The sequence below is a fragment of the Mesorhizobium sp. WSM4815 genome (assembly GCF_055811575.1).
Genome location: NZ_JBVVQS010000102.1, coordinates 1 through 112191 on the forward strand (window position 1 = coordinate 1; position 112191 = coordinate 112191).

Annotated in this window: 107 protein-coding genes, 1 tRNA gene and 1 pseudogene (1 of these 109 only partly in view); 55 read left to right on the forward strand and 54 right to left on the reverse strand. The window is 63.8% G+C overall.

Annotated features, from left to right (window positions below):
- From AC0L2B_RS28740 to AC0L2B_RS28795, 12 genes are all read right to left on the reverse strand, one after another.
- On the reverse strand, positions 1-488 hold a 488-nt coding region (locus tag AC0L2B_RS28740), incomplete at its 3' end, for an IS91 family transposase (protein ID WP_473747768.1).
- Between the two features lie 3 nt (positions 489-491).
- Entirely contained in the window at positions 492-1400 is a 909-nt protein-coding gene (locus AC0L2B_RS28745) for a tyrosine-type recombinase/integrase (RefSeq protein ID WP_473747769.1), read from the reverse strand.
- A 224-nt stretch (positions 1401-1624) separates the two neighbouring features.
- Positions 1625-3340 carry a DUF6538 domain-containing protein gene (locus tag AC0L2B_RS28750; RefSeq protein WP_473747770.1) on the reverse strand — a complete coding sequence of 572 codons (1716 nt, stop codon included), beginning with the start codon at positions 3338-3340 and terminating at the stop codon, positions 1625-1627.
- A gap of 96 nt (positions 3341-3436) precedes the next feature.
- Positions 3437-3521: transfer RNA gene (locus tag AC0L2B_RS28755), tRNA-Leu, on the reverse strand.
- Between the two features lie 68 nt (positions 3522-3589).
- Complete coding sequence (locus AC0L2B_RS28760; RefSeq protein WP_473747771.1) at positions 3590-4210, reverse strand: 2,3-bisphosphoglycerate-dependent phosphoglycerate mutase; 621 nt, start codon at positions 4208-4210, stop codon at positions 3590-3592.
- 33 nt (positions 4211-4243) lie between these two features.
- Positions 4244-5086 carry a 4-hydroxy-tetrahydrodipicolinate reductase gene (gene dapB / locus AC0L2B_RS28765; protein ID WP_473747772.1) on the reverse strand — a complete coding sequence of 281 codons (843 nt, stop codon included), beginning with the start codon at positions 5084-5086 and terminating at the stop codon, positions 4244-4246.
- The gene (locus AC0L2B_RS28770; protein ID WP_473747773.1) at positions 5083-6936 is read right to left on the reverse strand and encodes an ABC transporter ATP-binding protein; all 1854 of its coding nucleotides are present in this window, start codon (positions 6934-6936) and stop codon (positions 5083-5085) included. Before AC0L2B_RS28770 ends, dapB begins: the two co-directional genes overlap by 4 nt.
- Before the next feature lie 113 nt (positions 6937-7049).
- Entirely contained in the window at positions 7050-8069 is a 1020-nt protein-coding gene (locus AC0L2B_RS28775) for a glucokinase (RefSeq protein WP_473747774.1), read from the reverse strand.
- A 333-nt stretch (positions 8070-8402) separates the two neighbouring features.
- The gene (mepA, locus tag AC0L2B_RS28780; protein WP_473748253.1) at positions 8403-9512 is read right to left on the reverse strand and encodes a penicillin-insensitive murein endopeptidase; all 1110 of its coding nucleotides are present in this window, start codon (positions 9510-9512) and stop codon (positions 8403-8405) included.
- Positions 9513-9650: 138 nt separating this feature from the next.
- Complete coding sequence (locus AC0L2B_RS28785; RefSeq protein WP_473747775.1) at positions 9651-10553, reverse strand: SDR family oxidoreductase; 903 nt, start codon at positions 10551-10553, stop codon at positions 9651-9653.
- Positions 10550-11710 carry a tRNA epoxyqueuosine(34) reductase QueG gene (queG, locus tag AC0L2B_RS28790; RefSeq protein WP_128169288.1) on the reverse strand — a complete coding sequence of 387 codons (1161 nt, stop codon included), beginning with the start codon at positions 11708-11710 and terminating at the stop codon, positions 10550-10552. Before queG ends, AC0L2B_RS28785 begins: the two co-directional genes overlap by 4 nt.
- Positions 11691-12383 (reverse strand): glutathione S-transferase family protein, encoded by a 693-nt coding sequence (locus AC0L2B_RS28795; protein WP_473747776.1) that lies wholly within the window; start codon positions 12381-12383, stop codon positions 11691-11693. Before AC0L2B_RS28795 ends, queG begins: the two co-directional genes overlap by 20 nt.
- 180 nt (positions 12384-12563) lie before the next feature.
- Here AC0L2B_RS28795 and AC0L2B_RS28800 point away from each other — a divergent pair, with 180 nt between their 5' ends.
- Both AC0L2B_RS28800 and AC0L2B_RS28805 read left to right on the forward strand, forming a co-directional pair.
- Positions 12564-13370, forward strand: a complete 807-nt coding sequence (locus tag AC0L2B_RS28800) for an undecaprenyl-diphosphate phosphatase (protein WP_473747777.1) — start codon at positions 12564-12566, stop codon at positions 13368-13370.
- Positions 13371-13648: 278 nt separating this feature from the next.
- Complete coding sequence (locus tag AC0L2B_RS28805; protein WP_473747778.1) at positions 13649-13975, forward strand: hypothetical protein; 327 nt, start codon at positions 13649-13651, stop codon at positions 13973-13975.
- Between the two features lie 16 nt (positions 13976-13991).
- Here the strand turns inward: AC0L2B_RS28805 and AC0L2B_RS28810 are convergent, their stop codons facing one another.
- From AC0L2B_RS28810 to rsmI, 3 genes are all read right to left on the reverse strand, one after another.
- Positions 13992-16025: a winged helix-turn-helix domain-containing protein gene (locus AC0L2B_RS28810; protein WP_473747779.1), complete on the reverse strand. Its 2034-nt coding sequence runs from the start codon at positions 16023-16025 to the stop codon at positions 13992-13994.
- Between the two features lie 272 nt (positions 16026-16297).
- Positions 16298-16675 (reverse strand): YraN family protein, encoded by a 378-nt coding sequence (locus AC0L2B_RS28815; RefSeq protein WP_473747780.1) that lies wholly within the window; start codon positions 16673-16675, stop codon positions 16298-16300.
- Positions 16668-17597, reverse strand: a complete 930-nt coding sequence (gene rsmI, locus AC0L2B_RS28820) for a 16S rRNA (cytidine(1402)-2'-O)-methyltransferase (protein WP_473747781.1) — start codon at positions 17595-17597, stop codon at positions 16668-16670. The genes AC0L2B_RS28815 and rsmI overlap by 8 nt, the downstream gene beginning before the upstream one ends.
- A gap of 166 nt (positions 17598-17763) precedes the next feature.
- Between rsmI and AC0L2B_RS28825 the strand changes: the two genes are divergently transcribed.
- The 3 genes from AC0L2B_RS28825 (at position 17764) to AC0L2B_RS28835 (ending at position 21072) form a co-directional block, all read left to right on the forward strand.
- On the forward strand, positions 17764-17961 hold the full coding sequence (locus AC0L2B_RS28825) for a hypothetical protein (RefSeq protein ID WP_473747782.1): 198 nt from the start codon (positions 17764-17766) through the stop codon (positions 17959-17961).
- Between the two features lie 410 nt (positions 17962-18371).
- A complete protein-coding gene (locus tag AC0L2B_RS28830) occupies positions 18372-19277 on the forward strand; it encodes an FHA domain-containing protein (RefSeq protein ID WP_473747783.1) in 906 nt (301 codons plus the stop codon).
- Positions 19278-19302: 25 nt separating this feature from the next.
- Positions 19303-21072, forward strand: a complete 1770-nt coding sequence (locus AC0L2B_RS28835) for a caspase family protein (RefSeq protein WP_473747784.1) — start codon at positions 19303-19305, stop codon at positions 21070-21072.
- Between the two features lie 115 nt (positions 21073-21187).
- Here the strand turns inward: AC0L2B_RS28835 and AC0L2B_RS28840 are convergent, their stop codons facing one another.
- The 5 genes from AC0L2B_RS28840 to rph form a co-directional block, all read right to left on the reverse strand.
- Positions 21188-22528: a caspase family protein gene (locus tag AC0L2B_RS28840; RefSeq protein ID WP_473748254.1), complete on the reverse strand. Its 1341-nt coding sequence runs from the start codon at positions 22526-22528 to the stop codon at positions 21188-21190.
- A 201-nt stretch (positions 22529-22729) separates the two neighbouring features.
- Positions 22730-23893, reverse strand: a complete 1164-nt coding sequence (hemW, locus tag AC0L2B_RS28845) for a radical SAM family heme chaperone HemW (RefSeq protein ID WP_473511679.1) — start codon at positions 23891-23893, stop codon at positions 22730-22732.
- Positions 23890-24552, reverse strand: coding sequence for an RdgB/HAM1 family non-canonical purine NTP pyrophosphatase (gene rdgB / locus AC0L2B_RS28850; protein WP_473747785.1), 663 nt, complete (start codon positions 24550-24552; stop codon positions 23890-23892). Before rdgB ends, hemW begins: the two co-directional genes overlap by 4 nt.
- The gene (locus tag AC0L2B_RS28855; protein WP_236393132.1) at positions 24552-24962 is read right to left on the reverse strand and encodes a VOC family protein; all 411 of its coding nucleotides are present in this window, start codon (positions 24960-24962) and stop codon (positions 24552-24554) included. Before AC0L2B_RS28855 ends, rdgB begins: the two co-directional genes overlap by 1 nt.
- A 7-nt stretch (positions 24963-24969) precedes the next feature.
- Complete coding sequence (gene rph, locus AC0L2B_RS28860) at positions 24970-25686, reverse strand: ribonuclease PH (protein ID WP_023803674.1); 717 nt, start codon at positions 25684-25686, stop codon at positions 24970-24972.
- A gap of 135 nt (positions 25687-25821) precedes the next feature.
- Here rph and hrcA point away from each other — a divergent pair, with 135 nt between their 5' ends.
- The 3 genes from hrcA to cysK all read left to right on the forward strand — a co-directional run bounded on the left by hrcA (position 25822) and on the right by cysK (position 28523).
- Positions 25822-26937: a heat-inducible transcriptional repressor HrcA gene (hrcA, locus tag AC0L2B_RS28865; protein ID WP_027155899.1), complete on the forward strand. Its 1116-nt coding sequence runs from the start codon at positions 25822-25824 to the stop codon at positions 26935-26937.
- A gap of 81 nt (positions 26938-27018) precedes the next feature.
- Positions 27019-27216 (forward strand): hypothetical protein, encoded by a 198-nt coding sequence (locus tag AC0L2B_RS28870; RefSeq protein ID WP_023803672.1) that lies wholly within the window; start codon positions 27019-27021, stop codon positions 27214-27216.
- 326 nt (positions 27217-27542) lie between these two features.
- Positions 27543-28523 (forward strand): cysteine synthase A, encoded by a 981-nt coding sequence (gene cysK, locus AC0L2B_RS28875; RefSeq protein ID WP_091591986.1) that lies wholly within the window; start codon positions 27543-27545, stop codon positions 28521-28523.
- Positions 28524-28788: 265 nt separating this feature from the next.
- Here the strand turns inward: cysK and AC0L2B_RS28880 are convergent, their stop codons facing one another.
- Positions 28789-30039 carry an RNA polymerase sigma factor gene (locus AC0L2B_RS28880; protein ID WP_473747786.1) on the reverse strand — a complete coding sequence of 417 codons (1251 nt, stop codon included), beginning with the start codon at positions 30037-30039 and terminating at the stop codon, positions 28789-28791.
- Positions 30039-30392, reverse strand: coding sequence for a YciI family protein (locus tag AC0L2B_RS28885; protein ID WP_027155901.1), 354 nt, complete (start codon positions 30390-30392; stop codon positions 30039-30041). The genes AC0L2B_RS28880 and AC0L2B_RS28885 overlap by 1 nt, the downstream gene beginning before the upstream one ends.
- Before the next feature lie 242 nt (positions 30393-30634).
- On the opposite strand from AC0L2B_RS28885, the gene AC0L2B_RS28890 reads away from it, so the two are divergent.
- The 3 genes from AC0L2B_RS28890 to AC0L2B_RS28900 all read left to right on the forward strand — a co-directional run bounded on the left by AC0L2B_RS28890 (position 30635) and on the right by AC0L2B_RS28900 (position 34219).
- Positions 30635-31594 carry a TAXI family TRAP transporter solute-binding subunit gene (locus AC0L2B_RS28890; RefSeq protein WP_473747787.1) on the forward strand — a complete coding sequence of 320 codons (960 nt, stop codon included), beginning with the start codon at positions 30635-30637 and terminating at the stop codon, positions 31592-31594.
- A 163-nt stretch (positions 31595-31757) separates the two neighbouring features.
- Entirely contained in the window at positions 31758-33860 is a 2103-nt protein-coding gene (locus tag AC0L2B_RS28895; protein WP_473747788.1) for a TRAP transporter permease, read from the forward strand.
- The gene (locus AC0L2B_RS28900) at positions 33857-34219 is read left to right on the forward strand and encodes a DUF1850 domain-containing protein (RefSeq protein ID WP_473747789.1); all 363 of its coding nucleotides are present in this window, start codon (positions 33857-33859) and stop codon (positions 34217-34219) included. Before AC0L2B_RS28895 ends, AC0L2B_RS28900 begins: the two co-directional genes overlap by 4 nt.
- 115 nt (positions 34220-34334) lie before the next feature.
- On the opposite strand, the gene AC0L2B_RS28905 is transcribed toward AC0L2B_RS28900, so the two are convergent.
- Entirely contained in the window at positions 34335-35330 is a 996-nt protein-coding gene (locus tag AC0L2B_RS28905; protein ID WP_473747790.1) for a nucleoside recognition domain-containing protein, read from the reverse strand.
- Positions 35331-35447: 117 nt separating this feature from the next.
- Between AC0L2B_RS28905 and AC0L2B_RS28910 the strand changes: the two genes are divergently transcribed.
- Positions 35448-35900, forward strand: coding sequence for an Lrp/AsnC family transcriptional regulator (locus AC0L2B_RS28910; protein WP_128169302.1), 453 nt, complete (start codon positions 35448-35450; stop codon positions 35898-35900).
- 263 nt (positions 35901-36163) lie between these two features.
- Here the strand turns inward: AC0L2B_RS28910 and AC0L2B_RS28915 are convergent, their stop codons facing one another.
- Complete coding sequence (locus tag AC0L2B_RS28915; protein WP_023801394.1) at positions 36164-36310, reverse strand: hypothetical protein; 147 nt, start codon at positions 36308-36310, stop codon at positions 36164-36166.
- Positions 36311-36729: 419 nt separating this feature from the next.
- Between AC0L2B_RS28915 and AC0L2B_RS28920 the strand changes: the two genes are divergently transcribed.
- On the forward strand, positions 36730-37236 hold the full coding sequence (locus AC0L2B_RS28920; RefSeq protein WP_027154740.1) for a YciE/YciF ferroxidase family protein: 507 nt from the start codon (positions 36730-36732) through the stop codon (positions 37234-37236).
- A gap of 43 nt (positions 37237-37279) precedes the next feature.
- Positions 37280-38318: pseudogene (gene ligD / locus AC0L2B_RS28925) on the forward strand (DNA ligase D); the annotation flags it as partial.
- Between the two features lie 3 nt (positions 38319-38321).
- Here ligD and AC0L2B_RS28930 read toward each other — a convergent pair.
- Positions 38322-38996, reverse strand: coding sequence for an ArsR/SmtB family transcription factor (locus AC0L2B_RS28930; RefSeq protein WP_473747792.1), 675 nt, complete (start codon positions 38994-38996; stop codon positions 38322-38324).
- Positions 38997-39064: 68 nt separating this feature from the next.
- On the opposite strand from AC0L2B_RS28930, the gene AC0L2B_RS28935 reads away from it, so the two are divergent.
- From AC0L2B_RS28935 to AC0L2B_RS28945, 3 genes are all read left to right on the forward strand, one after another.
- Positions 39065-39292, forward strand: a complete 228-nt coding sequence (locus AC0L2B_RS28935) for a DUF1127 domain-containing protein (protein WP_473747793.1) — start codon at positions 39065-39067, stop codon at positions 39290-39292.
- Between the two features lie 96 nt (positions 39293-39388).
- On the forward strand, positions 39389-39721 hold the full coding sequence (locus tag AC0L2B_RS28940; protein WP_473747795.1) for an NIPSNAP family protein: 333 nt from the start codon (positions 39389-39391) through the stop codon (positions 39719-39721).
- The gene (locus AC0L2B_RS28945; RefSeq protein ID WP_473747796.1) at positions 39718-40062 is read left to right on the forward strand and encodes an antibiotic biosynthesis monooxygenase family protein; all 345 of its coding nucleotides are present in this window, start codon (positions 39718-39720) and stop codon (positions 40060-40062) included. Before AC0L2B_RS28940 ends, AC0L2B_RS28945 begins: the two co-directional genes overlap by 4 nt.
- A 6-nt stretch (positions 40063-40068) precedes the next feature.
- On the opposite strand, the gene mbfA is transcribed toward AC0L2B_RS28945, so the two are convergent.
- Positions 40069-41052, reverse strand: a complete 984-nt coding sequence (gene mbfA, locus AC0L2B_RS28950; RefSeq protein WP_473747797.1) for an iron exporter MbfA — start codon at positions 41050-41052, stop codon at positions 40069-40071.
- Positions 41053-41225: 173 nt separating this feature from the next.
- Here mbfA and AC0L2B_RS28955 point away from each other — a divergent pair, with 173 nt between their 5' ends.
- The 3 genes from AC0L2B_RS28955 to AC0L2B_RS28965 all read left to right on the forward strand — a co-directional run bounded on the left by AC0L2B_RS28955 (position 41226) and on the right by AC0L2B_RS28965 (position 43355).
- The gene (locus tag AC0L2B_RS28955; protein ID WP_023801401.1) at positions 41226-41549 is read left to right on the forward strand and encodes a hypothetical protein; all 324 of its coding nucleotides are present in this window, start codon (positions 41226-41228) and stop codon (positions 41547-41549) included.
- Between the two features lie 127 nt (positions 41550-41676).
- On the forward strand, positions 41677-42654 hold the full coding sequence (locus AC0L2B_RS28960) for a threonine ammonia-lyase (protein WP_473747798.1): 978 nt from the start codon (positions 41677-41679) through the stop codon (positions 42652-42654).
- A gap of 38 nt (positions 42655-42692) precedes the next feature.
- Positions 42693-43355, forward strand: coding sequence for a glutathione S-transferase family protein (locus AC0L2B_RS28965; protein ID WP_473747799.1), 663 nt, complete (start codon positions 42693-42695; stop codon positions 43353-43355).
- Between the two features lie 61 nt (positions 43356-43416).
- Here AC0L2B_RS28965 and AC0L2B_RS28970 read toward each other — a convergent pair whose 3' ends face one another.
- The 4 genes from AC0L2B_RS28970 to AC0L2B_RS28985 are packed head-to-tail and all read right to left on the reverse strand — an operon-like array spanning position 43417 to position 47142.
- Entirely contained in the window at positions 43417-44553 is a 1137-nt protein-coding gene (locus AC0L2B_RS28970) for an ABC transporter permease (RefSeq protein WP_473508082.1), read from the reverse strand.
- An 8-nt stretch (positions 44554-44561) separates the two neighbouring features.
- Positions 44562-45482 (reverse strand): ABC transporter ATP-binding protein, encoded by a 921-nt coding sequence (locus tag AC0L2B_RS28975; protein WP_091591967.1) that lies wholly within the window; start codon positions 45480-45482, stop codon positions 44562-44564.
- Positions 45479-46432 (reverse strand): HlyD family secretion protein, encoded by a 954-nt coding sequence (locus AC0L2B_RS28980; protein ID WP_023801406.1) that lies wholly within the window; start codon positions 46430-46432, stop codon positions 45479-45481. The genes AC0L2B_RS28975 and AC0L2B_RS28980 overlap by 4 nt, the downstream gene beginning before the upstream one ends.
- Complete coding sequence (locus AC0L2B_RS28985; protein ID WP_473747800.1) at positions 46429-47142, reverse strand: CerR family C-terminal domain-containing protein; 714 nt, start codon at positions 47140-47142, stop codon at positions 46429-46431. Before AC0L2B_RS28985 ends, AC0L2B_RS28980 begins: the two co-directional genes overlap by 4 nt.
- 105 nt (positions 47143-47247) lie before the next feature.
- Between AC0L2B_RS28985 and AC0L2B_RS28990 the strand changes: the two genes are divergently transcribed.
- Together AC0L2B_RS28990 and AC0L2B_RS28995 are read left to right on the forward strand one after the other, a co-directional pair.
- On the forward strand, positions 47248-47721 hold the full coding sequence (locus AC0L2B_RS28990; RefSeq protein ID WP_473747801.1) for a CYTH domain-containing protein: 474 nt from the start codon (positions 47248-47250) through the stop codon (positions 47719-47721).
- Positions 47718-48665, forward strand: a complete 948-nt coding sequence (locus AC0L2B_RS28995) for a CHAD domain-containing protein (RefSeq protein WP_473747802.1) — start codon at positions 47718-47720, stop codon at positions 48663-48665. The genes AC0L2B_RS28990 and AC0L2B_RS28995 overlap by 4 nt, the downstream gene beginning before the upstream one ends.
- Before the next feature lie 45 nt (positions 48666-48710).
- Here the strand turns inward: AC0L2B_RS28995 and AC0L2B_RS29000 are convergent, their stop codons facing one another.
- From AC0L2B_RS29000 to AC0L2B_RS29015, 4 genes are all read right to left on the reverse strand, one after another.
- On the reverse strand, positions 48711-50432 hold the full coding sequence (locus tag AC0L2B_RS29000; RefSeq protein ID WP_473747804.1) for a SulP family inorganic anion transporter: 1722 nt from the start codon (positions 50430-50432) through the stop codon (positions 48711-48713).
- 122 nt (positions 50433-50554) lie between these two features.
- Positions 50555-50824: a helix-turn-helix domain-containing protein gene (locus AC0L2B_RS29005; RefSeq protein ID WP_023801411.1), complete on the reverse strand. Its 270-nt coding sequence runs from the start codon at positions 50822-50824 to the stop codon at positions 50555-50557.
- Between the two features lie 199 nt (positions 50825-51023).
- Positions 51024-51725, reverse strand: a complete 702-nt coding sequence (locus tag AC0L2B_RS29010) for a phosphatase PAP2 family protein (RefSeq protein ID WP_473747805.1) — start codon at positions 51723-51725, stop codon at positions 51024-51026.
- Between the two features lie 118 nt (positions 51726-51843).
- Positions 51844-52182 (reverse strand): hypothetical protein, encoded by a 339-nt coding sequence (locus AC0L2B_RS29015; protein WP_027154722.1) that lies wholly within the window; start codon positions 52180-52182, stop codon positions 51844-51846.
- Between the two features lie 204 nt (positions 52183-52386).
- Here AC0L2B_RS29015 and AC0L2B_RS29020 point away from each other — a divergent pair, with 204 nt between their 5' ends.
- Entirely contained in the window at positions 52387-54375 is a 1989-nt protein-coding gene (locus AC0L2B_RS29020; protein WP_473747806.1) for a PhoX family protein, read from the forward strand.
- Between the two features lie 90 nt (positions 54376-54465).
- Here the strand turns inward: AC0L2B_RS29020 and AC0L2B_RS29025 are convergent, their stop codons facing one another.
- The 4 genes from AC0L2B_RS29025 to AC0L2B_RS29040 form a co-directional block, all read right to left on the reverse strand.
- The gene (locus AC0L2B_RS29025) at positions 54466-55146 is read right to left on the reverse strand and encodes a GNAT family N-acetyltransferase (RefSeq protein WP_473747807.1); all 681 of its coding nucleotides are present in this window, start codon (positions 55144-55146) and stop codon (positions 54466-54468) included.
- Complete coding sequence (locus AC0L2B_RS29030) at positions 55130-55633, reverse strand: MarR family winged helix-turn-helix transcriptional regulator (RefSeq protein ID WP_473747809.1); 504 nt, start codon at positions 55631-55633, stop codon at positions 55130-55132. The genes AC0L2B_RS29025 and AC0L2B_RS29030 overlap by 17 nt, the downstream gene beginning before the upstream one ends.
- Positions 55634-55795: 162 nt before the next feature.
- Positions 55796-56557: an ABC transporter permease gene (locus AC0L2B_RS29035; protein ID WP_128245696.1), complete on the reverse strand. Its 762-nt coding sequence runs from the start codon at positions 56555-56557 to the stop codon at positions 55796-55798.
- Positions 56554-57480, reverse strand: a complete 927-nt coding sequence (locus tag AC0L2B_RS29040) for an ABC transporter ATP-binding protein (protein WP_473747810.1) — start codon at positions 57478-57480, stop codon at positions 56554-56556. The genes AC0L2B_RS29035 and AC0L2B_RS29040 overlap by 4 nt, the downstream gene beginning before the upstream one ends.
- Before the next feature lie 218 nt (positions 57481-57698).
- Here AC0L2B_RS29040 and AC0L2B_RS29045 point away from each other — a divergent pair, with 218 nt between their 5' ends.
- The 6 genes from AC0L2B_RS29045 (at position 57699) to AC0L2B_RS29070 (ending at position 63143) form a co-directional block, all read left to right on the forward strand.
- Positions 57699-59057 (forward strand): cytochrome ubiquinol oxidase subunit I, encoded by a 1359-nt coding sequence (locus AC0L2B_RS29045; protein WP_473747811.1) that lies wholly within the window; start codon positions 57699-57701, stop codon positions 59055-59057.
- 10 nt (positions 59058-59067) lie between these two features.
- Complete coding sequence (locus AC0L2B_RS29050; protein WP_091591938.1) at positions 59068-60072, forward strand: cytochrome d ubiquinol oxidase subunit II; 1005 nt, start codon at positions 59068-59070, stop codon at positions 60070-60072.
- A gap of 215 nt (positions 60073-60287) precedes the next feature.
- The gene (locus tag AC0L2B_RS29055; protein WP_473748255.1) at positions 60288-61058 is read left to right on the forward strand and encodes a transporter substrate-binding domain-containing protein; all 771 of its coding nucleotides are present in this window, start codon (positions 60288-60290) and stop codon (positions 61056-61058) included.
- 40 nt (positions 61059-61098) lie between these two features.
- A complete protein-coding gene (locus tag AC0L2B_RS29060) occupies positions 61099-61770 on the forward strand; it encodes an amino acid ABC transporter permease (protein ID WP_128169315.1) in 672 nt (223 codons plus the stop codon).
- Between the two features lie 10 nt (positions 61771-61780).
- Positions 61781-62440, forward strand: coding sequence for an amino acid ABC transporter permease (locus tag AC0L2B_RS29065; RefSeq protein WP_091591934.1), 660 nt, complete (start codon positions 61781-61783; stop codon positions 62438-62440).
- The gene (locus tag AC0L2B_RS29070) at positions 62418-63143 is read left to right on the forward strand and encodes an amino acid ABC transporter ATP-binding protein (RefSeq protein WP_027154711.1); all 726 of its coding nucleotides are present in this window, start codon (positions 62418-62420) and stop codon (positions 63141-63143) included. Before AC0L2B_RS29065 ends, AC0L2B_RS29070 begins: the two co-directional genes overlap by 23 nt.
- A gap of 171 nt (positions 63144-63314) precedes the next feature.
- Here AC0L2B_RS29070 and msrA read toward each other — a convergent pair whose 3' ends face one another.
- The 3 genes from msrA to AC0L2B_RS29085 form a co-directional block, all read right to left on the reverse strand.
- Complete coding sequence (msrA, locus tag AC0L2B_RS29075; RefSeq protein WP_473747812.1) at positions 63315-64055, reverse strand: peptide-methionine (S)-S-oxide reductase MsrA; 741 nt, start codon at positions 64053-64055, stop codon at positions 63315-63317.
- A 106-nt stretch (positions 64056-64161) separates the two neighbouring features.
- A complete protein-coding gene (locus AC0L2B_RS29080) occupies positions 64162-64440 on the reverse strand; it encodes a hypothetical protein (protein WP_473747813.1) in 279 nt (92 codons plus the stop codon).
- Positions 64441-64699: 259 nt separating this feature from the next.
- Positions 64700-65749, reverse strand: coding sequence for a TadE/TadG family type IV pilus assembly protein (locus tag AC0L2B_RS29085; RefSeq protein ID WP_473748256.1), 1050 nt, complete (start codon positions 65747-65749; stop codon positions 64700-64702).
- Between the two features lie 184 nt (positions 65750-65933).
- Here AC0L2B_RS29085 and lepA point away from each other — a divergent pair, with 184 nt between their 5' ends.
- The 4 genes from lepA (at position 65934) to AC0L2B_RS29105 (ending at position 72919) form a co-directional block, all read left to right on the forward strand.
- Positions 65934-67739 carry a translation elongation factor 4 gene (gene lepA, locus AC0L2B_RS29090; protein WP_473747814.1) on the forward strand — a complete coding sequence of 602 codons (1806 nt, stop codon included), beginning with the start codon at positions 65934-65936 and terminating at the stop codon, positions 67737-67739.
- A 111-nt stretch (positions 67740-67850) separates the two neighbouring features.
- Positions 67851-69872 (forward strand): hydantoinase/oxoprolinase N-terminal domain-containing protein, encoded by a 2022-nt coding sequence (locus AC0L2B_RS29095; protein ID WP_473747815.1) that lies wholly within the window; start codon positions 67851-67853, stop codon positions 69870-69872.
- A gap of 167 nt (positions 69873-70039) precedes the next feature.
- On the forward strand, positions 70040-72232 hold the full coding sequence (locus tag AC0L2B_RS29100) for a malate synthase G (RefSeq protein ID WP_473747816.1): 2193 nt from the start codon (positions 70040-70042) through the stop codon (positions 72230-72232).
- Positions 72233-72376: 144 nt separating this feature from the next.
- Complete coding sequence (locus AC0L2B_RS29105) at positions 72377-72919, forward strand: hypothetical protein (RefSeq protein ID WP_128169342.1); 543 nt, start codon at positions 72377-72379, stop codon at positions 72917-72919.
- A gap of 61 nt (positions 72920-72980) precedes the next feature.
- Here AC0L2B_RS29105 and AC0L2B_RS29110 read toward each other — a convergent pair whose 3' ends face one another.
- Both AC0L2B_RS29110 and gshB read right to left on the reverse strand, forming a co-directional pair.
- Positions 72981-74513: a YifB family Mg chelatase-like AAA ATPase gene (locus AC0L2B_RS29110; RefSeq protein ID WP_473747817.1), complete on the reverse strand. Its 1533-nt coding sequence runs from the start codon at positions 74511-74513 to the stop codon at positions 72981-72983.
- Between the two features lie 181 nt (positions 74514-74694).
- Positions 74695-75636 (reverse strand): glutathione synthase, encoded by a 942-nt coding sequence (gshB, locus tag AC0L2B_RS29115; RefSeq protein ID WP_473747819.1) that lies wholly within the window; start codon positions 75634-75636, stop codon positions 74695-74697.
- A gap of 269 nt (positions 75637-75905) precedes the next feature.
- On the opposite strand from gshB, the gene AC0L2B_RS29120 reads away from it, so the two are divergent.
- The 12 genes from AC0L2B_RS29120 (at position 75906) to AC0L2B_RS29175 (ending at position 86766) form a co-directional block, all read left to right on the forward strand.
- On the forward strand, positions 75906-76670 hold the full coding sequence (locus tag AC0L2B_RS29120) for an SDR family NAD(P)-dependent oxidoreductase (protein WP_473747821.1): 765 nt from the start codon (positions 75906-75908) through the stop codon (positions 76668-76670).
- Positions 76667-77620: a 2-dehydro-3-deoxygalactonokinase gene (locus AC0L2B_RS29125; RefSeq protein WP_473747822.1), complete on the forward strand. Its 954-nt coding sequence runs from the start codon at positions 76667-76669 to the stop codon at positions 77618-77620. Before AC0L2B_RS29120 ends, AC0L2B_RS29125 begins: the two co-directional genes overlap by 4 nt.
- Positions 77617-78258 (forward strand): 2-dehydro-3-deoxy-6-phosphogalactonate aldolase, encoded by a 642-nt coding sequence (locus AC0L2B_RS29130; protein ID WP_473747823.1) that lies wholly within the window; start codon positions 77617-77619, stop codon positions 78256-78258. Before AC0L2B_RS29125 ends, AC0L2B_RS29130 begins: the two co-directional genes overlap by 4 nt.
- The gene (locus AC0L2B_RS29135) at positions 78255-79136 is read left to right on the forward strand and encodes an SMP-30/gluconolactonase/LRE family protein (RefSeq protein WP_473747824.1); all 882 of its coding nucleotides are present in this window, start codon (positions 78255-78257) and stop codon (positions 79134-79136) included. The genes AC0L2B_RS29130 and AC0L2B_RS29135 overlap by 4 nt, the downstream gene beginning before the upstream one ends.
- 97 nt (positions 79137-79233) lie before the next feature.
- Positions 79234-80304, forward strand: a complete 1071-nt coding sequence (locus tag AC0L2B_RS29140; RefSeq protein ID WP_473747825.1) for a D-alanine--D-alanine ligase family protein — start codon at positions 79234-79236, stop codon at positions 80302-80304.
- Between the two features lie 107 nt (positions 80305-80411).
- Positions 80412-81080 (forward strand): helix-turn-helix domain-containing protein, encoded by a 669-nt coding sequence (locus AC0L2B_RS29145; protein ID WP_473747826.1) that lies wholly within the window; start codon positions 80412-80414, stop codon positions 81078-81080.
- 29 nt (positions 81081-81109) lie between these two features.
- Positions 81110-82180, forward strand: a complete 1071-nt coding sequence (locus AC0L2B_RS29150; protein ID WP_473747828.1) for an extracellular solute-binding protein — start codon at positions 81110-81112, stop codon at positions 82178-82180.
- A gap of 10 nt (positions 82181-82190) precedes the next feature.
- Positions 82191-83081, forward strand: a complete 891-nt coding sequence (locus AC0L2B_RS29155; RefSeq protein ID WP_473747829.1) for an ABC transporter permease — start codon at positions 82191-82193, stop codon at positions 83079-83081.
- Complete coding sequence (locus AC0L2B_RS29160) at positions 83081-83866, forward strand: ABC transporter permease (protein ID WP_473747830.1); 786 nt, start codon at positions 83081-83083, stop codon at positions 83864-83866. Before AC0L2B_RS29155 ends, AC0L2B_RS29160 begins: the two co-directional genes overlap by 1 nt.
- Before the next feature lies 1 nt (position 83867).
- Entirely contained in the window at positions 83868-84977 is a 1110-nt protein-coding gene (locus AC0L2B_RS29165) for an ABC transporter ATP-binding protein (RefSeq protein ID WP_473747831.1), read from the forward strand.
- 24 nt (positions 84978-85001) lie between these two features.
- The gene (locus tag AC0L2B_RS29170; RefSeq protein WP_473747832.1) at positions 85002-86387 is read left to right on the forward strand and encodes an NAD(P)/FAD-dependent oxidoreductase; all 1386 of its coding nucleotides are present in this window, start codon (positions 85002-85004) and stop codon (positions 86385-86387) included.
- A 25-nt stretch (positions 86388-86412) separates the two neighbouring features.
- The gene (locus tag AC0L2B_RS29175) at positions 86413-86766 is read left to right on the forward strand and encodes a cupin domain-containing protein (RefSeq protein ID WP_473747833.1); all 354 of its coding nucleotides are present in this window, start codon (positions 86413-86415) and stop codon (positions 86764-86766) included.
- 48 nt (positions 86767-86814) lie between these two features.
- Here AC0L2B_RS29175 and AC0L2B_RS29180 read toward each other — a convergent pair whose 3' ends face one another.
- From AC0L2B_RS29180 to dnaK, 6 genes are all read right to left on the reverse strand, one after another.
- On the reverse strand, positions 86815-87102 hold the full coding sequence (locus AC0L2B_RS29180) for a DUF1330 domain-containing protein (protein ID WP_473584834.1): 288 nt from the start codon (positions 87100-87102) through the stop codon (positions 86815-86817).
- Between the two features lie 17 nt (positions 87103-87119).
- Positions 87120-87803, reverse strand: coding sequence for an orotidine-5'-phosphate decarboxylase (pyrF, locus tag AC0L2B_RS29185; RefSeq protein WP_287175746.1), 684 nt, complete (start codon positions 87801-87803; stop codon positions 87120-87122).
- 20 nt (positions 87804-87823) lie between these two features.
- A complete protein-coding gene (locus AC0L2B_RS29190) occupies positions 87824-88420 on the reverse strand; it encodes an NADPH-dependent FMN reductase (protein ID WP_473747835.1) in 597 nt (198 codons plus the stop codon).
- A gap of 278 nt (positions 88421-88698) precedes the next feature.
- Positions 88699-89304 carry a phospholipid N-methyltransferase PmtA gene (pmtA, locus tag AC0L2B_RS29195; RefSeq protein ID WP_473747836.1) on the reverse strand — a complete coding sequence of 202 codons (606 nt, stop codon included), beginning with the start codon at positions 89302-89304 and terminating at the stop codon, positions 88699-88701.
- 142 nt (positions 89305-89446) lie between these two features.
- Entirely contained in the window at positions 89447-90577 is a 1131-nt protein-coding gene (dnaJ, locus tag AC0L2B_RS29200; protein ID WP_023801455.1) for a molecular chaperone DnaJ, read from the reverse strand.
- Between the two features lie 311 nt (positions 90578-90888).
- Complete coding sequence (gene dnaK, locus AC0L2B_RS29205) at positions 90889-92805, reverse strand: molecular chaperone DnaK (protein WP_091591896.1); 1917 nt, start codon at positions 92803-92805, stop codon at positions 90889-90891.
- A 558-nt stretch (positions 92806-93363) separates the two neighbouring features.
- Between dnaK and AC0L2B_RS29210 the strand changes: the two genes are divergently transcribed.
- The 4 genes from AC0L2B_RS29210 (at position 93364) to AC0L2B_RS29225 (ending at position 101505) form a co-directional block, all read left to right on the forward strand.
- Positions 93364-96981, forward strand: a complete 3618-nt coding sequence (locus AC0L2B_RS29210; RefSeq protein ID WP_473747837.1) for a hypothetical protein — start codon at positions 93364-93366, stop codon at positions 96979-96981.
- Between the two features lie 1013 nt (positions 96982-97994).
- Positions 97995-99086: a hypothetical protein gene (locus AC0L2B_RS29215; RefSeq protein ID WP_473747838.1), complete on the forward strand. Its 1092-nt coding sequence runs from the start codon at positions 97995-97997 to the stop codon at positions 99084-99086.
- A gap of 130 nt (positions 99087-99216) precedes the next feature.
- A complete protein-coding gene (gene rpe / locus AC0L2B_RS29220) occupies positions 99217-99894 on the forward strand; it encodes a ribulose-phosphate 3-epimerase (RefSeq protein ID WP_473747839.1) in 678 nt (225 codons plus the stop codon).
- Positions 99895-100125: 231 nt separating this feature from the next.
- On the forward strand, positions 100126-101505 hold the full coding sequence (locus AC0L2B_RS29225; protein ID WP_473747840.1) for a malonyl-CoA decarboxylase: 1380 nt from the start codon (positions 100126-100128) through the stop codon (positions 101503-101505).
- Positions 101506-101546: 41 nt separating this feature from the next.
- Here AC0L2B_RS29225 and nagA read toward each other — a convergent pair whose 3' ends face one another.
- Genes nagA through AC0L2B_RS29245 form a run of 4 tightly spaced genes read right to left on the reverse strand, consistent with a single transcriptional unit; the run spans position 101547 to position 105425 of the window.
- Positions 101547-102725 (reverse strand): N-acetylglucosamine-6-phosphate deacetylase, encoded by a 1179-nt coding sequence (nagA, locus tag AC0L2B_RS29230; protein WP_473747841.1) that lies wholly within the window; start codon positions 102723-102725, stop codon positions 101547-101549.
- Positions 102722-103732: an SIS domain-containing protein gene (locus AC0L2B_RS29235; protein WP_287175797.1), complete on the reverse strand. Its 1011-nt coding sequence runs from the start codon at positions 103730-103732 to the stop codon at positions 102722-102724. The genes nagA and AC0L2B_RS29235 overlap by 4 nt, the downstream gene beginning before the upstream one ends.
- A 32-nt stretch (positions 103733-103764) precedes the next feature.
- On the reverse strand, positions 103765-104547 hold the full coding sequence (locus tag AC0L2B_RS29240) for a GntR family transcriptional regulator (protein ID WP_473747842.1): 783 nt from the start codon (positions 104545-104547) through the stop codon (positions 103765-103767).
- On the reverse strand, positions 104544-105425 hold the full coding sequence (locus tag AC0L2B_RS29245) for a glucosamine kinase nucleotide-binding domain-containing protein (RefSeq protein ID WP_473747843.1): 882 nt from the start codon (positions 105423-105425) through the stop codon (positions 104544-104546). Before AC0L2B_RS29245 ends, AC0L2B_RS29240 begins: the two co-directional genes overlap by 4 nt.
- Before the next feature lie 200 nt (positions 105426-105625).
- Here AC0L2B_RS29245 and AC0L2B_RS29250 point away from each other — a divergent pair, with 200 nt between their 5' ends.
- The 6 genes from AC0L2B_RS29250 (at position 105626) to AC0L2B_RS29275 (ending at position 111984) form a co-directional block, all read left to right on the forward strand.
- Positions 105626-106582: an N-acetylmuramic acid 6-phosphate etherase gene (locus AC0L2B_RS29250; RefSeq protein WP_473747844.1), complete on the forward strand. Its 957-nt coding sequence runs from the start codon at positions 105626-105628 to the stop codon at positions 106580-106582.
- Positions 106583-106584: 2 nt separating this feature from the next.
- Positions 106585-107844: an ABC transporter substrate-binding protein gene (locus AC0L2B_RS29255; RefSeq protein ID WP_473747845.1), complete on the forward strand. Its 1260-nt coding sequence runs from the start codon at positions 106585-106587 to the stop codon at positions 107842-107844.
- A 247-nt stretch (positions 107845-108091) separates the two neighbouring features.
- Positions 108092-109015 (forward strand): carbohydrate ABC transporter permease, encoded by a 924-nt coding sequence (locus AC0L2B_RS29260; RefSeq protein WP_473508007.1) that lies wholly within the window; start codon positions 108092-108094, stop codon positions 109013-109015.
- An 8-nt stretch (positions 109016-109023) separates the two neighbouring features.
- Positions 109024-109863: a carbohydrate ABC transporter permease gene (locus tag AC0L2B_RS29265; protein WP_023801468.1), complete on the forward strand. Its 840-nt coding sequence runs from the start codon at positions 109024-109026 to the stop codon at positions 109861-109863.
- Positions 109860-110921 carry a Gfo/Idh/MocA family protein gene (locus AC0L2B_RS29270; protein WP_473747846.1) on the forward strand — a complete coding sequence of 354 codons (1062 nt, stop codon included), beginning with the start codon at positions 109860-109862 and terminating at the stop codon, positions 110919-110921. The genes AC0L2B_RS29265 and AC0L2B_RS29270 overlap by 4 nt, the downstream gene beginning before the upstream one ends.
- A gap of 64 nt (positions 110922-110985) precedes the next feature.
- Positions 110986-111984, forward strand: a complete 999-nt coding sequence (locus AC0L2B_RS29275) for an ABC transporter ATP-binding protein (protein WP_473514420.1) — start codon at positions 110986-110988, stop codon at positions 111982-111984.
- 166 nt (positions 111985-112150) lie between these two features.
- Here AC0L2B_RS29275 and AC0L2B_RS29280 read toward each other — a convergent pair whose 3' ends face one another.
- A protein-coding gene (locus AC0L2B_RS29280; protein ID WP_473747847.1) for a fumarylacetoacetate hydrolase family protein crosses the window boundary here: on the reverse strand, positions 112151-112191 show its final stretch. Its footprint extends 805 nt past the window's final position; only the last 41 of its 846 coding nucleotides appear in the window; its start codon lies off the right edge, out of view; the stop codon is at positions 112151-112153.

Here is a 112191-nt window from a genome sequence, read left to right on the forward strand (position 1 = left end):
ATGTGGACATGCGGATGGTGCGTTAGCGCCGAGCCCCATGTGTGGAGCACGGCGGTGATGCCGATGCGCGCGCCGAGATGCTTCGGATCGGCGGCGATGGTCAGCATCGTCTCCGATGCCGCCTTGAACAGCAGGTCGTAGACCAGCGCCTTGTTTTGGAAGGCGATGTCGGCGACTTCGGCGGGCAGGGTGAACACGACATGGAAGTAGCCGACCGGCAGCAGGTCGGCTTCGCGCTCGGCCAGCCATGTCCGCGCGGCGGCGCCCTGGCACTTGGGGCAGTGCCGGTTGCGGCAGGAGTTGTAGGCGATCCGCCACTGGCCACAGTCCTCGCAGGCCTCGACGTGACCGCCAAGCGCCGCGGTGCGGCAGTGCTCGATCGCCGACATCACCTTGAGCTGGATAATGCTCAGATGGCCGGCATGAACGGCCCGGTAGGCGGGTCCGGCAGCACGGAAGATGTCGGCGACCTCGACAGAGGCGCGCACGGCTCAGCCATCGGGCGAGATCTCTGCCTCCTTGAACAGGCCGAGCTTGTCGAGCGGGCTCGTGACCGTGCGCACCGTGCGGGTCTCGACCTTGGTGTAGAAGGCGGTGTTGTCGAGCTTGGCGTGCCCGAGCAGGACCTGGATGACCCGAATGTCGGTGCCGTCTTCAAGCAGGTGGGTGGCGAAGCTGTGGCGCAACGTATGCGGCCCGACCCGCTTGGCGATGTCGGCGGCCTGTGCCGCCTCGACGACGATGCGGTGAAGGTGCCGGGTGCTGATCGGCTTCATCGGATGCTGCCCCGGAAACAGCCAGCCGTCGCGATGCATGACGCCCTGCTGGCGTCCGACCCTCCACCATTGCCGCAGAAGAGTAAGCAGGTCTTCGGACAGCATGGCGTTGCGATATCGCCCGCCCTTGCCGCGCTCGACACGTAGCAGCATGCGCTCGCTGTCGACATCGGCGACCTTCAGCATCGACACCTCGGCGACGCGCAAGCCCGCACCATAGGCGACCGAGAGCGCGGCCTGGTGCTTGAGGCAGGTGGTGGCGTTGAGCAGCCGAGCGACCTCGTCTCGGCTTAGGACCACGGGTAGCTTGCGCGGGTGCGCCAGCCGGACGAGCCTGCGCGCCAGATCCGGGCGGTCGAGCGTATGGGTGAAGAAGAAGCGCAGCGCCGACACGATGCTGTTCATCGTCGGAACGGGAACGCCGTCCTCCTGCTGTTCAACCTGGAATCGTCGTAGGTCGTCGGCCGTGGCCGTATCCGGAGATCGGCCGAGGAAGCTGGCCAACCTTCCGACATCGCGGAGATAGTTGCGCTGCGTCTCCTTGCCGAACCGGCGCAGGGTCATATCGTCGATCAGCCGCTGGCGCAGCGGGCTGATCGGAGCTTCGAGAACAGGATGGGTCATGGTCAGGCTCCTTGTTGAAGAAGCCCGTCATGCTCTGCCGCTGCCTAACAACGCTCAATGCAGGCGCGACGACCGGTTCCTGATCTCTACCTCAACCGCAGGGGCCCTCCCGCGCAGCGGGTTCGTTCCCCGGCCTCAAATGCGACGTCTGAGTAGTGGTTCGGCGATAACCGTTCTTGGCGCAATCAGGACGTTACGAGCTTGCTCAGCGCAGGCGTGTAGCTCTAAGCGTCTAAGGACACGCCGCGGCGCGGCGGCAGTTCGATCTTCTCGAGCGCTGATGCCATCAGGGCCAAGCCGATATGCCTGTAGACACCCGAGGAACTGCTGTCGGTGTGGCCCTGAATGGCGTCGGCCACGCTGTCAGAAATGCCTACCCTTGAAGCTTCGGTCTTGAACCAGTGCCTCAGCGCATGATTCGGCGCTTTGCGCGGGTCGGAAAACCCGTTCGCTCGAATCCACGTGGCCAGCCGGTTGGCAACGCCTTTCGAGGCATGCTTCCGCTTTGGATCACCTGACGAGCGGCCATAGAAGAGCGGACCTTCCCCTTTCGTTCGCACGAACTCCAGGAAGCCTGCTGCAAGCAGGGCCGGATGAATGGGCACTGTCCTCTCGCTTTCCGCATTCTTGATGCTACCAGCATCGATTGCCGGCGTGATCTTTACGACATGATATCCGTCTTCCTCAAACACATGGCTGACGTGCAGCTGCGCCACTTCGCCAATCCGTGATCCCGTGGCCGCAGCCAACCAGGGAAGCCACTTCTTCCAAGGTTCCCGAGCGGCGCTCGCCAAATCCAGCAGCCGAGCCACCTCCTCTCCGGTATAGCCCAACATCTTCTTGCCCGCCTTTGTCTTGCGCGCGACCTTGATTCCCTGGGAAGGATCGGACGCCGCGAGCTTGTTCGCCACGGCAAACCTGAACAGCGCACGGGCGCAGCCGAGATAGCCTCGCGAGATGGTTGCCACCGCCTTGTTAGCTTTGACGAGCTTGTCCTTCCAGCCGACGATATCCTCGGCGGTGATGCGAGTAATGTCGTCCGCCTTGTCCCCGACGGATGATTTGAGGTCGCGCAGAATGCCGCGCCAGCTGGACAGTGTGCTGGCACTCGGATCGGTTTCCGCCTCCCAGCGCTCAAAAAGTTCGTCGAGCGAGATCGGCATGGCGGTTGGTGCCGTCGGCTGGGAACTGCCCAAGGTAGGCGCGTCAGGGTTCTCTGCCTGCCGAAAATTGCCTGCACGAAGATCGCCCAGCGAAGGATCAGGTTGTCGCTCGGTGATTGCCCGAAGCGCGTCGAGTTCGTTCTCAAGCAGCAATCGGCCAAGAGCGATCGCATCCGAACGGCTGATTTCGGGAATGCGGTTCTCGGCGATCGCGACGAATTCGCCAAGGTTTCCGGTCGCCCGCATGCTCTGCAACGTCTCGATCCGCTTCCCGAGGCGAAACCGATTGACGAAGGCGATGACCTTTTCGAGATCACCTTCGGCAACGAGGTGGTCGAAATAGGTATAGGCATCCTGTTCGTCGTGCCCGAAGTCGGCCGGCACCGGCAGCGGTCCGAACTCGCCGCGCCAGAACCGAGCGGGAGTCGCGGTCGCCTGGCTGAAGAGCTCCGCACGGCGGCAGAACTCCTGATCGCTCGCCGCGATGGCGTGTTCACGGGCGATCTCGCGGAAGCCGGCACGGATAGTTCGGGAGTCCGGCGGCGCAGCAGCGCCGTGATTGTCGCCGGCGATCTGATCAGCACGAATTTCTTCGAACCGGTTTTCCAGTTCGACGCTCTTGCGAGCGAGACGCGACTTGGCTGTTTTCAGATCTTTTGTGCGCAAGGACCGGACCACGATTTGACGCCCGTATATAGGGGCAATGTCCGTAGGAACCCAAATTCGGCAGTAAAAAGTGCCGCTGCGCGTCATCATCCGTTCGGGCAGTGTCGCCATCCGATTCGAGCCCCGACTATAACAGTCACTGTTACAACTGGGCCGAACTGGAAAAGCGAATCAGAACCTGAATGAAATCAGGTACTTACAAGATGATGGTGCCCAGAAGAGGACTCGAACCTCCACTCCTTGCGGAACACGGACCTGAACCGTGCGCGTCTACCAATTCCGCCATCTGGGCTGGTGCGGGCTCTTTAGGCGGGCAAACGGTGAGTGTCAACGCGCTTTTTTGAAAGCTGCCCCGCCGGCTCAGCCGGCCAGCACTTCCTTGGATGCCACCGTCGAATCGGCGTTGAGCTTGTAGATGACCGGCACGCCGGTGCCGAGTTCCAGTCTGACGATCTCCTCGCCCGACTTGCCGTCCAGCGCCATGATCAGCGCGCGCAGCGAATTGCCGTGCGCCGCCACCAGGACTGTGCCGCCGCGCAGTACATGCGGCTGCAGGTCGTGCAGATAATAGGGCCAGACGCGCGCGCCGGTGTCTTTCAGGCTTTCGCCGCCGGGCGGCGGCACGTCGTAGGAGCGGCGCCAGACATGCACCTGCTCCTCGCCCCATTTCTGGCGCGCGTCGTCCTTGTTGAGGCCGGAGAGGTCGCCATAGTCGCGCTCGTTCAGCGCCTGGTCGCGAATAGTCTCGAGATCGCTCTGGCCGACGGCGTCGAGAATGTGCTGGCAGGTCTTCTGCGCCCGGATCAGCGACGAGGTGAAGGCGATGTCGAATTTCATGCCGCGCGCATTCAGCTTGGCGCCCGCCTCCCTGGCCTCGGCGTGGCCCAATTCGGTCAGGTCGACGTCGCGCCAGCCGGTGAAAAGGTTCTTCAGGTTCCATTCGCTCTGGCCATGGCGCACGAGCACGAGAGTTCCCGACATTTTTGCTCCTTCAGTTTGGTGGATGAGATCGTCTCAGGCGAGTCCGAGCACGTCGCGCATCGAATACAGGCCCGGCTTCCTGCCGCGCGCCCACAGTGAGGCCTTGACCGCGCCGCGGGCGAAGATCGCCCGGTCCTCGGCGTGATGGGCGAGCGTGATGCGCTCGCCGGTGCCGGCCAGCAGAACACTGTGGTCGCCGACCACCGAACCGCCGCGCAGCGTGGCGAAGCCGATCGAGCCGGTCTTGCGCACGCCGGTATGGCCGTCGCGCGACCGCACGCTGTTCCCGTCAAGGTCGATGCCGCGCCCGGCGGCGGCGGCTTCACCGAGCAGCAGCGCCGTTCCCGACGGCGCATCGACCTTGTGCCGGTGATGCATTTCCAGGATCTCGATATCGAAATCGTCGGCATCGAGCGCGCGCGCCGCCTGCTCCACCAGCACCGCCAGCAGATTGACGCCGAGGCTCATATTGCCTGACTTGACGATCGTCGCGTGGCGCGCCGCCGCCGCTATCTTTGCATTGTCGTCCGCCGAGCAGCCGGTGGTGCCGATGACATGGGCGATGCGTGCCTGCGCCGCATAGCCGGCGAATTCGACGGTCGCCGCCGGGCTGGTGAAATCGAGGACGCCGTCGGCCCTGGCGAAAGCCGGCAGCGGATCGTCGCCGATCACCACGCCGATAGTGCCGATGCCGGCCAGTTCGCCGGCATCCTTGCCGAGATGCGGCGAGCCGGCCCGCTCGATCGCGCCGGCGACGCGGGCGCCCGGAATGGTGTGGATGGCGCGAACCAGCGCCTGGCCCATCCTTCCAGCCGCGCCGACCACCACCAGGCCCATTTCATTGACGGGGGGATCGTTTGTGGCCGTACCGCTCATAAATTTCTTCCAATCGCTTTTTTCGCGCGCCGCAGCAGAGTTTGGATTGGCTTGCCGTCGTCGACAAGCCCCAGCCCCTTGTTGCCCTGCACCCGGTGGAACCGGGCATAGACGCTGTGCGGGTCGGCCATCAGCGAGGCATGCGTGCCTTGCTCGACCAGCCGGCCCTGTTCCAGCACGATGATATGGTCGGCATTGACCACGGTCGACAGCCGGTGCGCAATGACGATGGTCGTGCGCCCCGCCATGATCTGGGTCAGCGCCTGCTGGACGCGCGCTTCCGCTTCGTTGTCGAGTGCTGAGGTCGCCTCGTCGAGCAGCAGGATCGGCGCCTGCCGCACGATGGCGCGAGCGATCGACAGGCGCTGGCGCTGGCCGCCCGACAGCGTCAGGCCGCCTTCGCCGACAGGGGTGTCATAGCCCTGCGGCTGCTGGCGGATGAAGCCATCGGCCTCGGCCTGTTGCGCGGCCAGTTCGATCTCGGCGTCGCTGGCGCTCAGCCGCCCATAGCGAATGTTGTCGCGAATGCTGCCTTCGAACAGATAGGGCTGCTGCGAGACATAGGCGATGCAGCGGCGCAGCGACTGCTTGGTGACTTGCGAAATGTCCTGGCCGTCGACCTCGATGCTGCCCGCCTCGACATCGTAAAAACGCTGCAGCAGCGCCACCAGCGTCGATTTGCCGGCGCCCGAGGCGCCGACGATGGCCGTCATCTTGCCGGCGGCGGCAACGAAGCTGAGATCCTGCAGCACCGGGGCGTCGAAGACATAGCCGAACGACACATTGTTGAAGCGCACCTCGCCCCGGGTGATCTTCACTTCGGCCGCGCCGGGCGCGTCGCCCTGCTGCGGCTCGAGGTCGAGCAACTCGTAGATCATGCGCGCATTGACCAGCGCCCGTTCCATGCCGACCTGCATGCGCGCCAGCCGCCGGGCCGGGTCGTAGGCAAGCAGCAGCGCGGTGATGAAGGAAAACACCGCGCCGGGCGGCTGGCCGCCGACGGCTGCCCGGTAGCCGGAATAGGCGATGACGCCGGCGACGGCGAAACCGGCCAGCATGTCGGAGATCGGCGACAACCGTTCCGAGACGCGGGCGATGCGGTTTGCCCGCTGCTCGGCGCTGGCGACAAGATCGCTGATGCGGCGCGACAGCTCGTTCTCCAGCGTGAACGCCTTGACGATGGCGATGCCTTGCGTCGCTTCCTGCATGGCGCCGATCAGCCGCGCGTTTATCTGCACGGCTTCGCGCGTGGCGCGCCTTATCCTGCGGGTCAGGTAGACGACGGTGTAGATCAGCGGCGGCCCGATCAGCAGCGACATCAGCGACAGCATCGGATCCTGCCAGATCATGACGCCGATCAGCGCGATCAGCGATACGGCGTCGCGTGCCAAGGATGTCAGCGTCATCGACAGCAGGTCGCGGATGCCGTTGACGTTCTCGTTGATCTGGGCGGCCAGCCGTCCCGATCGCGTGTCGTTGAAGAAATTGATGCCGAGCTTCATCAGATGGGCGAAGATGCGGCGCTGGTAGCGCGCCACCAGATTGTTGCCGATCCTGGCCAGCGTCACCGCCTGGCCGTAGGTGGCCAGCCCGCGCAGCATGAAGGCGCCCAGGATCAACAAGCAGATCAGCGCAATGAGATCGCCGCGCTGCTGGTAGAATATCTGGTCGACGACATCCTTCATGATCCAGGCGGTGAAGGCGGTCGTGGCCGCAACCATCACCAGGCACAGAACGGCCAGAACATAATACCAGCGATAGTCGCGGCCGTTCTCGGCGAGGATGCGGCGGATCACCGCCACGACCTCGCCGGGCCGGGCTTTGGCTTGGTGGTTTAGCGACTGGTTCAAGTCGTGATCGTTCCGTGATGTCGGTCCGGCTCCGCGGCCGGGTTAATTCGGCAATCCTCTTAGCGCCCCGGTGCCGGCTTGCCTATGGCCGACGCCGGCAAAAACTCTGTGGGTCAGGCCTGCCAGCGTCGCCCCGCCGTCTGGACGCCGAACAGCGATGGGTTTCTGGCATAGGCGGCAAGGCCGGAAAGCGCTGCCAGCGGATGGGTGATCACATAGACCGGCATGGTCCGCATCAATTCGCTATGCGGCGCCTTGTCCTCGAAGGCGGCGCGGAAATTGCCTGACTTCAGCGCCGGCAGGATTTTCTGCGCGATGCCGCCGGTCAGGAAGACGCCGCCGCGGCTCATGAACACCAGGGCAAGGTCGCCGGCGGTGCGCCCGAGGCAGGTGACGAACAGCGACAGCGCTTCCTCGGCCACCGGATCCGACTTCGCCAGCGCCGCGGCGGTGACCTCGGCCGGCGTGGTGAACGGCGCCGGCTTGCCGTCCGCCCTGGCCACCGCCCGGTAGGCATTGACCAGGCCGCGCCCGGACAGGATCTGTTCGCCGGAGATTCTGCCCTCGAGCTTCTCGATATGCGCAAACACCTGGAAATCGCGCGGCGAGCGCGGCCCGATATCCATGTGCCCGCCCTCGCCGGGCACCGGTATCCAGTGGTTCAGCGCGTGGACCAGGCCGGCGACGCCAAGCCCGGTTCCGGGGCCAAGCACCACGCGCCCGGCATTGGGCTCCGGCGCATCGCCGCCGATCTTTTCCATATGCTCTTCGCCGAGCGCCACGACGGCCAGCGCCTGCGCCTCGAAATCATTGAGCACCACGACGTCGCCGAGGCCGAGGCTGGCAAACATTTTTTTTGGCTTGACGATCCACGGGCAGTTGGTGAGCGGGATCTCGTCGCTGTCGACCGGGCCGGCCACCGCCAGCACGGCGGAGTTGGGCCGCACCGACGAGCGGTCGAGCACCGCCGCCTGGATCGCTGAGTCGATCGTGTTGAAATTGGCGGTCTGGACGATCTGCGGTTCGGTTGGTTCCGAAGTCGCGTCGAGCACCATCGAAAAGCGCGCATTGGTGCCGCCGATGTCGCCGATCAGGACCGGAAACTGCAGCACGGTGTCGTCGTCGCCTGGCATGCTCTCGTCCGTCCCGGTTCCCAGTGGCGTTCCGCCGTTCTTTTGTTGACTAGCGCATGACCCGGGAAAGGGAAAGTCGCTTCAGGGTCAGTTCCGGAGCAACCTCATTCAGCGGGCGCCGCCCCTCACCTGCCTGCCGGCATCCTCTCCCCGTATAGTGACGGGAAGAGGGACGCTCTCATCGATGGTTTCGCCAATCTCCAACGCTGCAAGAACGGTGCCAAGGCAGCGGCCAGCCCTTTCTCCCCGTCACTATACGGGGAGAAAGGCCCGGCAGGGCAATGAGGGGCGGCGCCGGCCCCAACAGTTGGTTGTCTCCAACATTAGCTGGCCTCAGTACCCCGGCCGGGGTCGCGGCAGCGGAATGCCGATCTCGGGCGTTTCGGCGTAGGCGTTGGCCGTGGCCGGGAGGGCTGCCGCGCCGCTTGCCGATGCCCGCGCCGGCGACGGAGCCTTGGTGAGAACGGGTGCAGCCGCGACCGGCACGCCGTCCTCGCCATAATAGTCGCCATAATAGGTGACCGCCTCCGCCGAAGCCGGATTTGGCCCGTCGAGCACGGCCTGGCATGCTGCGGGCAGGCTCGCCATCGTCATCAGGTCGCGCGCTTTCGGCCTGTCCGGGTTCTTGTTGGGGCGCCACGGCTCCTCGGTGAACCACCATGCCAACGACTGGTCGCAGCCGTCGCCTGGCGCGGTGTTTTCCTGCGCCTTGCATTTGGGCGAGCCGGGCTGGCAGCCGATGCGGATGTGGAAGTGATAGTCGTGGCCCCAGAACGGCCTTACCTTGCGCAGCCATCCACGGTCGCCTTTCACCGTGTCGCAGAGCTTCTTCTTGATGCCGGGATTGACCAGGATGCGCTCGACTTCCGCATAGCTTGCCGCGCGCTTCAGCAGCCGCGTATGCGCCGGCGCCCAGAGCGCATCTTTCACCAAATGGGTCTTTTCATCGACAAGCAAGGTGGCGCTCATGTTTTCGCGCTGCTCGAGCGAAAGCTTGCGGTCGGGCATTGGCGTCAGCCAGATGTCTGCGTCGAGGCCGATCTGGTGCGAGGCATGGCCGGTCAGCATCGGGCCGCCGCGCGGCTGCGAAATGTCGCCGACCAAAAGGCCGGGCCAGCCATCGGCCGCGGCGTCGCGCGACAGTTTCTCGATCAGCGCGATCATCGTCGGATGGCCCCAGCGGCGGTTGCGCGAAGGCCGCATCACCTCCCATTTCGGGCCGTTCAGGGGTATGGCGACGCCGCCGGCAAAGCAGCCCTTGGAATAAAAACCGATCGACTGCGGCGCAGCCACGGCCGGCAGCTTTTTGGCGCCGAACAGGTTTTTCGCCAGCTCTTCGGCCGTCGCAGGTCGCGCTGCAAGCCCCGCCAAGGCGAGGACGGCGAGTGCTGCTAATGCATGTCGCCCAAAAGTGCGCAGCGGTTTTGCGACAACGACATGCATAAACAGAGATCTAAAGCGCGTTGCGACACGCTTCAGCAGCAGCGATTTGCCGGGCAATGGTCGCTTCAACATCGTCATGAAAGCAGAACCCCTCTGCAAATTGGGTCGAATCATAGCACGCCCGGCGCGCGATTTCGATCACGACCGCTTCATCGGGCTGCGCGCCTCGCCATCGCGCCAGTTGCCCAAAACCCACATATGGTCGAAGGCCGACCGGTAGTCGGGAAAGCGGAAGCGATAGCCGGCCGCCTTGATAGCCGTGTTGGCGACGCGCTTGTTCTCGCCATAGAAGGACCGCGCCATGGGCGAAAGTTGGGCGGTCTCGAACGGAATTTCCGGCGGCGGTGTGACGCCCATCAGCCCTGCGGCATAGGTGACGACGTCCTGCGGCGGCGCCGGCAGGTCATCGGTGACGTTGAAGATGCCGCCGCTGGTGTGCTTGAGCAGATGCCAAAGCGCCCCCGCAATGTCGTCGCAATGGATGCGGTTGAACACCTGGCCCGGCTTGACCAGCCGCCGCGCGGTGCCGTTTTCCAGATTGACCAGGGCATTGCGGCCCGGCCCGTAGATGCCGGAAAGCCGCAGGATCGCCACCGGCCGGGCGATGTCTCGACCCAGCTTTAGCCAGTCCTGCTCGGCGGCGACACGCAGCATCGAGCGCTTCGACAGCGGCCTGCATTCGAAGGTCTCGTCGACCCAGCCGCCGCCATGGTCGCCGTAGACGCCGACGGTGGAGAGATAGGCGATCCATTCGAGCGCCGGCATCTTCGCGATTGCCTGGCGCGCCGCATTCAGCACCGGGTCGCCGGCCTCTTCCGGCGCCACCGAGACGACGAGGTGGGTTGTTTTCTCGAGCGCGTCGCTGATTTCAAGCGTCAGCGCGCCATCGAAAAGCAGCGGCTGGATTCCGGCTTGCCGCAGCGCTTCGAATTTCTCCGCTGCGCGTGTCGTGCCAAGGATCGTGCCAACATCCTTGCTGGCGCGGGCAAATGCCTTGCCCGAATAGCCGGCGCCGAAAATGAGGATCTGCTTCTCGCTCATGCATGCGCCTCGATCTGGTTTGCCAGCGCCAGGCGCCATTCGCGTCGCACGGCCTCGTCGCCTTCTGCTTTCACCGCAGCGGTGGCCGATTTGGCGAAATCCGAAGCCGGCACAAGCCGTGACAGCGCCCATACCGCTGCGCCGCGCACCAGCGGCGAGGCGTCACCGAGCAGCGCACGCACGGCGTTTCCGAGCGAGGGTTCGCCGGAATTGCCGGCGGCGATCAGCACGTTGCGGACAAAGCGGTCGCGACCGATGCGCTTGACCGGCGAACCGCTAAAGAACGACCGGAAGGAAGCGTCGTCGAGCGCCAACAGATCGGCGAGCGGCGGCTCGCGCAAGTCCGCGCGGGCGACGAGCTTTGCCTCGGACGCTGCCCGGGCAAACTTGTTCCATGGGCAGGCGGCCAGGCAATCGTCGCAGCCATAGATGCGGTTGCCGATTTTTTCGCGGAACTCGTGCGGGATCGGCCCCTTGTTCTCGATGGTGAGGTAGGAGATGCAGCGGCGCGCATCGAGCCGGTAGGGAGCCGGAAAGGCGTCGGTCGGGCAGGCGTCGAGACAGGCGCGGCAAGAGCCGCAATGGTCGTCTTCGGGCGTATCGGATGCAAGCTCGGCCGTGGTGAAGATGGTGCCAAGGAACAGCCAGGAGCCGTGCTCGCGGCTGACCAGATTGGTGTGCTTGCCTTGCCAGCCGAGGCCGGCGGCTTCTGCCAGCGGCTTTTCCATCACCGGGGCGGTGTCGACGAACACTTTTACGTCGCTCCCAGAGTGCCCCACGATCTTGCCGGCGATCTCTTTCAGCCGGCCCTTCATCACATCGTGATAATCGCGGTTCTGCGCATAGACGGAGATCGCGCCCCGCTGGCGCTTGCCCAGCACCGCGCGCGGGTCGTGGTCCGGCCCGTAGTTCATGGCCAGCACGATGATCGAGCGAACTTCGGGCCAAAGCGCCATCGGCTCGCCGCGGCGTTCGAGCGTCTCGGCGATCCAACCCATCGAGCCGTGGAAGCCGTCGGCGACGAATGCGGCAAGCCGGGCCGGCGCCTGCGGGATGGCATCGGGCGTGGTGACGGCAACGGCATCGAAACCGGCGCGCCGCGCCTCGCGGTCGATCAGCGCGCGCAAATTTTGCGCTCTAGAAATCGAGGTCCGCATAATGTGACACCGGCGACAGGCCGCGCACCCGGTCGGACAAAAGCGGCCGGAACGATGGCCGTGATTTCACCCGTGCATACCATTCGCGCGCGGCAGTGTGTTCGCGCCAGTCGATCTCGCCGAGATAGTCGAGCACGGACAGCGCAGCCGCAGCCGCGAGGTCGGCATAGGTGACCTTGCTGCCGGCCAGCCAATGGCGGGTGCCGGCCAGCCAGTTGGTGTATTTCATGTGCTGGCGGATGTTGGCGCGCGCGGCGCGGATCGCCGCCGAATCGGGCGAGCCGCCGCCCGCCGTTTCCGGCATGATCGGCTTCAGCACGCGCTCGCGCACCAGGTGCCGCGTCACCTCGCTATCGGCCTTGCTGAGATACCAGTCGGTCAGCCGGCGGATTTCGGCGCGCTCCATCGGGTCCTCGGCGAACAGCCGCTTGTCGCGCTTGAGCACGCCGCGCGTCTCGTCGAGATATTCGCCGATGACCATGGCGCCGACGATCGGCACGTCGCCCTCGGCAAGCAGGATCGGCAGCGTGCCGGCCGGGTTCAGCGCCAGGAACTCCTTGCGCCGCATCCACGGCTTTTCCTCGATCAGCGCCAGTTCCTCGCCATACTCGCCGAAAGCGAGGCGAACGAAGCGGCAGGTGGCGAACATCGGGTGGTGGAAAAGCGTCAGCATGGTCCCGCGATAATAGAGCGCACTGGCAAATCGCCGGCTGCGCCGGTAAGTCTTGGCCGCCCGATTCAGGGGGCCGCCCCGATTCAAAGGGCCGTCAGGGTGCTGCGACCTATAGGAGGAGTTCCGCGCCATGACAAGCAAGCCGTTCTTCAAAGCTCTCACTCGAACGCCGAGGTTTCCATGGAAAGCCAGACCATTGTCGAAGCGCTGCTGCTCGGCATGATCGAGGGCATGACCGAGTTCATTCCGGTCTCGTCGACCGGCCATATCCTGCTTGCCGGTCATTTTCTCGGCTTCCATTCGACCGGCAAGGCCTTCGAGATCCTGATCCAGCTCGGCGCCATACTGGCGATCCTCAGCGTCTATTTCCATCGCCTGTGGCAGATGCTGGTCGACCTGCCGCGTGATCGGGTGACGCGGCATTTCGTTCTCGGCATCCTCGTCGCCTTTCTGCCGGCGGCCGTCATCGGCGCGCTGGCGCATGGCTTCATCAAGACGGTGCTGTTTGAATCGCCGAGGCTGATCTGCGTCATGCTGATCATCGGCGGCCTGGTCCTGCTGTGGGTGGATCGCTTCAAGCCGAAGCCGCTCTATCACGACGTCGAGCGGTTTCCGCTCCGGCTCTATCTGCAGATCGGACTGTTCCAGTGCCTTTCGCTGATCCCCGGCACGTCGCGTTCCGGTTCGACGATCGTCGGCGCGCTGCTTCTGGGCGTCGACAAACGCGCGGCGGCGGAATTCTCCTTCTTTCTCGCCATGCCGACGATGGTCGGCGCCTTCGCCTTCGACCTGTTCAAGAACCGCAATGTGCTGACCAGCGCCGATCTGCCCATCATCGCCGCCGGTTTCATCGCCGCCTTCGTCGCGGCGCTTATCGTCGTGCGCTTCCTGCTCAACTACGTCTCGCGCCACGGCTATTCGCTGTTCGGCTGGTGGCGGCTGGTTATCGGCACCGTCGGCCTGGTGGCGCTGTTCGTCCGGGGGTGAGGCGGCACGCTTATTTTGTCGCCAAGGGCTCTATTTGTTCGTTTGGCCTAACAATGTCGGCTGATGATGGGGGACGACCAGCGTAGGCCCGCCCCTCCAACTGAAGCCGTCATCGCGGGTCGTTCTCGCCCGCTTGAATGCATCTGATGGCCGAATCGACTGTGTTCACCACTCTTCAAAACTTTTTCACGCCGATATCATGACTTCGAACGAGCCCTCGCGTCCTCTCTCCCACGACGTTCCCACACGGTTCGGGCGTCGAACTGAGGAGATAAAGGATGATCAACCGCATCTTGGGAGTTCTCGTGATCGGCGCCGCGACCACCGCGTCCGCTGGTGATGGTCTGAGCCGCCACATTCTCGAACGGGCAGCAAGCTGTTGGCCTACGCAGACGGCGATGCGCGGGATCAGCTTCAGTGCAGATGTCCACGTCAGCTTCACCCGCGAGGGGCACGTCAGTGCCATCCAAATCGTCGACGTAGCGCCGCAGACCGAGACGTTCAAGGGCTTGGCCAGGGGTTTCGCGGATGCATTGAAGCGCTGTGGTCCGTACGTCACCGAAGGCAAGAGCGAAATGAACCTCAATCTCTCATGGCCGCTGTAAACGCAGCGAAGTGCTGCTACTTCGTCACCGAGAATTCATAACGCTTGAAGCGAGGCAGCAGGATGTATTCGTTCGGGGCTCCGGGTGTGACGCTCAGGTTGCGGAACACGGCGCCACAGCCCGTCAGTTTACGCGGATAGGCGGTGCACAAGCTGTCGCCCTGCACCCACATTCGACCGGTCACGACCTCCTCACCAACTGTTCGGGTCACGCTGCCGTCTGCCGCAATCACAGCATGGTAAGCCAAGACATCGGGCAGAACCTGGCGTCCCGTCAGCTCGTGTCCGATCATGAGATTGCCGATGTCGACGCCATTCATTCGTTCAGCGGATTCGGGTTCCATTCCGGCAGGAAGCTCAGAAACCCCTGCCTTCCTCAAACCATCGAGCAGGCGAACGATATCTTCCTGTCGCTTGTAGACGAAAAACTGCTGCGCGATCAGCAGGTTCGGCTGACCCTCCTGCCTTTCCGACAGCACGCTTCGGAGCTGCTCCAGGGCAGAGGCCGCTTCCGGCAGGCGATCGAGATGCGCAAGCGCTGCGACAAGAACATGCAGGCCGTAGAACTTCGTCCAGGGATTGGGCGACCGAACATCGACCTGCTCAAGCTGCGCGACCGCCTCCTCGTAGCGACCCTGGCCGAACGCCGCCAAGCCAGCCTGATAGTGTCGCCACTCCGTCCACCCGGGATCGACGCGTAGGGCCGCCTCGAGAAAGGTTCGCCCCTCAGCCGGCCTGCCGTTGAAGATGAGGGCCTGGCTCAGCCCTTCGTAGGTCCAGGAATCGCTCGGGTCGAGCGCTATCGCCTTTTGCAGGGCAGCCACCGCCTCGTCGGACCTATGCTCCCGGACCAGAAGCTCGGAAATCAGCTGGTAGTAACCGGGCGACGGATTTCCGGCAGCGATGGCCAGATTGCCGTAGAGCTCGTCGTCGATCTCGGTCCAACCAAGCCCTAGGGCCTGTCTCCTCGCGTCGTCGGCATCCCAGTGGAGCCATGCCAATTCCGCGGCCGCCGCGCCGAAATCGGCATCCAGCGCCAGGGCCTGGCGCAGGTAGCGAGATGCGTCCACGGTGCCTGATGGTGTATCCGTTCGTCGCGCCTCGATAGCGCGCCGAAAAGCCTGGTAAGCTTCCGGATCGTCAGTATCGCCGGACACGGCCAGGTTTGCTTTTCCCGGGACGAGCTTTAGCTGCAGCGCGGCGACAATCTGACCGGTCACCTGGTCCTGGAGCTTGAACACATCGCTGAATGGACCTTCGAACCGCTCGGCCCAGATCTGGCCAACCGTCGAGGCATCGACCAAGTGCGCATTGATGCGCACTTCATCGCCGAGACGTCGAACCGAGCCCTCCAGCAGGTAGCGGACGCCGAGCTCTTTCGCGATCTTCGCCGGCGGCAGGCCGCTGTTGCGATATGCACGCGCGGCATTGTGCGAGACGACGAACAGGCCGGGAACGCGCGCCAGCTCTGTCGTCAGATCGTCCGCGAAACCGTTGGCAAGATAGGCCTGCTCCTCGGCTTCGCTGAGATTTGCGAACGGCAGAACCGCGATCGAGAGCGAGGTCGGCACTCCCGTATCAAATGTAGGCCTCCAGATGAACGCCGCGACTGCGGCAATGATTGCCAGTACAGCGCCTACAAAGATCAGGCTTCGCCGGCTTTTGGTCTCGTGCTGGTCAGGAGAGCCAGTGCCGTGAACCTGCGGGTAGCCATCGTGAGGTATGCCGGGCGCTTGGCTTTCGGGGACAAAGCGATATCCCCGTCGCGCGACTGTCTTGAGCAGACTCTGCTTCTCGTCGCCGATGGCTTTCCTGATTTCGCTGATGCACTGGGAAAGACTGTTTTCCGTCACCGCGATGCCGGGCCAGACAGCGTCCAGGAGCTCCTCCTTGGTCACGACACGGTTGGCGTTGGCGACCAGATGCTTCAGCACCGCGAGCGATTGAGGCCTCAGCGGGACATCTTCACCATGCTCGCCGTGCAGGAGACCGGCGTCGAAATCGAACTCGACACCGTTTAGAACAAGGCTCGGTGGATTGACCAGGTTCAAGGCTGCTCTCGATCATCGTGCTGATCGTTCGGGCGGCATGTTGCTCGGCAGGCCGCCTTTGACTTGAGAATCGGCGCCTGTCGCCGAAAGTCAACCAGCGTTTGAAAGTCGGCGCTGCTTCCCGGGACGAAACCTTGACGCTGCGATCGCAAACGTCCGGAAATTCACGACCGAGCCGGCTGGCGCATCGACTTGGATTATGCCGCGATGGAGCGTTCTACGTGGAATGGTCAGTGCGCTGCGATCCGGATCCCACCGGTGACTTCCAGAGCCTAGCTCCGCCCGTAAAAAACATTCTTGACATGCACCGGCCAGCGCCACGGCAGCACCGCGACCATGTCGAAGCGCACCGACAATCTGCCATAGTCGGACTGGCGCGACAGCCAGAGATCGGCGGCGCTTTCGATGCGGCGCTCCGATTCGCAGCGAACAGCTTCCATCGCTTCCACCAGTGTGCGGCGAGCCTTCACCTCGACGATCAGCACCAGGTTGCCGCGCCGCGCGATCAGGTCGATCTCGCCGAACCGCGTGCGGTGGCGGCGGGCCAGGATCCGATAGCCCTTCACCATCAACGCCGCCGCAGCCAGCCACTCGCTGCGGTGGCCGCGCCGATAGGCGCGCTGGCGGCTGGCGACCGGGCGTTCAGCCATCGCTGTCTTTCCCGGTGTCGCCGTCTTTGCCGGTGTCCTTGAGTTCGAGCAGCCGCCGGTAAAGCGCCTGCTTCTGGCCGCCGGTCATCTTGGCGGCTTCCGCCGCCGCCTTGGAGGCCGGCATCTCGGCGGCAAGCGAAAGCAGAAGCCGGTCGATGTCCGCCGGCTCGTCGGCCGTTGCGTCCGACGGGCCGACGCAGATGACGATCTCGCCCTTCGGCGTGTCGGCCGCCGCGTAATGATCGGCGAGCGACTGCAAAGTGCCGGTCCGTATCTCCTCGAAGGTCTTGGTCAGCTCGCGGCCGATCGCGGCCTTGCGGGCGCCGCCCAGCGCCTCGCCCATGGCACCGAGCGTCTCGGCCAGCCGGCGCGGCGATTCGAAGAAGATCAGCGTCGCCGGCACGGTTTTAAGCGCTTCCAGCCGGGTCAGCCGTTGGCCGGTCTTCACCGGCAGGAAGCCGGCGAACAGGAAGGCGTCGGAGGGCAGTCCGGAGGCCGTCAGCGCCGCGAGCGGCGCCGACGGTCCGGGGATCGGCACGACGCGAATGCCCTGGTCGAGCGCTTCGCCGACCAGTCGGTAACCCGGATCGGAGATCAGCGGCGTGCCGGCGTCCGAGATCAGCGCCACGCTCTGCCCGGCCAGCAGGGCTGCGATCAGTTTCGGGCCGGCCTCGCCGGCATTGTGCTCGTGATACGCAGTGGTGCGGCGGCGGATGCCGTAGCGGTCGAGCAGCACGCGACTGACACGCGTGTCCTCGCAGGCGACGATGTCGGCGGCGGCGAGCGTTTCAAGCGCGCGTAATGTGATGTCGCCGAGATTGCCGATCGGCGTCGCCACCAGGTAGAGCGCCGGCTCGAGCGGCCGGGCCGATATCTCGGTCTGGCCGATCACGTAGCTGCGTTTTGCCGACTCGCCGGTCACCGGTGTCCCCCGTCAGGCTCTGACCTTGAATGCACTCGCCCCTGTTTGGCACGGCTCACGCCGGCTTGCAAAACCCATGCCGAAGTGACGCGGCTGTCATGGCTATGCCACACTGCGGAACGAAACCGTGCCCGGCGGATTTATGCCTGATCTCGGGAGGAGCAGGATGGACAGCCTCAAGATACAGGACGTTTTCGAACCCTACTATGCAGGCCGTAAGCGCTTTGCCGTGCGAAAGGACAAGGGCCAGCCTGCCAAAGCTGGCGCTGGCCTGGCTAAAAAGCCGCGAAAGCGTCGTCCGTCAAAGGCAACCAAGCTCGAGATCGAGCCCTTGACCGGCACCGGCAGCACGATGGAGCACTGACCAGACGATGCCCAATCGCTTCGACATTTTCATCACCCGCCTTGAAACCAAAAGCTCCCGCAATGGAGCGCCCCCACATCCGACAAGCGATCGATACCGCGCCCGCCGCGACAAGGGTGAGGCCAAGCCGGCTCGCGACGGTGAGGCGGACGCCGAGAAAGGCCACGCCAGGCGCCGCCCCAAGCACGACGCCTGACTACCGCGATCTTCGCGATTGGCCGAGACACTTCCCTCTAAAGCGCGGGGGAAACGCTCGGCCACATCATTCAACCCGGATAGTTCGAGACCCGCGCTTCCAGCAAACGCTTCCAGACTGGGTTCATGACTCGTCGTCTGGAATGTCGCCAGCCTCTGTTCATAACGTGCTAATATTGAACCTGCGTGCGCACTTGAGCGTACGGGAGAGGATCATGTCGGCAACTTTAACCGCACTGAGCAGCAGTGAGGCCTATAGGCTGGGAGATTTCAACCTGATTGGCCGTGGCGAACATGCCACCATACGCCTGGAGGACGGGGAAGTTTCGCGCCAGCATGCAACGATCCGGCGCGACGGCGCGAACTACTGGGTTGTTGATGTCGGTAGCGCCAATGGCAGTTATGTGAATGACGTGGCGCTCACAACCGCGCGTGTGCTGCACACCGGCGATCGCGTCCAGTTCGGCAGATCGATTTTTCTTTTCGACCAGGGCACGACTGCCCCCGATCCAGACTCGCAAGTGGCGAACACAAAAACGCAATGGGGCAACCCGGCAGCCCCCAAGAGCCGGCCGGCCACCCTGTTCGTTGCTGATTTGAAGGAGTTTACCGCAATTAGCGCAAGGCTGTCCCCGGAACAGGTGGCGGCCCTCCTGGCCGAGTGGTACTTGGACTGCAATATGATCTTGAAGCACTACGGCGCCTCGATCGACAAATTCATCGGTGATTGTGTATTCGCTTATTGGCACGGGACCGCAGCGGATGCCTGTGTCTCTGCGGTTCAGGCTGCCCAGGCGCTCCGCGCTGCGGAAGACGCGGCTACGTCGCCAACCCGAGTACTGGTCCGGGAACAACAAGACATCGTACTCGACTGCCGCATTGGCCTTCATGTGGGTGAAGTTGCTATCGGCGCTATGGGCAAAGGCATCAACACCGCGCTGGGCGATGCCGTGAATTTGGCCTTTCGTATTGAGGGATTGACGCGAAAACTGGACAAGCCACTGTTGGTCAGCGCCCAATTCGTCGAGCACTGGCCTGAAGGCAGACAATATTTCAAGTCCTGCGGCCATCACGAGGTCAAAGGGCGCGCCGAGATGATCGAGGTATTCAGCCTAGAATAGTCGCGCCAGCATAGGAGAGGCAGCCATGGGGCTCAGAAATCTTCAGGCATTTCTATTCTTTTTGCTTCTGATCGTGCTGGGCTTTTCAGCGCCGCTACGCGCTGCGGAAGGTAAGCGCCTTGCGTTGGTAGTCGGGAATTCTGCCTACACGGCGACAACGCCGTTGGCGAACGCCGCCGCCGACGCCCGTGCCTTTACAGCGTTCCTGAAGGAAAACGGCTTCGAGGTAGACAGTCTGATCAATGTCGACCGGGCCGGTTTCGCGAGAGGACTCTCTACTTTTTCAAAGAAGATCGGGCCAGCCGACACCGCCTTGTTCTACTTCGCTGGCCACGGGATGCAGCTGAAAGGCGAAAATTTTCTGCTCGGGCTCGATGCCGAGCTGCTGTCGGAGTTTGATGTCGACGCCGAAGCCATCGCGCTGAATTCCATTATAGGCACTATGGAGCGGAAAGCCTCGCTGTCGCTTCTTTTCGTCGATGCCTGTCGCAATAATCCGATCGCCGACCGGCTGAATGCAAGCGTCGAAGGCGTCACCCGCGGCGCTGCGTTGAAGGGGCTGGCGCCTGTGGGTTCCACCGGCTCGGGAACGATGATCGCCTTCTCCGCTTCGCCTGGCCAGGTCGCCTACGATGGAGTCGGTGAGAACTCGCCTTTCACGACGGCCTTAGTTGAACATCTGTCCAGCCCTTCGCTAGAGGTAGGTACGGCTTTCAAGCGTGTGATCCGCGATGTCCGCATAAAGACGAACAACCTCCAATCGCCGCAGATTGTCTCGAACATTGCCGCTGAATTTTACTTCAACGCCAGCGCGCCGGCGACCGCTGTCGCCGCATCCGATTTTCTCGCCCAGATAGATTTCGAAAAGGCCGAGCGCATTGCCACTGCACGCGGCTGGCAGCTTTACTTGGCCAAGCACCAATCCGGCTCTTTCTCCGACAGCGCTCGCGCTGCGCTGCGTCTGCTCGAAGGTGGCGGCGATGGCCTCGTGTCGCCGCAGGAAGCTGAACGCCGTATGAAGCTGACGCAGTCTCAACGCAAGGAAATCCAGCTGACGCTTTCCGACCTCGGATATGACATAGGTGCGGCGGACGGCAATCTCGGTCAAAAGACTCGCAGGGCGATCTCTCGATACCAGAAGGCGCTGGGGCTCACCGAGACTGGATACATCAATAGCGTCGTCGCCAACGGGCTGGAGCTGGTTGGCGTCACGAGCACGGATTCCGTCGTATCTGCCGACGAGGCGCGGCTCTTCGACCCCGAGGATTTGAAAGGGCTCGAAACCGATGAGCGCACTATTCGCGCCGCGCAGTGCCTCAGGGGCAAAGAAATCATCTACGGCGAGTTTGGGAGCCGCCTCTATGTGGCGGTTTACGATCGCCACTCGTCTTGGCAGACCGCCAAATCTGCTGCCCAGCGGTGTGAAGCGCATCTGGCGGCGATCTCGTCAAAGGCGGAGAACGACTTTATTTACGGGCTGTTCGAGACTGATGAACGGATGTTCGAAACTGGCTTCGACGGAAGAGTGTCCTACAAGATGGGTCCGTGGATCGGCCTTGAGCAGGATCCGGGGGGGCGCGAGCCTCGTGGCGGCTGGCGATGGCTGACCGGCGAGGCAATGACTTACAACAATTGGCTTCGCAACCACCCCAACGAGCACAAGCAGGGTGATGATTTTGCGATGTTTTATGCTCATTTGGACGGCAACCGCGACACGGCCGATCTCAAGGCGAGCACGTGGGACGACATGGGTCCGCAAAACAGCTCGCACGGCTACATTATCGAGTTTCAATAGGACGAGGTGGAAGATGGGATCGCCAGCATGCCTCTCGGCTGCCGCTTACCGGTTCTCGCCGGCTTCAACACACGCCCCGTGGCCGTGATCGATCGGCAGCCTCTGCCGAGGCACGTCACTCGCAGATTGTAAGTCGATCGCGGCAGAAGCCGCTGCCCCGGCGAGCCCCGGCGGCCCGCGCTCTGCCCCTGCATTCATCGTGGGTTTCTGCCCTGCAAACGCGAGCAGGCCAGCTCGCGCTCGGAGCAGCGGCGGCACGCTTCTGTTCCGTTGGCGATCGTGGCCGGGTGTTCGGGTTATTCGCATGGGGGGGTTTTTCTATCGAATTCGGCCGGGCAACGACCGGACACACGCGAGCTGTGCTCCCTTCCAGTTTCCTCAAAGCAATTTCTGTCGGTTTCGCCATGTCGATCTCAGCGCCGGAGTAGCGACCGAAACGGCGCAACGCCTCCTGGGTTCTTCCACCCCAGATGCCGTCTGGGTTTCCCGGATTACACCCAACGCGGCCAAGCTCGCGCTGTATCCGCTTCGCCAGTTCGTTCGGGGCATCTTCCTGGTTGGCGTCCGATTGATGATCTGCATTCTCCAACTGTTGAATCTGGAGTCTGGCGAGAGGCACAAACAGGCCGTCCGGGTACAGTCGAAGATAATCCTTTAACGCTCCGCTGCTTTTGGAGCCGCGGATTGAGGTCCACAACTCGATTTCCGTCAGGCTCGCATCTCGGCTGCTGTCCGCTGGCGAGACTGTCGTTGCGCCACGAGGAGGGGCAATGAAAATTTCCCTGCCAGGCAGCGATCCATACGTGAATGGTTCCTGCTTGCCGCCTGTCGCGGCCAGAACAGTGTCGCGAACCTTGCGGAACACGAATTGGATGTGTACCCCGGGTTCACCCAGATGCGCCAACAGCCCTGCAGTGTAGGGACTGTTCCGTCCCGCTCCATCGAATGCAGTTGTACCTTCCTTCGCAGCGTACCCGACCAAGGTTCCGGCTGCCGGCTCAATCGCAGCCAGGCCTCTGCCAATGGAACGCGTTGCATTTGATCTTCGCATGGCCGCGATAAAGGGGTTGTCCCGGCAAGCATCAAGTAGAATCACTCGCACGCCGGAGACACGGGACAACGCGTTCATCACCAAATCGAGCGGGATTGCCTCAAACTCCACGTCGGAATCAGCGCTCAGGCTGACATCTGTAGGAACCAGAAAATTTCTATTCTCAACCTCAACCCCGTGTCCGGCGAAGAAGATTATTGCGAAATCAGCACCTTCCGCCTCGCGACCGAACTCCTGCAGAGCTTTCCTGAACGCGGTATGGTCCAAGTCCATCTTGCGAGATACTTTGAACCCTACCATTGAGAGCAAGGTCGCCATGTCAGCAGCGTCATTGTTCGGATTGGGAAGTCTAGCCACCCGCTGATAGTTCGAATTGCCGATCACCAGCGCAACGCGTTTTTTCAGCCCACGCCACCTCCAGCCCGCCGATCAGGGCAATGACAGCAAGCGCGATGTTGAAGAGGCGCATTTTAGCCCCGTGCTCTGCTTCAACCGCATATTAGCGGCACCCGACAGAAGCTTGACCAGTCAGGCCCACGCTTGCAAGTAAATATCGGTCGCGGATTGCAGGCTGGCCCGGCGCTGAGATATTCCTTCGTGGACATATTACCGCGCCAGATCGGCCACTACGGCGTCCAGCACGATCATGCCGGCCGGCGTGGCGCGCAGGCGGGCATTGCCGATCGGCGCCACCAGCCCCTCGCCCTGCAGCATCGACAGCCGCGCCGTCGACAGGCCACGGCCGGAATACGCTTCGTAGCGCGAGAGGTCGATTCCCTCGGCCAGCCTCAGCCCCATCAACAGGAACTCGTCGGCCTCTTCCGAGCGCGTCAGGATCTCGCCGCCGGTGACGCCATGGCCCTTGGCCTCGACCAGATTGGCCCAGGTTTCCGGCATTCGTTCCGCGATCGTCACCACGCGGCGGCCGTTCTCGACGAAGCGGCCATGCGCGCCGGGACCGACGCCGACATATTCGCCATAGCGCCAATAGGTGAGATTGTGCCGGCTTTCGGCGCCTGGTCTGGCGTGGTTCGAAATCTCATAGGCCGGCAGCCCATGCGCGGCGGTGATCTCCTGCGTCAGCGCATAGAGATCGGCGGCATGGTCATTGTCGGGAATAGCGAATTTCCTGGCCGCATGCAGCGCGTGGAACGGCGTGCCTTCCTCGATGGTCAACTGGTAGAGCGACAAATGGTCGGCGGCATGGCCGATCGCCTGCTCGAGCTCCGCCTGCCACGCTTCCGGTGTCTGGCCGGGCCGTGCGTAGATCAGATCGAACGACAGCCGCGGGAAAATCTCACGCGCCAGGCCAATCGCATGCAGCGCTTCATCGACATTGTGCAGCCGGCCGAGAAAGCGCAGATCCTTGTCGTTCAGCGCCTGCACGCCGAGCGACACCCGGTTGACGCCTGCCTCCCGATAGCCGCGAAAGCGCTCGGCCTCGACCGAAGACGGGTTGGCTTCCAGCGTCACCTCGATGCCGGCAGGCACCGTCCAGTTCTTCGCCACCGCGTCCAGCACCGTCGCGACGGTTTGCGGCTTCATCAGTGATGGCGTGCCGCCGCCGAGAAAAATGCTGGTCACCTCGCGCGGTCCGGTGCGGTTGCGCATCGTCGCAAGCTCGGTCTCGAAGGCGCGCGCGAAACGCTCCTGGTCGACCGGCTGGTGGCGGACATGGCTGTTGAAGTCGCAATAGGGGCACTTGGCCGCGCAGAACGGCCAGTGCACGTAGACGCCGAAACCGGGGCTGCGGTCGAGCAGCATGGTCATTTCACCGCCGATCGCGCCAAATCCAGTCTGGCCTGCGCGAATTTCTGGAAGGCGCGAGCCCGATGCGACAATGCCGTCGGCTGGCCGGGCTTCCAGCCATGTTTCTCCTCTGCGGTCATCTCGCCAAAGGTCTTTTCGAAACCGTCCGGCACGAACACCGGGTCGTAGCCGAAGCCGAGTTCGCCGCGCGGCGGCCATACCAGCGTGCCCTCGACTTCGCCACGGAAATATTCGGCCGCGCCGTCGGGAAAGGCCAGGCAGATGACGGCGACGAAACGGCCCTTGCGCTGCGCAGGCGCAACCGCGCCGATTTCCTGCAACGCCACTTCGGCTCGCTGCATCGCCATGCCGAAGTCGCGGCTCCCGTCGGGCGCCTCGGCCCAGTTGGCGGTGTAGACGCCGGGCGCTCCGCCCAGCGCATCGACACACAGGCCGGAATCGTCCGACAATGCCGGCAGGCCTGTCGCCTTGGCGGCGGCAAAGGCCTTGATATAGGCGTTCTCCTCGAAGGTGGTGCCGGTCTCGTCCGGCTCCGGCAGGCCATATTCCTTGGCCGACTTCGCTTCTATGCCGAACGGCGCCATCAGATCGGCGAATTCGCGCAATTTGCCGGCATTGTGGCTGGCGACAACGATCTCATGTCCATCAAGCGAATGCATCAGATGCCCCAGATTCTTGGTTCGGCGAATTCGATCGAATTGCCGGAGGGGTCGCGAATATAGATCGAGCGGCCACCCTGCGGCCATTCGAACTCGCTCTCGATGGCGATTTTCTTGCGCTCAAGATGCGCTCTCCAGCGCACGATCTCGTCCGCGCTCGCCGCAAAGCAGAGATGGCCGTCGCCGACCGTGCCGTGCGGCGGCACTTTCAGCTTGGCATCGGGCGCCGGCGGGACCTTGGTCGCCTCGGCGTTGAAGATGAGCAGCACGCCGTCGCCGCAACGGAAGAACAGGTGCCTGCCTTCGACCTTGCCCAGCAGATCGAGCCCGAGCACATCGGTGTAGAATTTTTCCGCAGCATCGAGGTCGGTGACGTACAGCGCTGATTCGAGGATGGCGGAAGGAGTCATGACAGGGTTAAGCTACAGCCATCTGCTGCAGGCTGACCAGTCGCGCAATACCTTTCTTGGCCAATTCCATCAGCGCCGCAAATTGCTCTTCCGAGAAAGGCTCGCCCTCGGCCGTGCCTTGTATCTCGACAATGCCGCCTTTGCCGGTCATGACGAAATTGGCGTCGGTGCCGGCCGATGAATCCTCGAGATAGTCGAGGTCGATGACCGGCTGGCCGTCGTGGATGCCGCAGGAGATAGCCGCGACATGGTCCTTCAGCACCTTGGCGACGCTGGCCATCTGCCGGGCTTCCATCCAGCGCAGGCAGTCGTAAAGCGCCACCCAGCCGCCGGTGATCGAGGCGGTGCGCGTGCCGCCATCGGCCTGGATCACGTCGCAGTCGACGGTGATCTGCTGCTCACCCAGCGCCTGCAGATCGACCACTGCGCGCAGCGAACGGCCGATCAGCCTCTGGATTTCCAGCGTGCGGCCGCCTTGCTTGCCAGCCGAAGCCTCGCGGCGCATGCGCTCGCCGGTCGAGCGCGGCAGCATGCCGTATTCCGCCGTCACCCAGCCCTTGCCGGAATTGCGCATCCAGCCCGGCACCTTTTCTTCGAGGCTGGCGGTGCAAAGCACGTGGGTGTCGCCGAACTTCACCAGGCACGAGCCTTCCGCGTGCTTGGAGACGCCGCGCTCAAAGGAGATGGCGCGCATTTCGTCGAACTGGCGTTTGGAAGGGCGCATTCAGGCTTCTTTCTTGTCGTTTTAGGAGTCGTGGCCGGCTTGTAGCCGCACGCGACGAGAGGCGCAAAGGAAAATGGACCAGTTGCGCGGGCGCGGCCGATGTCTATATCCTTGGGCCGGAGGTATTTGGCTCGAATGACCAAGGCAGTCGATCCCGGTTCCCAGTCGGCGGCAGCGCTCCAATCCCCCGCGCTTCAATCGCCCGCCCTTCAATCGCTCGACATGCGCTCGCGCGACATCTTTCGGCGCATTGTCGATTCCTATCTGAAGGACGGCGAGCCGGTCGGCTCGCGCAGCCTGTCGCGTATCCTGCCGTCTTCGCTGTCGCCGGCCACCATCCGCAATGTGATGAGCGATCTCGAGCATCTCGGCCTGATCTACGCGCCGCATATCTCAGCCGGCCGATTGCCGACCCAGGCCGGCCTGCGCTTCTTCGTCGATGCCTTCATGGAGCTTGGTGATCTCTCCGACGAGGAGCGCCGCACCATCGAGGCGCAGGTACGCGCCTCCGGCTCTGGTGCGACGCTGGAGCACATGCTCACCGAGGCGAGCCAGATGTTGTCCGGCATGTCGCGCGGCGCCGGCCTCGTGCTTGCCGCCAAGAACGAGGTGGCGCTCAAGCATATCGAATTCATCCAGCTCGAGCCGAACAAGGCGCTGGCCGTGCTGGTGTCGCAGAACGGCGACGTCGAAAACCGCGTCGTCGACCTGCCCGCCGGCATCACTGTCTCGCAACTGCACGAAGCCTCGAATTTCCTCAACGCCCATATCCGCGGTCGCACGCTGGCCGAGGCGCGGGTCGAGATCGCCCGCATCAAGGAAGAAACCAGGGCCGCCCTCGACACGCTGTCGCAGGATTTGGTCGAGAAGGGCCTTGCTGTCTGGGCAGGCGCCGAGAGCGGCTTGCCGGCGCGTCTCATCGTGCGCGGTCGCGCCAATCTGCTGGAAAATGTCACCGCCCAGGCCGACATCGAGCTGCTGCGGCATTTGTTCGAGGATCTGGAGACGCAGGACGGGCTGATCCAGCTTCTCGACCTCGCCGAGGAAGGCTCCGGCGTGCGCATCTTCATCGGCTCGGAGAACAAGCTGTTTTCGCTGTCGGGCTCGTCGCTGGTCGTGGCGCCCTATCGCGACAAGGACGCCCGCGTCATCGGCGCGCTCGGCGTCATCGGCCCGACCCGGCTGAACTACGCACGCATCGTGCCGATGGTCGACTATACCGCGCAGCTTATTTCCCGCATGCTGCGATAATGCATGTCGCCCAAAAAACCGAAGCGCGTCGCACGGATCCTTCCAACGCGACACGCTTAAGGGAACCTCAAGGAGAAAAAAATGGCGCTGGAATCATTCAAGGCTCAGATCAGCCTGTTGCTCGAGCAGATGATCAACCAGCCCGAGGATCAGCATGAAGTGCAGGAGCAGTTGCGCGAAAAGCTGGGGGAGATGCGCGCCATGGGCCTGCCGCTGCCGGCCGATCTCGTCGCGCTGGAAAAGCGCCTCGACGACGATTTCTACGCCGCCGGGAACTGAGCCCGAAAGGTGCAAGGACGGCTAGCCGACCGGCGAGCATGAGGATCTCGTGACCGGCTTCGTCGTCTCCGGCGACGCGGTCTGGGGCCGACTGGCAAGTGTTGCGGTGCCCGGAGGACGGCGCTGGCCATCGCGGAGGACGGCGGCGGTTGCATCTGGCCGTCACCTGCGGGCGAGGATGTATTCAGCATGCGACCCGTCGGATATTTTCAAACGGCAGACTAGCTTGCGCGGCCGAAGGCTTTATCCTGCCTGGTCGAGACTTAGTTGCCTGACTCACTTGATTGCCTGACCCTTGCCCATCTGACCTCTTGGGAGCGAAACCAATGAACAAGCCCGCCACCACCGTGCCTGTGCCCGGCCGCGGCCGCATCTACAATTCGATCACCGAGACGATCGGCGACACGCCGCTGGTGCGGCTCGACAAGTTCGCCGGGGAAAAGGGCGTCGTCGCCAATCTGCTGGCCAAGCTCGAATTCTTCAACCCGATCGGCTCGGTCAAGGATCGCATCGGTGTCTCGATGATCGAGGCGCTGGAGGCATCGGGCAGGATTGCGCCCGGCAGGACCACGCTGATCGAGCCAACCTCGGGCAACACCGGCATCGCGCTCGCCTTCGCCGCCGCCGCCAAGGGCTACAAGCTGATCCTGACCATGCCGGAAACCATGTCGGTCGAACGCCGCAAGATGCTGGCGCTGCTCGGCGCCGAACTGGTGCTGACCGAAGGGCCGAAAGGCATGAAAGGCGCCATCGCCAAGGCCGACGAACTGGCCGCGACGCTGCCCGACGCCATCATTCCGCAGCAGTTCGAGAATCCCGCCAATCCGGAAATTCACCGCCGCACCACGGCCGAGGAAATCTGGAACGACACTCGAGGCGAAGTCGACATCTTCGTCGCCGGCATCGGCACCGGCGGCACCATCACCGGCGTCGGCCAGGTGCTGAAGCAGCGCAAGCCCTCCGTGCATGTCGTCGCCGTCGAGCCGGAAGCCTCGCCGGTGCTGTCGGGCGGCCAGCCCGGCCCGCACAAGATCCAGGGCATCGGCGCCGGCTTCGCGCCGAAGATCCTCGACACGACCATCTATGACGAGATCGTCAAGGTCTCCAACGAGGATTCGGTCGCCAATGCGCGGCTCGTCGCCCGCCTCGAAGGCGTGCCGGTCGGCATCTCGTCGGGCGCTGCCCTGCAGGCGGCGATCGTCGTCGGCTCGCGGCCGGAGAACGAGGGCAAGAACCTGGTGGTCGTTATTCCATCCTTCGCCGAACGCTATCTGTCGACGATCCTGTTCGAAGGGCTGGGGGCTTAGGGCATATTTGTGCCGGCCTGCGGTTGCGGTTTCCTGCGCTTCCGTAGCGCCCGCTAATTGTCGAAGCCGGCGCCGCCCCTCACCTGCCTGCCGGCGTCCTCTCCCCGTAAACGGGGCGAGGGGGCGCTCTCATTGACGGGTTCGCCAAACGCCAGCGTTGCAGAAAAAAGTGCTGACACCGCGACCAGGGCAATGAGGGGCGGCGCCAGCGCTCGGCCTTAGATCCCAAACATCGGATCATGTCTGACCCGGCCTTTCCCGGGCCTCATTCTTCGGCTGCGAGCCCAGCCCGTCGTGCCTGCAGGAACCGGCGCACGGCCGGGTCGCGTTCGAGGCCGATCGCCCTGTTATAGGCCTCGGTAGCCTCCCGAGTTTTGCCGAGCCTGGCCAGAAGGCCCGCGCGGGCGGCCCAATAAGGCTGATAATCATGCAGCCGTTTGTCGCCGCCAAGCTCATCAAGTGCACTCAATCCCGCCGCGGCGCCGTCGGCCTCGGCAATGGCCACCGCGCGGTTGATCGAGACCACCGGCGAGGCGGCAATCACCGACAGCGCGTCGTAGAGATGTCTGATCGCGACCCAGTCGGTCCGCCCGGTCAGCCGCCTGGTCGTATGGGCGGATTGCACGGCCGCCTCAAGCTGGTAGCGGCCGACGACGCCCTTGGTCGCGGCGCGCCTGAGTAGTGTCTCAGCTTCGTCGATCAAGGCTCCGTCCCACAACGCAAGCTCCTGCTCGGCCAGTGGCACATAGTCCCCGGCGGCGTTGCGCCGCGCCGCACGGCGTGCCTCGGCAAACAGCATCAGCGCCAGCAGGCCGAGCGCTTCCGGCTCGTCCGGCATCAGCGACGCCACCAGCCGGCCGAGCCAGATGCCTTCGGTCGCGAGATTGCGGCGCCGGGTTTCGGTGCCGGCCGGGTCGGACCAGCCTTCGGCGAACCCAGCGTAGATCGCTTCCAGCACCGCATCCAGCCGCTCGCCAAGCTCCGCCCGCTCCGGCACGCGGAAGGGAATGCCGGTCTCGCGGATGCGGCTTTTGGCGCGCACCAGGCGCTGGCCCATCGTTGCCGGCGACATCAGGAAGGCCGAGGCGATCGTCGCTGCGTCCAAGCCCAGAGTGGCCTGCAGGATCAGCGGCGCGCGCACGCCAGCCTCGATCGCCGGATGGGCACAGGCAAACATCAGCCGCAGCCGCTCATCGGGCAGGTCTTCATCGACCATGCGGGCCTCCATCTCCTCGGCGATCAGCCTGAGATGGTCGCGGCTCGCCTCGCTGGTCAGCCGCCGCCGGATCGCGTCGACGCGGCGTCTGCACGCCACCGCCAGCAGCCAGGCTTCCGGCTTCTGTGGCACGCCGGTTTGCGGCCAGCGCTCCAGCGCCGCCGCAAAGGCGTCGGCCAGCGCGTCCTCGGCGCCGGCCACGTCGCGCGTGCGGGCGGCGAGGAAGGCGATGAGCTTGCCGTAGCTTTGCCGGGCGGCCGCTTCCGCCGCCGCCCGGGCGACCTCAAGGTCGTTCGTCATTACATGGTTTGTTCCCAGATCGGCCGCACCTCGACTGTGCCGGTGCTGGCAGCTGGACATCGCGCCGCCCAGGCAATAGCCGCGTCGGCGTCCTCCGCCTCGATCATGTAGAAACCGGCGAGCTGCTCCTTGGTATCGGCATAGGGACCGTCGAGCACATTGGTCTTGCCGTTGGCCATCCGCACCGAGGTCGCGGCTTGGGTCGGCTTCAGCCGGTCACCGGCCAACCAGGAGCCGGACTTCTTCAACGCCTCGGTATAGGCGCCATAGGCTGCGCTGATCTCGTAGGTCTTCTCCGTCGGCGCGGCCGCCATCGCGGCTTCGTTCACGTAGATCAAAAGCATGTATCGCATGGTCTTCTCCATTTTCGAAGGCCGCATCGTTGCGAGCCGAACGTATGTCGCGCGGCCACGCGCGATTTCGACAGGCTCTGCGAAAATCTTTCGGCTCCGATCGCACATCGCGCAAGCGGCCATGCGTTGCGGCATCACCCAGCCGTTCGTCTAATGGATATTATTGCGGGTTGGCATTTCCCGCCCGCTGTCTAAACTCGCCTCGGGTCGCGCGGTGGCAGATATTTCAGGGAGGAGATCACATGCACAATTTCAGGAGGAAATTTATTGCTGCCGGCGCGCTGGCGCTGTCGCTGGGCCTTGGCGCGGTGCCGGCCAAGGCGCAGGAATTCATCAACGTGCTGACCGGCGGCACCTCGGGCGTCTATTATCCGCTCGGCGTCGCACTGTCGGAAATCTACGGCAAGGGCATTGAGGGCGCCCGCACCCAGGTGCAGGCGACGAAGGCATCGGTCGAGAACCTCAACCTGTTGCAGCAGGGCAAGGGCGAGATCGCCTTCGCGCTCGGCGATGCCGTCAAACTGGCCGCCGAGGGCAACACCGAAGCCGGCTTCCCGGGCAAGCTCGACAAGCTGCGCGGCGTCGCCGCCATCTATCCCAACTATATCCAGATCGTTGCCAGCAAGGAGTCCGGCATCAAGACGCTTGCCGACCTCAAGGGCAAGAGCCTGTCGGTCGGCGCGCCGGCCTCCGGCACCGAGCTCAACGCCCGCGCCATCTTCGCCGCCGCCGGGCTGAAATACGAGGATCTCGGACGGGTCGAGTATCTGCCCTTCGCCGAATCGGTCGAGCTGATCAAGAACCGCCAGCTCGACGCCACGCTGCAATCGGCCGGACTCGGCGTCGCCTCGATCCGCGATCTCGCCACGTCGGTGCCGATCAACGTCGTCGCCGTACCGGCGCAGGACGTCGCCAAGATCGGCTCGCCCTATCTTTCGGTGACCATTCCCAAGGGCACCTATGAAGGCCAGACTGAGGACGTCGCGACCGCCGCCGTCGGCAATTTCCTCATCACCCACGCCGACGTCTCCGACGAGACCGGCTATCAAATGACCAAGCTGCTGTTCGAAAATCTCGACCAGCTCACTGCTGCCCACGCCGCCGCCAAGGCGATCGACATGGCCAAGGCGCTCGACGGCATGCCGGTGCCGCTGCATCCCGGTGCCGAGCGGTATTACAAGGAAAAGGGATTGGTGAAGTAAGGCCGCTCCCTCCCCCTTGAGGGGAGGGTGCCGAGCGAAGCGAGGCGGGTGGGGTCGGTTCAGGCCGCGCACTGCCGCAACGACCCCACCCGTCCATCCGCCTTCGGCGGCTGTCCACCCTCCCCTCAAGGGGGAGGGATTGCGCCCCGCCAGGAACCCGCCAATGACCAACGCCCATCCCGAAACGCCGACCGTTCTCTCCCCCACCGCCGAAGCCCCGCTCGAAGGGCTGCCGCCGGGTTTCGGCGACGGCATCGCCGGCAAGGCCGCCTTTCTCATCGCCATCGCCTTCTCCGTCTTCCAGATCTACATCGCCGCCTATGGCATCCTGCCGAGCCAGGTGGTGCGCGCCATGCATGTCGGCTTCTTGCTGCTGCTCGGCTTCGGCTTGATCGCCAACCTGCGCGCCACAAGCACACCGGCGAAAGCAGCGTTCTGGACGCTCGGCGTGCTCGGCTTCGCCACCGGCCTCTACAATTGGGTGTTCTATGCCGATCTCATCCGGCGCTCCGGCTTCCTCACCACGCCGGACCTGATCGTCGGCACGGTGCTGGTCGTGCTGGTCTTCGAGGCTGCGCGGCGGCTGATGGGGCTGCCGCTTGCCCTGATCGCCTTGATCTTTCTCGCTTACGCTTTTTTCGGCAATCACCTGCCGCCGCCCTTCATCCATCGCGGCTATGATTTCGCACAGCTCATCGACACCTTCGCCTTTGGCACCGAAGGCATATACGGCACTCCGGTCTACGTCTCGGCCGCGTATATCTTCATCTTCGTCGTCTTCGCCGCCTTTCTCGAACGCGCCGGCATGATCGCACTGTTCAACGATTTCGCGCTTGGCCTGGTCGGCACATGGCGCGGCGGACCGGCCCAGGTCTGCGTCCTGTCGTCGGCGCTGATGGGCACCATTTCCGGCTCCGGCGTCGCCAATGTGGTGGCCAGCGGCCAGTTCACCATTCCGCTGATGAAGCGCTTCGGCTTCCGTTCGGCTTTCGCCGGTGCGGTCGAGGCGACCTCGTCGATGGGCGGCCAGATCATGCCGCCGGTGATGGGCGCGGTCGCTTTCATCATGGCCGAGACGCTGAACATCCCCTATGCCGAGGTGGTCAAGGCAGCGATCATCCCGGCGCTGCTCTATTTCGGCGCCTGCTTCTGGCAGGTGTACCTGGAAGCCGGCAAGGCCGGCCTGCAGGGCATGGCCAAGGCGGACCTGCCCAATCCGTGGCACGCGGTGAGAAGACATTGGCCGCTGGTGCTGCCGCTGGCCGCGCTCATCTATCTGCTGTTTGCCGGCTATACGCCGATCTTCGCCGGCACCATGGGGCTGGCGCTGACCATCGTGCTCATCCTCGGCACGCCGCTGGCGGCTTTGATCGGGCCGCTTGCCTTCCGCATCGTCTTTTGGCTGGCGCTGGGGCTTGCCGCCGCCTCCTTCATGAGGTTCGGCGTCAACATCCTCAGTTTTGTCATCGCCGGGCTCGTCATCGCCTGCGTCACCTTCAGGGGCGGACGCGAGACGCTGCAGATATGCATAGATTCGCTAGCCGAGGGAGCAAAGAACGCGCTGCCGGTCGGCATCGCCTGCGCCATCGTCGGCGTCGTCATCGGCGCCTTGACGCTCACCGGCATCGCCTCCACCTTCATCGGCTGGATAATCTCCATCGGCGAGAACAATCTGTTCCTGTCGCTGGTGCTGACCATGCTCACCTGCCTGGTGCTCGGCATGGGCATACCGACGATCCCCAACTACATCATCACCTCGTCGCTGGCCGGGCCGGCACTGCTGTCACTCGGCGTGCCGCTGGTGGTCAGCCACATGTTCGTCTTCTATTTCGGCATTATGGCCGACCTCACTCCGCCGGTGGCGCTGGCCGCCTTCGCCGCCGCGCCGATGGCCAAGGAAAGCGGCCTCAAGATCGGCATCCAGGCCACCAAGCTTGCCGTCGCCGGCTTCGTCGTGCCGTTCATGGCGGTTTATACCCCGGCGCTGATGCTGCAGGACCCCGGTCCGATCGCCGCCCAGTTCGGTTATCCCGTCGAGGTCGCCTATATCGTCGCCAAGGCCTGCATGGGCATTGCCCTGTGGGGCGCAGCCGCCGTCGGGTTCCTGGCCCGGCGCATGGCCTGGTGGGAACGTCTCGTCGCCTTCGCCGCCGGCGTGCTGCTGGTTGCCGCGCTGCCTGTCACCGACGAAGCCGGCTGGGCGCTCTCTGTCGCCTGGATCGGCTGGCACTGCTGGCGGGCGCGGCAGGCCACCGGTACCGCATGAGCCTCTGTATCCTCGCAGCCGGCAAGACGGTGACGCTCACTGTCGCCGCCTTCACGCTCGCCTGGACGCATTCGGTGGAAAAGACGCATTGGCAGGAGGACTGGAAGGTGACGCCTTCCGGCTTGGAGATCGCCGAGGCACGGATCAAGGGCTCGGGCGCCGGCATGGAACCGCCGGAAGGCTCGGTGCTGCGGGACGGTTGGTGGGTCTATAAACCCAAGATGGCGCCGCTGCGGCGCCTTGTGCTCGCGGCCTCCGGCGCGACCGGTGAAGGCTGGACGCTGTGCACGGTTCAGGGCTGCCGCGAACTGGGCAAGGCGGCAGGCGACACTACGGTGCTGGAGCTGTGCGAAGGTTAGTACCAGCCGCGGTAGCGGACGGTCCGCAAGCGGGTGCGGGACCTCGTCCTCCAGGGCGTTGTCGGATGTCGAGTGCCGGGCACAGCCACATAAGCGGACCAAAGACGCTCCATCGTTAGCCGCCAAAACCGGATTCCGACTGAGCGAGCCGACTTTCTTCCTTGCGGAACAGTGCTTTGAAAAACAGAACGTCGGAAGCCGAACTGATAGCCCGGGCGATCAACGCGGTTGCGAGCACGGCAAAGATCAGGCGAACGAAAAACACACTGGTGAAGTCTGCACCCAGAGCGATGACAACCAGTGTGTCCTCTATGAGACTGTGGGCAAAGCCCATGAACACGCAAGCGAGGAAGATCTGGCGCGGCTCTACGCTGGTCGTGCGCGCCTCGCGGATCAGCAGTCCCGCGCCATAGGAAATTCCAAGAAGCAGACCGACCGCAGTGAACGGCACCGCTTGTGACTGGATGCCGGCAAGGCGAAAGAGCGGCGCAAACCCCTTGTTCAGCCAACCCAGGATGCCCGACATCTTGAGTAGCTCGATCAGCCAGCTTAGTGCGAGGAGAATGACGAGCATGGTTGCCACGGTTTTGAGCATGCCTGGAAAAAAACTGCTCCAATCAGCGCCTTTGCTCATTGGTATCCACGCCGGCTTCAGCGGCTCGGATAGCCATCCGGTTGCTGCGAATATCTGGTGCAGGAGCACGGCAAGGATCAGTCCGCCGCCAATGCGAAGCGCTGCAGTGACCACGAAGCTTGGCCCAACCTTCTGAATGATGCGTTGTTCAATCGGAATGGCATGCGCAAATAGCAAAAGGGTTGAAAGAACGGTCATGTCGGCAGTGCTTAGCGTCGAAACCGGGGCCAGAGTGAACACGGTCACCACCGCGCCCCAAATTCCCACCAGCAATCCTGTCAGCCAGGCAAGGGCGAGCTCGGGCGGCAGTCCAACCAGCGTCATGAGAGGTCCGAAGAACGGAGAGATCGCCCGGATGACACCAAGATCCTGCAGGATCTGTGTGACTATCGTGACCGGAACGATGATGCGAACCAATTCCCAATAGATTTCAAGCGTTTCCAGCGTCCTTCGATAGAGGGCGGCCTGCACTGCCATGGCGATGTCTCCGTGATTGACGCCAAATGACTACCGTGAGACGGTTCGCATTTGTGGTCAAAATTTGCGGACTTGTGCAATAAAATTGCAGACGGTAGACGACGACGGAGGACCGCAATGGACCGGATCGACAGGAAGCTTCTCAAGCTGTTGCAAGAAGACGCTTCGCGCACCAATGCCGACCTGGCGGCGGAGGTCGGGCTTTCGCCCTCCAGTTGCTTGCGCCGCATACGGCGGCTCAAGTCAGTCGGTGTCATCGACCGCGTTGTCGCGCTTCTTGATCCGGCCAAGGCCGGCAGGGGGATGAAGGCTATCGTCACGGTCGAGCTGGAGCGCCACGGCGAGCAGCACATGCGCCGCTTCCTCGAGCTTGCCGCCATGGAACCGGTGGTGATCCAGGCCTACAGCGTGAGCGGCTCGACCGACGCTGTCCTTATGCTGCGTCTGATGGATATGGACGAGTTCGACACTTTGTGCGAGCGGCTGTTCCGAGATCGGACGAATGTGGCGCGGTATTACACCATGTTTGTGATTCGAACCGCCAAGGAGACGACCGCAATCCCGCTCTAGCTTTTCGGAGGCAACTTGGCGGAAGGGATCTTGCAGCTACTGGGCGGTCACGCGAGTCCCGGCTGCCTGGTGTCAAACGGCACTTAGCTTGCCGGCGGCGAGATCTAAGCCCCAGAATCTCAAAATTCTGGAAACTCAGACCCTTGGCGTTGTCGCACGCCGCCTGTCGGCGAGCCCAGGACGTTCCGTGCGATATGTGGTCGCACGATGATCGGCGGCCGGCCTGCAGATCCGGCTATCGTGACGGCTTTCCATGGTCGTCATCAGTGCGCGCTGATGCCGAGCGTGTGGCCGCGGCGTGCGCAAGCGGGGCCTGGGCCGCGCATGTAATAGCGCTCCGGCCGGTAGGTCGGCGCGACGAATTCGCGGATGGCGGCAGCGTAGCCGATGAGGTGCGTCAAGAAGTTCATTTTCCCTGTCCCTGTCCCGATTTCGGATGTCCCTTCCGAATTGCGTGGGATCATAGCGTCGAGGCGTGAATACTCGGTGAACACGATGTTAATCTTTGGTCAAAAAGGCCTTGGTTCGTGGCTGGAATGCGGCTGATTCGGGGTCTTTCCATGCAGTTCGTCGGCATTCCGGCTAGTGTGACTTTTGCATCACATATGTTTCGTTTGGATGTCGCTCCGACGCGCTTGTGTTTCAACTTGGCCGGTGCCGCGAAATTTCCGTGCTTGCGCAAATTTCTCTGATTACTCGGGGAAGCCAGGAACCCGTCCGATAGAAGCACGTTGACGCTGAGAGCCGGGACCAACCCCGGCCCAGCGGCTTCCGAGCGGAACCGCCGCCGGAACCCCCAACACAGCAAGAACAATGGAAAGGCAAAGCCATGGGTTTCTTTTCGAAAGACATCAAGACGCTGGACGACCTCTTCGTCCACACGCTGCGCGACATCTATTACGCCGAGAAACAGATCGAGAAGTCGCTGCCGAAGATGATCGACAAGGCGACCGACCCGCAGCTGAAAGCCGGCCTGGAGAAGCATCTCGGCCAGACCAAAGGTCATATCGAGCGGGTCGAGAAGGTGTTCGAACTGCATGGCGTGAAGGCCAAGACGGTCAACTGTCCGGCCATCGACGGCATTCTCGAGGAAGCCGATGAAGTCAGCGGCGACATCGACGACAAGGACGTTCTCGACGCCGCCCTGATCGCATCCGCGCAGGCGGTCGAGCACTACGAGATAACCCGTTACGGCACGTTGATCGCCTGGGCCAAGCAGCTTGGCCGCACCGACTGCGCCAATGTCCTGGCCAACAACATCAAGGAAGAACAGGCGACCGACCGCAAGCTCACCGAGATTGCGGAAGCCAAGGTCAACCTTCAGGCCGCCGAGTAGACTCTCGATCGAGGCAACGCCGGACAGCCGGCTTTGCCTCACTTTCCGTAGCTGGACGTCGACCGTACAATGGGCCACGCTCGTTCCAGGGATTGCGCGAGGACAAACCGGCGGAGGAAGTCGTGCAGGAAAAGCCGAAAGCACCCGCTGGCAGGGCCGACAGCAAGGCAAAGCCTGCCAGCGGGAAGGGCGAGACATCCGCCGCTGTCAAATCCACGGAGGCGGCAGACACCGTCATAAAACTTTCTCATCCGGACAAGCTTCTGTGGCCGCAGGAGAAGATATCGAAGCAGGGCCTGCTCGATCATTACGCTTTGGTCTGGCCACGCATGCACCAATTCGTCGTCAATCGGCCGCTCAGCCTGGTGCGCGCGCCGGACGGCGTCGACGGCCAACGCTTTTTTCAGAAGCATGCCTCCGCGGGCATGCACGAAAAAATCGCCAGGATGAAGGATCCGACCGACGGCGAGGAGATATTGTTCATCCGTGATTTCGACGGTGTCGCTGCCTTGGTCCAACTCGGCGTGGTCGAGATCCATATCTGGGGCTGCACCATCGACGAACTGGACAAGCCGGACCAGATCATCTTCGATCTCGATCCCGACGAAGAAGTCGACGTGAAAGCGGTGCGCGCGGCGGCGCTCGAAATTCACGGCCGGCTCGATGCGCTGTCATTGCCGAATTTCGTCAAGACCTCGGGCGGCAAGGGCTACCATGTCGTCGTGCCGCTGAAACCATCGGCGGACTGGGACGAGGCGAAGGACTTCGCCCATGATTTCGCCCGCGCCCTCGAGCAGGCCGCCCCTGATCGGTATACGGCGACGCTGTCGAAGAAGGCGCGCACCGGCAAGATCTTCGTCGACTATCTGCGCAACGGCCGCGGCTCGACCACGGTGGCGCCCTATTCGTCGCGCGCCAAGAAGGGCGCCACGGTATCGATGCCGGCGATTTGGGCCGAGGTCGGGGCCGGGTTAGCGCCGAACGCATTTCCGATCGGCGACAAGACGACGCTGAAACAGTTGGCGAAAGCCGATCCCTGGGTGGATTTTTTCAAGCAGGGCAAGCCGCTCAAGCGCGGCTGACAATCAAGCGAGAAACACCCTCTCGAAGGACTGCTTGCCCATCGGCGAAAAGATCACCGCGCGGCTGTCTTTGTCGCGCCGCGCCCATTTTTCCAGAAGGATCTTGTCGAGGATGGCAGCGCCCAGCGTGCCGGCCAGATGCGAGCGCCGCACGCTCCAGTCGAGGCAAGCCCGGCACACCGGTCGTCGCGCCTTGCTCTCGACATCGATGCCGATCGCGGCGAAATGCGAGGCGGCCGACGGCCCGAGCCGGATCTCCTTGTCGTCGCGCAGCAGCACTTGTCGAGCGACTAGACGGTCCAGCATCGCCACGGCCTGCTCGCCGGCGAGGTGGTCGTAGCAGACCCGCGCCACGCGCATCGCCGCATCACGCGGACCCGGCCGCACCCGCTGCGGTCCGACCGCGGCGGCCACGCCGGTGATCGCCTCGATCATGCCAGCCACCTGCGGCCCGGCCAGCCCGTAGTAGCGGTGCCGCCCCTGGCTTGCCAGCGTCAGCAGCCCGCCCTCCATCAGTTTCGACAGATGCGAGCTGGCGGTCGGCAGCGACACGCCAGCCTCGAGCGCCAGTTCGCTCGCTGTCAGCGCTGTGCCACTCATCAGCGCGGTCAGCATGTTTGCCCGTGCCGGATCGCCGACTAGGCTGGCGATGCGGGCTATATCTGGGCCTTCACGCATGGTTCGTCCTTCATCGAAGCATTGACGTCAGATAACCACTATCCTGCGCCGAGATCAAGGAGATGACGATGACCGCAAGAACCGCTTCCCACACCGTGCCTGTCAGCCGCTTCGGCCGGCGGCCGTCTCCGTTCATGATCTTGCGCCGGGCGCATCTGCGGCTGCTGGCGCGGTGGTATGACCGCCATCTGCAACGCCTCGACCTCGCCGAGATTGACGAGCACCTTATGCGCGACCTCGGCCTGACGCCACAAGACGTTCGCCGCGAATGCGCGAAATCCTTCTGGCAAGCATGACCACCGGAGAAATTGCCTAGCACATCGATCCACGGAATATTTCGACCCCGCTCGAACTGTCGCCGCAACAAACCAGATTCAGCAAGGAGACAAAAGATGACCATCACCTGCTTCATCCGCTACGAGATCGATCCGTTCGGCAAGGCGGCGTTCGAGGAGTATGCCCGCAACTGGGGCCAGGCGATCCCGCGCTGTGGCGCCGATCTGATCGGCTATTTCGCGCCGCATGAGGGCTCGGCCACGACAGCCTATGCCGCCTACAACATCGACAGCCTGGCGGCTTACGAAGCCTACCGTATCCGGCTCGCCGCCGACCCGGCCGGCAAGGCCAATTACGAATTCGCCCGGCGTGAAAAATTCATCCTGAAAGAGGATCGGACTTTTTTGAAACTCGCATCCAGGCCGCACGCCTCTCTGGTGAAACTGTGATCGCCGTCATCTTCGAGGTCGAGCCGGCAGCGGGCAAGCGCGACGCCTATCTCGGCCTCGCCGCCGACCTGCGCCCGCTGCTCGACGGCATCGACGGTTTTCTGTCGATCGAGCGCTTTCAGAGCCTTGTCGACCCGAGCCGCATCCTGTCGCTGTCGTTCTGGCGTGACGAGGAAGCGGTGAAGGCCTGGCGCAACACGGAGGAACACCGGCAGGCGCAGAAGGCCGGCCGTGGCGGCATCTTTGCCGGCTACCGTCTGCGCATCGCCCATGTCGTGCGCGACTATGGCCTGACCGAGCGCGCCGACGCCCCGCAGGACAGCCGGGAAGTGCATGGGTAGGGATTGCTAGGCATTCCCGATCAGCACTCCAGCCGCAAACACCAGCGCGCCGCCCAGCACCACCTGGAAGGTGGCGCGCCAGAACGGCGTCTGCATATAACGGTTCTGCACAAAGGCGATCGCCCACAGTTCGAAGAACACCACCACGACTGCGAGAATTGTCGCGGTCCAGAAATACGGAATTAGGTAGGGCAAGGCGTGACCGAGGCCACCCAGCGCCGTCATCACGCCTGTGGTGATGCCGCGTTTCACCGGCGAGCCGCGGCCCGACAGCTTGCCGTCGTCGGAGGCGACCTCGGTGAAGCCCATCGAGATGCCGGCGCCGATCGAGGCGGCAAGCCCGACCAGGAAGGTCTGGAACGTGTCGTGCGTGGCGAACGCGGCGGCGAAGATCGGCGCCAGCGTCGACACCGATCCGTCCATCAGCCCGGCCAGTCCCGGCTGCACATAGGTCAGGATGAACTGGCGCTGCTCGGCTGCTGCTTCCTCGGCCTTCACCGCGCCCGGCACATGCTTTTGCTCCAGCCGCTGCGCCAGCGTCTCGTGGCCCTGTTCGGCCACCGCCAGATTATCGAGCAGCTTTCGCGTCGAGGCGTCGCTGGTGCGTTTCGCCGCTTCGACATAGAACAGGTAGGCCTGACGCTCCATCGACTCGGCCTGTTGGCGCACATGTTCGATGCCGAGCGGCCGGACCAGCCAGTCGGGCTTGCGCTCGTAATAGCCCTTTACGTGCTCGCGCCGGATCAGCGGAATGCGCTCGCCAAAACGCTCGCGGTGAAGCTCGATCAGCGAATCGCGATGGCCGTCCTCCTCGTCCGCCATTTCCTCGAACACTTTGGCCGAATGCGGAAACCTATCCGCCAGCCCGTCGGCATAGGCGCGGTAGATACGCCCGTCATCCTCTTCGGAAGAGATGGCGAGCGCCAGGATCTCTTGCTCCGAGAGCGACTCGAAGGGACGGCGACCAAAACCGAAAACACGGGAAAGCATGAGAAATCCGCCCTAGTTTAGAATTATTCTAAACTAGAGTTTGGTGCACCGTTGGTCAATCGCTTGTAGCCGGAGGTTCAAATTTATGGTTGCGGGAATCCTCCGCCAGCGCCCTTCATTATTGGCGAATGTTCACCTATATAGTGGGCTTAAGCCAAGAGAAAGGAATCCGGATGCCGGCAAAACAGCCCACCCATGCATTTGACCCGAAACCCGTTCTCGACCTGATCGCCAGCATCGAGGCCGATCTGCAGCGCCTGAAAGGCCTGGTCGAGCAGCAGGTCGAGAAATTCGACCCGGCCAATCCGCACAACAAGGCCCCCGACGGCAAGCTGACCGAGGAGGGCGTCGAATGCTGCTACCGCCTGTTCGACGAGGGCAAGTCGCGCTATTCGGTTGCCCAGCAGATGAAGATCTCCTTCGCCGCCGCCACCCATCGCTTCAACACCTGGCGCAAGATGGGCGGCGCCAAACGGCAACGGACGCTTTTGGGGTGAGGAGCGGTCGGCGAGGAGCGCCACTCTCTGCTCGCAATCCACGAATTGTCCCGGTCACATTTTTCCAGTGGTGCGCGGCCTGGTTTTCCGTGCACCATGGGGCGGTCTCATTCTGCAGGACCTCACCATGACCACCCCTCCCGGCATCGCCGATATCCACCGCGCAGCAACGCGATTGTCCGGCCTGATCGTCGAAACGCCGCTGATCGAATCGCCGGAGCTGAACAAGCGTTTCGGCGCCAGGATCCTGTTCAAGCCGGAGACGCTGCAGCGTACCGGCTCGTTCAAGTTCCGCGGCGCCTACAACAAACTGTCGTCGCTGAGCGATGAGCAGCGCAGCCGCGGCGTCGTCGCCTTCTCGTCGGGCAACCACGCGCAAGGCGTCGCCGCGTCGGCGGCGATGTTCGGCGTCAAGGCGGTTATCGCCATGCCCACCGATGCGCCGGCAATGAAGGTCGGCAATGTCAGGAAAATGGGCGCCGAAGTGGTTCCGTTCGACCGGTTTCGCGACGATCGCATGGCGGTGGTTCGCCCGTACATGGAACGGGGCATGGTCCTGGTTCCGCCTTTCGACGACCCGGCCATCATCGCCGGCCAGGGAACGATCGGCCTCGAACTGATGGCGCAGGCGAAAGCACTCGGGGTGAGCCTCGACGCGGTCGTCATCCCCTGCGGCGGCGGCGGCCTGAGCAGCGGCATCTCCATCGCGGTCAAGGACGCCTCGCCGGGCACCGCCGTCTGGGCGGTGGAACCCGAGCATTTCGACGACACCTGTCGTTCACTGGCCAGAGGTGCTCGGGTTTCGATCGAACCCGGCCACACTTCGATCTGCGACGCGCTCCTTACCGCCGAGCCGGGCGCGATCACCTTCGAGATCAACCGCAGGAATCTCGCCGGCGGCATTGCCGTGTCCGACACAGCGGCGGCACAGGCGATGCGCGACGCCATGGCCCATCTCAAGCTGGTGGTCGAGCCCGGCGGCTGCGTCGGGCTGGCCGCGCTGTCATCGGGCGAGATCGAGCTATCAGGCAAATGCGTCGCCGTGGTGCTGTCCGGCGGCAATGTCGATTTCGGCACCTATGCAGAGATCATGGCCGCGGCTTAGGTGCGACCGAACCGGCACCATTCAAAGGCTGACACGAAATGAAACTGCTCTTCAGCCGCAATCCCAATCCTCGCCTCGCGGTCGCCGTGGCACGCTATCTCGACGCAAAGCTCGACTTTGAGTTCGCATCGCCCTTCGCTCCCGGGCAGGCTGAGCGATATCGCCCGCTGAATCCCAATCTTTCATTGCCGATACTCGTAGGCTCGGGAAACAGCCTCTGGGAGGCTGACGCCATAGCCTGCCGGCTTTCACGCGACGCGCATTCGGATCTCTGGCGCACCGGCGACGACGAACCCGAGATGATCCGATGGCTCAGTTGGGGTAAAGAGAACTTCGCAAGAGCTTGCGACGTCGTGCATTTCGAACGCGGCACCAAGCAGCGCTATGGGATTGGCCCGATCGATCAGCACCGGGTTGAGGAGGGGCTGAGGGACTTTCGCACGGCCGCTGCAACACTTGAGAACGCGCTTTCCGAGCGAGACTGGCTGGTCGAAGATTCGGTTTCCTATGCCGACTTTAGAATGGCGACGTTTCTGCCCTTCAACGACGTCGCCAGATTGCCGCTCGACGATTATCCTTCGGTCAGTCGCTGGTATCGCCAGCTTGGAGAGATCGACGCCTGGCGCGATCCCTTCAAAGGACTGGATGCGCCTGAATTGCCGCCGGTCCCGGGAAGCCCGCATGAGCCTCGACCCGAATGATCATGCATCCAAGGTGACACCTCGGCCATTTGCGTAAGCTGCTTGAGTTGGATCCTAATTCCTAATCCAGCGTCCGACGGAACCGCACCAGCGCCACGCCGGCAAACAGCGCCACGAACACGACCAGCCAGCCTATTTCGGTTGCGACCGCCGGCAGGTCGGCGCCCTTCAGCATCACCGCGCGGATGATGCGCAGGAAATGCGTCAGCGGCAGGATCTCGCCGAAGATCTGCGCCCAGCCAGGCATGCCGCGATAGGGGAACATGAAGCCCGACAACAGGATCGACGGCAGGAAGAAGAAGAAGGTGAGCTGCAGTGCCTGCATCTGCGTGCGCGCCATCGTCGAGATGGTGTAGCCGAGCAGCACCAGCGCCAGCACGAAGACCAGAACCGCCGCAAGCAGCAGCGACAACGACCCGGAGAAGGGAACCCCAAACAGCAGCTTGGCCGCCGCCAGCACCACCGCCACTTGCACGGCGCCGACCACCAGATAGGGCAGCACCTTGCCGAGCATGATTTCGAGCGGGCTGGACGGCATCGCCAGAAGGTTTTCCATCGTGCCGCGCTCGGTCTCGCGCGTCAGTGCGATCGAGGTCATCATCACCATCGTCATCTGCAGGATGACGCCGAGCAGGCCGGGCACGATGTTGTATTGCGAGATGCCTTCCGGATTGTAGCGTCGGTGCACCACCACTTCGAGCTGGCCTCGGGCAGCTTCGGCGGCCGTCTCCTGCATGCCGCGCGCCCTGAGCAGCGCCTGGTTGGCAACGGTGCCGAGCGTCGAAATGGCCCCGCTGGCGACTGCCGGGTCGGTCGCATCAGCCTCGATCAGGATTTGCGGCTGGTCGCCGCGCTCGACTCGCCGGGCAAAGTCGGCGGGAATGGTGACGACAAAGGCGACGTCGCCACGCGCCATCAGGAATTCCGCCTCGGCGGCATTTTGCGCGACATGGTCGAAGCGGTAGTAGCCGGTGGTCTGCAGCGCCGAAACCATGGCTCGCGTATAGGGATCGCTGCTCATCGCCACCAGGGCTGCCGGCAGGCTCTTTGGATCGTTGTTGATGGCATAGCCAAACAGCACCAGCTGCATCAGCGGCACGCCCAGCATCATGGCAAAGGTGATGCGGTCGCGCCGCATCTGGATGAACTCCTTGATCAGCAGCGCGCCGAGCCTGGCGAAGGAAAAGACGCTGTTTATCCCGTTTTTCATCCCATATTGTCCTTCGAGCCGGACATGAACTGGATGAACACATCCTCCAGGCTGGTCTCGCCCGGCGTCACCGTGACGCCCTTGTGGTCTTTCTCGACATCGGCGAGGGCGGCCTGAAGCGCCGTCTTGTCGGAGCCGACGACGTGCAGCGTCGCGCCAAACGGCGCCACCTGGTCGACACCGGACCGGCCGCTGAGTGCGGCAGCGACCTGGTCGAGGCGCGGACCCTGCACAACGAAGGTCGTCAGCCCGGCATTCCTGACCACCTCGTCGACCGTGCCGGTGGCCAGCATCCTGCCGTAGGAGATGTATCCGATGCGATGGCAGCGCTCGGCCTCGTCCATATAGTGGGTGGAGACCAGCACGGTCAGCCCGCCGCTGGCCAGCCGATGGATCTCGTCCCAGAATTCACGCCGCGCCTTCGGATCGACGCCCGCCGTCGGCTCGTCGAGCAGCAGCAATCTGGGCTTGTGCATGATGCAGGCGGCCAGCGCCAGCCGCTGCTTCCAGCCACCGGACAGCGTGCCGGCCAACTGATCCTTGCGCGAGGTGAGGCCAAGATCCTCCAGCGTCCTGGCGACATGCTCGTTGAGCGGCTTCAACCCATAGAGCCGCGCTACGAATTCCAGGTTTTCGGCGATGGTCAAATCCTCGTAGAACGAGAATTTCTGGGTCATATAGCCGACTTCGCGCTTGATCCTCAGACTGTCGGTGCGGATGTCGAAGCCGAGCACCGTGCCTTCGCCCTCATCCGGCGTCAGCAGGCCGCACATGATGCGGATGGTCGTCGTCTTGCCAGAGCCGTTGGGGCCGAGGAAGCCGACGATCTCGCCCTCGGCCACCGTCATCGTCACATGGTCGACGACGGTCTTGTCACCAAAACGCTTGACCAGGCCGTGGACGTCGATGACGTTCATTTGCCGATATCCGCCAGTTCGACATCAACGATCTGCCCCGGTTGCAGCGCGCCGGCGTCGCCCTCCGGCCGCGCCTCTACCAGATAGACCAGCTTCTGCCGGGTTTCGAGCGAGTAGATCACCGGCGGCGTGAATTCCGGGTCCGGCGACACGTAGCTGACGCGAGCCTTCACGTCCGGCCCGCAGCCGTCGCAATGGACGTTGAGCAGCGTGCCGACTTCCACCGACGAAAACGCGCTTTCCGGCACATAGACGCTGAGCTTCACCGCGCCGTCCGGCAGAATCGAAATGACCGGCGCGGTCGGCCCGGCGGTGTCGCCGGGATAGCGGATCACATCGTTGATTCGGCCGGGCGAAGGCGCCGCCAGCACACGCTTCGACAGCCGCCAGCGCGCCTGCTCCAGCGCCGATTGCGCCTGCCTGACCTGATTGTCGGCGGCCTTGATCGTCTCGGGCCGCGCCGGCAGGCCTCCGACAGCGAGATTGGCTTCCGCCTGGCCGAGCTGCGCGTTGGCAGTTTCCAGCGACGCCGAAGCCGTATCATAATCGGCCTGGGTGCCGGTGCCGCGTTTAAACAAATCGCTGGCGCGGGTGTATCTGCGTTTGGCGTCGGCGGCTTGCGCCTTGGCCATGTCGACCTGCGCCTTGAGCACCTCAATCTCTTCCGGCCGCTTGCCGACCTGCAGGTCGGCAAGTTGCGCCTGGGCCTGGGCAAGGGCCGCCTCGGCTTGCGCGACGGCTATTTTTGCGTCGGCGCTTTCCAGCGTCACCACTGGCGTGCCCGGCGCGACGCGATCGCCGCGCTTGACCGAAATCGTCTCGACCTGCGCCACCTCGATCGGCGCGAGCAGCACATAGTCGCCCTCGACATAGCCGACGGCGAGCGGCGCCGCCGGTGCGCAGGTGCTGAAAAGCAGGGCGGCGAGCGGCACAGAGCAGAGGAAACTCATGATCTATGATCCTTCCGGTCGGTTAAGTGACGCCGAGCCAAAATCGCGCCGAGATTATCCGTCACTGCCGCCGCGATCTTGGTGGCCTCGGCGTCGCCGATCGCGCGCCAGCCCATGCGGCGCATCACCGCCTCGCGGCCGATGCGGAAATAGACGACCTGGCCGATCAGCGTGAACACGGTGAGTCGGGTTGCCTCGCTTTCGGCCGGCTCGCCCGTCGCCTGCTCCCAGATCAGGCAGAGCCGGCGATGCGTCGGCTCGAATACGCCGTCATAGATGCGGTCGAGTGCCGCCGTCGGATGCGACAGCTCACGCAGGACGAACTGCACGATCTCGCCGGCCTCCGGCCTTGCCACGATGAAAGCCACCATCCGCTCCAGCGCGGTGAACAGTTGTGCCCGCGCCGCTTCGGGGTCGTCCGTTTCTGAATCGCTTGGCCCCTGCAGATTGCCGATCGCCTGGCCGGCAATGGTCTGGATGGTGTCGACGATATAGTCGGCCGCAGCGGTGCGAAGCCCTTCCTTGCCGCCGAAATGATAGGCGATCGAGCCGATATTGGCCCTGGCCTCAGCCGCGATCTCGCGCGTCGAGGTGCCGTCGAAACCCTGGCGTCCGAACAGTTTTAGCGCTGCGCGAACAAGAGCCGCGCGCGTCATGTCGGCGGGGGATGCCTCGCGGCGCGGAATTTTAGCGTTTGTCGGTTTGCTCATGATTCGCAGTTTAATCAATCGAATGATTAAAGTCAAGCCTTGCCGATCTCCACCTGTCGATCTCCACCTTGCCATCTCCATCCGCACGCGCTTTAGTGTGGAGCCATGGTCAAGGAAATCGAGCGCAAGTTCCTGGTCTCCGGCGATGGCTGGCGGGATCTGGTCGAAGCGGACATCCGCATTCGCCAGTTCTATCTCGTTGCCGCGTCCGACCGCTCGGTCCGCGTGCGTATCAGCGACGGCGCCTCGGCAAAACTGACGCTCAAATTCGGCAGCAAGGCCCGCGAACGCGACGAATTCGAATATCCGATCCCTCTGGCGGATGCGGAAGAGATGCTGGCCTTCGCCATCGGTCGTGTCATCGAGAAGACACGCCACCATGTTAGGCATCGCGGCCATCTCTATGAAGTCGACGTCTTCGGCGGGATGCTCAGCGGTCTGGTGGTCGCCGAGCTTGAGACGCCGCAGGACGTGCAGGGCGAAATGCTGCCAGATTGGCTCGGCCGCGAAGTCACCGGCGAGCACAGGTTCTACAACGCGTCGCTCGCCCTCGAGGGGATTCCGGAGATCGCCGCATGAGCTATCGCATCGATCCGCGCCTGCCGTTGACTGGCGAGGTCAGGCGCATCCTCGCTGAGGAGATCGGCAAGGCGCTCGTCCATCTGGACGCGGCGCATGACAGGCCGGAGCAGGCGCTGCACAAATGCCGCAGGCGGCTGAAGAAGGTGCGTGCCTTGCTGCGCCTGGTCCGTCCCGGAGACGAAACATTTTGCAGTACCGAGAACCAATGCTACCGAGAGGTGGCTGCCCTGCTTGCCGGCCCGCGCGAGGCGACCGCGCTGGTTGAAACCATCGACCGGCTGGCAAAAAACTTTCCCGAGCAAAGCGCCGGCGGCGGTCTCGATGCCGTTCGCGACACGCTGGCGGCGCGCCAGCACGAATTGCATGGCGGAGCTGGCCTCGGCGCCGCGATAGCTGCCGCGACTGCCGCTTGCGAGGATGGCATCATCCGGATCGATACTCTGGTCTTGCCCGACCAGCCCGAACAGGCCGCCGACGTGCTTGCCGAAGGCGCCCGCATTACTCTGCGTCGCGCCAGAAAGGCGCTGGACAAGGCAGGCTCCCGCGGTGATGCCGACGATTTCCACGATCTGCGCAAGGCGGCAAAGACTCACGGCATGCATCTGTCGCTGCTTGGACGGCTGTGGCCGACGCCGATCAAGGCCCGGCGCAAGGCGGTCGACGAACTTGGCGAAAAGCTGGGCGAACTGCATGATGTATTCGTCTTGCGCACGCTTCTCGAGGCCCACGACCGGCCGCTCGGCTCTCCTCAGGAAACGCAACTGCCGAGCAAGCTGTTGAAGCGCTCGGAGAAAAGCCTGAAAAAGACCTGTCTTGCGGCGGCAGCCGATCTGTTCGGCGACAGGCCCAGGCGCTCGACAAAAAAACTCGCGCGCAAGGCGCGCACCGATCTGGCCGCCGCGCCGCACGAAGACGCCAGCGCGCCCGGCGCCGCTGCCTGACGCGGTGCTTGCGTCCGTCCGACATCGCTGACGATGAGGAGAGGGTTAGACCTCTCCCGGCGCGGCATTCTTCAACTGCGCTCGCGCGTCCCTGATCGAGGCGGCGTATGTCACCAGCGGCCGTTTGACGCCGTGGTTGATCAGCATGCGGCGTGTCTGTGGCGAAGCGCCTGATATGATGAAGCGCACGCCGGCGCGCCTCGCCTTGTGGGCAGCGCTCTCGATGACGTTGGCCGCCGTTGAATCGAAGAATGGCACGGCCGAGCAGTCGAGGATGAAGTTCTTGCGCTGGTCGGCGATGCGGTCCAGCACCGTGGCGACGGTCGAGGCGGCGCCGAAGAAGAAGGCGCCGGAAATCCGGTAGACGACGGTGTCGGCATCGCTGGCTTCGCTGGAATCGTATGCGCTGGCGGCGCCGGTTCTGTCGGCGACATCGTCCTGCACCAGTCCCTGATCCGGCTCAACCGCAATGCTCTTGGCCATGCGGTCGATGAACAGGATCGAGCCCAGCGCGAAGCCGACGACGATGCCTTCGGTGAGATCACGGAAGATGACGATCAGGAAAGTCGCCATCAGCACCAGCGCGTCGCCGCGCGAGGCACGCAGCAGCGTGGCAAAGGCCTGCTTCTCGAACATGTTCCAGCACACCACCGCCAGAACGCCGGCAAGGGCTGCAAGCGGGATGTAGCTGGCCAGCGGCGCCGCCACCAGCATCAGGGCAAGCAGGAGGGCCGAGTGGATCATGCCCGAGACCGGTCCATGCGCGCCGGCCCGCACATTGGTCGCGGTGCGGGCTATGGTGCCGGTGGTGCAGATGCCGCCGAACAGGGCGGACGCGATGTTGGCGAAGCCTTGCGCCACGAGTTCGCAGTTGGAGCGGTGCCGCCTTCCTGTCATGCCGTCGGCGACCACCGCCGACAGCAGCGATTCGATCGCGCCGAGCAGCGCAAAGGCTAGGGCGTCCGGCAGGACGTCGATCATCCTGTCGAAGCTGATCGGCGGAAAGGCTGGCATTTGCAGGCCGCGCGGGATGCCGCCGAAGCGCGTGCCGATCGTTTCGGCAGGCAGAGAAAACAGCGCCACGACAAGCGACGCCAGACCGATGGCGATCAGCATGGCGGGCCATTTTGGCCGCCACCGTTTCATCAGGGCAATGGCGACGATGGTCAGCAGAGCGACGAAGGTGGCGGCGAGATTGATCGTGCCGGCCGCCTCGCCGATCGCCATCAGCTTCGGCACCAGCGGTCCAGGTTCTTTGCCGGCGAGTTTTAGCCCGAACAGCTCGACGATCTGGCCGGAGAAGATGATGATGGCGATGCCGGCGGTGAAGCCGACCGTCACCGGATAAGGAATGAATTTGATGTAGGTGCCAAGCCTGAGGTAGCCGATGACGAGCAGCAAGACGCCGGCCATCATCGTCGCCAGCAGCAACCCGTCGACGCCGACCCGTGCCACGGTTGCCGCCATCAGCACGATAAAGGCGCCCGCCGGCCCGCCGATCTGGAAACGGCTGCCGCCCAGAGCCGAGACGAGGAAACCGCCAATGATGGAAGTGTAGAGCCCGCGCTCCGGAGACACGCCCGATGCGATCGCGATCGCCATCGACAGCGGCAGCGCCACAATGGCCACGGTCAGTCCGGCGATGGCATCGGCCTTGAAGTGCTCTGATGTGTAGCCTTCGCGCAGCACCGTCGCCAGCTTCGGCGTGAACAGTTCGGAAAATGTCGGCTGCGCCGGTTGATGAATTGCCCGCTGGGTTCGATCCATGGACTGCCTTCCGCTCCTGATGCATGCCGCCAAAAAGTGCACAGCGGCCACGCATAAAACCAAGCAGGCGGCGGGATCGTCGGCAGGACTGTCGGCGGTCGCCGTCGCGACTCTATTTCGGCTCAGCCTGGCGGGTTCTGCGGCACGACCGGCTTGAGGCGCACCCCCCTGCCGCCGCGCTCGCTGGCCTGGTTCTCGCCGATCAGCTCCACGCCGGCCCGGTCGAGGGCCTGGATGACCTTCATCAGCGTATCGACCACGCCCCTGACCACGCCGTCGCTCGCTTCCATGCGCTGAATGGTTGGAAGCGAAACCCCGGCGCGCTCGGCGAGCGTCTTCTGATCGATGCCGGCCAGAGCCCTTGCGGCGCGCATCTGCGCGGCAGTGATCATTGGCTAAAAACCCCCGTCTGAGTCTGCATTCCATGTATAATACTATCATTGTGATGGTTCAAGCATCATCATGCACATGTCAGACATGTGCACACCAGGCCGTTTGCATCTTGGCGAGCCTGCGCGCCCGCTGGGCCAGCACGCCCCAGCCGCCGCAACTTAGAGGAGAATTGGCGCAGCGTCGTTCGGAACGGGCGGTTCAGGCGCCGGCGGTCTGCCCGCGCCATCGCTGGAACGCCCATGCGACCAGCCAGCACAGCATCGCCCAGGCGAAGCCGGCGCACCAGCCGGCCAGCACGTCCGATGGCCAATGAACGCCGAGATAGACGCGGCTGATGCCGACGAGCAGTGCTGTCAGCACGGCAAGTGCCAGCACATAGATCTTGGTCGTTCGCCCAGGCAGGAAACGCGACGCCATGCTGCCCAGCGTCAAATATGTCACCGCCGACAGCATCGCATGGCCGCTTGGAAACGAAAGCGTCGCCACGTCGGCGAGATGCGAGACCAGGTCGGGGCGCGGCCGATCGATTCCGAGCTTCAGCGTGCTCGACAGGGCCTGCCCGCCCGCCACCGCGACCAAGACCAGAAACGCTGCTCCCGGCTTGTGGATCAGCAGCAGATAGACGATCACCGCCACTGTGATCAGCCCGAGCACGATGGCGCTGCCGAGGCTGGTAATGTCGCGCATCGCCCCTTCCAGCCATGGCGGTCCGATCGGATTGTCTGGCTGGCCCGCTTCACGGAAGGCGAGCATGATTTCCGTGTCGAAGGCGTGCGGCGTGGTGTCCCGCGCCACCTCCATCAGTTCCTCGAACCCCCACAGCCCGCCGGCGATGACCAGTCCGGCCAAAAGCACCGGGAATTCGATCCAGTTGAGCAGCTTGTTTGCGGTATTCTTCATCGGGCCAACCGTCTTACAGCGCCGCGCGTCCTTTTGGACGCGCAAAGGACGCTGTAGCACTTTGATTTGGCGCATGATCCTTTCCGAAATCGTTTCCGATTTTCGGGGTCATGCGCAACTACAGTTTTTGCAGATAGGGTCCGAGCGTGATCAGCGCCACCGCTGCGACGGCGAGCACGATGCCGGTCGCCTGCAACGAATTGACGCGCTCGCCGAAGAACACCAGTGCCACCACGTTCACCGACACCAGTTGGATCACCGCCGACAGGCTGAACGACACCGACATGCCGAATTCACGGATCAGCCTCAGCATGATCAGATTGCCCGCTGAATAGAGCGCCAGAGTCAGAACGATCTTGCCGAGGCTCGGCGCCAGCCCCCATTGCTTGGCCGCCGTCGCCGCCAGCAGGAAGATCACTGTCGAAATGCCGAGCTGCCCCAGTCCCCAGAAACTCACTTTTTTGTTCCTCCCGACGCAGTGCTTGCGCGCCTGCCGCAGATCTTGTTTCGGAAGCGTCGGTCGCGGTCAAGCGGCCTGATCAAAGACATGAAATCGGGCTGGAAATTAGTCGGCAACGTCATCAAACTGTGATCTGCTGGCGATACGCGGTCAGTCAAGCAACACGCTCCAGCCATCCCAAAGAGCCAGAGGCACGCCCCCATGACTGAACATCGCCCCGACGCCCATTTCCCCACCAGCCTGCTCGAGGAAAACGATGGGCCAGGAACCAATCCCACTGACAACCAGACGATGGGCGAAATCATCGCCGCGCGATTCTCGCGCCGTGGTTTTCTGCAGGGATCCCTCGCGGCAACCGCCATCGCCGCCACCGTCAGCCCGCTCGCGCTGATCCTCGCCGACGATGCCCGCGCCGGCGGCGGCTCGGTCTTCAGTTTCGACGAGGTCGAGGCAGGCGTCGACGACAAGCACCATGTCGCTGCCGGCTACGACGCCGACGTGCTGTTGCGCTGGGGCGATCCGCTGTTTGCCGATTCGCCGGAATTTGATCCGACAAAACAGTCGGCGCAGGCCCAGGAAAGACAGTTTGGCTACAACAACGACTATGTCGGCTATCTCCCGATAGACGGCTCGGCCGAGCACGGCCTGCTGGTGGTCAACCACGAGTACACCAATCCGCATCTGATGTTCCCGGGCCTTGTCAGCATCGTCGATGGCGAGGCCAAGCAGGCCCCACTGAGCAAGGAACAGGTCGATATCGAGATAGCCGCGCATGGCGGCACCATCGTCGAAATTCGCAAGGTATCAGGCAAATGGCAGGTGGTGCGCGACGGCAAGCTCAATCGCCGCATCACCGCCAACACCGAGATGGCGCTGTCCGGCCCCGTCGCCGGCCACGACCGGGTCAAGACCAGTGCCGATCCGACCGGCACGAAGGTCTTCGGCAGCGTCAACAACTGTGCCGGCGGCGTCACGCCCTGGGGCACCTACATCATGGCCGAGGAAAACATACACGGCTATTTCTCGGGCGAGCTGCAGGAAGGTCACAAGGAAGCCGCCAACTACAAGCGCCTGGGGATTCCCGACGGCTCCTATGAATGGGCTGCGCATTACGACCGCTTCGATATCGGCAAGGAGCCGAACGAGCCGAATCGCTTCGGCTGGATCGTTGAGGTCGACGTCAACGATCCGACCTCGGTGCCGCGGAAGCGCACTGCCATGGGCCGTTTCAAGCATGAGGGCGCTGAATCGATCGTCGCCAAGGATGGCCGTGTGGTGTTCTACCAAGGTGACGACGAGCGTTTCGACTATGCATACAAATTCGTCACGGCCGGCAAGTTCAACGCCGAGGACCGCGCCGCCAACATGGATCTTCTCGACGACGGCACGCTCTACGTCGCCAAATTCGCCGAGGACGGTACCCTGGAATGGCTGCCGCTCGTTCACGGCCAGGGTCCGTTGACCGCCGAGAACGGCTTTGCCAGCCAGGCCGACGTGCTGATCGGGACAAGGCTTGCCGCCGATCTTCTCGGCGCCACCAAGATGGACCGCCCCGAGGATATTCAGCCCCACCCGACGACCGGCAAGGTCTACGTCATGCTGACCAACAATTCGAAGCGCAAGACGGAGCAGGTCGACGCCGCCAACCCGCGCGCCGAAAACGCCTTCGGCCACATCGTCGAGATTGTTGAGGACGGTGGCGATTTCACTGCCACCAAGGGCAAGTGGGAAATCATGTTGAAATGCGGCGATCCCTCGGTGGCCGAAGTCGGCGCTACTTTCTCGACTGCAACGACCGCCAATGGCTGGTTCGGCATGCCGGACAATTGCGCCATCGATGCGGCCGGCCGGCTCTGGGTCTCGACCGATGGCCAGGGTCCGAAGGCGACCGGCCGCACCGATGGCCTGTGGGCGGTCGACACCGAAGGCGAGGCGCGGGCGACCTCGAAGCTATTCTTCCGCGTGCCGATCGGCGCCGAACTCTGCGGCCCGCTGTTCACGCCCGACGACCAGACCGCCTTCGTCGCGGTCCAGCATCCGGCCGATGGCGGCGAGGACTGGGAGGCTTTTGGCCGTCCCTCCTACTATGAGGACCTATCGACCCGCTGGCCTGACTTCAAGCCCGATATGCCGGTGCGGCCGTCGGTCGTCGCCATCACCAAACAGGGCGGCGGCAAAATCGCGGTCTGAATCACTGCAAGGCGCTAGCAGCGCCAAGGAAGGATTTCGTCGATACGAAATCCTTCCTTTTCCTGATGCGCGGGAATGCGCCTGATGGGCTCATTCGGCGCGCTGAACCACGGCCACGTTCATCATGGTTTTCAACCTGAAGCCAATGGACTCGTATAATCCGATGGCCGTGGTGTTGCTGGCAAAGGCGTGGAGATAGGGAACTTCGCCGCGCGCCGCTATCTGGTTTGCCACGAACAGCGACAGCAGCCTGCCCAGACCACCGCCCCGAAATTCCGGATGTGAGCACACGCCGCTAAGTTCGGTATAGCCGGGTTGCTTCATGCGTTCGCCGGCCATCGCCGCAAGTCGGCCCTCGATCTTCACACCCCAAAAATCGCCTAGGCTCAAGGCTTCGAGCGTGAATGGGCCAGGCTTGGTGACCAATGCCAAGGCGAGCATCTCAGCTGCATCGTCTCGCGTCAGACGTTGCACGCGCTTGTCGGAGACCATCTGCAATGGCCGCTCGGCAATCATCTGAACCCCGGGCGCGGTCGAAGTCGCCGAGAGTTCCGCGGGCAGAGCAATGGCGTCCGCCTGAAGCAGGATCGCACTCTCGCCTGGGGAGACAAGTTTTCCGAGCGCCTGCAGGCTTTCCGCATCGTCCGCGGCACTGGCGGCGAAGGGAGCTATCGAGGGCCGATACCGCATGGCGAGGTCGTCACCTTGCGCGAAGGCTTGGTGTCGCGTCCGAAGCGCGCTCCACACGGGACGGTCAAGCAGGTATTTCATCGCGTGGCACTTCCGGCTTCTTTACACGACGGTCGAGAGGCGCCGCGGCGAGGCCGTCCTCGATGGCGGCCAGCTGATCAAGAAGCGGCCCAGAAAGATTCGCGCACAGATCCGCGACGGCATTCTGGATGCGCGGCCAGACGTAGTGCTTTGCAACATCGACCAGCCGCTGGCCGTGCAGGGTGAGGCAGACAATCCTGCGCCGCTGGTCATCATCCGATGGACTGACCTCGACCAGTCCCAATTCGGCCAGAAGCGACACGCTCCGCGTTACACCTGGCTGTGCGACCCCGAGGGATTGCGCCAGCTCCCCGACTGGCAGCGGGCCCAGCCTGTCGAGCGCAGCCAGCAGCGGGTACTGGCTCGACTGAACCGGCACATCGAGGCAGTCGAGCAGGCGCTGCGTATCCGCCTGCAATTGCTCGCCAATACGCTTCAGCCTGCTGCCCAGGCACAGGAAGCCAAGGGACCTTACGACGTCTTCCATAATCAACCTGCCAGCCAATTGATAACACGATATATAACATTATATGGAAATCAAGCGCCGCCATCGCACGGCCGCTTTCAAGCGTCGTCACCAGATTTGGTCGTCTTGGGTCGGGAACATCGCTCGGATGCTGGCGCTGCGTCGCCTGGGCAGGCCGTTCGGTCAGTTCCGCAGCCGGTAGCCGGTCCTGAAAATCCACGCGACGATCGCTATGCAGATAAGCAGGAAAACCACGGTCATGCCGAGGCTGATGCCGATCGAGACGTCGGACTTGCCGTAGAAGCTCCAGCGAAAGCCGCTGACCAGATAAAGGACAGGGTTGAACAGCGTCACCGTGCGCCAGGTGCCGGGCAGCATGTCGATCGAATAGAAGCTGCCGCCAAGGAAGGTAAGCGGCGTGATGATCAGCAGCGGCACCAGCTGCAGCTGCTCGAAGCTCTTCGCCCAGATGCCGATGATGAACCCGAACAGGCTGAAGGTCACCGACGTCAGCACCAGGAAGGAGAGCATCCAGAACGGATGCTCGATGGTCAGCGGCACGAACAGCGACGCGGTCCCCAGGATGATCAGGCCGAGTATGATCGACTTGGTCGCCGCACCCCCGACATAAGCGATGATGATCTCCAGATAGGACACCGGCGCCGACAGCAGCTCGTAGATCGAGCCGACGAATTTCGGGAAATAGATAGCGAAGGAGGCGTTGGAGATCGACTGCGTCAGCAGCGACAGCATGATCAGCCCCGGCACGATAAAGGCGCCGTAGCTGATGCCGTCGATCTCGGTGATGCGCGAGCCGATGGCCGAGCCGAAGACGACGAAATAGAGCGATGTCGAGATGACCGGCGAGACGATGCTCTGCAGCACGGTCCGAAAAGCGCGCGCCATCTCCATCTTGTAGATCGCCCAGACTGCTCGCGGGTTCATGCGCCCTTCCTCACCAGGTTGACGAAGATCTCCTCGAGCGAGCTGTTTTGCGTGTCGATATCGCGGAACTGGACGCCGGCCGTCTCAAGGTCGCGGAGCAGCGAGGCGACGCCCGGCCGCTCGCTCTGGTTGTCATAGGTGTAGGTCAGTCGATCACCGTCCGGCGAAAGCTCCAGCGCGTAGCGCGACAATTTCTCGGGTATGGTGACGAGTGGACTGCGCAATTCCAGCAAAAGCCGCTTGCGGCCGAGCGTGCGCATCAGTTGCACCTTGTCCTCAACCAGCACGATCTCACCGCGATTGATGACGCCGACGCGGTCGGCCATCGCCTCGGCCTCCTCGATATAGTGCGTGGTCAGGATGATGGTGACGCCATCCTCGCGCAGCCGGCGCACCATCGCCCACATGTCCTGACGCAGCTCGACGTCGACGCCGGCTGTCGGCTCGTCGAGGAACAGCACCCTCGGTTCGTGCGACAGCGCCTTGGCAATCATCAGCCGCCGCTTCATGCCGCCGGACAGGGTGATCGCCTTGGCGTCCTTCTTGTCCCACAACGACAGGTCGCGCAGCACTTTCTCGACGAAGGCATGGTTGGCCGGCTTGCCGAACAGGCCCCGGCTGTAGTTGACCGTCGCCCACACGCTCTCGAACGCGTCGATGGTCAGTTCCTGCGGCACCAGCCCGATGAGGCTGCGTGCGGCGCGATAATCCCGGCTGATGTCGTGGCCGTCCACGCTGACTGTGCCCGACGAGCGGTTGACGATACCGCAGACGATCGAGATCAGCGTCGTCTTGCCGGCGCCGTTCGGCCCGAGCAGCGCAAAAATCTCGCCGCGCTCGATATCGAGGTTGATCTCCTTCAGCGCTTTGAAACCGGTGGCGTAGGTCTTGGTGACCCCGGAAATGGCAATGATCGATGGCATGGCTGAAAAACGGCTGATTGAAAGGAGGTCTGTTGATTTAGTCCGCTGAATGTCGGTGCGCGCGGCCGGAAGTCAATGGCACTCCTGACATTCTGGACATCGGCGCATCCACCGCTGCCGCAGTCCTGCGGCGTTCCGCCTCGCGTGACGCCACGCCGCTTTGACCGCCTGGCGCATCCGGCCTATCTTCCCTGACATAGCAGCAGCCGGAGCCCGCCATGGACCCGCTCATCCTTTCGCGCATCCAGTTCGGCGCCAACATCTCGTTCCATATCCTGTTTCCGGCTATCACCATCGCGCTTGGCTGGATGCTGCTGTTCTTCAAGCTTCGCTACAACGCCACCGGCGATACCGCCTGGATGCGCGCCTATTTCACCTGGGTGAAGGTGTTCGCGCTGTCCTTCGCCATGGGCGTGGTTTCGGGCGTCACCATGAGCTTCCAGTTCGGCACCAACTGGCCGGGTTACATGGAGACCGTCGGCAACATCGCCGGCCCGCTGCTCGCCTATGAGATACTCACCGCCTTCTTCCTCGAGGCGGCGTTCCTCGGCATCATGCTGTTCGGCTTCCGCCGCGTCTCCAACCGCATCCACACGCTGGCAACCGTGCTGGTGGCGGGCGGCACCACCCTGTCCGCCTTCTGGATCATCGCGCTCAATTCATGGATGCAGACGCCGGTCGGCTTCGAGATGCGCGACGGCGTAGCCCACGCTACCGACTGGTGGGCGATCGTCTTCAACCCGTCCATGCCCTACCGGCTCGTCCACATGCTGCTTGCCTCCGGCCTGACGGTTTCGTTCCTGATCGCCGGCCTGTCGGCGCTGCGCTACCTCTATGGCGACCGCTCGGAATCGATGTGGAAAGCCTTGCGCACCGGTGTTTTCACCGCGGCGGTCCTGATCCCCATCCAGATCTTCGCCGGCGACCAGCATGGCCTCAACACGCTCGAGCATCAGCCGCAGAAGATCGCCGCCATGGAGGCCAACTGGAACACCGGCCCCAACGTGCCGCTGGTCCTTTTCGCGCTTCCCGACGAGGCGGCAAGGGAGAACAAATACGAGATCACCATCCCCGATGGCGCCAGCCTCATCCTCAGGCACAGCGCCAGCGGCGTCGTGCCGGGGCTGAACGACTATGCCGGCAACCACCCGCCGGTGTTCCCGGTGTTCTGGGCTTTTCGCATCATGGTCGGCACCGGCGTCCTGATGCTCGTCGTCTCCTGGTCGGCCGCCTTTTTCCTCAAGGTCCGGCACAGCCTGCCGAGACCGCTGGCGCTGGTGATGGTGCCGATGGCGCTGTCCGGCTGGCTGGCGACGCTGGCTGGCTGGTACACCACCGAGATCGGCCGCCAACCGTGGCTCGTCACCGGCGTGCTGAAAACTGTCGATGCCGTCGGCCCGGTCGCCGGCAGCCAGGTCGCGCTGTCGCTCGCGGTCTATCTCATCCTCTATGCGCTGCTTCTGGTCGCCTATCTCGGCGTGCTGGTCTATCTGGCGCTGAAGGCGGCGAAGGACGGCGATGCCTCGCCGCTGCCGGGCGTTCTCGACGCGCCGCTGTCGCAGCCGGCGGCGAAATAGGAGAACGGCGATGACCCTCGACTGGCCGACATTGCTCCCCCTCATCTTCGCCGGCCTGATGGGCCTTGCCATCCTGATCTACGTCATCCTCGACGGCTTTGACCTCGGTATCGGCATCCTGTTCGCAGCCGCCGGAGACGCCGAGCAGGACACGATGATCGCCGCAATAGGCCCGTTCTGGGACGCCAACGAGACCTGGCTGGTGCTGGCCGTCGGCCTGCTGCTGGTCGCCTTCCCGCTGGCGCACGGCACCATCCTCACCGCGCTCTACATTCCGGTCTTCCTGCTCCTTGTCGGCCTGATCCTGCGCGGCGTTGCCTTCGATTTCCGGGCCAAGGTGCCGGCCGGTCACAAGCATCGCTGGAACCGCATCTTCTTCCTGGGCTCGGTCATCGCATCGCTGGCGCAGGGCTACATGCTGGGGATCTATGTGCTGGGCCTTGATGTCGGCCTCGGCGGCATGGCCTTCGGCGCGCTGGTGGCGCTCTGCCTTGCCGCCGCCTACGCGGCGATGGGCGCAGCCTGGGTCATCTACAAGACGGAAGGCGAATTGCAGAAGAAGGCGGTGCTATGGCTGCGCCGGGCGCTGGTGCTGACCGCGCTCGGCATGGTCGCCGTCTCGCTGGCCACGCCGCTCGCCAGTCCGCGCATCTTCGACAAATGGTTCGTCTGGCCGGCCATGCTCTATTTGTCGCCGCTGCCGGTCCTGTCGGCGGTGCTGTTCGCATGGCTGTGGCGGCAGACCTTCCATCTGCCTAAGGCCGGCGACCGCCATGCGCTGACGCCGTTCCTGACGCTGGCCGCCATCTTCACCCTGGGCTTTGCCGGCCTCGCCTGGTCGTTCTATCCCTTCGTCGTGCCCGACAGGCTGACCATCTGGCAGGCGGCGTCCGCGCCGGAAAGCCTCGCCATCATCCTGGCCGGCACGGTGGTGGTGCTGCCGATCATCATTTTCTATTCGTTTTATGCCTACCGCGTCTTCGGCGGCAAGGCGACGGATCTGACCTACGACTGACTGGCAAACCGCCGAACTGCACAATATTTAGGCAGTCGATTGCTCGGGCGGCAGCGGCTCGTGAAGACTGCCTTGCCAATCCCACCTTGCCAATCCCGCCGGGAAAGTCCGATTCGCAGCGATTTCGATGGTTTGGCATGTCTGTTGCTTTGCCCTGGCGACCAATTGGTTTTGTCCAGTCAAAGGGAAAGATAATGAACCGTCGCAATGTCTGCATGCTGGCCTTCGCCGCCGCCGTTGGAATGGCCATGGCTTCGTCTCCGCAGGCGCGGGCCGACGCCTTGAGCGACATCGCGGCGCGCGGCACCGTCCGCATCGCCGTTCCACAGGATTTCCCGCCCTTCGGCAGTGTCGGCGCCGACATGACGCCGCAAGGCTACGACGTCGACATCGCCAATCTGATTGGCGAAAAGCTCGGCGCCACGGTCGAGATCGTCCCGGTCACCAGCGCCAACCGCATTCCCTATCTCCAGACCAACAAAGTCGACCTGGTCATTTCCAGCCTCGGCAAGAATCCCGATCGCGAGAAGGTCATCGACTTTTCCGAAGCCTATGCTCCGTTCTACAACGGCGTGTTCGCTCCGGCAGACGTTGCCGTCGCAAAAGCGGAAGACCTCGCCGGCAAGACCGTTGGCGTCACCCGCGGCGCGATCGAAGATCTCGAACTGACCAAGGTTGTGCCCGCGAGCGTCGAGATCAAGCGCTACGAGGACAATAACGGCACTATTTCCGCTTTCCTTTCGGGCCAGGTCGAGGTGATCGCGACCGGGAATGTCGTCGCCGCCGCCATCCTCGAAAAGAACCCGCCCAAGCGGCCGGAGCTCAAGTTCCTGATCAAGAACTCGCCTTGCTACATCGGCATGAACAAGGAGCAGCCGGCGTTGATGGCCAAGATCAACGGCATCATCGCCGCCGCCAGGTCCGATGGCGCCCTCAACGCCATTTCGCAAAAATGGCTGAAGGTGGACCTGCCGGCTGAGCTGTGATCGCCGCCCGCCGCGTGTGGCTGAGGTCGGATAGCAAGTCATGACCTATCAGTTCGATTTCAGCTGGCTGATCGGATCTCTGCCGGTGCTGCTCAAGGGCATCCGGATCACCGTGCAGCTTATCCTGATCGGCGCGGTGTTCGGCGTGGCATTGGGCATTGCCTGCGCCTGGGTGCGGGCACTGGGGCCGAAATGGCTAAAACCCGTCGTCGCGACCTATGTCGAGCTGATCCGCAACACGCCCTTCCTCATCCAGCTGTTCTTCATTTTCTTCGGACTGCCGTCGCTTGGCATCAGGATGTCGGAGCTGACCGCCGCCAACCTCGCCATGATCGTCAATCTCGGCGCTTACAGCTGCGAGATCATCCGCGCCGGCATCCAGGCCACGCCGCGCGGCCAGTTCGAGGCCGGCGCCAGCCTCGCCATGACCCCGTTCCAGACCTTCTGGCACGTGGTTCTGGTCCCGGCGCTGCAGCGCATCTGGCCTGCGCTGTCGTCGCAGATCGTCATCGTCATGCTGGGTTCGGCCGTCGTTTCGCAGATTGCCGCTGAGGACCTGACCTTCGCCGCCAACTTTATCCAGTCGCGCAATTTCAGGGCCTTCGAAACCTACATCGTCTCCACCTTGATCTACCTGGCGCTCGCCATCCTGCTGCGCCAGCTGCTGGCCGGCCTGGGCGGGATGCTGTTCCCGAGGAAGGCGTCGCGATGAGACAGGCGCCATGACCGAGTTCAGCTTCTGGGACATCCTGCGCAACCTGCTTCTGGCCGCCCGCTGGACCGTTGTCCTCTCGCTGGTCTCCTTCATCGGTGGCGGCATCGTCGGCGCGGCCCTGCTTTTCTTGCGCATCGGCGGCCGGCGTGGGATGCAGTTTCTGTCACGCGGCTACATCCAGCTGTTTCAGGGCACGCCGCTGCTGATGCAGCTCTTTCTGGCTTTCTTCGGGCTTGGCCTGTTTGGCATCGACGTTCCCGCCTGGCTTGCCGCCTGTGTCGCGCTCATCCTGTGGACCGCAGCCTTCCTCGCCGAAATCTGGCGTGGCTGCGTCGAGAGCATTGCCAAGGGCCAATGGGAGGCGTCAGCCAGCCTCGGCATGGGTTATCTCCAGCAGATGCGCTACGTCATCCTGCCGCAGGCACTGAAAGTGGCGGTGCCGCCGACCGTCGGCTTCTCGGTGCAGGTGGTGAAGGGCACCGCGCTCACCTCGATCATCGGCTTCGTCGAACTGTCGAAGGCCGGTTCGATCGTCACCAACGCGACGTTCCAGCCGTTCACCGTCTATGGCCTGGTCGCGCTCATCTATTTTGCTTTGTGCTGGCCGCTGTCGAAATCCAGCCAGCTCCTGGAAAGGAAGCTCAATGTCGCTCATCGCAATCACTGAGGTGAAGAAGCGCTTCGGCGACAACGAGGTGCTGAAGGGGATTTCCATCGACGTCGCGCCGGGCGAGGTCGTCGCCATCATCGGCAAGAGCGGTTCGGGCAAGTCGACGCTGCTGCGCTGCATCAACGGGCTCGAGACCATCGATGAAGGCTCGATCGTCGTCGCCGGCGCCCAGTTCCTGCCCGACGAGGTGCATCTTAAGGCGCTGCGCCTGAAGGTCGGCATGATTTTTCAGCAATTCAACCTGTTCCCGCATCTCACCGCCGGTGGCAATGTCATGCTGTCGCAGATGGTGGTGAAGAAGACGCCGAAGAAGGACGCCGAGGCGGTCGCGCGAAAAATGCTCGACCGCGTCGGTCTCGCCCACAAGTTCGATGCGTTGCCGGACGAATTGTCCGGCGGCCAGCAGCAGCGCGTGGCGATCGCCCGGGCGCTCGCCATGCAGCCCATCGCGCTGCTATGCGACGAGATCACCTCGGCGCTCGATCCCGAGCTCGTCGCCGAGGTGCTGGCCGTCGTCAAGGAATTGGCGGCGGAAGGCATGACGCTGGTGATGGTCACCCACGAGATGCGCTTTGCCCGCGACGTCTGCTCGCGCGTCGTCTTCATGCATCAAGGCCGCGTCCATGAGATCGGCGCCCCCGAGGACGTTTTTTCCAATCCCAGGACGCCGGAGCTCCGGCAGTTTCTGGGCGTGCAATAAGCTGTGTTGATATTCAGCCGGCCTGCAACCGGCGCTACTCGCGTACCCGAAAGTACGCTCCGTTCCGGTTCTCGGAATCCACCATTTTCGGCGCGGCCTGACCTGGTACCTCACCACACCTGACGCCGACATGCGTCCATTAGGACGCACCAGGTACACACTGGCAAAAGATCAGCTCTTGTTGCCGGCCAGCACCAGCACCGGCTTGTCGCTGTAGAGGTCTGGAAACAGCGTCTTCAAATTCTCGACCTTGGGCAGGTCGTTGTAGACGATGTAGGGATAGGTCGGGTTCAGCGTCAAAAAGTCCTGGTGGTAGTCCTCGGCCGGATAGAATTTTTTCCCCGTCTCCAGCGTGGTCACGATCGGCTCCGGAAACACCTTGGCCTTGTCGAGCTGGGCGATATAGCTCTCGGCGATCTTCTTCTGCGCGTCGTTTTCGGCAAAGATCGTCGAACGGTATTGGGGGCCGCGGTCCGGGCCCTGGTAGTTCAGCTGCGTCGGGTTGTGCGCGACCGAGAAATACACCTGCAGCAACTGGCCGTAAGTGACTTTGGACGGCTCGTAGATGATCTCGACGGCCTCGGCATGCCCGGTCCGGCCGGTGCCGACCGTCTCGTAGACGGCGGTGTCCTTGTCGCCGCCGGCATAGCCGGAGACGGCGCTGGTCACGCCCTTGACGTGCTGGAACAGGCCTTGCACGCCCCAGAAGCAGCCGCCGGCGAAGACCGCCTTGGCCGCGCCGGCGGCGGGTTTTTCGTCCACCGCCGGCGGCGGGATCACCACCGCCGCCTCGGCCGAGATTGCCGGCGTCTGCCACAAGGCGGCGCCGGCCGCCGCGAGCATCAGCGCCGCAAGCGCGCCCCTGGCCACGTTCATCAATCGTTTCGCGGCGGTTTTTTCAATGCCGGTCATCTCTGATCTCCCTGCATGAGTTTAAGACTATACGACAGATAGGTCCGTCGCGGTCTCACATTGCTGTGCGGCGCGTGCACCGGCCGCGCCCGGTTCCGGACGCGGCCTACTTGGCCGTCCCCATCGCGTCGCAGGTCTTGGTCGCCTCGTCCTTCTTCATCGCGTCGGTTTCCATGGCAGCCTTGTCCATGCAGTCCTTCATCTTTTCGGCCGCCATCGGATCCGCGGGCTTCATCGCGTCGGTCGCCGGCTTCATGGCGTCAATCGCCATCGCATCGGCCGGCTTCATCGCATCTTCGGCGCGCGCAACGCCGCCGGCAAAAAGCGCCGTCGAGCAAAGCGCCAAGGCAAGTGCCGGCAAGGTCAGGCGGGTGAGGTTGGTCATGATGGTCTCCCAGGGTTGGTGGCGCGCCGGAATGGCGATCACATCAGCTGTTCGCCGCTGCCTGGGCCTTCGTTACAGCCATCACCGCTTCGTGATCGGTCCTTCCCCTCCCACAAGGGGGAAGCCAAACGGCGTCACCCTACGCCTTCGAATTTCGAACCGTTGCCCACACAAAAACGCCGCCCGGGGCGGCCGGACGGCGTTGAAATCTGATGCTGTGCGGACCCGCGCCCCTTCTGGGCGCGCCGCGGTCGCCGGCCTATTGCGTAAGCACTGTTTGCGAAGGCCGCTGGTTGAAATCGCATTTGCCGGTCACGGTGTAGAAGAAGTCGGCGTTGGACACCGGAGCCGGTACGGGATTGCCGCCATCTTCCCAGGCCTGCTGGCTGGGTTGGCCGCACGGCACGGCGGTGAAGATGTCCACCAGTTTGCCGTTCGCGACTTCAACGCCGTCGACGTACAACCGATTCGATGTGTTCGCGTCGTTCGACTTGAGCTTGGGTGTTTGGGCCGACGGCACATCCATCTGCAGGTACAGCACATCCATCAGGCTGACGTCGATCACCGCGCCGGCGCCGTTCGCGGGATACATGGTGTTGGTGCAGGTGGTCAGGTATTTCTTGTTGCCGCTGGTCTGGGTGATCGCTCCAGTGGGCAGGTTGTTGAAATTCTGCACCGTCTTGGTCGTGCATTTTTGTTCCTGGACCTTCGTTTCCGTCGCTCCGTTGACCGTGTACACGGTGGACGTGCCGTAGCCTTTCGGATCACCAAAGTTGTTGTAGACATAGGTGATCTTCATCAGCGGGTTGGCCGCCGTCTCGCCGAATTTCGTGCCGTAGAGTCTCATCGTCTTGCCCCAATGGCCCGACACTTTGTCGATCTTGAACGTGGTCTGCACCAGCGCCGGCCGCTTGCGCACCGCCGACGCGACGCCGATCTGCACCGTGTCGACGTGGGCGATCTGCATGAAGTTCGTCGGCATGGCAAAGCTGGCCGAAGCATTGATGCTGGCGGTGCCGTCGGCAGCGACGACGAAGCTGTCGAGCTTGGCGATGCCTTGCCCGCTATTGGCCGTAAACGACTCCTGCAGTTTCACCTGACGGTCCGCCAGTGACGTGCTGGTTGGCAGCGTCGTGATCGACAGGGTCGCGGCATCGAGCGCATTCTGCATCGATCCCCTGGTCGCAACGGCTGAGTTGTAGTCGATTGAAAAGCCCAGAGCGGCACACATCGGGATAAGCATGATGGCGAGTATCGGCGCGAGGGAGCCGCTCTCGGAATTGAGAAAATGACGTCCAGATTGTAGCATTGCTTGGCCCCCATACGGTGACAGCTCGTGGCCTATCACGCAGGGCGCGGACTATGCTCTAATCTGATGGATCAAAGCTTAACGGTGTTGCGCCCCCCCGTCCGGCAGCGCAAACCTCAGCGATTGCCCCGGCCGCACGCCCGGCCGCTTGCCCGGGCAAGCTGCCCCTGCTAAAGCGCCCGACATGACCACGCCGATCAAGAACATCCGCAATTTCTCCATCGTCGCGCATATCGACCATGGCAAATCCACGCTTGCCGACCGGCTGATCCAGCTGACCGGCGGGCTGGAGCTGCGCGACATGAAGGAGCAGGTGCTGGACTCGATGGAAATCGAGCGCGAGCGCGGCATCACCATCAAGGCGCAGACGGTGCGGCTGAAATACCACGCCAGCAATGGCGAGGATTATATCCTCAATCTGATCGACACGCCCGGCCATGTCGACTTCGCCTATGAAGTGTCGCGGTCGCTGGCCGCCTGCGAGGGCTCGCTGCTGGTCGTCGATGCCTCGCAAGGCGTCGAGGCGCAGACATTGGCCAATGTCTATCAGGCCATCGACAACAACCACGAGATCGTCGTGGTGCTGAACAAAGTCGACCTGCCGGCCGCCGAGCCCGAGCGCATCCGCGAGCAGGTCGAGGAGGTGATCGGCATCGATGCCTCCAACGCCGTGCTGATCTCGGCCAAGACCGGCCTCGGCATTCCCGATGTGCTGGAGGCGATCGTCAACGATTTGCCGCCGCCGCGCGAGGGCGACATTGCTGCCCCGCTCAAGGCGATGCTGGTCGACAGCTGGTACGACGCCTATCTCGGCGTCATCGTGCTGGTCCGCATCATCGACGGCGTGCTGAAGAAGGGCCAGACCATTCGCATGATGGGCACCGGCGCCAAGTACCTGGTCGAGCGCACCGGCGTCTTCACGCCGGCCCGCATCAATGTCGACGAGCTCGGCCCCGGCGAGTTCGGCTTCTTCACCGGCTCGATCAAGGAAGTCGCCGACACCCGCGTCGGCGACACCATCACCGAGGACAAGCGCCAGACGGCACAGGCCCTGCCCGGCTTCAAGCCGGCGCAGCCGGTGGTGTTCTGCGGCCTGTTCCCGGTCGACGCCGCCGATTTCGAGGATCTGCGCGCCGCAGTCGGCAAGCTGCGCCTCAACGACGCTTCTTTCTCCTTTGAAATGGAAACCAGCGCCGCGCTCGGTTTCGGCTATCGCTGCGGCTTCCTCGGCCTGCTGCATCTGGAAATCATCCAGGAGCGGCTGGAGCGCGAGTTCAACCTCGACCTCATCGCCACGGCGCCGTCGGTCGTCTACCGGCTGCTGTTGAACGACGGCACGACCAAGGAATTGCACAACCCCGCCGACATGCCCGACGTGGTCAAGATATCGGCCATCGAGGAGCCGTGGATCCGCGCCACGATCCTGACGCCGGACGAGTATCTCGGCGGCATCCTAAAGCTCTGCCAGGACCGACGCGGCATCCAGGCCGACCTGTCCTATGTCGGCAAGCGCGCCATGCTGACCTACGACCTGCCGCTCAACGAGGTCGTCTTCGACTTTTACGACCGGCTGAAGTCGATCTCCAAGGGCTACGCCTCTTTCGACTATCATTTGACCGACTATCGCGAGGGCGACCTGGTTAAAATGTCGATCCTGGTCAACGAGGAGCCGGTCGACGCGCTGTCGATGCTGGTCCACCGCACGGCGGCAGAAAAGCGCGGCCGGCTGATGTGCGAGAAGCTGAAGGAACTGATCCCGAACCATCTGTTCAAGATCCCGATCCAGGCGGCAATCGGCGGCAAGGTCATCGCCCGCGAGACGATCTCGGCGCTGCGCAAGGACGTCACCGCCAAATGCTACGGCGGCGACGTCTCGCGCAAGCGCAAGCTGCTCGACAAGCAGAAAGAGGGCAAGAAGCGGATGCGCCAGTTCGGCAAGGTCGACATCCCGCAAGAGGCGTTTATCCAGGCGCTGAAGATGGGCGATTGAGAAGCCGTCCGCGCGAAGCTGAGGGGGATCAGGCTTCGTGGCCCAGCGCTCGCGGCTTTATCCGCCGGCGCGTATCGGCTAAGGGCGGGGAGCAAAATCCCGGATCCGCCAATGACCGCCAAATCCTCCCCCCTGTTCCTCGGCATCGACACCGGCGGCACCTATACCGATGCCGTGCTGTGGTCGGAAGCCGGCGGCGCTAACGGAAAGGTTCTGGCCAAGGCCAAGGCGCTGACCACCCGCCATGATCTGGCGGTCGGCATTTCGGGCGCCGTCGATGCGGTGCTGCAAAAAGCCGCCACCGATCCGGCAGCGATAAAACTGGTGTCGATGTCGACGACGCTTGCCACCAACGCGCTGGTCGAGGGCCAGGGCGGCCGCGTCGCGCTGGTGATGATCGGCTTTGCCGAGGGCGACCTTGCCCGCGACGGGCTGAAGACCGCGCTCGGCACCGACCCTGTGGTGTTCTGCCCCGGCGGCCACGATGTCCACGGCAATGCCGCAAAACTCGACCTGTCCGGGCTGGAGGCAGCGCTGCCGGAACTCGGCGCCTCGGTGTCCGGCTTTGCCGTCTGCGCCTATTTCGCCACCCGCAACCCGGCGCATGAGCTAAGCGCGCGGAACCTGATCCGCGACGTAACCGGCCTGCCGGTCACCGCCAGCCACGAGCTTTCGGCCAAGCTCGGCGGCCCACGCCGGGCGCTGACGACGCTGCTCAACGCCAGGCTGATCTCGATGATCGACCGGCTGGTGGCGGCGACCGAGGGCTTTCTTGCTGCGCGCGGCATCGCCGCTCCGCTGATGGTGGTGCGCGGCGACGGCGCCCTGGTCTCGGCCGCCTTCGCCCGCCAGCGGCCGATCGAGACGATTCTTTCAGGCCCGGCCGCCAGCCTTGTCGGCGCTCGCCACATGACCGGCCTCGACAATGCAGTCGTCTCCGACATCGGCGGCACCACCACCGACGTTGCCGTGCTCGACCAGGGCCGTCCCAGGCTTGACCCGGAAGGCGCCACCGTCGGCGGCTTCCGCACCATGGTCGAGGCGGTCGCCATGCGCACCTTTGGACTCGGCGGCGATTCCGAAGTGACGCTGGAGGATGGCGCGCTCAACCCAAGAATCCTGCTCGGGCCGCGCCGCCTGGTGCCGCTGGCGCTGGCCGGCATGATGCATGGCGAAGCGTTGACCGTCGAACTGGAACGCCAAATCCGCGCGGCCAACCCCAGCCGCATGGATGGCCGGCTGGCGGTCAGGACTGGCGTGCCGGAGCGGCTGGCTGCCGGCCTGACCGGCGCCGAGGCCAAGCTTTATGAACTGATCGGCGCGACGCCGCTCGCCGTCGACCGGCTTTTGACATCAAATGCCCAGAACGCCACCTTGAACCGGTTGGTGTCGCGCGGGCTGGTGCATGTCGCCGGCTTTACGCCGTCGGACGCCGCCCATGTGCTGGGCAAGCAGGCCAACTGGGATGCCGCCACGGCTCGGCTCGGCGCCGAGCTGTTCGCCCGCAAGCGCGACGGCCGCGGACAGGCGATCGCCGCCACGCCGGAGGCGATCTCGGAACGGGTGCTGACCACGCTGACCCGGCTGTCGGCGGAAGTCATCCTCGAAACCGCCTTTGCCGAGGACGGGCTGGATGGCGCGGCGACCGTGGCGCACGCGCTGGTGCAGCGCGCCGTCGATTCCCATCCCGGCATCGCACGGCTGAGCGTCGCGCTCGACCGCCCGGTCATCGGCCTCGGCGCCTCGGCGCCGCTGCATTATGCCGGGCTGCCACCGCTGGTCGGCCATGACTGCGTGGTGCCCGAAGATACCGATGTCGCCAATGCGCTCGGCGCCGTCGTCGGCCAGGTCAGGGTTTCGGCGGAGGCGCGCGTCAGCCAGCCCCAGGAAGGGCTGTTTCGCGTCGCCTCAGGCGAAAGCGTGCGCGACTTCAATGACGAGGCGGCGGCAATCGCGGCAGCGGAAACCGATGTCCGCGCCATTGCCGCCGGGCGGGCCAGGGACGCCGGCACCGACAGCGCCGAAATCGAGATCGCCAGCGAATTCCGCGTGTCGACCGTCGAGGGCCAGCGCATGTTTATCGAGGCGCATGTGGTGGCGGTGGCGTCGGGCAGGCCAAGGATCGCGGTATAGGGCGCCTTGTGGGAGAAGGGGGAGCCGCACCAGCCTGCGTCAACGCAAAGGGTGAGGCGCCATTCGAAATAGAAGCGAATTGCCCTACCTTCACCCTCAGCTGAATTGACCCTGCCACCTTGACATGTCAAAGGCCCGGCCAAAGCCTTTCGTCTGGAGAAGCCCCGATGACCGATCGCGTCGAAATCGCCGGATTGCGGATTGCCCGCGAGCTTTATGATTTCGTCGTGAACGAGGCGCTGCGGGGCACCGGCATTGCAGCCGACGCCTTGTGGACCGGCTTCTCCGCCATCGTGGATGATTTGGCGCCGAAGAACCGGGCTCTGCTCGCAAAGCGCGACGCGCTGCAAGGCCAGATCGACCACTGGTATCGCGACAATGGCGCGCCCAGCGACATGGAAGCCTACAAGGATTTCCTGAGGGAAATCGGCTATCTCGCGCCGGAAGGGCCGGCCTTCTCCGTCGCGACGGACAATGTCGACCCCGAGATCTCGGTGGTTGCAGGGCCGCAATTGGTGGTGCCGGTGATGAACGCGCGTTACGCACTGAATGCCGCCAATGCGCGCTGGGGCTCGCTCTATGATGCGCTCTACGGCACCGATGCCATTCCCGAGATCGACGGCGCCGAGAGGGGCGCCAGGTTCAATCCCGTGCGCGGCGCCAGGGTCATTGCCTGGGCGAAGGGTTTTCTCGACGAATCGGTCCCGCTGACGACCGGCAAATGGGCAGGGGTGAACGGGCTTGCCGTGGCCAACGGCATGCTGCGGCTGGGCGAGGGCGCCGGCGCCACCACGCTCGCCGATCCCAAACAGTTTGCCGGCTATCGCGGCGACGCCGATAATCCCGAAGCCGTCCTGCTCACCCGCAATGGCCTGCATGTCGAAATATCGATCGACCGCAGCAACCAGATCGGCAAGACCGATCCGGCCGGCATTGCCGACGTCGTGCTGGAATCGGCGCTGACCACCATTCAGGACTGCGAGGATTCGGTGGCGGCGGTCGATGCGCAGGACAAGGTTTTGGTCTACCGCAACTGGCTCGGCCTGATGAAGGGTGACCTTGCCGAGGAGATCACCAAGGGCGGCAGCACGTTTACGCGAAAACTCAATCCCGACCGGTCGTACACCGCGCCTGATGGGCGCGCGCTGTCCCTGCCCGGCCGCTCGATGATGCTGATCCGCAACGTCGGCCACCTCATGACCAATCCGGCGATAACGGACCGCGACGGCAACGAAGTGCCGGAAGGCATCATGGATGCGGCGATGACGGCGCTGATCGCGCTACACGATGTCGGCCCGAACGGCCGCCGGCTAAACTCGCGCGCGGGCTCGATGTATGTCGTAAAGCCCAAGATGCACGGCCCGGAAGAAGTTGCCTTCGCCGTCGAGATATTCGACCGAGTCGAGGCGCTGCTTGGCATGGCGAAAAACACCATCAAGATGGGCATTATGGACGAGGAGCGGCGCACCACCGTCAACCTCAAGGAGGCGATCCGCGCCGCCAAAGATCGCGTCGTCTTCATCAACACCGGTTTCCTCGACCGCACCGGCGACGAGATCCACACTTCGATGGAAGCCGGCCCGATGATCCGCAAGGGCGACATGAAGCAGGCCGTCTGGATTGCCGCCTACGAAGCCTGGAACGTCGACACCGGGCTGGAATGCGGGCTGGCCGGCCGCGCCCAGATCGGCAAGGGCATGTGGGCGATGCCCGATCTGATGGCGGCGATGCTGGCGGAAAAGATCGCCCATCCCAGGGCCGGCGCCAACACCGCCTGGGTGCCGTCTCCGACAGCGGCGACACTGCACGCCACCCATTACCACAAGGTCGACGTCCACGCAGTGCAGGCGGCGCTGAAGAGCCGCCCCAAGGCAAAGCTCGACGACATCTTGTCGGTGCCGGTAGAGGTGCGGCCGAACTGGTCGCCGGAGGAGGTCCAGAACGAACTCGACAACAACGCGCAAGGCATTCTGGGCTATGTCGTTCGTTGGATCGACCAGGGCGTCGGCTGCTCGAAAGTGCCTGACATCAATGACATAGGCCTGATGGAGGACCGCGCGACGCTGCGCATCTCCTCGCAGCACATCGCCAACTGGCTGCATCACGGCGTGTGCACCTCAGACCAGGTGATGGAGACGATGAAGCGCATGGCCGGCGTCGTCGACCGCCAGAACGCAGGCGATCCGCTCTACCGGCCGATGGCCCCTGACTTCGACAAGTCGATTGCCTTCCTGGCCGCCTGCGACCTCGTCTTCAAGGGCCGGGTCCAGCCCAACGGTTACACCGAGCCGGTGCTGCACGCGCGGCGGCTCGAGCTGAAGGCGAAGGAAGGCCCCTCGATAGCGCGTACAGAGTTCTAGTATAACCCGCCAGATATTAGCAATTACTAAAACGTCGTTGTCCCGGTGCACGCGATCTGCTACGATTCAACTACCGACAAACGGCTCTGGGAGGCCGTGCGTCCGACATCATGCACAAGATCAACTCAAAACCGGAGAACGGCCATGAAACGGCTTCTGACGGTCGCTGCCCTTGTGGCGGCGGGCAGTTTGGTTGCGATGCAAGGCGCAGCCGCCGATGACGCTGCGATGATCAAGAGCGCTGAATCCGCCGCACCCCCCGCTGTAGCAAGCGGCGCTGCGATCCACGCTATGGATGAGAAGGGTGCAATGCGCACACTGCGCGAGGGCACAAACGGCTTCTGGTGCATGCCGGACAACCCGGCCACACCTGGCCCGGATCCAATGTGTGGCGATGCCAACGCGATGGAATGGGCAATGGCGTGGATTGGAAAAAAGGAACCGCCCAAGGGCAAGGTCGGCTTCATGTATATGCTGGCCGGCGGCACCGACGGCAGCAACACCGATCCTTATGCGACGAAGCCCGAGGAAGGCAACAATTGGGTGGAGACCGGACCGCACGTGATGATCGTCAACGCAATGGATATGATGCAGGGCTATCCGGCGGACCCCAAACCTGACACGTCCAGGCCATATGTGATGTGGGCGGGCACTCCCTACGCACATCTCATGATCCCGGTTAAATAGCTGCCGCGGCGGGCCGGGCCGGTCACCCTCCCTCAAGGGATCCTCAAGGGGGAGGGGAACGTCACGCCGCCTGCGCCATTCGCTCCGAACTCATGCGGTACGAAATCGCCTCGGCCAGATGGATGCGGCCGACAGTCTCGCTGGCCTCGAGATCGGCCAATGTCCGCGCCACCTTCAGCACCCGGTGATAGGCCCGCGCCGAAAAGCCGAGCTTTTCACTGGCATCCCTGAGCAGCGACAGGCCTGATGCATTCGGCATCGCGATCTCCTCGATGACAGAGGGGGAGCAGTGCGCGTTGGTGGTGACGGAGGTCGCGCCGAGCCGCTCGAAACGTTCGCGCTGGGTTGTCCGCGCGCGGGCCACGCGCAGCGCCACATCGGCACTTTTCTCCGCCCGGTCCGGCCGGATCAGATCGCTGGCCGAGACCGCCGGCACCTCGATCCGGAGATCGATGCGGTCGAGCAGCGGGCCTGATATGCGCGCCTGGTAGTCGGTGCGGCAGCGGTCGCCGCGCAGGCAGCGATAGCCCGGCTCGCCGGCCATGCCGCAGCGGCACGGGTTCATCGCCGCGACCAGCTGGATGCGCGCCGGATAGGTGACGCGATGATTGGCGCGTGCGATCATGCAGTCGCCGGTCTCCAGCGGCTGGCGCAGCGCGTCGAGCGCCTGCGGCGAGAACTCGGGAAACTCGTCGAGGAACAGCACGCCGTGGTGGGCCAGCGAGGCCTCGCCCGGCCGCACGCGCAGGCCGCCGCCGACCAGCGCCGCCATCGAGGCCGAATGGTGCGGCGCGCGGAACGGCCGCCGGTCGGTCAGCTTGCCTTCACCAAGCTCGCCGGCCACCGAGGCGATCATCGAGACTTCGAGCAATTCCCTCGGCGCCAGCGGCGGCAGGATCGACGGCAGCCGCTGCGCCAGCATCGATTTTCCCGATCCTGGCGGACCGATCATCAACATGTTATGGCCGCCGGCCGCCGCCACTTCGAGTGCCCGCTTGGCGGTCTCCTGGCCCTTGATGTCGGCAAGATCCGGCAGGTCGCGCGCCGAGGCATGGATGCCGGCCTCCGGCCGCGACAGCACTTGCGTGCCGCGAAAATGATTGGCGATGGCGATCAGGCTGCGCGGCGCCAGAATGTCGAAATCCTTGCCGGCCCACGCCGCTTCCGGGCCGCAGGCGAAAGGGCAGATCAGGCCCTTGCCTTCGGCATTGGCGCCGATCGCCGCCGGAAGCGCGCCGGCCACCGCGGCGATGGTGCCGTCGAGCGACAGTTCGCCAAGCACGACATAGCCGGCCAGCATGTCGCCTGGAATGGCGCCAAGCGCCGCCATCAGGCCAAGCGCGATCGGCAAATCGTAATGGCTGCCTTCCTTGGGCAGATCGGCGGGCGCCAGATTGACGGTGACCTTCTTCGACGGCATCGACAGGCCCGATGCGTGCAGCGCCGCCTGCACCCGCTCCCGGCTTTCGGCCACCGCCTTGTCGCCGAGGCCGACGATGTGCATGTTGACCTTGCCCGGCGCGATCATCACCTGCACGTCGACCGGCACGGCCTCGATGCCCTGGAAAGCGACCGTGCGGACCCGCGCAACCATTTTTCTGCCCCCGGACATGGGCTCGCCCAAGCCCATGCGATCATGCCGCGAACGGCGTCATCCGAGACAACCACAGATTTTGCGCAAAGGCAAGAACATTACGGGAACAATCGAACGTTGTGCCTTGATGGCGTCGCATCGGCTACCGGCCGGAACACCGCCGTCCCGGCATGCAGGGCCGTTACTTGCGCTTGCCCTCAACCGCATCCCAGAACAGGCTGGCGATGTCGGCGCCGCCGAAGCGTTTTACCTCGCGCACGCCGGTCGGCGACGTCACGTTGATCTCGGTCATGTAGTCGCCGATCACGTCGATGCCGACGAGGATAAAACCGCGCTCCTTCAGCGACGGGCCGATGCGGGCGCAGATCTCGCGTTCGCGCTCCGTTAGTTCCGTTTTTTCGGCGCGGCCGCCGACATGAATGTTGGAGCGGGAATCATGCTCGGCCGGCACCCGGTTGATGGCGCCGACCGGCTCGCCGTCGATCAGGATGATGCGCTTGTCGCCGGCTCGCACCTCCTTCAGATAACGCTGGACGATATAGGGCTCGCGGAACATCTGGCCGAACATTTCGAGCAGCGAGGCGAGGTTGCGATCGGCCTCGTGCAGGTGGAAGATGCCGGCGCCGCCATTGCCGTAGAGCGGCTTGACGATGATGTCGCCGAACTCCCTGCGGAAGGCGGCAACCTCGTGGCTGTCCTTGGTGATCAGCGTTTCCGGCATCAGGTCGGGAAACTCGGTGACGAAGATCTTTTCCGGGCTGTTGCGCACCCAAGCCGGGTCATTGACCACCAGCGTCCTGGGATGGATGCACTCGAGCATATGCGTCGTGGTGATGTAGTTCATGTCGAACGGCGGGTCCTGCCTGAGCAGGACGACGTCCATCTCCGACAGGTCGGTCCGCACTTTCTCGCCGAGCGAATAGTGATTGCCCTTCTCGTCGCGGACCTGCATTTCCTCGACGCCGGCAAACACCTTGCCGTCGCGCAGCGACAGCCGGTCGGGCGTATAATGGAACAGCTGGTGGCCGCGTCGCTGCGCTTCCAGCGACAGCGCAAACGACGTGTCGCCGGCAATCGAGACGGTGGAGATGTGGTCCATCTGGACAGCGATTTTCAGAGGCATGGCGGATCTCCGGCGGATCGGATGGGCTGCTTGCCTGTACAGCTTCGCCCGTCATCTGCCAATCGCGACATTTGAGGATTGCCTTCGACGGCGCCTTGCGCGCCAAGGCAATCGGATCGCATTTCCCTGCCGGACATAGCCGGCCCGCGGCATAGCGGGGGCGTGATCGTCTTTTTGTCTGACATAAGCCTCGGGATTCGGTTTTTCGCACTTGCTCCCCCGACCGGGCTGGCTAGGATGCGCGCCGACTGAGCATGGGAGAAAAAAAGATGCCATCGGCGCGCTTTGCCGACCTTGAGGGCGCTTCGGTGCTGATTACCGGCGGCGGCTCCGGAATTGGCGCGGCGCTGACCGAGGGTTTTGCCCGCCAAGGGGCAAAAGTCGCCTTCATCGACATCGCCGCCGCCCCGAGCCTGGCGCTGGCCGACCGCATCGAAAAGGATCTCGGCCGCCGCCCCCTCTATCTCAGGACCGACATACGCGACGTCGAGGCGCTGCGGGCTTCGGCCGCCAGGGCGGCAGAGGCGCATGGCGACGTCACCGTGCTGGTCAACAATGCGGCACTTGACGATCGCCACGCGGTGGAAGACGTCACCGTGGAGTTCTGGGACAACAACCAGGCGGTCAACCTGCGCCCGCATTTCTTCTCCGCACAGGCGGTGGCGCCGGGCATGAAGCGCGCCGGCGGCGGCTCGATCATCAACTTCACGTCGACGTCGTTCCTGATCAATCACCCCGACATGCCGGCCTATACCGCCGCCAAGGCCGGGATCGTCGGCCTGACCAAGGGGCTTGCCGGCAAGCTCGGCGCCGACGGCATTCGCGTCAATGCGATCGCACCCGGCTGGGTGATCACCGAGCGGCAGAAGCAGCTCTGGGTCACCGAACAGGCGCTCGCCGCCCACGTGGCCAAGCAATGCATCAAGCAGGTGATGCAGCCGGAAGACATCGTCGGCACGGTGCTGTTCCTGGCGTCGGACGCTTCGCGCATGCTGACCGCGCAGATGCTGATCGTCGATGGGGGCTTCCTGTGAACTCAGCGAGCAACGTGCCTTCTGTGGCCGCCGTCGACTGGGGCACCACCCGTCTCAGGGTCTGGCTGGTCGATGAGGCCGGAAATGTCCTCGCCGAGCGTCGCGGCGACGACGGGCTGATCACCGCGCAGGCGGCCGGGTTTTCGACCATCCTCGAAGGACATCTGGCGGCGATGGGCGCGCCGAAAGCGATGCCCGTGATCATCTGCGGCATGGCCGGCTCGCGCCAGGGCTGGCTGGAGGCGCCCTATGTCAGCGTGCCGGCGCCGATTGGCGCCATCCTTGCCGGTGCTGCGCGCGTTCCGGGCCAGCGCCGGGACATCCGCATCGTGCCGGGCCTTGCCCAGCGCCAGGCCGACGCGCCCGATGTCATGCGCGGCGAGGAAACGCAGCTTGCCGGCGCCGGTTTGCCGGCAAAAGGCCGCCATCTCGTCTGCATGCCCGGCACCCACTCCAAATGGGTGCTGGTCGAGGACGGCGCCGTTGCCGGTTTTGGCACCTGGCCGACCGGCGAGCTGTTTTCGGTGCTGGCGGCGCACTCGATCCTGCGCCATTCGCTGGGCGAGCAGCCCAAGCCGGTTGCACCAGGCAATCCGTTTTTCCAGCGGTGGTGCGAGATCGCGCTTTCCGAGGGCGGCGATGTCACATCGAGGCTGTTCTCGATCCGCGCTGCGGGCCTTTTGCAGGACCTGAAGGCCGACGATGCCGCTGCTTGCCTGTCCGGCCTGCTGATCGGCGGCGAGATCGCCTCGGCCAGCCGCCGCTATCGAAAAGGCGCGGCGTCGATCGTTCTGGTCGCTTCCGGCGCGCTCGGCGCGCTCTACACTGAGGCGCTCGGCCTTGCCGGACTTGCGGTGAGAGCCGTCGATGCCGACGAGGCGGTGCGTGCCGGCCTGATCGAGGCGGCGCGCAAAAATGGCATGATTGCTGGAAGCGGAGTTGCCGCATGACCGAAACTGCATCGTTTCCGAAGCTCGAGCGCGGGCTTGTCGCCATTCTGCGCGGCCTCAGGCCGGACGAGGCGGTGGCCGTCGGCCGGGCGATCTTCGAGGCCGGCATCGAAGCGATCGAAGTGCCGCTCAATTCGCCGGACCCGTTTGTCTCCATCGCAAAGATCGTGGAGGCGCTGCCGGCGACGGCACTGGTCGGCGCCGGCACTGTGTTGACCGCAGCCGATGTCGACGGATTGGAGAAGGCCGGCGGGCGGCTGCTGGTCAGCCCCAACATCGATGCCGAGGTCATGGGTCGCGCCATGAATTACGGCATGGTGACGATGCCCGGTGTGTTCACGCCGACCGAAGCCTTCCAGGCCATCCGGCTCGGCGCCTCGGCGCTGAAATTCTTCCCAGCCAGCGTGCTCGGCGCGGCCGGGATCGCGGCGATGCGCGCCGTTTTGCCGGCTGAGACGCTGGTCGGCGCGGTCGGCGGCGTGTCGGAGAAGGACTTTGCCGGCTACAAGGCGGCCGGTGTCAGCGTCTTCGGCCTCGGCTCCAGCCTGTTCAAGCCTGGTATGAGCGTCGACGAGGTGGCAACGCGGGCGCAGGCCGCAGTCGCGGCCTGGGACGCAGCGTTTGGAGCAGCGCCATGAGCGAAGCCATCGGTTCGGTTTTTTCCGACCATGTCTGTCAACTCGGCGAAGGCCCGAGCTATGACCCCGCCACCGAAACGCTCTACTGGTTCGACATCGTCAACGGCCAACTTCTGGGAAAGCCCCTGTCCGGCGGTGCCGTCAAAATCCACGAGCTTGGCCAAATGGCCAGCGCGATCGCCGTCGTCGACGACAAAAGACAGTTGATCGCCACCGAAACCGGCCTGCATGTCCGCGACGTGGCGACCGGCAAAATGACGCTGCATACGGCCATCGAGGCCGACAATCCGGCGACGCGCTCGAACGATTCGCGCGTCCATCCCTGCGGCGCCTTTTGGGTCGGCACGATGGGCAAGGGCGAGGCAAAGGCCGCTGGCTCGATCTACTGGTTCTTCAGGGGTGAATTGCGCCGGCTCTATTCAGACATCACGGTGTCGAACTCGATCTGTTTTTCCGAAGATGGAACCGTTGCCCATTACACCGATACCAGCACCGGCCTGTTGATGCGCGTCGGCTGCGATCCGGCGACCGGCCTGCCGGCTGGCGAGCCAAAAATCTTCGTCGATCACCGCAAGGCCAAGGGCTATATCGACGGTTCGGTGCTCGATCGCGACGGTGTCCTGTGGAACGCCTGCTGGGGCGGCAGCGTCGTTGAAGCCTACGGGCCTGACGGCAAGCTCATCCGTTCGGTCGCGATGCCGGTGACGCAGCCGTCCTGCCCGGCCTTTGTCGGCAGGAATGCCGACCGGCTGGCGGTCACCTCCGCCTGGTCGGGCAAGGATAAGAAACAGCGCCTGCTGGACCCGCAAGCCGGCATGACGTTTCTGCTCGACATTCCGGTCAACGGCCGCTTCGAGCCGCGCGTGCTGATTGGCTAGGCTGACGTCGATTTCGCGAAAGCCTGATACATCCGCCATGCGATGGTAGGCAGTCGCGCTGCCAGGCCCGTTCATCGCCAGGAATCGTTGTGATGCCATGTCAAGCCGCAGGCCGAAGCTGATCCTAGTCTACGAGCCGGAAAACGCCTGCTTCGAGCGGCTGGTTGCTGATGGCCACGTGCCGGGGCGCGCCGCCGAAATCGCCTCCTATCTGGCGCAATCGACCGACATCGCCCCCGAGTTCGACGCGCTGGCCGCAGCCTGCCAGACGCGCGGCCTGTCCTTCGCGCCGGTGGCGCTCGACGATGGCGCAAATCTGCTTGCCGGTGAGGATCCGAAGACGACGCTGGTGTGGACGCTGACCGACGGCATCGCCTATTTCCGTGGCGGTGCGGCGCCGGCGCTGGCAAGCCTGAACGGCCTAAAGCTGCTCGGCGCCGATGATGCGCTGTTCGCGCTCTGCCAGGACAAGTTCCGCTCCGGTGCCGTGCTCGGCGCACTCGGCCTGCCGGTGCCGCAATCCGGTTTGGCACGCGACGGACGCTGGCTGGTTGAGCCACCGGCTTCGCCAGTAGGCTGGTTCGTCAAGCCGAACCGGCTCGGCGCCAAGATTGGCATCTGGCCGGATTCGCGCAGCAGAGATCTCGGCCACGCGCTTGAGCTTAGCCGGCGCGTCTTCGCCGCCTATCGCGACGATGTCGTCGTGCAGCCCTACGTCACCGGGCGCAATGCGCGCGCCAGTTTTCTCGGTCTGAAGCCGGACACCGGCGTCGAAGCGCTCGGCATCGTCTTTGTCGAGTCGGGAAGTGATTTCCAGACAATGGAAGACAGCCTGGCGCTCTACGGCGACACCGGCGAGGCTGCCAGGGCGGCGGGAACATATGCCGAGCCGGTGCTGCTGCCGGTTGCCGCCAGCCAGCCGCGAGCCGATGCAAGGATCCGACGGATCGCGCAAAGCCTGATCGCCGGGCTTGGCCTGCGGGATGTGTTTTCCGTTGATTTCCGGATCGAAGCCGACGACAGCATCCACCTCATCGAGTTCGAGGTCTGCCCGGGCCTGCCTTGCTTCGATTTCCGCGCCTATTGCCGCACGCAATGGCAGATGGGCCTCGCCGATGCGATGGCCGCGACCGCCGCGAGCCGTTTTTTCGCCTCGCCCACGAAATGAGCAGCGCCCGCGTACGCAGCCGTGCCGACGGGCCAGGACCGTGCCTCGACAAACGGCTTGCGTTCCGACATTTCACTTAATAGGGTGTTAAGTGAAGGAGGCGCTCGGTGAAAGTCGACCCTGCGACATCCCCGGAGGTAGCCGCGCTGGCGACGACGGAAGCCGGCAAGGCCAAGCATGTCGGCGGCCGGATCAAGGCCATTCGCATGGCCCGACGCATTTCGCTTCGCCAGCTGGCCGACATGGTCGGCACGACGGCGAGCTTCATCAGCCAGCTCGAGCGCAATCTGAGCGGCGCCAGCGCCAGCACCTTGATGCGGATCGCGGCAGCCTTGGATCTCGGCATCAACGAATTGTTCGAGCAGACCGAAGGCGGGTTACACAAGGTGCTTACCAGGGCCGACCGCCCCTTGCTGCCGATCAGCCACGGTTGCCGAAAGACGCTGCTGTCGCGGCGGCCGATCCATGAATTCGAGGTTTATTCGGGGGAGTTCGACGTCGGCGGCTCGACCGGCGACGAAGCTTACACGCATGGCGGCAAGCACGAGATGTTCGTCGTCCTGAAGGGCACAGTCGAGCTGACGCTGGCAGACGAACGCTTCGTCATGAACGAAGGCGACAGCATCGAATACGCAACCTCGACGCCGCATCGTACAGAGAATGTCGGCAAGACGCCGGCGCAGGTGCTCTGGATCATCGCGCCCCCGACCAGTGGCGCGGCGGAACTCAATCGATACACGCCCGGACAAGGCTCGCAACCGGACGGACCGAAGTAATGCGGGTGCACATAAATGGGAGATAAAACATGAAAACCAGGATCGGACAGGCGGCCGCGCTCGGGCTGCTGATGATCACCACAGCAGCGCTTGCGCAGAGCAAGCCGGTGGCGGGCGAGGTGGCAGAGGGCTCGCTCAAGGGCAAGACGTTCACCTTCGTCTCGTATGGAGGCATTTATCAGGATGGTCAGATCGCAGCGCTGAAAGAGTTCGTCGACAAATCAGGCGTGACGCTGCTCAGCGACGGGCCAACCGAGATCTCGAAATTGCAGGCGCAGGTCGAGTCCGGCAATGTCACCTGGGACGTTGTCGATACCGGCGATTTTCCGCCCTACGTCTATTGCGGCAAGCTGTTCCAGAAGCTGGACTTCTCAAAGATCGATACGTCCAACATTCCGGAGGGCCAGATCAGCGAATGCAGCGTGCCGGCCATGAACTATGGCGTGGTGCTGATGTACAACACCGAAAAGTACAAGGATAACCCGCCCAAGAGCTGGAACGATTTCTTCGACATCGAGAAATTCCCGGGCTCGCGCGCCCTGGAGGGCAGCGGCGATCTGTCCGGCGGCATGATCGAGCAGGCACTGCTCGCCGCCGGTGGGTCGGTCGAAAACATGACCGTGGCCGATATCGACAAGGCTATCGAGAAGGTGAAATCGCTTGGCCCGGACACGATCTTCTGGAAGACCGGCGCCGATTCCCAGCAGCTCGCCGAATCCGGCGAAGCCGACATGATCGCGATGTGGACCGGACGTGCCATGACCGCTGTGAAGAACGGCGCGAAGTACACGCCGGCGTGGCAGGACTGGCTGGTGGTGATGGATCAGATGACCATTCCGATGGGCGTCAAGGACCCCGACGCGGCGCATGCGCTGATCAACGCCTACCTCGGCAAGAGCGCGCAGGAGACGCTTGCAAAAACCACCTCGTATACCCCGATCCACAAGGACGCGAAGCCCGAAGTGGACGAGATCACCGCGGCGTTCATGACCAACACGCCGGACAAGCTGAAGCTTGGCTATCAGCAGAACATCAAGTTCTGGGTGGAGAACTTCGAGGTGGCGAACGAAAAGTGGAATGGGTTGATGGCCGGCAATTAGGTCCGCCGCCGTGGCAACGAGAGCAATCGACAGCCGGGACACTGTTCCGGCTGTCACGGCAGACGGCCGGCGGCGCTGGTTTCGTGGACAGGCTTTCTGGCTCGTCGCGCCGGCGCTGCTGCTGCTCGTCATCTGCCTGGGCCTGCCGCTCGCCATCGTGACCTTGCGCAGCTTTTCCGAGCCGCAATGGGGATGGCAGAACTATGCCTGGTTCTTCGGCACACCGGTCAATCTGACGGTGCTTCAGCGGACCTTCGCGATCTCCGCCTGGGTGACGCTGGTATGTCTCATCGCCGGCTATCCCTATGCCTATGTGATGACCGCGGTCGGACCCAGGATGCGGCTCGTCCTCATCCTGTGCGTGCTGGTGCCGTTCTGGGTGAGCGGCGTGGTGCGCACTCTGGCATGGGTCGTCCTGCTGCAGGATTCCGGCGTGATCAACTCCGTCATCAGGGCAGTCGGCCTCAGCCCGGTCAAGCTGATCCGCACGCAGACAGGCGTGGTGATCGGCATGGCGCAGGTGCTGTTGCCGTTCATGATCCTGCCGCTCTATTCGGTGATGAAGACGATCGACCTGCGGCTCATGCAGGCGGCACGGAGCCTCGGCGCGAGCCCGGCGCGCGCCTTTGCCCAGGTCTATCTGCCGCTCTCGCTTCCGGGCGTCTACGCGGGCGCCATCATCGTCTTCATTCTTGCACTCGGCTTCTACATCACCCCGGCGCTGCTCGGTGGTCCGCGATCGACCATGCTCTCGACCCTGATCCAGAACCAGGTGCTCAGCCTGCTCAACTGGGGCCGCGGCGGTGCGATGGGTGTGGTGCTGTTGATCGCGACCTTCGTCCTACTCGCGCTCGCAGCGCCGCTGTCGCGTCAACCGCACAAGACGGGCTCGAGGCGCTGATGAAACAGCCCGGTCGAATCCTGCTCGGTCTGTACTGCCTGCTGGTAGCGGTCTGGCTGGTCGCACCGACAATCGTTGTCGTGCCGATGTCGTTCAACGACAAGAAGTCGCTGGCCTTTCCGCCATCCGGCTTTTCCTGGCAGTGGTACCAGAACTTTTTCACCAACCCCGAATGGTCGGCGAGCCTGATCGGCTCGCTCAAGGTAGCCGTCGTCACGGCGCTGTTCGCCACCGTCATCGGCACGCTGGCGGCATTCGGCCTCGATCGCATGAAAAGTCGCATCAGCGGCGTGCTGCGCGCGCTGCTGATCACGCCAATGGTCGTGCCGGGGGTGGTGCTTGCCGTCGGAATTTACGCGGTCTATCTCGATACGCGGTTGGTCGGCACCATGACCGGCTTTGTGCTGGCCCACACGATGCTCGCCGTTCCTTTCGTCATCATCGCCGTCTCCGCCAGCCTGGAAGTCTTCGACAAACGGCTTGAGACTGCTGCGGCCAGCCTCGGCGCGACCCGGCTGACGGCGTTCAGGACGGTGACCTTGCCGCTGATCGCGCCGGGCATCCTGTCGGGACTGCTGTTTGCGTTCGTGACCTCATTCGACGAGATCATCGTCGCGCTGTTCATCACCAGCCCGTATCTGAAGACACTGCCGGTCCAGATATTCTCGAGCATCACCCGGGATGCCGACCCCACCGTTGCGGCAGTGGGCACGCTGCTCTTCATCGTGACGTCGCTAGTGATCGGGGCGGGGCTGCTGATCGGTTCGAGACAGGGAAAACGTTGACATGGCCTCACCATCGACCCGCGGCGCAGCCATAGATCTCAAATCCGTCAGCAAACACTATGGCAGCTTCATCGCCCTCGACAAGGTCTCGCTGCGCATCGAGCCGGGGGAGTTCATGACGCTGCTCGGACCCAGCGGTTCGGGCAAGACGACCACACTCAACGTCATCGCCGGCTTCACCGAAGTCAGCTCGGGTTCGCTTGATGTCGGCGGCAAAAGCGTCATCGGCGTACCGGCGCACAAACGCAATATCGGCGTCGTCTTCCAGCACTACGCGCTGTTCCCGCATATGACGGTGAGCAGGAACGTCGCATATCCGCTGACCCTGCGCGGCATCGCCAATCCCGATCGCGCGGCCCGGGTGCGCAAGGCGCTGGACATGGTGAGGATGGCCGATTTCGGCCACCGCTTCCCCAGCGAGCTCTCCGGCGGACAGCAGCAGCGCGTCGCGCTGGCGCGTGCCATCGTATTCGACCCGCCGCTGCTCTTGATGGACGAGCCGCTCGGCGCACTCGACAAGAAGCTGCGTGAATGGCTGCAGCTCGAGATCAAACGGATCCACCGCGAACTGGGCACCACCTTCGTCTACGTCACGCACGATCAGGAGGAGGCCCTGGTCCTCTCGGACCGCATCGCCGTGTTCAACCAGGGACGCATCGAGCAGATCGGCACCGGTCGCCAACTCTACGACGAGCCCGAGACGTTGTTCGTCGGAAAGTTCGTCGGCGACTCGACGATACTGCGTGGTGCAGCCTCCACCTCCGGCAACGAGACCGCCATCGACGTAGCCGGACGGAACGTGGCCGCCGCCAAACGCCTTGCCGACGGCGCCAAGCCGGTGATGCTGCTGCGGCCGGAGAAGCTGAGCCTCGCCAGGCGGGGAAAGGGCGGACAAGATCGAAACACCCTGCCCGGGCGCATCGGCGAGGCCATCTATCTCGGATCTGGCTCCAAATACGAGGTCGTGCTGGCCGACACCTCGAAGGCGATCGTGCGCTCGACGCTGGAGGCCGAGACCTTCGCCATCGGCGACGAGGTCGACCTCGTATTCGCGGGCAGCGACGTGAAGCTGCTGGCCGACGACGAAAACGCCGATTTCACGCTGACCTAAAATCCTGTCTGGGAAATCGCGACAATGGACGTGAAGAAGAACGGCGACGTTTCATTCTGGTATGCCGACATCGGCGGGGTGCCCGGCTATCGGCCGCCGCTGCAGGGCGATATCGTGGCCGACGTCTGCATCGTCGGGGCCGGCTACACCGGCCTTTGGATCGCCTATTATCTGAAGCAGGCAGCCCCGCATCTCAATATTGTCGTCATCGAGAAGGAGTTCGCCGGCTTCGGTGCTTCGGGGCGCAATGGCGGCTGGCTGTCCGGCGGGTTCTCTTGGTCGCGCGAAAAATATGAGGAGGCAACCTCGCGCGCTGCAGTTATCGCCATGCAGGCGGCAATGACGGGCACGGTGAACGAGATCATATCGGTTGCGGAAGCTGAAGGCATCGACGCTGACATTCGTCGCACCGACGAACTGCTGGTCGCAACCAACGAGGCGCAGGAGCAGCGCGCCAAGGCGATGTATGCCCATGCCAGATCCTGGGCGCTGACCGACGAGCGCGTCGGGTATATCGATGCAGCCGAGATGCGTCGGCGCATAGCGGTGCACAACGCCCGCGGCGCCTTCGTCATCAAGAAGGTTGCGCGGATTCAGCCGGCAAAGCTGGTGCAGGGGCTCGCCAGGGCAGTGGAGCGGCTCGGCGTCCCGATCTACGAACAGACGACCGTGCTGTCGATCGAGAAGGGCACGGTCGCAACCAACCGGGGCGTGGTGCGAGCCGAAAAGATCGTGCGGGCGACCGAGGGCTTTACCGCGGGAATCGCCGGCCACGAAAGACTGTGGTTGGCGCTCAACAGCGCCATCGTGGTCACCGAGCCGCTTTCCGACAAGCTGTGGAGCGAAATCGGCTGGGATGGCTACGAGGTGCTCGGCGACGCCGCGCACACTTACTGCTACGCCCAGCGCACCCGGGAAGGACGCATTGCCATGGGCGGGCGCGGGGTGCCCTATCGGTTCGGCTCGAAGACCGACGTTCGAGGCGTCACCCAGCAGGCGACGATCGACAAGCTGCATAAAATCCTGACGACGCTTCTGCCGCAGACCAAGGGACTCAAGCTCGACCACGCGTGGTGTGGAACGCTGGGCGTGCCGCGCGACTGGTGCACGACGGTGGGCTTTGACAGGCACACCGGAATAGGCTGGGCCGGCGGTTATGTCGGCCTCGGCGTTTCCACCTCGAACCTCTCAGGGCGCACTCTGCGCGATCTGCTGCTGGGCAACGACACCGAGTTGACGCGGCTTCCCTGGGTCAATCGAACCGTGCGCAAGTGGGAGCCAGAGCCGCTGCGCTGGCTTGGCGTCCATTCGATGTATCAGCTCTATCGAATTGCCGACGAGCGGGAAGCAAAGGGGCTGCCGCGCACGTCGCGGCTGGCCGCCCTGGCCGATCGCATCACCGGGCACTGACCCGCATCACTTCGAGGATTTAGCAATGATCGACTTCAAGACCTTCGCCCACCTGGCGCATATCGACCTCGGTGAGCCCCAGCCGAAGCCCACCTCGCTGGAAGGCGATCAGATGGAAGCAGCCAACACGCTTTGGACTTCGGAGGATGGCAAGATCGAAGTCGGTGTCTGGGAATGTTCGCAAGGCCGGTTCACCGCGCGCCGTGAGACGAATTCCGAGATTTGCCACATCGTGTCCGGCCGCGTGACGCTGCACGGTCCTGGTGGCGCAGCCAAAGATGTCGGACCCGGCGAATTGCTCGTCCTGCCGCTTGGCTGGGAGGGCGAATGGACCATCCATGAGAAAACGCGCAAGCTTTACATCCTGCATTCGATCTGAACGCCGCGGGCACGTTCGCGACGGTACGGCAGTGGCCGCTGAACTAAACTAGACCCCTTCGACCAGCACGATCTCGCCGTCGGCCACCTTCTGCCGGATCGCGACGGCGCGCTGGTATTCGGGCGAGCGATAGCAATCGTGCGCCGCAGCCAATGACGGAAACTCGATGATCACGTTGCGGTCGCGGCCCGGCCCTTCTGCTTTTTCATGCGCACCGCCTCGCGCCAGGAAAACCCCGCCGAAACGATCGAAAGCCGGTTTGGCGGCAGTGACATAGTCCTTGTAACCTTCCGCATCGCGCACATCGACGCGGGCGATCCAGTATCCCTTCGGCATGCTTGTTCTCCGAATTGTTAGGCCGAGCGCATTTCGTCAAGAATTGCTTCCGCGACCGCTCGCCTGTCGGCGGCGCTGACGATCGGCCGGCCGACGACGAGATGGCTGGAGCCGTTGCGGATCGCCTGCGCCGGCGTGACGACGCGTTTCTGGTCGCCATGGTCGCTGCCCTTGGGCCGTATCCCCGGCGTGACGACGGCCATGTTGGGGCCGACGATCCGGCGCACCGCTTCCGCTTCCTCGGCCGAGCAGACGATGCCGCCCATGCCGGCGTGCAGCGCCTGCTCGGAGCGCCTCAGCACCAGCGTATGCGGGTCATGCTCATAGCCGGCGTCGATCACGTCCTGCTCGTCCATCGAGGTCAGCACGGTGACGGCAAGCAGGCAGAGATCGCTGCCCCTGGCGGCCGCGACCGCTGCCTTCATCGTCTTCGGATAGGCGTGCAGCGTCAGCATGGTCATGCCCATCCTGGCAATGGCCTCGACGCCCTTGGCCACCGTGTTGTCGATGTCGAGCAGCTTCATGTCGAGGAAGATCCTGGTGCCGCCGCTGGCGAGCTCGCGGGCGAAGTCGAGGCCGCCGGCGAAGGCGAGCTGATAGCCAATCTTGTAGAAGGAGACGACCCCGTCGAGCTCGCGCACCACCGTCTCGGCGTCCTTCAGCGTCGGCACGTCGAGGCCGACGATCAGTCTGTCTTGCATGGTGCTGGCGCGCTCCTGGATCACGCCTCGATCCGCGTCGACAGCAGGCGCGAGGTTTCGATCAGCGTGCGGCATAGGTGCTCCATCGATCTGTGCAGTCGCTCGTCCCTGAAATTCCCGTCCTCGTCGAAGGCGTTGCCGCCCTCCGGGACAGAGCACTCCGGCGTCACCACCTCCATCTGGCAGCGCACCAGCACGGCGCGCAGATGGTTGATGCAGCGTACCCCGGCGAAATGTCCTTTGGAAGACGAACAAATGCCGGCGGGCTTGCCGGTGAACGGCCTGAACGACCGCCCGTCATCCGTGCGCACCAGGCTCACCCAATCGATGGTATTCTTGAGCAGCGGCGGGATCGAGCCGTTATATTCGGGCGTCGCGATCAGCAGCCCGTCATGGGCCGCGATTTGCCGGGCAAGCTTGATGGCGTTCTCGGGAATGCCTTTCTCCTTTTCCAGGTCCTCGTCGAGGATCGGCAGCGGATAGTCGGCAAGCGAGATGCGGGTCACCTCGGCACCATGCAGGGCGAGTTCCTTCTGCGCCACATCGGCGGTCCTGCCGCTGTAGGCGCCAGAGCGAATCGAACCGGCGAAGACGAGAATTTTCGCGATCACTGCCATCGGGCCCCCTTGTTCCCGGACAGGTACAGCCAGGGATCTGTCAAATCAACGCCAACTTCGTCATCCCTGGGCGGAGCAGGAGCGAAGCTCCGTCGCGGAGATCCTGGGATCCATTCCGCGACCTTGGTCGCGGAGTGCCGCGGAGCAGAATTCTGTACCGCTGCGGTGCTCAGATGTCCCGGCATGGATTCTCGGGTCTGGGCTGCGTCGCTACGCTCCCGTGGATGACGAAGTGACGCGCGTTTCCACTAATCGCCGAACAGATTTGCGCGGAAAAGCTAATGCGCCCCGCGCCGGTAGATCCACAGCTGCGTTGGCGGGATGTTGCGGATGACGAAATGGAAATGCTCGACCGTGTAGTCGCCGCGGCCGGGCGGGATCGGCGACAGCGGGCCGTAGGTCAGCTGCACGACCGGGCGGCCTGTCGGGATGCGGTCGAGAAGGCTTTCGACGTAGGCGACGCGCTGTTCGACCGGGAAATTGAGCAATGGCACGCCGGAGATGACCGAATCGAAGGTCAGGCCGCTCTTGTCGCCGAGCGTCGCATCGAGATTGAAGGCATCGCCCTCGATGACGTTGACGCCGGGATAGAACTGGCGCAGATGGCGCACGAAATCGGGGGAGTATTCGACTGCGTAGAGATTTTCAGGCTTTACGCCGTGGGCGAGGATGGCTCGGGTGATGACACCGGTGCCGGGCCCGACTTCGAGCACCGGCAGGCCCGAGTTCGGGTTGACGACGGAGGCCATCTTGCGGGCCGTGATGGAACTGGTCGGCACGATCGAACCGACCGCCTTCGGCTTGTCGATCCAGCCCTTGAAGAACTTCAGTTCGTCGTCGAACTTCTCTGCCAGCGTCTTTCGCAGTCCGGGACCATGTGCCATGCAAGTTCTCCTGAACGGTCCCCCGAGTGGCTACTTAGCAGCTACGGGCTTCAAGGCAAGGCGGTCGCCGGTATAAGGTGTTGATGACGCTAGGGGAGCTTCCGCTCGGCTGTATTCTACATCCGATCGGCGAGAGTCGCCATCAGCGCTCGCTGAAGGTCTCGAAAAAGTCCTTCATGCGGGCGAAAAAGCCGCTCGACTGCGGCGAATTATCCTTCGAGGAAAGCTGCTCGAACTCCTCCAGCAGCTCGCGCTGGCGGCGGGACAGGTTCTGCGGCGTCTCGACAGCGGTCTGGATGTAGAGATCGCCGACATTGTGCTGGCGCAGCACCGGCATGCCCTTGCCCTTGAGGCGGAACTGACGGCCGTTCTGGGTGCCTTCCGGCACCTTGACCTTCGTCTGGGTGCCGTCCAGCGTCGTCACCTCGAAGGAACCGCCAAGGGCAGCCGTCGTCATTGAGATCGGCACCTTGCAGTAGAGATCGGCGCCGTCGCGCTGGAAGAATTCGTGCGGCTTGACCGCCAGGAAAATATATAGATCGCCCGACGGGCCGCCGCGCAGGCCGGCCTCGCCCTCATTGGCGAGGCGGATGCGGGTGCCGTCCTCAATGCCGGCCGGGATGTTGACCGACAGCGAGCGCTCCTCGGTGACGCGGCCCTGGCCGGCGCATTTCGCGCACGGCTCCTTGATGGTCTGGCCACGTCCCTGGCATTGCGGGCAGGTGCGCTCGATCGAGAAGAAGCCTTGCGTGGCGCGCACCTTGCCGTGGCCGTTGCACATCGAGCAGGTGACGGGCTGGGTGCCGGGCTTGGCGCCGCTGCCGGAGCATTCCATACAGGAGATCGATGCCGGCACGTGGATCTGCGCCGTCTTGCCGGCAAACGCCTCCTCCAGCGTGATTTCCATATTGTAGCGCAGGTCTGCACCGCGCTCGCGTCCGCCTGACGAACGGCGCTGACGCCCGCCCATCATGTCGCCGAAAATATCCTCGAAGATGTCGGCGAAACCGCCGGCGCCGAAGCCGTGTGCGCCGCCGTTCATGCCGCCCTGTTCGAAGGCGGCGTGGCCGAAACGGTCGTAGGCCGCCCGCTTCTGCGGATCCTTCAACGTCTCGTAGGCTTCGTTGATTTCCTTGAACTTGTGCTCGCAGGCATGATCGCCGGGATTGCGATCGGGGTGGAACTGCATGGCCAGCTTGCGGAAAGCGCTCTTGAGCTCCTTCTCGTCGGCCCCCTTTTGCACGCCCAGCGTTTCGTAGAAATCAGCTTTCATCTTTTCCCGCAGTCCGGATATTCAACGTCTTGAAGCACTTTGCGTCGTTCGCCGGCACGCTGTTCCGATTTAGGTGCGATGGAGCCGGGATGCCAGTGTTGACACGGGCTTGCCCGCACTTTTTCGATCAGGCACGCACTTTTTCGGCCAGAGTGGCAAAAAAGCCCGGCTTTACGCCGGGCTTTACTACAGCGCCGCGCGTCCTGTTGGACACGCAAAGGACGCTATAGCACTTTGATTTTTGCGCATGATCCTTTCCGGAAATCGATTCCGATTTCGTGGTCATGCGCCTAAACCTGCCGGCAGGCCGCTTAGGCCGACTTCTTCTTGTCGTCGTCCTCGTTGATTTCCTCGAAGTCGGCGTCGACCACGTCGCTGTCCTTGGCGGCGTCCGCCTTGGCGTCAGCTTCCGCAGCTTCCTTCTGCGAAGCCTCATACATGGCCTGGCCGAGCTTCATCGAGGTTTCGGCGAGCGCCTGCGTCTTGGCTTCGATCTCGGCGGCGTCGTCGCCTTCGGCAGCGGTCTTCAGCGCCGCGATCGCATCGGCGATCGCCGTGCGGTCGGCCTCGGAAACCTTCTCGCCATATTCCTTCAGCGACTTTTCCGAGGAATGCACCAGCGCCTCGGCCTGGTTGCGGGCCTCGACCAACGCGCGCCGCTTCTTGTCGGCCTCGGCATTGGCTTCGGCGTCCTTCACCATCTTCTCGATGTCGGCGTCCGAAAGGCCGCCAGACGCCTGGATGCGGATCTGGTGCTCCTTGCCGGTGCCCTTGTCCTTGGCCGAGACGTTGACGATACCGTTGGCGTCGATGTCGAAAGTGACCTCGATCTGCGGCACGCCGCGCGGCGCCGGCGGAATGCCGACCAGGTCGAACTGGCCGAGCGCCTTGTTGTCGGCGGCCATTTCACGCTCGCCCTGGAAGACGCGGATGGTCACGGCCGATTGTGAATCCTCGGCAGTCGAGAACACCTGGCTCTTCTTGGTCGGGATCGTCGTGTTGCGCTCGATCAGCCGCGTGAACACACCACCCAGCGTCTCGATGCCGAGCGACAGCGGCGTCACGTCAAGCAACAGCACGTCCTTGACGTCGCCCTGCAGCACGCCGGCCTGGATGGCGGCGCCCAATGCGACGACCTCATCCGGATTGACGCCCTTGTGCGGCTCCTTGCCGAAGAACTGCTTCACGATCTCCTGGATCTTGGGCATGCGGGTCATGCCGCCGACCAGGACGACCTCGTCGATTTCGCCGGCCTTCAGGCCGGCATCCTTGAGCGCCGCCTTGCAGGGTTCGATCGTGCGCTGGACGAGATCCTCGACCAGGCTCTCGAACTTCGCCCGCGTCAGCTTCAGCGTCAGGTGCTTGGGGCCGGTGGCATCGGCGGTGATGAAGGGCAGGTTGATCTCGGTCTGCGTCGTCGACGACAGCTCGATCTTGGCCTTTTCGGCCGCTTCCTTGAGGCGCTGAAGCGCGAGCTTGTCGCTGCGCAGGTCGATGCCCTGTTCCTTCTTGAACTCGGCCGCCAGATATTCGACCAGACGCATGTCGAAATCCTCGCCGCCGAGGAAGGTGTCGCCATTGGTCGACTTCACCTCGAACACGCCGTCGCCGATTTCGAGCACCGAAATGTCGAACGTGCCGCCGCCAAGGTCATAGACGGCAATGGTCTTGCCTTCCTTCTTGTCGAGGCCGTAGGCAAGTGCGGCCGCGGTCGGCTCGTTGATGATGCGCAGCACTTCCAGGCCGGCGATCTTGCCGGCATCCTTGGTGGCCTGGCGCTGGGCGTCGTTGAAATAGGCCGGAACGGTGATCACCGCCTTCTCGACCTTCTCGCCGAGATAGGCTTCCGCCGTTTCCTTCATCTTCTGCAGGATCATTGCCGAGATCTGGCTGGGCGACTGCTTCTTGCCGCCGGCCTCGACCCAGGCGTCGCCATTGTCGCCCTTGACGATCTGGTAGGGGACAAGCTTCTTGTCCTTTTCCGTAACCGGATCGTCATAGCGGCGGCCGATCAGGCGCTTGACCGCGAAGATGGTGTTTTCAGGATTGGTGACCGCCTGGCGCTTGGCCGGCTGGCCGACGAGGCGTTCGCCGTCGCTGTTGATGGCGACGATGGATGGGGTCGTGCGCGCGCCTTCCGCATTCTCGATGACCTTCGATTCCTTGCCGTCCATGATGGCGACGCAGGAGTTGGTGGTCCCCAGATCGATACCGATTACTTTTGCCATTTTTCTAATCTCTCCGCTAAGCAGGCTCTCAGGACCCGTACAGGCGTTCCGACGAAAGCCCCTGTTCACAAGAAATTCCGCTTCGGCAACCGGCATTCCGACGCCGAACGGCTTGGCGCGTATATAAGAACAGGCTGCGCGGCGCGCAAGCATTCTGCGCAAGGCATCCAACACATCCTTTTCCCGGCCCGGCCAGGGTTCTCCGGCCCATGAACCTTTCCGCGTCGGTTCTCGACTGACACCCAGATGCGCCGCGTGGTGCGGCCCTGGAAAGGAAAGGCCATGACTGGAAATCCAGGCTCAGCGCGACCACCGCTTTCGGGGTGGGTCGCTATGCCAGGCGTTCCGCTGGTTGCGTTGACCATGCGTAAGAGCCGGCATATCGTGATTACGAGGAAAGCAGACAAATTCGATCAGGGGAAACGTGCCGGAACGTCGCGCCTTGCCCTGATTCGCGCGGAAACACCGGATGTTTCTCCCGTCGCCCGCGGGGGGAATTCCATGTCTTGCGACCACGGCGCGTTCGTACGCTCTCGTGCTGGCCGTTTGCGCCGTGCGATGCAGCCGGCCAGCGGCTTTCCGGCGTTGGCGCTCGCCACCATCCTGTGGCTTGGCGGTGCCGTGCAGGCGCAGGAAACGCAGATCATCTATCCAGGCTCGATGGCCGTGACCGGATTTTCCGGTACCGTCATTCGTGATCCTGAGGAGGGCCTGCCGCCCAGCGTCGACCCGGTCGACGAAACCTTTATCGACACGACGCGCGCAACCTTGCGCGTCTTTGACGTTTCAAGGCTGGGCGGGCGGGCCTCCGGCCAACTCGTCTTCACGCCGCCGCCCTTCGAAGTGACGGCCGGGCAGATCGGCCAGGTGTTCGGCATCACCTATGACGACGGGGTACGCGACGGTGCTCCCTCGGGCATTGCGACCCTCTATGCCGGCGCCACCTCGCTGCATGGCGTCCGCATCGTCACGTCAGACGAAGATGCGGACGGTCGTCCCGAGCGGCAGCGTCGCGGTGCTGCCGGCGCCACCTTCATGGACGGCCAGTTCGGCACCGAGAACGGTGGCGGACCGGGCACGATCTGGAAGATCGACGGCATCACCGGCCAGGTCAGCAAATTCGCCGACCTCGACACCAACAGCGGCCCTGGCATCGGCGACGTCACCTTCGACACTATCCGCCGCCAGTTCTTCGCCAGCGACCTCGACACCGGTCTCATCCACCGCATCGACGCCAACGGCACGCTGGTCGACAGGTTCGACCATGGCGTTGCCGGACGCCCGGCGCACGGGCTGGTCCCGCTTGCCGACGATGGCTTGGTGATGGACGTCGAGGATGCTGCCTTCGACAGCGAGGATCCCGACAGCTGGGGTTATACGCAGGATGAGCGTCGCGTCTGGTCCGTCGCCTATCACGGCGGCCGCCTCTATTATTCCGTCGCTGAAAAGGCCGAGCTCTGGTCGGTGGGCGTTGCCCGCGACGGCAGCTTTGCTGGCGACCCGCGCTGGGAATTGACGGTCAAGGCCGACAACGCCGTCACCGACATCGCTTTCGACATCAGCGGCTTCATGTACCTGGCCCAGCGCGGCCCGGTGGAAAACCGCTACGACTACAGCCGGTTCGCCGATACCGGCACGGGCGAGGTCTTCCGCTACGGGCGCGAAAACCCGGACGATCCGGCGACGGAATCAATCTGGGTGGAAATGCCGCAGGACTATGCGGTCGGCTTCCCGCAAGACAATCGGCAGTCGGCTGGCGGCCTCGACCTGCAATATGGCTATGACGCCGACGGCAATCTCGACGCGAGCATCTGCACCGAGACGCTGGTCAAGACCGCAGACAAGTTGCGCGACAACCCCGCGCTTGCCGAACGGCTTGCCGGCGGCGGGCCGCTCGCCGTTCACGGTGTGCAGATCACGCCGACGGCGCTGGTCAAGCCGGCCAACGTGCCGCCTTTCGGCGCGTGGTTCGTCGACTTTGACGGCTATTTCGAAGACCCCGAGGTAGAAGGCCCTGAGGCAGAAGGGCATGTCGGCGACGTCGAAGTCTGGCATCCCTGCGAAGGCCGTGCCGGCTACAATGAGCGGATACCGGGCGGCGGTTACCTGCCGCCTTTCTATCCGCCTGATTTTCCGCGGCCCGGCGGCGTGCCTCCTTGCCTCGACAACGACCGCGACTGCGCCTCGATCCCGATCTGCCGGCGTGGCGACCGGGACCGCGACTGCCGGCCGCCGGTGGAAAAGAAGGTCGATCTGATCCTGAAGAAGCGTGCCCGCACCCCGGTCTGCACGGCAGATGGTGTCTGCACCTTCGTGATCGATATCATCAACAACGGCAACGTCCGCTACGACGGGCCGCTGACGGTTACCGACACCTATCCGGGTGGCGTGCCGGCATCGTCGAGCTTCGGCCCGATCCCGCCATGGACATGCGGACCGAACGGCCCCGGCCAGTTCCGTTGCGACAATGCCGGCATCGTGCTCTCGCCGGGCGCTTCCACGCCAATCTTCGTCAAGGCGGTGATGCCGGCCGGCTACCGGCCAAACACGGTCGAGAACTGCGCCGAGGTGAAAGCCATCCCCGGCGAGAACGACCTCACCAACAACAGGGCATGCGCTAGGCAACGCATCCGTCATTCCGACAGCGGCAAGCCGGCCATGCGCCTCACCAAACTGTGCAGCGGAGCGCTGGCCGGTGCTGCGGCCGTCACCTGCCGCATCACCGTCATCAGCACCGGCACCAGTGCCCCCACCGGTCCGGTTTGGGTCAACGATGCCGCCACGCTGGTGGCTGGCGGCGCGCCCGTCCAGATACAGACCGTCACGCCCGACGGCGCGGAATGGACGTGCGGAACGGTGACGGCCAATGCGTTGTCGTGCCAGATTCCCGGCGCCGTCATGACGCCCGGAACCAGCCGCCACTTCGACGTGGCGCTTGCGGCGAATGGCGTGTTCGAGAACTGCGCACGCGGTTCCTACGGTCCGGGGCCAGGAGACGACATCGTCCATCCGATCGGCAGGGCCTGCGCCAAGGGTGGCGGCGCCTCGAGCATCCGTGTCGAGAAGACCGGCGATGCCGAGTGCCGGATCGGCCAGCCCTGCTCGTTCGAGCTGACCATCGCGAATGATGGGAAAAACGCCTTCTCCGGTCCGGTTCGCATTGGTGATGCGATCGGTGTCGAAGGCCTCGGCCGGCTGGAAGGCGTGGCGATCACCTCGATCGACCCGCCCTTCGGTTGTGCGCCGGAACCGGCGACCTTGCCTGCGTCCTGCATCGCCAATCTGACGCTCGGCGCCGGGGAAAGCCACGTTCACCGTGTGACCGCGATCATTCCCGACGACGGCCGCCTGGCCGATCTGCAGGGCGCCGTCAGCGGCCAGAACTGTGTCGGCGTGCTGTCGCCCGACACGCCGGTGCGAGGTGCGGGCAAAATGCTCTCCCGCGACCTGACCAGCGTGCAGGGCGATCGCGGCAAGGCCTATGCCTGCCATCCCTTCACCATCAAGAATAATGAGGGGAGGAAGGCGTGCTCGCAGGGCCTCGTCATGAACGACGCCGGCCGCTGCGTCTGCCCGCAAGGCACCACTTTCCGCAACGGCCAGTGCTCGTCGGCTGGCGGCACGGTCATCATACCGAAACCGAAGGAGCGTTGCGTGCTGCTCAAGGGCCAGATCCGTACCTCCGACGGGCGTTGTGTCTGCCCGCGCGGAACCGAGCTGGATAACCGCAGGTGCGTGTCGACCGACGAGCCGCCGGCACGCCTGTGCAAGCTGCTGCCTGGCCAGATCCGCACCAAGAGCGGCGATTGCGTCTGTCCGAGACGGACGGAACTGAGGGGCAGGGCCTGCTTGCCGATCGTCAAGCAACCGACGGTTGAACTGTGCACCATCCGCGGCCAGGTTCACAACAAACGGGGCGCCTGTGTCTGCCCGCGCGGGACCGAGGTGATCAGAGGCGCATGCCGCCGGGCGCAGCTGGAGTGCGCGCCTGGTTCACGGCTGATCAACGGCCGGTGCCAGCCGATCATCAGGCGGCGCTGCCCGGTCGGGACAGTCGGACAGTATCCGGACTGCACTCCGATCCGCAGGGCGCCGACGCTGCAGATCAATCCGAACCTGTTGCTGAATCCCAACATCCTGCAGCAGCCGAGGCGCAGGCCGCGGGCTCTCCAGTAGGGTCCCGGGCTCAGCCCAGCACCAAGACCTCGCCCGAGCAATCCGGCGGGGTTTTTTCGTCCGTCGGACCCGTTTCAGCCGCCGCGTGAACCTAATCGCTGCGGTCGGCGACAAACTCCGTGAAGCAACATTTCAGGGAAAGAGAAAATGTCTTCAGCCAAGCATGCTTTCCGCAACACGGCGGCGACCGCTGCCCTGATCGCAGCCGCGCTCGCTGCCACACCGGCCTTCGCCAAGCAGGCGAACATCAAGTCAATGTCGTTCAACACCGAAAGCGCCAACACGACAATCCATGTCGGCTCGAGCGACAAGCAAAAATGGGACACGCTGAAAAGCGGCAACGTCCAGTTCTGGGGCCACATGAAGCTCAACACACGGTGGCCAGGCTATGTGCAGGACGTCGGCGTGGCGCTCGGCGTTTGTGGACCGGGCCAGTGCGGCGCGTTTCCTCCGATCTGGAGCGCCTCGCCTGTCAGCCGCGACTACGATCACCAGCAAAATTTCTCCTTCGACCCCTCAATCATGCCGCTGTCCTCAGATAGCGGTATCGCCGTCGTGCCTTACGGCGACCAGATCATCGCCAGGTGCAATCAGCACCTCCAGCCCGATGGGCCGACAAAGTCTTACTCGTTCACGCACAGCTTCCATGCAAGCTTCTCGGCACTGACCGACACGGCGCTCGACATGGACAATGCGGTCAGCGAGGCCCAGGGCGGCAACTGGCCCCATCCGCTGTACGACTCGCACTATGCCGAGCATGGAACGTTCGACGTCCAGATTGTCTGCGACCCCGTCATCAAGCCGCCGGTTCAGGACGTCGCCAATGATTTCGGCGAATTCGACGTGGACAACGTCAAGCTGTTCCTGACCACCTACCAGTCGAACCAGACCGGCTCGACGCCCGGTACGGTCTGCCCGTCGTTGAAGGTCACGAGCCGGGCGCAGGCCAACCAGGCCGGGCCCGTGTCGATGCGCATCTGGCGCCAGAAGAACGACGGCCGATCACCTCCGAGGTGCAGCAGGCGTGGGCGTCACACGACGCGACCAAGAATGGCTATTTCGCCACCTATGAGAAATGGGAGGATGTCGGCGCCACCGCCTATTTCCAGTACAAGACCGAGATCGTCGGCAACGGTCCGTTCGAACCATTCGACGGCTGGAAGGACATCACCGTCCATTGCACCGGCGCGGGTGGGGGCGGCTTCACCGACGCACCTCAGGACAACCCCGACAACCCGCCGGCGCATTCGGACTGGCAGGGCGAGGTCACTGTCTCGGACAGCGCTGGCTTCAAAAAACTCTGCCCGCGCAAGGGCCAGGTGGCGTTCGACGTCGAGCGCGAGGCGCCGGGTGCGTTTCACTACCGCATCAGCTGCTCGAACGGCGCATTCTTCACCGACACGACGGCCGCCTTCAATGATGGCGGTGTGTTCAAGGCGAGCGCCGCACACGAGTTCAGCATCGTCAGAACCCGCTCGATCCAGTGCACCCTGCAGGAGATCAAGCAGAACGGTTCGATCGCCACTGTCGACAACAGCACGGAGGATTTTACCTGCATCAAGCGCAATTTTGATCCGAATGCCGATGGTCTGGCGGTCGATACGCCACCCAATCCCGGCAAACCGCAACTTCCGCCGGTCGTCATCGATGCCGGCCGCACATGCCTGCCGAGCCAAAGGCTTATCCGTGGCAAATGCGTCGACAGGCCGCTCGTGGCTGCCTGCCGCAGCACCGAAAAGCTTGTCAACGGCAAGTGCATCGGGGTCAGCATCCACTGCCTGCCCGGTTACCATCGGGTGGGGCTGAAATGCGTGCGCAATGCGGTGATCGCCTACAGGTGCAAGCGCAACGAACAGCGCATCGACGGGAGATGTGTGCGCAAGCCCTCCATCATTATCGACTGCAAGCGCGGCTATCATCTGGTCGGCAAGGCATGCGTCAAGAACCCGCTGATCATCACCGCCTGCCGGGCAACCGAAAAACTGCTGCGTGGACACTGCGTGCCCAGGCAACCTGTGAAGAAGCCCAATCTGCAAAAAGTGAAGCAAGGCAGCGGCAAGGTCTTGCTGCCACCACTGGCCAGGCCGCTGCATCCGGTGAACTGAAATTGCGACGCTTGAACAGGGAGAGAGGTGGCCAACGCTGCCTCGCTCCTTTGCGCAGGCACCGGATTCCTGTCGACAAGCAGCGCTGAGACGATTACGGCGAAGGCGGGCTCAAGAACGGGAAGCGAACATGGCTCAAAAGACCCTGATCGCGCCATCTGTGCTGGCGTCGGATTTTTCGAAGCTCGGCGACGAGGTCGAGGCGGTGGTGGCGGCCGGTGCCGACTGGATCCATCTCGACGTCATGGACGGGCATTTCGTGCCCAACATCAGCTTCGGCCCGCCGGTGATCAAGGCGATCCGCAACCGCACCAAAACCTTCTTCGACTGCCATCTGATGATCGCGCCGGCCGATCCCTATCTGCAGGCGTTTGCCGAAGCCGGCTGCGACGGCATGACGGTGCATGCCGAGGCCGGGCCGCATCTCGACCGTTCGCTGCAGACGATCAGGGACCTCGGCAAGCAGGCCGGCGTGTCGCTCAACCCGGCGACGTCGGAAACGGCGATCGAATATGTGCTCGACCGGCTCGATCTGATCCTGATCATGACCGTCAATCCGGGTTTTGGCGGCCAGGCCTTCATCCCGGAGGTCGTCGACAAGGTGAAGCGGGTGAAGGCGCTGATCGGCAATCGGCCGATCCGAATCGAGATCGACGGCGGCATCTCGCCGCAAACAGCACCTTTGGTCACCGCCGCCGGCGCCAGCGTGCTGGTCGCCGGTGCGGCTATCTTCAAGGGCGACAGCGTCGAAGCCTATCGGGCGAACATCGAGGCGATCAGGACAGCGGCCGACCAGGTGGCCGGCTGACGCTGCCGCTGCCGGCGAGCCGTCACCGGCACGCGCTGTTCTCCCAGCCGGTCAGGAATTCGTTGGCCGACGCCGGTGCGCTTGTGCTCGTGACATGCGATCCCCAGCCAAAATGGCCTTGTCCATTTTTGGCGATCTTATTGGCATATCCAAAACTACCATCCATATTCTCTGTCTCACCCTCATGTCTCTCCGGACCCTCCCGCAGGCTCCTCTTCGACGGTCGGATCGATGAACCGCAGCCCTTTCTTCGCTGACCTGCTGAACACCATCGCCGACCGCGGCCGGATGATGCTGAACCTCGTGCGCGGTGACGAGCCGGTTTCGGCCGACAGCCTGGCACGTCTGTGCGTCCGTCTGCTTTCCAGCCAGGGCGAGGCATCGGGCGTCGCCTATGCAAGAGAAATACTCGATCGCTGGCGCACCCTCGGCGCCGACGGCAGGCTGGCTTTCCTGCATGTGCTGCGCGATCGTTTCGGCACCGATCACGCCAGGCTTGCCGCCGCGGTGGATGCCTATCGCGCCACGCCGGACGATCGTTCGGCACTTGCCCTGCATGACGCCGCCGAGCCGGCCAGGCAGGAGCTCCTGCGCCGTCTGAACCTGGCGCCCGGCGGCATCGAGACGCTGGTGCGCATGCGCGAGGATCTGCTTGCCCGGCTGCCCACATCGCCCGATCTCGCCATCGTCGATGCCGACTTCACGCACCTGCTGTCGTCGTGGTTCAACCGCGGCTTCCTGGTGCTGCGGCGGATCGACTGGTCGACGCCGGCCAACATCCTGGAAAAAATCATCCGCTACGAGGCGGTGCATGCCATCCACACCTGGGACGATCTGCGCCGCCGGATCGAGCCGGCCGACCGGCTCTGCTATGCTTTCTTTCATCCGCAGCTCGGCGACGAGCCGCTGATCTTCGTCGAGGTCGCGCTGACCCGGGCGATGCCGACGACGATCGCCGAGCTGCTCGCCGACGAGCGGCCGCCGGTGCCACCACGGCAGGCCACGACGGCGGTGTTTTATTCCATCTCCAACTGCCAGGAGGGCTTGCGCGGCATCTCCTTCGGCAATTTTCTGATCAAGCAGGTGGTCGAGGATCTACGCCGCGACCTTCCCGGCCTGACCGATTTCGTCACGCTGTCGCCAGTGCCGGGCTTTGCCCGCTGGCTGGCCGAGCAGGCCGAAACCATCCCCTCCGCCGCCGAAGTGCTGGAGCTCGTCGCCGTCGAGGGTTGGCATGCGGACGCTGCCGCTCGCGACCGCGTCGGCCCGGCGCTGCTTCCTCTTGCGGCACAGTATTTCCTCGAATCCCGCACCGCCTCCGGCAAGGTGATCGACCCGGTCGCCCGGTTCCATCTCGGCAATGGCGCGCGGCTGGAGCGCATCGACCTTTTCGGCGATCTGTCGCCCCGCGCCTTGCGTCAGGCGCATGGCCTGATGGTCAATTATCGCTACAAGCTCGACGACATCGAGAAGAACCACGAGCTGTTCGCCGCCAGGAACGATGTGGCGGCCGCGCCGGCCGTGCGCCGCCTGCTGCCGAAACCGGCGAGACCGGCCGCGCCGCGGCTTCCGGCGCCAGCCCAGGTGATTGGGGACAAGAGGGACACTTGAGCAACCACCCGCTTCAGGCTGCGGGCCGAACGACTGATACCTTAGGCGCCCTTTGCGACACCGACCTCGAAAACCCCGTTGCCTTCTATCCAGACGCCCTTGACGTCCAATTCGTCCGACAGCGCAACGATATCGGCGGCGGTGCCGTTGGCGAACCGCCCGAGCCGGTGTGATTGGCCGATCGCCTGCGCCGGATAGAGCGAAGCCATGCGCAGCGCCTCCGACAGGTCCAGTCCGACGACACGGTGGACGAAGCGGACGGCGGCGATCATGTCGAGATCGGCGCCGGCCAGCGTCCCGTCGGCAAGCCGCAGGCTGCCGTCCCTGCGGTAGACGGCGCGGCCGTTCAGCGTGAACGAGGTCATGTCGGTGCCGATCGTCGCCATCGCGTCGGTGACCAGGAAAATTTTTGCGGGGCCCTGCTTGGCGCGCAACGCGATGGCCATGGTGGCGGGATCGACATGGATGCCGTCGGCGATGATCCCGGCAAACAATGTGCCGGTACCGATGGCGGCACCCGCCAGACCCGGCTCGCGGTTGCCGATCTGACTCATGGCGTTGAACAGATGGGTGACCATTGTTGCGCCGGCATCGGCGAACGCGCGCGCCTTGGCATAGAAGGTGTCGGAATGGCCGAGGCTGACGACGATGCCGGCCTCGACTAGCGCCGAAACGCGAACGGTGTCGACCGATTCCGGCGCGATCGTGGTCAGCAGCACCGGCAGGGTTTTTCGCGTCGCAATCAGCATCGCCTGGTCGGCATCCAGCATCGGCCGGATCAGCGCCGGGTCATGCGCGCCCTTGCGGGCGATCGACAGATGCGGGCCTTCGAGATGCAGGCCCAAAAAGCCAGGCACGTTTTGCCTTGCGGCCTCGGCACCGGCGGCAACCGCCGCTGCGGTGATCTCAGGCGTGTCGGTGATCAGCGTCGGCAGCAGCGCGGTCGTGCCGAACGGCGCGTGCGCCCGGCAGATGGTTTCGATCGAAGCAACATCGGGATGGTCGTTGAGCATGATGCCGCCGCCGCCATTGACCTGCAGGTCGACGAAGCCCGGTGCAAGCATGCCGCCGCCGGTTTCGATACGCTCGACGCCGGACGGAACGGCTCCGGCGGCGACGATGGCCTCGACGAGACCGTCTCGCACGACAAGGGCAGCGTTGTCATGCCAGTCGTCGCCGTCAAAAATCCGGGCGCCAGTCAGGGCAAAACGCTCGCTCATATGGTTTCCGTCACCTTGCGAAGATTGGGCGGCGTGTCCGGATCGAGACCGCGATGGCGGGCAAAGGCCTCGACGAAGCCATAGAACGACACGATCAGCGCCAGCGGGTCGGTCAGTGGATGGCCGGTGGCGACATGCGGCAGGTGCTGAGCGCTTGTCGCCTTGTCCGAAGTCACGAAGACGGCCGCGCCCTTGGCCGCCAGGCTGTCGGCGGCCTCCGCGACCGACGGCTCGGAAGCATCGCGGGCGGCGAGCGCCAGCACCGGAAAGTCAGGCCCGACCAGCGCCAGCGGGCCATGCATGACTTCGGCTGCACTATAGGCCTCGGCGTGCATGGCGCAGGTTTCCTTGAATTTCAGCGCCGCCTCATTGGCGATCGCCGCGGACGGACCACGACCAAGGATGAACAGAGACTTCTGCGTCTCAAGGGCGCTGGCCAGCGCCATCCAGTCGCAGGCGATCGCCTTGCGGAAATGTTCCGGCAAACGGGCAAGTGCTGCCAGCAACTTGTCGTCGCCGGTGCTATGCGCCATCAAGGCGAGGCCGGCGACGGCTGAATTGACGAAGGTCTTCGTCGCCGCGACGCTGCGCTCCGGGCCGGCCAGGATGTCGATGGCATAATCGCAGGCCCGCGCCAGCGGCGAATCGGCGGTGTTGGTGATGGCGACGGTCAGCGAACCGCCGGCTCTCGCGGCTTGCGCCATGGCGACGATATCCGGGCTCTTGCCCGACTGCGAGATCGCCAGGCAGGCCGAGCCGGCCAGCTTGAGCCTGGCGCCATAGATCGAAGCGATCGACGGGCCGACCGACGCGACGGCAAGGCCGGCGGTCAGTTCCACCGCATACTTCATGAAGGTGGCGGCATGGTCGGAGGAGCCGCGCGCCACGGTGACGACGAAGTTTGGGTCGCGCTCGCGAATGCCGCGCCCGGCCTCGGTCAGTACCGCCGCCGAACCGTCGAGCAGGCGCGCGGTGGCCTCCGGGATCTCCTCGATCTCGCGCCGCATATGGGTGATCCCCATTTGGGTGTTTACTGTGCTCATGGCCGGCCCTCTTCGCCCGGCCCGCTCAGCCGGAGCTCGGCGACGAAATCATAGGCGTCGCCCCTGTAGATGGAGCGGGTGAATTCGATCACCTTGCCGCTCGCCAGATAGGAAATACGCTCGATGTGCAGGCCGGCAATGCCAGGCGGCACTTCGAGCAGGCGCGCGTCGTCGTCGCCGAGATTGGCGGCGGAGATGCGCTGCACCGCCCGCACCGGCCGATGGCCGGTCGTTTCAAGCGCCGCGTAGAGCGACGAACCGATCGCCGCCGGGTCGGGCAGCAAGCTGGCAGACAGTGCCGCGCGCTCGATCGCCAGCGGCGTTTCGTTGGCGATGCGCAGCCGCGCCACCCGCGCCACCAATTCGTTCGACGACAGGCCGAGCACCATCATCTCGTCCGGCGAGGGCGCATAGAGGCCGCGGTCGAGCCAGGCCGAACGCACCGCCATGCCGCGCCGCGCCATATCCTCGGTGAAGGACGTCAGCCGCGACAGCGACTGCTCGACGCGCTCCATCCGCGGCGCGACGAAGGTGCCGGAGCCGTGACGCTGGACAAGGATGCCGTCCTTGACCAGATCCTGCACCGCCTTGCGCACGGTGACCCGCGAAATGTCGGCCTTGCTGGCGATGTCGCGCTCGGACGGCAGCGCGTCGCCCGGTCCGATCAGGCCGCGATTGACCGCGTCCTCGATGCTCTTCCTGAGCTGCAGATAGAGCGGCGCGCCGCTTTGCGCCGACTGTTTCAGCATGGCGAATATCTGGTCGGCGGCCTCGCTCATCGCGCCGCCTCCGTCGCGTTCGAGAAAACGCGCACCGCCATCTGCACGGCGCCGCCCAGCGCATCGTCGAGCGGCGGCTTCAGCAGCGCCCGGTAGCGCGCCGACAGGCGTGGTGCATAGAGCGGCGCCAGCCCGCCAAGCAGGCAGAGCGGATCGTCGTCGCCGAGATCGAGCACGCCAAGTGCTGCCTCGACATCGGTGATTGCCTTGTCGAGGATCCAGTTGGCGACGGCGTCGCCCTTTTCGGCATGCTCGAAGACCTTTGGCGCGAAGCCGCCGAAATCGCCGGGTTTTGCGTTGGTGGTGAACTCGACCAAATCCTCGGGATTGTCGCGGAAGACGGCGAGCATGGCCTGCGTCAGCGGCGATCCCTGGCGGATGCCGTCATAGGCGAGCAGCGTCTGCTCGAGCAGGTCGCGGCCGATGCGGGCGCCGCTGCCCTGGTCGCCGACCTGGAATCCCCAGCCGCCGACGGCGCGCGACTTGCCGTTTTTGCGCGCCATATAGGCGGTGCCGGTGCCGAGGATGGCCATGGCGCCGTCACCGGAGCCGACCGCGCCTTCCAGGGCGATCTCGGCGTCGGTCTCGACACGGTTTTGGCTGAACGGCAGGATCGCTTCGAGCTGCTGCCTGTAGGTGCCGACATTGGCGCCGGCGAGGCCGAGGATGGTCGGGGTCTGCGAGATCAGTTCCGGGTCCTGCCCGGCGGCGACAAAGGCCTGCCTTGCCGCCTCGACGATGTTGGCCCTGGCGCCGGTGAGATCGGTGCGGATGTTGGCCGCACCGCTCTTGGCGCGGCCGACGACAGTCCCGTCCACCGTTGCAAGAGCCGCCCTGCAGCTGGTGCCGCCGCCATCGATGCCAAGCACGAATTTCACACGATTTCTCCTCCTGGCGGATAATACCAATAAAATACCAATAGCCAAGGATTAATTTTCGTTTCAAAAAGATTAAGGCGTATTTTATTGAAAAACCTAGGCATTTTGACGAAAGGCCAGTTCCGAGGCAGGGAAATCGCTAATGCGTGTGGACAAGTGGTATTTTTTTGGTATTGTTTTGCGGATTGGAGGGAAAGCGGATGGCCGAAACGCGCACCGAAGCGCTTCACCAGAGTGCCGAGGGGCTGGACATCCAGGCTCCGGACGCCATCCTTTCCTCGTTGGCCAACGCGCAGATCGAGGCCGCCAAGGCGGTGCGCGGCGCCATTCCCGCCATCGCCAAAGCCGCTGAGATCATCGCCAGCCGGCTGAACAGCGGCGGCAAGCTCGCTTACTCAGCGGCCGGCAGCTCGGGCCTGATGGCGCTGGCCGATGCGCTGGAGCTGCCGGGCACCTTCGGCATTCAGCGCGACCGTATCGCCATCCTGATCGCCGGCGGCGACGATGCCTTCAGGACACTGGCCGGCGGGCCGGAGGACGACACCGACGAAGCCTCGGCGGCGGTTGCCGATGCCGGCATCGGCGAGGGCGACTGCCTGATCGCGGTCTCGGCCAGCGGCTCGACGCCCTATGCGGTCAGGGCGATCGAGGACGCCAGGCGCCGGGGCGCGGCGACCATCGCCATCGCCAACAACAAGGATGCGCCGCTGCTTCGGCTGGCCGACATCGCCATATTGCTCGAAACACCGCCGGAGCTGATCGCCGGCTCGACGCGCATGGGCGCCGGCACCGCCCAGAAGATCGCGCTCAACATGCTGTCGACGCTGGCCGCCATCCATCTAGGCCATGTCCATGACGGCTACATGGTCAATCTGATGGCCGACAACATCAAGCTGCGCGACCGCGCCGCCCGTATCGTCGCCGCCATCAGCGGGCGCAGCAGGGACGATGCGGCGCGCCTGCTCGAGGACAGCGGCGGCGTCGTCAAGACCGCCATTCTGCTCGCCGCCGGCGCGGCAAATGCCGACGCGGCGCGGAAGTTACTGGAAGGCACCGGCCAAAAACTGCGCCCGGCGCTTTCCGCGATCGAGGGGAGCATGGGGCGCAAAGCCTCTGTTCTCAAAACCGAACCTGAAAAAGGTCAACAGGGAGACTGAGCATGACAACCAAACTATTGACGGCACTGCTTCTCGGCACCAGCATTCTCGGCTCGGCCGGAATGGCCTATGCCCAGGACGTAACGCTCAACATCGAAAGCTGGCGCGGCGACGACCTTGCCATCTGGAAGGACAAGCTGATCCCGGCTTTTGAGGCCAAGAACCCGGGCATCAAGGTGGTGTTCGCGCCGTCGGCGCCGACCGAATATGACGCAGCACTCGGCGCCAAGCTCGCCGCCGGCTCGGCCGGCGACCTGATCACCTGCCGCCCGTTCGACAAGTCGCTGGAACTGTTCAAGAAGGGCAATCTCGCCGATATCTCGACGCTGCCCGGCATGGAGAATTTCTCCGACGTCGCCAAGGCCGCCTGGCAGACCGACGACGGCAAGTCGAGCTTCTGCGTGCCGATGGCTTCCGTCATCCACGGCTTCATCTTCAACAAGGACGCCTTCGACCAGCTCGGCCTCAAGGTGCCGACGACCAATGAGGAGTTTTATGCCGCTCTCGACAAGATCAAGGCCGACGGCACCTACATCCCGATGGCGATGGGCACCAAGGATCTCTGGGAAGCCGCGACCATGGGCTACCAGAACATCGGCCCGAACTACTGGAAGGGCGAAGAAGGCCGTCTGGCGCTGATCAAGGGCGAGCAGACGCTGACCGATCCGCAGTGGGTCGAGCCTTTCAAGGAATTGGCCAAGTGGAAGCCCTATCTCGGCGACGGCTTCGAGGCGCAGACCTATCCGGACAGCCAGAACCTGTTCACCCTCGGCCGCGCCGCCATCTACCCGGCCGGCTCGTGGGAGATCGGCCTGTTCAACATCCAGGCGCAGTTCAAGATGGGCGCGTTCCCGCCGCCGGTGCAGAAGGCCGGCGACACCTGCTACATCTCCGACCACACCGACATCGGCATGGGCCTCAATGCGGCGTCGAAGAATGCGGATGCGGCCAAGACCTTCCTGACCTGGGTCGCCTCGCCGGATTTCGCCACCATCTACGCCAACGCGCTGCCGGGCTTCTTCAGCCTGAACAACACCCCGGTGAAGATGGAAGACCCGCTGGCCCAGGAATTCGTTTCCTGGCGCGACAAGTGCAAGTCGACGATCCGCTCGACCTATCAGATCCTGTCGCGCGGCACGCCGAATCTCGAGAACGAGACGTGGGTTGAATCGGCCAACGTCATCAACGGCACCGTCACGCCGGAAGCTGCCGCCAAGAAGCTGCAGGACGGCCTCGACAGCTGGTACAAGCCGGCGAAGTAAGAGCGCAGATAGAAGCAAGGCCGTCGCAAGTGGACGGCTCTGCTTTTTTCGATAGCATCGACTGCAACCGACGGCGCCGCCCCTCATCCGCCTGCCGGCACCTTCTCCCCGTATAGTGACGGGGAGAAGGGAGAAGCTCCGGCGCTGACGCCCCCCTCTCCCCGTCCTTCACGGGGAGAGGGTAAGGGTGAGGGGCAGCGCTGCCGTCGAAAGCATCGCAAGAACCTGATCGGCGGGGACCGAACGCATGGCCGCAGCACCGAAACGACCGTTCCGCTGGCATATCGTCGTCTTCCTGGCGCCGGCGGTGCTGGTCTATACGGCGATCATGATCCTGCCGCTGGCCGGCACGCTGCAGCTCTCGCTGTTCCGCAACATCGACCAGGCCCAGGTCTTCGTCGGGCTGGAAAACTTCCGCAAGCTGTTCGGCGATCCCAACTGGTCGGTCAATTTCTGGAACGCGCTGCGCAACAATGTCTGGTTCTTCATCATCCACATGATCGTGCAGAATCCGATCGGCGTGCTTTTGGCCGCACTGCTGTCCAGCCCGCGGCTGAGGTTCTCCGCCTTCTACCGCACGGCGATCTTCGTGCCGACAATCCTGTCCTTCGTCATCGTCGGCTTCGCCTGGAAGCTGATCCTGTCGCCGCTGTGGGGCGTGGCGCCGAACCTGATGGATCTCGTCGGCCTCAAAAGCCTGTTCACGCCGTGGCTCGGCAAAGAAGAATATGCGCTGACCACGCTCAGCCTGATCTCGGTGTGGCAGTTCGTCGGCATCCCGATGATGCTGATCTATGCCGCGCTGCTGTCGATCCCCGAGGAGGTGATCGAAGCCGCCGAATGCGACGGCATCACCGGCATGTCGCAGTTCTGGAAGATCAAGCTGCCGCTGATCCTGCCGTCGATCGGCATCATCTCGATCCTCACCTTCGTCGGCAATTTCAACGCCTTCGACCTGATCTACACCGCGCAAGGCGCGCTGGCCGGGCCGAACTATTCGACCGATATTCTCGGCACCTTCCTCTACCGCGCCTTCTTCGGTTTCCAGCTGCAGGTCGGCGATCCCAACATGGGCGCGGCGATCGCCACGATGATGTTCCTGATCATCCTTGGCGGCGTCTGCGTCTACCTGTTCCTCGTCCAGACGCGCCTGCGTCGCTATCAGTTCTGAGGCGTAAGATGAGCACGGCAACCCACTCCCTGCCCCGCACCATCGGCGCCCATGCGGTGCTGTTGACCTACACGGTGATCGCGCTGTTTCCGGTGATCATCGTCATCATGAATTCGTTTAAATCCCGCGCCGGCATCTTCGGCGCGCCGTTGACGCCGCCGACGCCGAAAACCTTCGACCTGATCGGCTACACCACCGTCATCGGCCAGGGCGATTTCATCCACTATTTCCAGAACAGCCTTGTCGTCACCGTCGCCTCGCTGTTCTTCGTGCTGCTGTTCGGCGCGATGGCCGCCTTCGCGCTGTCGGAATACCGTTTTCGTGGCAATTCGCTGATGGGGCTTTACCTCGCCCTCGGCATCATGATCCCGATCCGCCTCGGCACCGTCGCCATCCTGCAATTGATGGTGGCGAGCGGGCTGGTCAACACGCTGACGGCGCTGATCCTGGTTTATACGGCGCAAGGCCTGCCGCTCGCCGTCTTCATCCTGTCGGAGTTCATGAAGCAGGTCTCCGACGATCTGAAGAATGCCGGACGCATCGACGGCCTGTCCGAATACACCATCTTCTTCCGTCTGGTGCTGCCGCTGGTGCGGCCGTCGATGGCGACTGTCGCCGTCTTCACCATGATCCCGATCTGGAACGATCTGTGGTTTCCGCTGATCCTGGCGCCGTCGGAGGAGACCAAGACGGTGACGCTCGGCGCGCAGCTGTTCCTCGGCCAGTTCGTCACCAACTGGAACGCCATCCTGGCCGCGCTGTCGCTGGCGATCATGCCGGTGCTGATCCTCTACGTCATCTTCTCGCGGCAGCTGATCCGCGGCATCACCTCGGGAGCGGTCAAGTGAGCAAGGAAAAATCTCTTCGCGTCGTCGTCGCCGGGCTCGGCAACATGGGCCGCAGCCATGCGCTGGCCTATCATACCAACCCCGGCTTCCAGATCGCGGCGCTGGTCAACCGCTCGGACGTGCCGTTGCCGCCTGGACTTTCCGGCTATGGCACCAGGCGCTCCTTCGACGAGGCGCTGCGCGAGGAAAAACCAGATATCGCCTGCATCGCCACCTATTCCGACAGCCACGCAGACTATGCGGTGAAGGCGTTCGAGGCCGGCTGCCATGTCTTTGTCGAAAAGCCGCTGGCGACGACGGTGGCGGATGCGAAACGCATCGTCGCCGCAGCCAAGGCCAACGGCAGAAAACTGGTGATCGGCTACATCCTGCGCCATCATCCGTCCTGGATCAGGCTGATCGCCGAGGCGCGCAAGCTCGGCGGCCCTTACGTGTTCCGCATGAACCTCAACCAGCAATCCTCCGGCCATAGCTGGGACACGCACAAGCAATTGATGCAGACGACGTCGCCGATCGTCGATTGCGGCGTGCACTATCTCGACGTGATGCTGCAGATCACCGACGCCAGGCCGGTCGAGGTACGCGGGATGGGGCTCAGGCTGAGCGACGAGATTGCGCCAAAAATGTACAATTACGGCCATCTGCAGGTGCTGTTCGACGACGGTTCGGTCGGCTGGTACGAGGCCGGCTGGGGGCCGATGATCTCGGAAACCGCGTTCTTCGTGAAGGACGTGATCTCGCCGAACGGCTGCGTGTCGATCGTCATGAAGGAGGGCGTCAGATCCGACGACATCGACACCCACACCAGGACCTCGACCATCCGCCTGCACAGCGCGGCGACCGGCGCTGACGGAAAATTCGCCAAGCCGGATGAGATGCTGTCGATGGAGGGCGAACCCGGCCATCAGGAACTCTGCGATCGCGAACAAGCTTTTCTGCTCAAGGCGATCCGCGAGGATATTGATCTGACCCGCCACATGGACGACGCGGTGAAGTCGCTCGCCGTCTGCCTTGCCGCCGACGAAAGCGTCCGCAGCGGGAAGGCGGTGCGATTGTGACAGGGGAATTTTCGTCAGGGATTGCGCTCTACGGCGCGCCCACATTCCAATCCGGAGGAACGCCGTGGGCTCGCTGAATATCGAGAATGTGAAGAAGGCGTTTGGGCCGGTCGAGGTGCTGAAGGGCATCAACCTCGAAGTGACCGATGGCGAATTCGTCGTCTTCGTCGGCCCCTCCGGCTGCGGAAAATCGACGCTGCTCAGGGTCATCGCCGGGCTGGAGGATTCGACGTCGGGGCGTGTGGTGATCGACGGCGCGGACGTCTCCGCCACCCCGCCGGCCAAACGCGGCATCGCCATGGTGTTCCAGACCTACGCGCTCTACCCGCATCTGACGGTGAAGAACAATATGGGCCTCGGCCTCAAGCAGGCAGGCACGCCGGCGGCCGAGATCGACCGCCGCATCGGCATCGCCTCCTCGATGCTGTCGCTGGAGCCCTATCTCGCCAGGCGCCCGGCCGAGCTGTCCGGCGGTCAGCGCCAGCGTGTCGCCATCGGCCGCGCCGTGGTGCGCGAGCCCAAGCTTTTCCTGTTCGACGAGCCTTTGTCCAACCTCGATGCCGCACTGCGCGTCAACACCAGGCTGGAGATCGCGCAACTGCATCGCCGGCTGAAGGCGACGATGATCTATGTCACCCACGACCAGGTCGAGGCGATGACGCTGGCCGACAAGATCGTCGTGCTCAACGCGGGCAGGATCGAGCAGATCGGCGGACCGATGGAGCTCTACAATGCGCCGGCGAATGAATTCGTCGCCGGCTTCATCGGCTCGCCGAAGATGAATTTCGTCGACGGCGCCAGGCTCGGCGAGACGGCCAGGACCATCGGCGTCCGTCCCGAGCATTTGACCGTCGATGCGAAATCCGGCGCCTGGAAAGGCACGGTCGTTCATGCCGAGCACCTTGGCGCCGACACCAACCTCTATCTCGACTGCGAAAAGGCCGGGCTGATCACCGTGCGCATTTTTGGCGTCTACAACGCCGAACCGGGAGCGACGCTCTACGCGACGCCGGATCCGGCAAAGACTTATCGGTTTGGAGCGGATGGCAAGGTGCTGAAGTAAGGTTGCGGCAAAGGTTGGCGCTGCCCCTCACCCTTACCCTCTCCCCGTATAGAGACGGGGAGAGGGGGGCGTCAGCGCTGCAGCTTCGTCCTTCTCCCCGTCACAATACGGGGAGAAGATGCCGGCAGGCAGATGAGGGGCGGCGCAAACTTGCCAAAGTGAGCGCCTACGCGTCCGCCTTGAACGTCTGCTTCTGCATGCCCAGCC

What these genes read in the sequence shown, in the direction of transcription:
- gshB (WP_473747819.1), bottom strand. Translation starts at nt 75,636, where the DNA reads ATGCCTCTGAAAATCGCTGTCCAGATGGACCACATCTCCACCGTCTCG.
- AC0L2B_RS28995 (WP_473747802.1), top strand. Translation starts at nt 47,718, where the DNA reads ATGAGCTATCGCATCGATCCGCGCCTGCCGTTGACTGGCGAGGTCAGG.
- AC0L2B_RS29085 (WP_473748256.1), bottom strand. Translation starts at nt 65,749, where the DNA reads ATGCTACAATCTGGACGTCATTTTCTCAATTCCGAGAGCGGCTCCCTC.
- AC0L2B_RS28795 (WP_473747776.1), bottom strand. Translation starts at nt 12,383, where the DNA reads ATGCTGACGCTTTTCCACCACCCGATGTTCGCCACCTGCCGCTTCGTT.
- AC0L2B_RS29055 (WP_473748255.1), top strand. Translation starts at nt 60,288, where the DNA reads ATGCTGGCCTTCGCCGCCGCCGTTGGAATGGCCATGGCTTCGTCTCCG.
- dapB (WP_473747772.1), bottom strand. Translation starts at nt 5,086, where the DNA reads ATGAGCGGTACGGCCACAAACGATCCCCCCGTCAATGAAATGGGCCTG.
- rpe (WP_473747839.1), top strand. Translation starts at nt 99,217, where the DNA reads ATGGCTCAAAAGACCCTGATCGCGCCATCTGTGCTGGCGTCGGATTTT.
- AC0L2B_RS29130 (WP_473747823.1), top strand. Translation starts at nt 77,617, where the DNA reads ATGACCGAAACTGCATCGTTTCCGAAGCTCGAGCGCGGGCTTGTCGCC.
- AC0L2B_RS29105 (WP_128169342.1), top strand. Translation starts at nt 72,377, where the DNA reads ATGAAACGGCTTCTGACGGTCGCTGCCCTTGTGGCGGCGGGCAGTTTG.
- msrA (WP_473747812.1), bottom strand. Translation starts at nt 64,055, where the DNA reads ATGACCGGCATTGAAAAAACCGCCGCGAAACGATTGATGAACGTGGCC.
- AC0L2B_RS28955 (WP_023801401.1), top strand. Translation starts at nt 41,226, where the DNA reads ATGCCGGCAAAACAGCCCACCCATGCATTTGACCCGAAACCCGTTCTC.
- AC0L2B_RS29225 (WP_473747840.1), top strand. Translation starts at nt 100,126, where the DNA reads ATGAACCGCAGCCCTTTCTTCGCTGACCTGCTGAACACCATCGCCGAC.
- AC0L2B_RS29020 (WP_473747806.1), top strand. Translation starts at nt 52,387, where the DNA reads ATGACTGAACATCGCCCCGACGCCCATTTCCCCACCAGCCTGCTCGAG.
- AC0L2B_RS29000 (WP_473747804.1), bottom strand. Translation starts at nt 50,432, where the DNA reads ATGGATCGAACCCAGCGGGCAATTCATCAACCGGCGCAGCCGACATTT.
- queG (WP_128169288.1), bottom strand. Translation starts at nt 11,710, where the DNA reads ATGCGGACCTCGATTTCTAGAGCGCAAAATTTGCGCGCGCTGATCGAC.
- AC0L2B_RS28890 (WP_473747787.1), top strand. Translation starts at nt 30,635, where the DNA reads ATGCACAATTTCAGGAGGAAATTTATTGCTGCCGGCGCGCTGGCGCTG.
- AC0L2B_RS28915 (WP_023801394.1), bottom strand. Translation starts at nt 36,310, where the DNA reads ATGAACTTCTTGACGCACCTCATCGGCTACGCTGCCGCCATCCGCGAA.
- AC0L2B_RS28835 (WP_473747784.1), top strand. Translation starts at nt 19,303, where the DNA reads ATGGGGCTCAGAAATCTTCAGGCATTTCTATTCTTTTTGCTTCTGATC.
- AC0L2B_RS28745 (WP_473747769.1), bottom strand. Translation starts at nt 1,400, where the DNA reads ATGACCCATCCTGTTCTCGAAGCTCCGATCAGCCCGCTGCGCCAGCGG.
- AC0L2B_RS29190 (WP_473747835.1), bottom strand. Translation starts at nt 88,420, where the DNA reads ATGGCAGTGATCGCGAAAATTCTCGTCTTCGCCGGTTCGATTCGCTCT.
- AC0L2B_RS28870 (WP_023803672.1), top strand. Translation starts at nt 27,019, where the DNA reads ATGGCGCTGGAATCATTCAAGGCTCAGATCAGCCTGTTGCTCGAGCAG.
- AC0L2B_RS29135 (WP_473747824.1), top strand. Translation starts at nt 78,255, where the DNA reads ATGAGCGAAGCCATCGGTTCGGTTTTTTCCGACCATGTCTGTCAACTC.
- rph (WP_023803674.1), bottom strand. Translation starts at nt 25,686, where the DNA reads ATGCGCCCTTCCAAACGCCAGTTCGACGAAATGCGCGCCATCTCCTTT.
- nagA (WP_473747841.1), bottom strand. Translation starts at nt 102,725, where the DNA reads ATGAGCGAGCGTTTTGCCCTGACTGGCGCCCGGATTTTTGACGGCGAC.
- cysK (WP_091591986.1), top strand. Translation starts at nt 27,543, where the DNA reads ATGAACAAGCCCGCCACCACCGTGCCTGTGCCCGGCCGCGGCCGCATC.
- AC0L2B_RS29170 (WP_473747832.1), top strand. Translation starts at nt 85,002, where the DNA reads ATGGACGTGAAGAAGAACGGCGACGTTTCATTCTGGTATGCCGACATC.
- AC0L2B_RS28940 (WP_473747795.1), top strand. Translation starts at nt 39,389, where the DNA reads ATGACCATCACCTGCTTCATCCGCTACGAGATCGATCCGTTCGGCAAG.
- AC0L2B_RS28880 (WP_473747786.1), bottom strand. Translation starts at nt 30,039, where the DNA reads ATGACGAACGACCTTGAGGTCGCCCGGGCGGCGGCGGAAGCGGCCGCC.
- AC0L2B_RS28905 (WP_473747790.1), bottom strand. Translation starts at nt 35,330, where the DNA reads ATGGCAGTGCAGGCCGCCCTCTATCGAAGGACGCTGGAAACGCTTGAA.
- AC0L2B_RS28800 (WP_473747777.1), top strand. Translation starts at nt 12,564, where the DNA reads ATGGAAAGCCAGACCATTGTCGAAGCGCTGCTGCTCGGCATGATCGAG.
- AC0L2B_RS29035 (WP_128245696.1), bottom strand. Translation starts at nt 56,557, where the DNA reads ATGAACCCGCGAGCAGTCTGGGCGATCTACAAGATGGAGATGGCGCGC.
- AC0L2B_RS29065 (WP_091591934.1), top strand. Translation starts at nt 61,781, where the DNA reads ATGACCGAGTTCAGCTTCTGGGACATCCTGCGCAACCTGCTTCTGGCC.
- AC0L2B_RS29235 (WP_287175797.1), bottom strand. Translation starts at nt 103,732, where the DNA reads ATGCGGCGCGAGATCGAGGAGATCCCGGAGGCCACCGCGCGCCTGCTC.
- AC0L2B_RS29120 (WP_473747821.1), top strand. Translation starts at nt 75,906, where the DNA reads ATGCCATCGGCGCGCTTTGCCGACCTTGAGGGCGCTTCGGTGCTGATT.
- dnaK (WP_091591896.1), bottom strand. Translation starts at nt 92,805, where the DNA reads ATGGCAAAAGTAATCGGTATCGATCTGGGGACCACCAACTCCTGCGTC.
- pyrF (WP_287175746.1), bottom strand. Translation starts at nt 87,803, where the DNA reads ATGCAAGACAGACTGATCGTCGGCCTCGACGTGCCGACGCTGAAGGAC.
- AC0L2B_RS28760 (WP_473747771.1), bottom strand. Translation starts at nt 4,210, where the DNA reads ATGTCGGGAACTCTCGTGCTCGTGCGCCATGGCCAGAGCGAATGGAAC.
- AC0L2B_RS29040 (WP_473747810.1), bottom strand. Translation starts at nt 57,480, where the DNA reads ATGCCATCGATCATTGCCATTTCCGGGGTCACCAAGACCTACGCCACC.
- AC0L2B_RS29180 (WP_473584834.1), bottom strand. Translation starts at nt 87,102, where the DNA reads ATGCCGAAGGGATACTGGATCGCCCGCGTCGATGTGCGCGATGCGGAA.
- AC0L2B_RS28975 (WP_091591967.1), bottom strand. Translation starts at nt 45,482, where the DNA reads ATGAACGTCATCGACGTCCACGGCCTGGTCAAGCGTTTTGGTGACAAG.
- AC0L2B_RS28960 (WP_473747798.1), top strand. Translation starts at nt 41,677, where the DNA reads ATGACCACCCCTCCCGGCATCGCCGATATCCACCGCGCAGCAACGCGA.
- AC0L2B_RS29045 (WP_473747811.1), top strand. Translation starts at nt 57,699, where the DNA reads ATGGACCCGCTCATCCTTTCGCGCATCCAGTTCGGCGCCAACATCTCG.
- AC0L2B_RS29050 (WP_091591938.1), top strand. Translation starts at nt 59,068, where the DNA reads ATGACCCTCGACTGGCCGACATTGCTCCCCCTCATCTTCGCCGGCCTG.
- AC0L2B_RS29160 (WP_473747830.1), top strand. Translation starts at nt 83,081, where the DNA reads ATGAAACAGCCCGGTCGAATCCTGCTCGGTCTGTACTGCCTGCTGGTA.
- AC0L2B_RS29110 (WP_473747817.1), bottom strand. Translation starts at nt 74,513, where the DNA reads ATGGTTGCGCGGGTCCGCACGGTCGCTTTCCAGGGCATCGAGGCCGTG.
- AC0L2B_RS28900 (WP_473747789.1), top strand. Translation starts at nt 33,857, where the DNA reads ATGAGCCTCTGTATCCTCGCAGCCGGCAAGACGGTGACGCTCACTGTC.
- AC0L2B_RS29010 (WP_473747805.1), bottom strand. Translation starts at nt 51,725, where the DNA reads ATGAAGAATACCGCAAACAAGCTGCTCAACTGGATCGAATTCCCGGTG.
- AC0L2B_RS28805 (WP_473747778.1), top strand. Translation starts at nt 13,649, where the DNA reads ATGATCAACCGCATCTTGGGAGTTCTCGTGATCGGCGCCGCGACCACC.
- AC0L2B_RS29240 (WP_473747842.1), bottom strand. Translation starts at nt 104,547, where the DNA reads ATGAGCGAGGCCGCCGACCAGATATTCGCCATGCTGAAACAGTCGGCG.
- AC0L2B_RS29095 (WP_473747815.1), top strand. Translation starts at nt 67,851, where the DNA reads ATGACCGCCAAATCCTCCCCCCTGTTCCTCGGCATCGACACCGGCGGC.
- AC0L2B_RS29250 (WP_473747844.1), top strand. Translation starts at nt 105,626, where the DNA reads ATGGCCGAAACGCGCACCGAAGCGCTTCACCAGAGTGCCGAGGGGCTG.
- AC0L2B_RS29255 (WP_473747845.1), top strand. Translation starts at nt 106,585, where the DNA reads ATGACAACCAAACTATTGACGGCACTGCTTCTCGGCACCAGCATTCTC.
- AC0L2B_RS28935 (WP_473747793.1), top strand. Translation starts at nt 39,065, where the DNA reads ATGACCGCAAGAACCGCTTCCCACACCGTGCCTGTCAGCCGCTTCGGC.
- AC0L2B_RS28895 (WP_473747788.1), top strand. Translation starts at nt 31,758, where the DNA reads ATGACCAACGCCCATCCCGAAACGCCGACCGTTCTCTCCCCCACCGCC.
- AC0L2B_RS29100 (WP_473747816.1), top strand. Translation starts at nt 70,040, where the DNA reads ATGACCGATCGCGTCGAAATCGCCGGATTGCGGATTGCCCGCGAGCTT.
- hemW (WP_473511679.1), bottom strand. Translation starts at nt 23,893, where the DNA reads ATGACCATGCTGCTCGACCGCAGCCCCGGTTTCGGCGTCTACGTGCAC.
- mepA (WP_473748253.1), bottom strand. Translation starts at nt 9,512, where the DNA reads ATGCATGTCGTTGTCGCAAAACCGCTGCGCACTTTTGGGCGACATGCA.
- AC0L2B_RS28825 (WP_473747782.1), top strand. Translation starts at nt 17,764, where the DNA reads ATGGACAGCCTCAAGATACAGGACGTTTTCGAACCCTACTATGCAGGC.
- AC0L2B_RS29070 (WP_027154711.1), top strand. Translation starts at nt 62,418, where the DNA reads ATGTCGCTCATCGCAATCACTGAGGTGAAGAAGCGCTTCGGCGACAAC.
- AC0L2B_RS29150 (WP_473747828.1), top strand. Translation starts at nt 81,110, where the DNA reads ATGAAAACCAGGATCGGACAGGCGGCCGCGCTCGGGCTGCTGATGATC.
- AC0L2B_RS29060 (WP_128169315.1), top strand. Translation starts at nt 61,099, where the DNA reads ATGACCTATCAGTTCGATTTCAGCTGGCTGATCGGATCTCTGCCGGTG.
- mbfA (WP_473747797.1), bottom strand. Translation starts at nt 41,052, where the DNA reads ATGCTTTCCCGTGTTTTCGGTTTTGGTCGCCGTCCCTTCGAGTCGCTC.
- AC0L2B_RS29165 (WP_473747831.1), top strand. Translation starts at nt 83,868, where the DNA reads ATGGCCTCACCATCGACCCGCGGCGCAGCCATAGATCTCAAATCCGTC.
- hrcA (WP_027155899.1), top strand. Translation starts at nt 25,822, where the DNA reads ATGACCAAGGCAGTCGATCCCGGTTCCCAGTCGGCGGCAGCGCTCCAA.
- AC0L2B_RS29030 (WP_473747809.1), bottom strand. Translation starts at nt 55,633, where the DNA reads ATGGAAGACGTCGTAAGGTCCCTTGGCTTCCTGTGCCTGGGCAGCAGG.
- AC0L2B_RS28980 (WP_023801406.1), bottom strand. Translation starts at nt 46,432, where the DNA reads ATGAGTTTCCTCTGCTCTGTGCCGCTCGCCGCCCTGCTTTTCAGCACC.
- AC0L2B_RS29210 (WP_473747837.1), top strand. Translation starts at nt 93,364, where the DNA reads ATGCAGCCGGCCAGCGGCTTTCCGGCGTTGGCGCTCGCCACCATCCTG.
- AC0L2B_RS29175 (WP_473747833.1), top strand. Translation starts at nt 86,413, where the DNA reads ATGATCGACTTCAAGACCTTCGCCCACCTGGCGCATATCGACCTCGGT.
- AC0L2B_RS28785 (WP_473747775.1), bottom strand. Translation starts at nt 10,553, where the DNA reads ATGAGCGAGAAGCAGATCCTCATTTTCGGCGCCGGCTATTCGGGCAAG.
- AC0L2B_RS29265 (WP_023801468.1), top strand. Translation starts at nt 109,024, where the DNA reads ATGAGCACGGCAACCCACTCCCTGCCCCGCACCATCGGCGCCCATGCG.
- AC0L2B_RS29025 (WP_473747807.1), bottom strand. Translation starts at nt 55,146, where the DNA reads ATGAAATACCTGCTTGACCGTCCCGTGTGGAGCGCGCTTCGGACGCGA.
- dnaJ (WP_023801455.1), bottom strand. Translation starts at nt 90,577, where the DNA reads ATGAAAGCTGATTTCTACGAAACGCTGGGCGTGCAAAAGGGGGCCGAC.
- pmtA (WP_473747836.1), bottom strand. Translation starts at nt 89,304, where the DNA reads ATGGCACATGGTCCCGGACTGCGAAAGACGCTGGCAGAGAAGTTCGAC.
- AC0L2B_RS28910 (WP_128169302.1), top strand. Translation starts at nt 35,448, where the DNA reads ATGGACCGGATCGACAGGAAGCTTCTCAAGCTGTTGCAAGAAGACGCT.
- AC0L2B_RS28830 (WP_473747783.1), top strand. Translation starts at nt 18,372, where the DNA reads ATGTCGGCAACTTTAACCGCACTGAGCAGCAGTGAGGCCTATAGGCTG.
- AC0L2B_RS28775 (WP_473747774.1), bottom strand. Translation starts at nt 8,069, where the DNA reads ATGCCAGGCGACGACGACACCGTGCTGCAGTTTCCGGTCCTGATCGGC.
- AC0L2B_RS28815 (WP_473747780.1), bottom strand. Translation starts at nt 16,675, where the DNA reads ATGGCTGAACGCCCGGTCGCCAGCCGCCAGCGCGCCTATCGGCGCGGC.
- AC0L2B_RS28965 (WP_473747799.1), top strand. Translation starts at nt 42,693, where the DNA reads ATGAAACTGCTCTTCAGCCGCAATCCCAATCCTCGCCTCGCGGTCGCC.
- lepA (WP_473747814.1), top strand. Translation starts at nt 65,934, where the DNA reads ATGACCACGCCGATCAAGAACATCCGCAATTTCTCCATCGTCGCGCAT.
- AC0L2B_RS28885 (WP_027155901.1), bottom strand. Translation starts at nt 30,392, where the DNA reads ATGCGATACATGCTTTTGATCTACGTGAACGAAGCCGCGATGGCGGCC.
- rdgB (WP_473747785.1), bottom strand. Translation starts at nt 24,552, where the DNA reads ATGCATTCGCTTGATGGACATGAGATCGTTGTCGCCAGCCACAATGCC.
- AC0L2B_RS28855 (WP_236393132.1), bottom strand. Translation starts at nt 24,962, where the DNA reads ATGACTCCTTCCGCCATCCTCGAATCAGCGCTGTACGTCACCGACCTC.
- AC0L2B_RS29080 (WP_473747813.1), bottom strand. Translation starts at nt 64,440, where the DNA reads ATGACCAACCTCACCCGCCTGACCTTGCCGGCACTTGCCTTGGCGCTT.
- AC0L2B_RS28990 (WP_473747801.1), top strand. Translation starts at nt 47,248, where the DNA reads ATGGTCAAGGAAATCGAGCGCAAGTTCCTGGTCTCCGGCGATGGCTGG.
- AC0L2B_RS28920 (WP_027154740.1), top strand. Translation starts at nt 36,730, where the DNA reads ATGGGTTTCTTTTCGAAAGACATCAAGACGCTGGACGACCTCTTCGTC.
- AC0L2B_RS28930 (WP_473747792.1), bottom strand. Translation starts at nt 38,996, where the DNA reads ATGCGTGAAGGCCCAGATATAGCCCGCATCGCCAGCCTAGTCGGCGAT.
- AC0L2B_RS28750 (WP_473747770.1), bottom strand. Translation starts at nt 3,340, where the DNA reads ATGGCGACACTGCCCGAACGGATGATGACGCGCAGCGGCACTTTTTAC.
- AC0L2B_RS29260 (WP_473508007.1), top strand. Translation starts at nt 108,092, where the DNA reads ATGGCCGCAGCACCGAAACGACCGTTCCGCTGGCATATCGTCGTCTTC.
- AC0L2B_RS29005 (WP_023801411.1), bottom strand. Translation starts at nt 50,824, where the DNA reads ATGATCACTGCCGCGCAGATGCGCGCCGCAAGGGCTCTGGCCGGCATC.
- AC0L2B_RS29140 (WP_473747825.1), top strand. Translation starts at nt 79,234, where the DNA reads ATGTCAAGCCGCAGGCCGAAGCTGATCCTAGTCTACGAGCCGGAAAAC.
- AC0L2B_RS28985 (WP_473747800.1), bottom strand. Translation starts at nt 47,142, where the DNA reads ATGAGCAAACCGACAAACGCTAAAATTCCGCGCCGCGAGGCATCCCCC.